The following is a 113056-nucleotide window of genomic DNA, read 5'->3' on the forward strand; positions in this document are numbered from 1 at the left end:
GGTGTACAGCAGCAATGCCTAGCCGACCGGTACTAATAGGCCGAGGGCTTGTCCCACAAACACTTTACAAACCCTGCAAAGCGTATGTTCGCGTCCACGAACCAAACACAAACCACAGAACAGCTCACTTGGGCTGCACATCTGAATAATGGCTTGGAAACACACCACCGTGACAGATCCCGGTTGGATGTGTGACCGCAAGAGTTACGGCGGCCATAGCGAAAGGGAAACACCCGGTCCCATCCCGAACCCGGAAGTTAAGCCTTTAAGCGCCGATGGTACTGCAACCGAGAGGTTGTGGGAGAGTAGGACGCCGCCGGACATTCTTTCCAGTAGGGCCACCCGCAAGGGTGGCCCTACTGTCGATTTCAGACCATTTCTCATCCACAGTTCCGCTCCTGACACGGTTCTGCACACGCCTCTTCTCGGCACCGCGTCACTGTCGGCGGCCGACCTCAGGGTCGGCGTCGGAGGTGATGTGTGATGAGCACACAGAAGCAGAAGCAGGCTCGGTCCGATGCCGAGCCGACCATGGTCAACGAGGTCCGCCTGGTCGGGCGGGTGTCCCAGCAGCCGGAGGAGCGGGTGCTCCCCAGTGGGGACGTCGTGTGGACCTTCCGGGTCGTGGTCCCGCGGCCGACCAGCCACATCAGCAAGCAGAGCGTCGACGCGCTCGACTGCGCGGCCTGGTCGGCGCGAGCCCGACGCTCGGTCAGCTCGTGGTCCGTCGACGACGTCGTCGAGGTCGAGGGTTCCGTGCGCCGGCGGTTCTTCCGCGCCGGCGGCGCGGCCGCCTCGCGCGTGGAGGTGGAGATGATCTCCGGCCGGGTCGTCCGACGCGCTCCTACCCGTCCCGAAGAGAGCGGATGAGGACGCCCACACTGGGCTTCGGCTGGAAGGAGGTGGCCTTCTCCGGCAGCAGCTGACCCGTGGCCGCGATCCGGAGGACGTCGCCGAACTCCGGCGCGGGCATCAAGATGGCGACGGCCGGCCGGTCGACGACGCCCAGGAGTGCGTCGTCCACGGAGTGCGCGTACTCGATGTCCGAGGCGGGGTGCGCCAGCACCGGCAGCAGGTCGTTGTGGAGGGCCTGGACGGCCAGACGCTCCGGGCCGACCTGGAGCCGCAGGATCCCCCAGTCGTGGCCGTCAGTGGCGACCAGGGTGTCGGCGCCCAGGCTGGCGACGGCCTCCTCGGGGCCGGTCCGGGTGAAGCTGGCGACCTGGGGTGCCGTGGCGATGTCGGCGAGCGTCGCGCCGACCAGCACCCGGTGGATGGCGCCGAGGTAGAGCGGGGTGTCGCCCTGGTCGACCAGCATGGCCAGGCCTGCATCGGTCGCAGGACCGGGCAGCGTCTCGCGCAGGCGGAGGTAGGCCGCGAACCGGTGGTGGCCGTCGGCGACCAGGGTCCGGGCACCGGCGAGGCCGTCGGTGAGGGCCTCGAGGCGTGCGGGACCGTGGATGGCCCAGACCCGGTGGTAGTGACCCGAGCGGTCGGTGAACTGGTGGTTCGGCTCGCCGTCACGGACCTCCCGCAGGATGCGGCGGACGTCGTCGGAGCCACGGTGCACCAGCAGGATGGGGGCGGGGTTCATCTCCATCTCCGCCATCCGGTCGGCGAGCTCGGCCGCCTGGGCGGGATGGATGCCCTCGTGGGGCAGCACGACGACGTCCTCGATCCGCGTGGCGGTGTGCGAGATGTCGAGCGCGCCGACCAGGCCGCGGACGGTGACCCCGGCAGCGGTGTACTCGTGCAGGTAGAGCGCAGCCGTCGCGTCGTGAGCGAGCTGGCCGGTGCGCTCCCAGGCGATCAGACGGGCGGCGACGCCGCGGTAGGGGCGGGCGAACGCGCGAGCCGAGATCTGGTCGCCGATCCGGTTCGGCGCCAGCCGCAGACCTTGGAACGGCAGCAGCCGGAACGGCCCCCCGACCTGCGGAGGGGAGACCACAGCGCCGGAGTCCATCGAAGCATCGTAGGGTGCCAACTCCCAGGGGCTCGGTTGAGGAGGCACACGTGCTCGGTTCGTCGGACGAGGCCCTGTGCCGCGCGTACGACCTGGCCATGCTCGACCTCGACGGCGTGGTCTACGTCGGCCCCGAGGCCGTCCCGGGCGCGCCCGAGCACCTCGCCGAGGCAGCGAGCCAGGGGATGCGTCTCGCCTACGTCACCAACAACGCCTCGCGTCCACCCGAGCAGGTGGCGGCTCAGCTGCGCGACCTGGGCATCGAGGCCGACGCGAGCGACGTGGTCACCTCCTCGCAGGCGGCGGCGCGTCTGCTCGTCGACCGCCTCGGCGCGGGTGCCCGCGTGGTGCTGCTCGGCGCCGCGGGCCTGGAGCAGGCGCTGCTCGAGGCGGACCTGGTGCCGGTCGGGGCAGAGGACGACGCGATCGCGATCGTGACCGGCTACGGGCCGGACGTGCCCTGGGGGTCGATCATGCGGGCCGCCGTGCGGATCCGGGACGGGCTGCCGTGGGTCGCGAGCAACACGGACCACACGTTCCCGGCGCCCTTCGGGGTCGCGCCCGGGCACGGCGTCCAGGTCGAGATGCTGCAGCGGTTCACCGGGGTCGATCCGGTGGTCGCCGGCAAGCCGGAGCGGCCGCTGCTCGACGAGACCGTGCGGCGCGTGGGGGGCAAGCGTCCCCTGATGGTGGGCGACCGGCTCGACACCGACATCGAGGGTGCCCGCCGGGCGGGCTACGACTCGCTGCTGGTGCTGACCGGCGTGACCGACCTCGCGGCGCTCGTCGCGGCGGAGCCGGAGCAGCGTCCGACGTACGTCGCTCCGGACCTCGCCGGGCTGCTCGAGGCGCACCCGGAGCCGGATGCCGACGGGTGGCGGGCCGAGGTCAGCGACGGCCGGCTGACGGTCTCGGGGGACGGCTCGGCGGGGGACTGGTGGCGGGTGGTCGCCAGCGCCGCGTGGGCGCACCTCGACGATGCGGGTGAGCCGGTGGCCTGCGACGGTCTGGAGCCTCCGGCGCGGTAGCCTCGGACCATGAACGAGGACGCCGAGCTGCACACCCCCGACGAGGCGGAGCGGGTCCGCACCGACGTGCCGGAGGTCGACGAGGTGATCGCCGCCGTCGAGGAGCTCGAGGACCGTCCGCTCGAGGAGCACGTGGGTGTCTTCGAGACCGCGCACGCCGAGCTGCGGCGCGCCCTCGACACGCCCTCCGACTCCGCCTGACCGTGCCACCGCGCCGTCTGCGTCTCGACGCCGAGCTGGTCCGCCGGGGCCTCGCCCGCTCGCGTGAGCACGCGAGCGAGCTGATCGAGCTGCGCCGGGTGAAGGTCTCGGGTGGGTTCGCGACCAAGCCGGCGACGTCGGTCACCACGGACGTCGCCATCGTCGTGCTCGACGACCCGGACCGTCCCGACTACGTGTCGCGGGGCGGTCACAAGCTCGCCGGAGCGCTCGCGGCCTTCGAGCCTGCGGGGTTCGTCGTCGCCGGACGCCGCTGCCTGGACGCCGGTGCCTCGACGGGCGGTTTCACCGACGTCCTGCTGCGGCACGGGGCGGCCCAGGTGGTGGCCGTCGACGTCGGCTACGGCCAGCTGGCCTGGAAGCTGCAGTCCGACGACCGGGTCGTCGTCCACGACCGCACCAACGTGCGGGACCTGACCCTGGAGCTGATCGGCGCGCCGGTCGACGTCGTGGTCGGCGACCTCTCCTTCATCTCGCTCGAGCTGGTCCTGGATGCGCTCCTCGGGGTCTCGGCTCCGGACGCGGACCTGGCGCTGATGGTCAAGCCGCAGTTCGAGATCGGCAAGGAGCGGCTGGGCAAGGGCGGCGTCGTCCGCGACCCGGAGCAGCGCGCCGAGACCGTCCTCGGCGTGGCCGCCGCCGCTGCGAAGCGCGGGTGGGGCGCCCGGATGGTCGCGACCAGCCCGCTGCCCGGACCGTCGGGCAACGTCGAGTTCTTCCTGTGGCTGCGACAGGGTCCAGCGACCGTGGCCGACGACGACATCCACAGGCACGTGGTCAGTGCCGCACCGTCGGGGGTCCCGGGTGAGAAGGTGGACCCGTGACGACCAGTAGCGCTTCCGAGGACCGCCGCGTCCTGTTCGTCGCGCACACGGGGCGCGAGGAGGCTCGCGAGGTCGCGCGCGCGTTCGCGAAGGCGCTCAGCTCCCACGGGATCGTCGTACGCCTGATCGCCGGCGAGGCCGACGACCTCGGCCTGGAGGCCGACGGCGAGATCGTCGAGATCGCGCCCGAGGACGACCCGAGCGCCGGCTGCGAGCTGGTGCTCGTGATCGGCGGTGACGGCACGATCCTCCGCGCCGCTGAGCTCACCCACCCGACCGGGACACCGGTGCTGGGGGTCAACCTCGGCCACGTCGGGTTCCTGGCGGAGGCGGAGTACGACGACCTCGAGTCGACCATCGACGCCGTGGTCCACCGGCGCTACACGACCGAGGACCGGCTGACGCTCGACGTGACCGTCCACCGCGACGGCGAGGTCGCCTACCGCACCTTCGCGCTCAACGAGGCCAGCGTCGAGAAGGCCGCGCGGCAGCGGATGCTCGAGGTGGTCGTCGAGGTCGACGGCCGCCCGCTCTCCCGGTGGGGCTGTGACGGTGTCGTCTGCGCGACGCCGACCGGTTCTACCGCCTACAACTTCAGCGCCGGGGGTCCGGTGGTCTGGCCGGGCGTCGAGGCCCTGCTGATGGTCCCCATCAGCGCCCATGCCCTCTTCGCGCGCCCGCTCGTGGTCGCGCCGACCTCCGTGCTGGCCGTCGAGGTGCTGGCCCAGACCGAGGGCGCCGGCGTGCTGTGGTGCGACGGCCGCCGCGCGGTCGACCTGCCGCCGGGAGCCCGGATCGAGGTACGCCGCGGTGCGGTCCCGGTGCGGCTGGTCCGGCTGCACGAGGCGCCCTTCACCGACCGTCTGGTGGCGAAGTTCGGCCTCCCGGTCGAGGGCTGGCGCGGCTCCACCGAACGTCGTCGTCGGCTCGACCAGGAGTCGACCGGGGACACCGATGCTTGAGGAGATCCGGATCTCGTCGCTCGGCGTGATCGAGTCCTCGACCCTGGAGCTCGGCCCCGGCCTGACGGTGATCACCGGTGAGACCGGTGCCGGCAAGACCATGATCGTGACCGCGCTCGGGCTGCTCCTGGGCGGGCGCGCCGACACGGGCGCGGTCCGCACCGGCGCGAAGACCGCCCGGGTCGAGGGCGTCGTGTGCGTCGACGGCCTCGCCGGCTTCACGGACGCGGTCGAGGAGGTCGGGGGCGTGGTCGAGGACGACCGGGTCGTCCTGGCTCGCAACGTGTCGGCCGAGGGCCGGTCCCGTGCCTTCGTCGGCGGCGCCTCGGTGCCGATCACGTCGCTCGCCCAGGTCGCCGAGCCGCTCGTCGCCGTGCACGGCCAGTCCGACCAGCACCGGCTGCTGCAGGCCCGCGCCCAGCGCGAGGCGCTCGACCGGTTCGGTGGCGACACGATCGCTGGCCTGCTGACGACGTACGCCGACCTCTACCGACGCCTTGACGCCGTCGAGCGCGAGCTCGAGGAGGTCGTCGCCCACGCCCGCGAGCGGGCGCAGGAGGCCGACCTGCTGCGGTTCGGACTGGGCGAGGTCGAGGCCGTCGCACCGGAGCCGGGGGAGGACGTCACGCTGGCGGCCGACGAGGCTCGACTCGGGTTCGCCGACACCCTGCGCACCGCCGCGGAGCAGGCGCGGGAGGCCCTCTCGAGCGAGGAGGGCAACCCCGACGCCCTCACCACCGTCTCGGCGGCCCGCACGCTCCTCGACGGCGTCCGCGAGCACGACTCCGAGGCCGGCGACCTCGCCGACCGGCTGGCCGAGCTCACCTACCTGCTCTCCGACCTGTCCGCCGACGTGGCGTCGTACGCCACCGGCGTCGACACCGACCCCGCCCGCCTGGCCGCCGTGTCCGAGCGGCGCGCGGCGCTGACCGCCCTGACCAGGAAGTACGGCGAGACCGTCGACGAGGTGCTCGCGTGGGCCGAGCAGGCGGCCACCCGGCTGCTCGACCTCGACAACACCGACGGACGCATCGAGGAGCTCCGCTCGGCCCAGGAGTCGCTGACCCGCGACCGGGGCACGGCGGCCGCAGCGCTGTCGGCCGCACGCACCGAGGCGGCCGGCCGACTCGCAGCAGAGGTCACCTCCGAGCTCACGCTGCTGGCCATGCCGCACGCACGGCTGAGCGTGGAGGTCCGCCCGACGGAGCGGTTCACGGCGTCGGGTGCCGACGAGGTCGAGCTGATGCTCGCGGCCAACACCGGCTCCGAGCCGCGCCCGCTCAACAAGGGCGCGTCCGGCGGCGAGCTCTCCCGCGTGATGCTGGCCCTCGAGGTCGCCCTGGCCGGGACGAGTCCCGTGCCGACGTTCGTGTTCGACGAGGTCGACGCGGGGGTCGGTGGCGCCGCCGCTGTCGAGGTCGGTCGGCGGCTGGCGCGGCTCGCGCGCTCCGCACAGGTGCTGGTCGTCACCCACCTGCCCCAGGTGGCGGCGTACGCCGACCGCCACGTCGTGGTCGAGAAGTCGTCCGACGGCTCGGTCACGAGCTCCGGCCTGACCGTGCTCGACGATGCCCAGCGCGAGCGCGAGCTCTCCCGGATGCTCGCCGGCCTGGCCGACTCCGACACCGCGCTGGCCCACGCCCGCGAGCTCCTCGAGGTCGCCCAGGAGGCGCGGGGGGCCTGACACGCCCGGCCCCCGGCGGGTCCCGGATCGATGTCTGTGCTTTGACACCATGGCGGGGTCATGAGGTCTCCCGTCCGCCAACGTTCTGTCCCTGATCTGCCCGGCGTCGACGGCACCGCCCGCGTCGACCGCCGCACCCGAGCGCTGCTGCCACGGCTGCGCGAGGGTGATGTCGCGGTCATCGACCACCTCGACCTGGACCGGGCGACCGCCCAGGCCCTCGTCGACCGAGGGGTGACGGCGGTCGTCGACGCGGCGCCGATGATCTCCGGCCGCTACCCGAACCTCGGGCCGCAGACCCTCGTCACGGCGGGCGTCGTCGTCCTCGACTCCGTCGGGTCAGCTGGTCTGGCCGCGATCTCGGACGGTGCGCGGGTGCGGGTGCACGACGGGTCCGTGTACGTCGACGGCGAGCCGGTCGCCTCCGGGCGCGTGCTCGACGTCGAGACGGTCGAGGCCGAGATGGAGCGTGCTCGCGTCGGTCTGGTCACCCAGCTGGAGACCTTCACCCACAACAGCACGGAGTTCCTGCGGCGCGAGCAGGACCTGCTCCTCCACGGTCGCGGACTCCCGCGGCTCAACACCCGGGTCGCCGGCCGGCCCGTCGTCGTGGTCGTGCAGGGTCACGAGCACGAGAGCGAGCTGGCCGCGATCCGCTCGTTCCTGCGCGAGCAGGACCCCGTGCTCGTCGGGGTCGGCTCGGGCGCCGACCTGCTCCGGGCGGCTGGCTTCAAGCCGGACATCATCGTCCTCGACGCCCACGCGGGCGACGCGGACCTGCCCGCCGCCAAGACGCTGCGCGCGGCGCGCGACGTGGTGGTGCGGACCGACCGGGGTGCCGGGCGCGCCCATCTCGACTCCCTGGAGCGCATCGGCATCCGGCCGCTCGTCTTCGAGTCGGCCGCGACCCCCGAGGACGCCGCCCTGATCCTCGTGGATGCGTCCGAGGCGGCCGTGATCGTCGGCGTCGGCATGCACGCCACCCTCGAGGAGTTCCTCGACAGCCAGCGCCCCGGCCTGGCCAGCACCTACCTGACCCGGCTCAAGGTCGGCCCGCGGCTGGTCGACGCGGCTGCCCTGCCCTACCTCTACTCCGGGCGGGTGCGGCCCTGGCACGTGCTCCTGGTGCTGCTCGCCGGCCTGATCGCCCTGGCCGCCGCCCTCGCCGTCACCCCCGTCGGCCAGGACTGGTTCGACACGCTCTACGACTCGCTCACCGACACCGTGCAGGGACTTCTCTCGTGATCTCGTACCGCCACCACATCGTCTCGCTCGTCGCGGTCTTCCTCGCGCTGGCCGTCGGCATCGTCCTCGGCGGCGGTCCTCTGACCGACCTCGGCCGCGACGACGACCCGGCCGCGGCGACCACCCACGAGCAGCGGGCGGTCGCGCAGACCGCGTCGTACGGCGACGACTTCGCGGCTGCGTCCGCGACCACGCTGTACGCCGGCGGGCTCAAGGACCACACCGTGTCGATCGTGACGCTGCCGGGCGCTGACGGCGACGAGGTGAGCGCGCTGGGCGCCCAGGTCGAGGCCGCGGGCGGCACGGTCACCGGCACCTACGACGTGCAGCCGGCCCTGACGGACCCCGGCCAGAAGTCGTTGGTCGACACCCTCGGCAGCCAGCTCATGACGCAGCTCGGCTCGGGAGCGGTGACGACCGACGCGCCGACGTACGACCGGATCGGTCAGCTGATCGGTCTCGGCGTCTCCGGATCGGACCTGCCCAGCGCGGACGTCTCCACCGTGCGCGAGAGCCTCTCCGGCGCCGAGCTGCTGACCACTCCCGACGGTGCGACCCGGGGCCAGGTGGTCCTGGTCGTCCTCGGTGACGAGGCCGATCCCGCGATCCTGTCGGGTCTCGCGTCCGGCCTGGCGGCCAAGGCCACCGGGGTCGTCGTGGTCGGTGACACCGCCTCGGCGGCCTCCGCAGGCGACCTCACCGGTCTGCGTGCGGAGACCGGCGCGGAGAAGGTCACCACCGTCGACGGGGCCGACACGCCGCTCGGTCAGGTCACCGCCGTGCTCGCCCTGATCCGTTCTCTGACAGTTCAGGGAGGTTCCTTCGGTGCGTCGGGTTCGGACGGAACCGTCCCCGTCACGTAGGATCGAATTCCGTGAACAACGGGACGCCCACCAAGCACGTATTCGTCACTGGAGGCGTCGCCTCTTCTCTCGGGAAGGGCCTGACGGCATCCAGCCTCGGCAGCCTTCTCAAGGCACGCGGTCTCCGCGTGACCATGCAGAAGCTCGACCCCTATCTGAACGTCGACCCCGGGACGATGAACCCGTTCCAGCACGGCGAGGTCTTCGTGACCAACGACGGTGCGGAGACCGACCTCGACATCGGTCACTACGAGCGGTTCCTCGACACCGACCTCGGCCAGATCGCCAACGTCACGACCGGGCAGGTCTACTCCAGCGTGATCGCCAAGGAGCGCCGCGGCGACTACCTCGGCGACACGGTCCAGGTGATCCCGCACATCACCAACGAGATCAAGGAACGCGTCCTCGCCATGGGCGGCCCGGACGTGGACGTCGTCATCACCGAGGTCGGTGGCACCGTCGGCGACATCGAGTCCCTGCCGTTCCTCGAGGCCGCGCGCCAGGTGCGCCACGACATCGGCCGCAACAACGTCTTCTTCCTGCACGTCTCGCTGGTGCCCTACATCGGTCCCTCGGGCGAGCTGAAGACCAAGCCGACCCAGCACTCGGTCGCCGCGCTCCGCCAGGTCGGCATCCAGCCCGACGCGGTGGTCTGCCGCGCCGACCGGGAGCTGCCCGACTCGATCAAGAAGAAGATCTCGCTGATGTGCGACGTCGACCAGGACGCCGTCGTCACGGCGGCGGACGCGCCGTCGATCTACGACATCCCGAAGGTCCTGCACCGCGAGGGGCTCGACGCCTACGTCGTACGCCGTCTCGACCTGCCGTTCCGCGACGTCGACTGGACCGTCTGGGACGACCTCCTGCGCCGGGTGCACCACCCGAAGGAGGAGATCACGATCGCGCTGGTCGGCAAGTACATCGACCTGCCCGACGCCTACCTCTCCGTCGGCGAGGCGCTCCGGGCCGGCGGCTTCGCCCACGAGGCCAAGGTCAACATCCGCTGGATCGCCTCGGACGAGTGCCAGACGCCGGCCGGTGCGGCCCGCAACCTCCAGGACGTCGACGCGGTCTGCGTGCCGGGTGGGTTCGGGGTGCGCGGGATCGAGGGCAAGCTCGGCGCGCTGACCTACGCCCGCACCCACGGCATCCCGACGCTCGGCCTGTGCCTCGGCCTGCAGTGCATGGTCATCGAGTACTCCCGCACCGTGCTCGGCCTCGAGAAGGCCGGCTCGACGGAGTTCGACCCGGACACCCCGGAGCCGGTGATCGCGACGATGGCGGAGCAGATCGACTTCGTCGAGGGCGCCGGCGACCTCGGCGGCACCATGCGGCTCGGCCTCTACCCGGCCGCGCTCAAGGAGGGCTCGGTCGCCCGGGCGGCGTACGGCGAGGCGCTGATCGAGGAGCGCCACCGGCACCGCTACGAGGTCAACAACAGCTACCGCGACCAGCTCGAGGAGGCCGGCCTGGTCTTCTCCGGCACGTCGCCGGACAACAACCTGGTCGAGTTCGTGGAGCTGCCCCGCGAGGTGCACCCCTACTACATCGCGACCCAGGCACACCCCGAGCTCCGCTCGCGCCCGACCCGCCCGCACCCGCTCTTCGCCGGGCTGGTCGGTGCGGCGATCGAGCGGCAGAAGGAGCTCCGCTTCCCGATCGACGAGAGCCTGCTGCACCGCGCGGACGAGAACGACTGACCCGGTAACGTCGCCCGGTATGGGCGACCCCGAGCTGCAGGACCGGTCCGAGCGATGGCCGGTGGCCGAGAGCCACGAGGTGTGGGACGGAGGCGGCTGGGTCGTCCGGCTGCGCGACGACCAGATCCGGCGGCCGGGACACCCCGACGACGAACCGTTCTCCCGGACGGTGCTCGAGCACCCGGGCGCGGCGATCGTGCTCGCCCTCGACGAGGACGACCGGGCGCTGTGCCTGTGGCAGTACCGCCACCCCGTCGGCGCCACCCTGGTGCAGCTGCCGGCGGGCCTGCTCGACATCGACGGTGAGTCGCCGGAGCAGGTCGCCCGGCGCGAGCTGGTCGAGGAGGCGGGCTACGAGGCCCGGGAGTGGGTCCACCTGACCTCGGCGTACTCCTCACCGGGCATCTCGGCCGAGGAGTGCCACTACTTCCTGGCGCGCGGGCTGACCGAGGTCGGTCGCGGCGACTTCCACCCCGAGCACGAAGAAGCGGAGATGGAGGTCGGCTGGGTGCCGGTCGCCGACCTGCGGGCGGCGATCCTCGACGGGCGCGTGCGCGACGCACATGTGGCGATCGCCCTCCTGACGGCGCAGGCGCGTGGTCTGATCTCAGCGTGAGGCTGACCTTCTGCGGGGTGCGCGGCTCCACCCCGTCGCCCGGCCCGGAGTTCGTCCGCTACGGCGGCCACACCTCGTGCGTGGCGATCTCGACGGGAGACGACGTCCCGCGGCTGGTCCTCGATGCCGGGACCGGCCTGACGGCGGTCACGCCGCTGCTCGGCGGTGCGCCGTTCGACGGGTCGGTGCTGCTCGGCCACCTGCACTGGGACCACACCCACGGACTCCCGTTCTTCCGCGGCGGCGGGGCGCCGGGGGCCCGGCTGGACCTCTACCTGCCCGAGCAGGGGGAGTCGGCCGAGGCCGTCCTCGAGCGGGCCTTCTCGCCGCCGCACTTCCCGGTCACGCCGCGCGTGCTCGGCGACGGGTGGACCTTCACCGGGCTCGCCGAAGGGTGGCGCGAGATCGAGGGGTACGACGTGCTCGCGCGCGAGATCCCGCACAAGGGCGGTCGCGCCTTCGGCTACCGGGTCGAACGCGACGGCGGCTCGGTCGCCTACCTGTCCGACCACAGCCCGACCTCGGCAGGTCCCGGTCCGGACGGGCTGGGGGAGCGGCACGAGGCGGCGCTGGCGCTGGCGACGTCGGCCGACGTGCTCATCCACGACGCGCAGCACCTGGCCGAGCAGTTCCCGGGCGTCGACTACCTCGGCCACGCGAGCGTGGAGTACGCCGTCGAGCTGGCCCGCGAGGCCGGCGTACGCACCCTGGTCCTCTTCCACCACGACCCGTGGCGCACCGACGACGAGGTGGACGAGATCCTCGAGCACACCCGCGCGCTGGCGGCGGGCGACCTCGACGTCGTTGCCGCCCACCAGGGTCTGGTCCTCGACCTGGCTCTCTGATGTCCCTGGTCATTGACAAGACATGTCACTTGGTGTGCCAATAGTTTGGACGTCCGAGACCAGGAGGACCCACCATGCTGAGCAGACGACGACTCCTCACGACGGCCGCAGCCGTCCCACCGACCGCAGCGCTCGTGGGCACGGCCGCCGAGGCCGCCCAGGCAGCGGAGGCCGGTTCGTTCGCGGGCAAGAACGTCCTGATCTTCATCACCGACCAGCAGCGCAAGACGATGCACTTCCCGGCCGGGTGGGAGGAGAAGAACCTGCCCGGCATGACCCGGCTCAAGAAGAACGGCGTTAGCTTCGAGAACGCCTTCTGCAACACGGCGATGTGCTCTCCCTCGCGCGCCACGCTCTTCACCGGCCTCTACCCGGCGCAGCACGGCGTGAAGTACACGCTCGAGGAGGACATGCCGGCCGACCAGTACCCCCAGGTCGAGCTGTCGACCGAGCTGGTCAACCTCGCCTCGGTGATGAAGGCGGCGGGCTACGACGTGGTCTACAAGGGCAAGTGGCACCTGTCCAAGCCGGTCGGTGACGACTGGTCGCCCGAGGACCTCGCGCGCTACGGATTCGACCGCTGGAGCCCGCCGGACGGCGGCAGCAACCAGGACATCGACGAGGCCGGTGGCGGGATCGTCGACCACGACGGTCACTACATGAACGACGACGGTGACGCCGCGGACGGCACCGAGGGCGTGCTGAAGTTCCTCACCACCCGCACCGAGGGCGACAAGCCGTGGTGCCTGGTGGTGGCGCTGATCAACCCGCACGACGCGCTCTTCTACCCCGGCCCCGCGAACATGACTCCGCCGAAGTACGTCCAGGCGGGGTACGACGACTCCTGGCTGGTGGGTGACATCGGGCTCCCGGTGACGTTCAACGAGGACCTGTCGACCAAGCCGAAGTGCCAGGCCCAGTTCGCGAAGCTGTTCGGGGCGTCGGGGCCGCTGCGCAACCAGCAGATGATGATCAACTACCTCAACTTCTACGGGAACCTGCTCAAGCTCGCGGACCAGTACCTCGTCGACATCCTCGACACGCTCGAGTCGACCGGCCAGCTCGACGACACCGTCGTCGTACGCACCGCCGACCACGGTGAGATGGCGCTGGCCCACACGATGCGGCAGAAGAGCTTCAACGCCTACGAGGAGACCATCCACATGCCGATGGTCTTCTCCAACCCGGTGCTCTACCCGAAGGCCCGGAAGTCGGAGCAGCTGATCTCGCACGTCGACCTGCTGCCGACGCTGGCCGCGCTGGTCGAGGCTCCTGCGTCGGCGCGGAGCAGCGACTGGCAAGGCATCGACTACTCCGCCCACGTGCTCGGCAAGGCGGTGAAGCCGACCCAGGACCGGGTGGTCTTCACCTTCGACGACTGGCAGTCGGGCCAGTCGCAGGGTCCCTACATCCCGGCGCCGAACCACATCGTGATGGTCCGCGAGAAGCGCTGGAAGCTCGCGAAGTACTACGACGAGAGCGGGAAGAAGCCCTCGGAGTGGGAGATGTACGACCTGCAGCGCGACCCGCTCGAGCGGCACAACCTCGCCTACAAGCCGGCCGCCATGACCCCGAAGCAGCGCGCCGAGTTCAAGCGGCTCAGGGCGCGGATCAAGGAGATCGAGAAGCGCAAGCTCCAGCCCCTTCCCGCTTGACGTGCCCTAGGTCACGTCGGCTCGAGGCGGAGCGATAGTGTCGCTGCGAGCCGAGCAGACAAGGAGCTGAGCAATGAAGGTCGGCGTCCCGAAGGAAGTCAAGAACCACGAGTACCGCGTCGCGATCACGCCCATCGGCGTGCACGAGCTGGTCGCCCACGGGCACGAGGTCTTCATCGAGAAGGGCGCCGGTGTCGGCTCCTCCATCCCGGACGAGGAGTACGTCGCGGCCGGGGCCACGATGGTCGCGGACGCGGACTCGGCGTGGGGGACCGACGGCAGCATCGACATGGTGCTCAAGGTCAAGGAGCCGGTCGCGGAGGAGTACCACCGGATGCGTGAGGGGCTGACGCTCTTCACCTACCTGCACCTCGCCGCCGACAAGCCGCTGACCCAGGAGCTGCTCGACCGCAAGATCACGGGCATCGCCTACGAGACGGTGCAGCTGCCCTCGGGCGGGCTGCCGCTGCTCTACCCGATGTCCGAGGTCGCGGGCTGCCTCGCGCCCCAGGTGGGCGCCTACTCGCTGCTCAAGGCCCAGGGCGGCCGCGGCGTGCTGATGGGTGGCGTCGGCGGTGTCGCCAACGCCAAGGTCGTCATCATCGGTGCCGGCGTATCCGGTCAGAACGCGGCCAACATCGCGCTCGGCATGGGTGCCGACGTGACGCTGCTCGACACGGACCTGGACAAGCTCCGGATGTCGTTCTGGCGCTACAACAACCGGGTGCACGGCCTGGCGTCGTCCAAGCTGGCCCTCGAGCAGCAGGTGCGCGAGGCCGACATGGTCATCGGCGCGGTGCTGATCCCGGGTGCGGCCGCACCCAAGCTGGTCTCGAACCAGCTGGTCTCGGAGATGAAGCCGGGCTCGGTGCTGGTCGACATCGCGGTCGACCAGGGCGGCTGCTTCGAGGACACGCACCCGACGACGCACGCGGACCCGACGTTCCAGGTGCACAACTCGACGTTCTACTGCGTCGCCAACATGCCGGGCGCGGTGCCGAACACCTCGACGTACGCGCTGACCAACGCCACGCTGCCGTACGCCGTGGCGCTGGCTGACAAGGGCTGGGCGCAGGCCTGCCGCGACGACCGGAGCCTGGCGCTCGGCCTCAACACCCACGCGGGCCAGCTCACCAACGGGCCGGTCGGCGAGGCGGTGGGGATCGACACCGTGTCCCTCGAGGCGGCAATTGCCTGACATCGTGCGGGCCGTCCGCACCTACCTCGACCACCTGTCGGTCGAGCGCGGGCTGGCGGCCAACACGCTCTCGTCGTACCGCCGCGACCTGAGGCGCTACCAGGAGTACCTCGCCGCGAACGACGTCGAGGAGCTGGCCGACATCACCGAGGCGACCGTGTCCGGCTTTCTCATGCGGTTGCGCGAGGGCGACGCCGACCATCCGCCGCTCAGCGCGACGTCGGCGGCGCGGACCGTGGTGGCCGTGCGGGGCTTCCACAAGTTCGCGGTCGCCGACGGGCTGGCGACGGTCGACCCGGCGGGCGCGGTGAAACCGCCGACGCCGGCCAAGCGGCTCCCCAAGGCGCTGCCGCTCGCCGACGTCGAGGCGATCCTCGAGGCTGCGGGAGCACCCGGGACGACGCTGGCGCTGCGGGACCGGGCGCTGCTCGAGGTGCTCTACGGCACGGGGGCGCGGATCTCCGAGGCGGTCGGGCTCGACGTCGACGACCTCGATGCGGTCGACGGGACCGTCCTGCTGCGCGGCAAGGGCAGCAAGGAGCGGATCGTGCCGGTCGGGTCCTTCGCGCGCGAGGCGGTCGACAACTACCTGGTGCGCGGGCGGCCCGAGCTGGTGTCCGAGGGGCGGGGCACGCCGGCGCTCTTCCTGAACGCCCGCGGTGGCCGGCTGTCGCGCCAGTCGGCGTGGGCGGTGCTGGTCAAGGCCGCCGACCGCGCCGGCGTGACCAAGGACGTCTCGCCGCACACGATGCGCCACTCCTTCGCGACCCACCTGCTCGACGGCGGGGCCGACGTACGCGTCGTGCAGGAGCTGCTGGGACACGCGTCGGTGACGACCACCCAGGTCTACACGTTGGTGACCGTCGACAACCTGCGCGAGGTCTTCGCGACCGCGCATCCGAGGGCCCGCGACTGATCGAGCGCGTGTGAACGGGCCATCCATGGGGATGATCCGCGCATGGGTCACGGCACCGGACACCGCGATGCCGTCGTCGTGCCTGCCGAGACCCCTGAGCTCGCGGCTGCCATGACGAGCGCACGCGGATCCATCGGGATCTTCTGGCGCGAGCTGACCTGGGACCAGCGTCGCGACGACGAACCGATGCTGGAGCGTGCCTCCGTGCAGGTGGCGGTCGCCGATCCGGACCGGCCGGGGTTTGTCGAACACGTCTGGCTCGAGGACCTCGACTTCGACGGCCGGCAGATCTGCGGCGCCACGACGGGCTCGGGCGGCCGGGTCCACGCCACCCCGGAGCAGATCGAGGACTGGCTCTACAGCCTGTTCGGCACGGCGTACGGCGGCTTCACCGTCCAGGTCCACCGGTCCTCGCTGGGTCTGTGGGAGCGGCGTCGTCACGACCGCGCCTGGAGAATGCGTTTCGGCCGGCCGGGCGACGTCCGCCTCATGCCCGAGCAGGACGAGCACCCGGAGTATCTCGTCGAGCATCCCGCTTCGCTGGCGACTGCGGACTTCCTCCGGAGCGATCCCGACCTCGTGCTCCCCGACGGGGACGACGGCGTCACCGCCCTGCACCGAGAGGCCTGCGCGGGCAACGCTGCCATCGTCGAGGTGCTGCTCGAGCGGGGAGCGGATCGGGACCGACGTACGCCGGAGGGCGACACCGCGCTCGACCTCGCTCGGCGCATGGGGTGGACCCGCGTGGTCGACCTGCTCCAGCAGTGACGAAGATGGTCATGTGACCGACCTCCTGGACGACATCACCGCGGCCGCCGCGGAGCGCGGGTTGTCGTTGTACGACCACCAGGAGGAGGCGATCCTGGCGATCCTGGCGGGCGACAACGTCATCCTCGCGACGCCGACGGGTTCCGGGAAGTCGCTGGTCGCGGAGGCGGCCCACCGGGCTGCGCTCGCCGAGGACCGGGTGTCCTTCTACACCGCGCCAATCAAGGCGCTGGTGAGCGAGAAGTTCTTCGCGCTCTGCGAGGTCTTCGGCGCCGACAACGTCGGGATGCTGACCGGTGACGCATCGGTCAACTCCGACGCCCCGATCATCTGCTGCACCGCCGAGGTGCTCGCCAACATCGCCCTGCGCGAGGGTGCGACGGCCGACGTCGGGCTGGTGGTGATGGACGAGTTCCACTTCTACGCCGAGCCGGACCGGGGCTGGGCCTGGCAGGTGCCGCTGATCGAGTGCCGCAGGCGCAGTTCCTGCTGATGTCGGCGACGCTGGGCGACGTCACCGACCTGGCCGCGGACATCAGCCGCCGCAACGGCCGCGAGACGACGGTCGTCGACGACGCCGTACGTCCGGTGCCGCTGAACTTCACCTGGGCGATGACCCCGGTCGCCGAGACGCTCGAGGAGCTGGTGACGACCAACCAGTCACCGGTCTACGTCGTGCACTTCACGCAGAAGGACGCGATCGAGCACGCGACCAACCTGCTGAACGCCGGCTGGGCCGCCGCCGACCGGGAGCAGCGCGATGAGCTGGGGGAGCGGCTCGCGGGCTTCCGCTTCGGCGCCGGCTTCGGCAAGACGCTCTCCAAGCTCCTGCGCAAGGGGATCGGCGTGCACCACGCGGGCATGCTGCCGCGCTACCGCCGGGTCGTCGAGCAGCTCGCGCAGAGCGGGTTGCTGCGGGTCATCTGCGGCACCGACACCCTCGGCGTCGGCATCAACGTCCCGATCCGGACCGTGCTCTTCACCGGGCTCGCGAAGTTCGACGGCAACCGGCAGCGGGTGCTGCGCACGCGGGAGTTCCTGCAGATCGCGGGGCGCGCGGGGCGGGCCGGCTTCGACACGGCGGGGTACGTCGTCGTGCAGGCGCCCGAGCACACGATCGCCAACGAACGCGCGAAGGCGAAGGCCGCAGCCAAGAACGCCGCGATGAGCGCCGAGAAGCAGGCGAAGCGGGGCAGCAAGGCCCAGCTGAAGAAGCCGCCCGAGGGCACGGTCGTGTGGACCGAGCAGACCTACGACCGGCTGGTCGCCGGCGAGCCCGAGCCGCTGGTGTCGCGGATGAAGGTCGACAACGCGATGCTGATCAACGTCCTCGCCCGCGAGGAGGACGCCTTCCCGGTGCTGCGTCGGCTGCTGATGGACAACCACGAGGACCGGCGCTCGCAGCTGCGGCTCGCCCGGCGCGCGGTGCGGCTGGCGCGTTCGCTGCTGCGGTCCGGCACGCTGACCCGGCTCGACGAGCTGGACGAGTTCGGCCGGCGCTACGTGATGACCGTCGACCTGCCGCTCGACTTCGCGCTCAACCAGCCGCTCGCGCACTTCGCGCTGGCCGCGCTCGACGTACTGGACCCGGAGTCCGAGGACTACACCCTCGACATCGTCTCGGTGATCGAGGCGGTGCTGGAGGGTCCTCGGCAGATCCTCTTCCAGCAGCAGTACATCGCCCGCGGCGAGGCCGTCGCGGAGATGAAGGCCGACGGGATCGAGTACGAGGAGCGGATGACGCTCCTCGAGGAGGTCACCTGGCCGCAGCCCCTGGCCGAGCTGCTGGGTGCGACGTACGAGATCTACCGCGAGCGGCACCCGTGGCTGCGCGAGGACGCGCTGTCGCCGAAGTCGATCGTGCGCGAGATGTATGCGCAGGGGATGAGCTTCACCGACTTCGTGAGCCGCTACCAGCTGGCCCGGTCGGAGGGGCTGGTGCTGCGCTACCTGACCGACGCCTACCGGACGCTGCGGCAGACCGTGCCCGACGCGCACCGCACGCCCGAGCTCGAGGACCTGATCGAGTGGCTGGGGGAGACGGTCAGGCAGACCGACTCCTCGCTGCTCGACGAGTGGGAGGCACTGGCCGACCCGGAGCACGTGCGGTCGGACGTCGCTCTCCACGAGGCACCGCCGTCACCGCGACCGATCTCGAAGCAGGAGCGGCCGTTCACGGTGATGGTCCGCAACGCGATGTGGCGCCGGGTCGACCTGGTCGCCCGGGACAGCCTGGACGGGTTGATGGCGCTCGAGCGTGCTGCCGCGGACAGGACCGAGCCGCCGCGCGAGGTCGTCATGACACGGTCGTCGTGGGACGCCGCGATCGAGGACTACTACGCCGAGCACGACTCGCTGCCGACCGACGCCGATGCCCGGTCGCCGAAGCTGCTGTCGATCACCCCGGAGGTGGGGGAGCCGGTCGGCGTCGAGGAGGGCGTCACCGCGCGCCTGTGGCGGCTGCGGCAGACGCTCCACGACCCGGACGGCAACCACGACTGGGTGATCGACGCGATCGCGGACCTGGACGCCTCCGACGAGGCTGGTGAGCTGGTGCTCGCCACGGTGGCGATGCATCGGCTCGGTGGTTGACGTCAGTGGTTGGTGTTGGAGGTCGTCCTCCCGATAGCGCCAGCGTGCGGCCTCCACCGGCGCCGTCAAGGGTTCGCTTCGCCGCTGCGCGCCCTTGACTGCGCCGCTTCGGCCGAGTTTGGCTGGCTATCGGGACGACGCCGACCTGTGGTCGGTCGCCTACCGGCCGGCGGTGGATGATCCACCGTCTCACCAGGCAGGAAGGGTGGATGGCGCACCGCCCGTCCGGATCGGTGGGTGGAACGTGTTTCGATTGGTCACGAACTGCATGTTCCCGGCCGGCTTTCGTGCGGTGTGTGACCATTCGACCGATCCAAGATTTGGCCGTGCCCGGAACATGGATCGACCAGACCGTCGGCGGCATCCGGATAGGCGCGCTCTTCTGTCCCGCACGGCGACTGTCAAGGGCGCGAAGCGCCGTAGGGAACCCTTGACCGGCGCCGGGCTGGCCAGACAATGAAGCGCCCGGAGGACGCCGAACCTCGAGCGAGCACTGGGTTTCGAGACAGGACTTCGTCCTTCCTCGACCTCCGGAGCGGGCTACTTCACGCGGCAGAAGGCGTTGATGCAGGAGTCGAGCCAGGCGGTGCCGCCGGACAGGCTGGAGAGCTGCTTCTTGCCGTTGGCGTCGTCGTACCAGAGCATCGCGAAGGTTGGCTTGGACTTCAGGTCGCGGGCCCGCCACTCGACGATCGACGGGTTCCAGGTGCCCTTGGTGCTGCCCATCGGGCCGGCCTCGGTGATCGCCATCCGGGAGACCCTGGCGGCGACCGCGGCGTAGCCGGTCGTGATGAGGTCGTCCTTGGGGTTGGCCTTGGACTCGTCGTCGTAGGAGTCCATGCCGGCCAGGTCGACCTTCGCCGGCAGCAGCTTGGTGGGGTCGGTGATCGTCTTGTTGGTCACGGCGTTGAAGCTGTAGCCCCACACGATGTTGTGGACGCCGTCGCGCGCTGCTCGGCTCTGCATGCGGGACCAGAGGCTCTTGAAGGTCTTCGGGTCGGGGTGGCCCCACCAGAACCAGCCGCCGTTGGCCTCGTGGAAGGGCCGGAACACGACGGCCGCCCCGGCGTCCTGCAGCCGGTGGAGCAGCGCCATCTTGGCGTCGAAGTCGGCCCAGAACTCCTGGTACTCCGCTGTGGTGGAGTCGAGCAGCGCCGACAGGTCGTGCCAGGAGCGGTCGTGGTTGGAGTCCTCGACGAGGGTGTGCGGGTTCCTCGCGTGCCAGCTCGCGTTGAGCACGACGCCCTCGCCGGCGAGGCGGGTGAGGTCGGCGATCACCTGGTCGTCGAACGGGTACTCGTAGTGCGCCGCCTTGTCGAGCTCCTCGAGGTCGAACCCGACGACGGAGACGCGGCGACCGCCGAGGAGCGTGAGCGGGGCGAGGTAGTCGCTGTTGGACACGTTGAGCTGCTGGCCGACGCCCATCAGGCCGGCCGACTTCCAGCGGTCGAGCCGGGTGGCGAGGCAGCGGGCCGCCGGGGTCGCGAGCGTGTCGACCAGCGCGACCCTGGGCGTGCAGGTGGTCCCGTCGCTGACCGTGAGCGTGACCGTGGCCGACGTACCCGCTCCGGTGACGCGCAGGACCTGCGGCCCGGCGACGCTGGTGTCGAGCGAGGCCAGGGCCCTACCGTCGGAACCCGTCGCGGCGCTGGTGACGGGCGTCCAGGTCTGGCCGTCGTCGTTGCGCCGCTGGACGGTCAGCAGGACGTCGGCGGCGGCTCTCCTCAGCTGGGCCGTGAGCACGACCGGCTCGCCGACCGTGGCGAACGGGGCGGCGAGGCGCACGGCGATCGCCGGAGGTTTGGCGGGTGCGACGCCGTCGTGGAGGGTCGCGAGGGCAGGGGTCGCCCCGGACGCGATCAATCCCCCCGTGAGCAACCCCGCCAGCAGGACCTTGACGGCCGCGGTCGGGCGCACCCCTTCAGTCTAGGCTGGGTGCATGGCAGACGTGGCGACTTCGCACAACCCCGCCGAGCACCGGTACGAGGGGCACATCGACGGGAAGCTGGCCGGCTTCGCGGCGTACGAGCTCACCTACCGGCTGGTGATCTTCACCCACACCGAGGTGGACGACGCGTACGAGGGACGCGGCGTCGGGTCCGCGATCGCGAAGTTCGCGCTCGACGACGTCCGGTCCACCGGCACCCACCGGGTGCTGCCGCTGTGCCCCTTCATCAAGAGCTGGATCGCCCGTCACCCGGACTACGCCGACCTCGTCGACGGCGTCGCGCCGACCAGCGACGGGGAGTGACCTTCCTCCACAGGTGAGTGCACAGGCAGCGGTCCGCCTGTGCACTCCGAGGCGTAGCGAGTGCACACGCCCTCAACAGATTTGCCAAGCGGGCTGGGGGTTTCCGGGTTCGGGTTGTCGCTGTCGGGGGCCGGTCCTAGAGTCGCCCGCGAGTCGGACACAAGTCGTTGTGTCGACATGTCGGTGAGGAGCGCGGAATGAGCGCAGGTGGCAGCTTCGGTGGATCCTTCCCCCACGCCGGCAACGCCGGCAGCGCCGCCGGCGAGATGCCGCCCCTGATCCGCACCCCTTCCCCCGCACCACAACTCGGAGATGAGCAGCCTGTGTCCGACCCCCTTCCGTTCGAGCGTCCGGCCTCCGGCCCGGTCCCGGCCGAGGTCCCGCTGGGACCCACCGGCCGGCCGATGCCGGTCATCCCGGAGCCCCGCCCGCTGACCGAGCACGGTCACGCGCGGGTGATCTCGATGTGCAACCAGAAGGGCGGCGTCGGCAAGACCACGACGACGATCAACCTGGGTGCCTCGCTCGCGGAGTTCGGCCGCAAGGTCCTGCTCGTCGACTTCGACCCCCAGGGCTCGCTGTCGGTCGGCCTGGGCCTCAACCCCCACGAGATGGACCTGACGATCTACAACCTGCTCATGCAGAAGGACGTCACCATCGACGAGGTCATCGTCCCGACCGTCGTGCCCGGCATGGACCTGCTGCCGTCCAACATCGACCTCTCGGCCGCCGAGGTGCAGCTCGTCCACGAGGTCGCGCGCGAGCAGACCCTCCAGCGCGTGCTCGCCCCCGCGCTCGCGGAGTACGACGTGATCCTGATCGACTGCCAGCCCTCGCTAGGTCTGCTCACCGTCAACGCGCTCACGGCGTCCGACGGCGTGATCGTGCCGCTGGAGTGCGAGTACTTCGCCTTGCGCGGCGTCGCGCTGCTCAAGACCACGATCGACAAGGTCCGCGAGCGGCTCAACCCCAAGCTCGAGATCGACGGCGTGCTCGGCACGATGTACGACGGACGCACCCTCCACAGCCGCGAGGTCATGGAGCGCCTGGTCCAGGCGTGGGGCGACACGGTCTTCCACACGGTGATCAAGCGGACCGTGAAGTTCTCCGACGCGACCGTCGCCGGTGAGCCGATCACGTCGTACGCCTCGTCGTCGGCCGGCGCCGACTCCTACCGCCAGCTCGCCAAGGAGGTGGTGGCACGGTGGCCCGACGCGTGAGCCTGCCTGCTGCCGACGACCTGTTCCGCCCCACGGCACCCGCCGAGGCCGAGCAGCCGGGACCGCGTGCGGTCCCGGACGCCCAGCCCGAGGACGTCCAGTCCGACGCGGCGCCGACCGCCGAGGACACCGGCGGCCGCAAGAAGCCGAGCGGACGTGTCCGCCACGACGAGAAGATGACGGTCTACGTCACCTCCGACGAGCTGCTCGACATCGAGCACGCCCGGCTGGGGCTGCGCCGCGCCCAGGGGCTCGCCGTCGACCGCGGCCGGCTGGTGCGGGAGGCGATCGCGATGGTGCTCGCCGACTACGAGGCCAACGGCGACGACAGCGCGCTGGTCCGACGATTGACCGAGGGATGACGACGTCCGTCGAGCAGTCCACGGGTGCCGTCGAGTCGATGGCGGGGGAGACCGCGCCGGAGTTCGCGGTGCACCTGGTCAACTTCGAGGGCCCGTTCGACCTCCTCCTCAACCTGATCGCCAAGCACAAGCTCGACATCACGGAGGTGTCGCTGTCGCGGGTCACCGACGAGTTCATCGAGCACGTCAAGGCCGGCGGCAAGACCTGGGACCTCGAGGTCACGACGTCGTTCCTGCTGGTCGCCTCCACGCTGCTCGACCTCAAGGCCGCGCGGCTGCTGCCGCAGGGTGACGTCGAGGACGAGGAGGACCTCGCGCTGCTCGAGGCCCGCGACCTGCTCTTCGCGCGGCTGCTCCAGTACAAGGCGTTCAAGCTGGTCGCCGGCGTCCTGTCCGACCGGCTCGCGTCCGAGGCGCGCCGCCACCCGCGGGCCGTCGGGCTCGAGGAGAGGTACGCCGGGCTGCTGCCCGAGGTGCTGATCGGCATCGGCCTCGAGCAGTTCGCCCAGCTGGCTGCGAAGGCGCTCGAGCCCAAGCCGGTGCTCGAGCTGTCGCTCCACCACATCCACGCGGCCAAGGTCAGCGTGCGGGAGCAGGCCGCGCTGGTGGTCGACCGGCTGCGGCGCAGCGGCACGATGACCTTCCGGGCACTCTGCGGCGACTCACCCGACCGGCTGACCACGGTGGCGCGGTTCCTGTCGCTGCTCGAGCTCTTCCGCGAGGGCGCGGTCGCCTTCGACCAGGTGACGCCCCTGGGCGAGCTCACCGTACGGTGGACCGGAGACGACGACGCCGACGTGGACCAGCTGATCACCGACGAGTTCGACGGAGCGCCGCCCGAGGCTCCGGCCGACGAGGGCGGCGTACGAGACGTGCAAGCACAGGAGAACGACGATGACTGAGACGACCGAGGTCGACGAGACGATTGCCATCCCGGTGGCGGACCTGCGGCCGTCGCTCGAGGCGCTGCTGATGGTGGCCGACCAGCCGCTCGACTCCGTGACGCTCGCGACGGCTGTGGGCTACCCGGTCGTCGACGTCGACGAGGCCCTGGGCGGGCTCGCCCAGGAGTACACCGAGCAGGGCCGCGGCTTCGAGCTGCGCAACGTCGGTGGCGGCTGGCGCTACTACACGCGCGACGAGTATGCCGCTGTCGTCGAGGGCTTCGTGCTCGACGGCCAGCAGGCACGGCTGACGCAGGCCGCGCTCGAGACGCTGGCCGTGGTCGCCTACAAGCAGCCGGTGTCGCGCGCCCGGGTCTCCGCGATCCGGGGGGTCAACGTCGACGGCGTGATGCGGACCCTGCTGACCCGCGGCCTCGTCGAGGAGGCCGGCCAGGACCACGAGACCGGCGCCAACCTCTACCGCACCACCGGCTACTTCCTCGAGCGGATCGGCGTGACGTCGATCGACGAGCTGCCCGAGCTGGCGCCCTACCTCCCCGACATGGAGGACCTCGAGGACGAGCTCGCCGAGATGGTCTCCACGCCGACCCCGGAGCCCGAGGCCGAGCCGGACCACCCGCACGCCTCGCCGCACAGTGGCGACGGCACCGAGCCCGACGGCGGGACCGAGCCGTCATGATCACCCCACGAAATCGCGCGCTTCCCCCGCTTCGCTCCTCCATCACACGATTCCGAGGGGACCCCGAAAAATGACGCTGGAGACCGACGACGACGGGCTGATCCGGCTCCAGAAGCTGCTGGCGATGTCGAACGTCGCCTCGCGCCGCAAGTGCGAGGAGCTGATGCTCGACGGCAAGGTCGTGGTCGACGGCGAGGTCGTCACCCGGCTCGGCACCAAGGTCGACCCGCGCACCGCGGTGATCCGGGTCGACGGCAAGCGCCTGCCGCCGGTCTCGGAGAAGGTCTACCTCGTCCTCAACAAGCCCCGCGGCGTGGTGTCGACGATGTCCGACCCGGAGGGCCGGCGCACCATCACCGACCTGGTCTCCGACCGGCCGGAGCGGCTCTTCCACGTCGGGCGGCTCGACACCGACACGTCCGGGCTGCTGCTGCTCACCAACGACGGCGACTTCGCCCAGCGGATGGCGCACCCGTCGTACGAGGTCGACAAGACATACGTCGCCGAGGTCGACGGCGAGGTCACCAAGGCCACGATCGCGACCCTGCTCGACGGCGTCGAGCTCGAGGACGGCCCGGTGACCGTGACCAGGGCCCGCATCATCAGCGTCTCGGGGCGCGGCCGGGGTGCCAAGTCGATCGTCGAGCTGGTGATCCACGAGGGCCGCAACCGGATCGTCCGCCGGCTGCTGGAGCAGCTCGGCCACGAGGTCCGTCGGCTGACCCGCACGGCGATCGGGCCCGTGCAGCTCGAGGGCATCCCCTCGGGCGAGATGCGCGACCTGACCCTCGACGAGCTCGGTGAGCTGCTCGACAACGCCCAGATGTAGGGCGTGGCGCTAGCCGTCGATCGAGGCGAGCGCCTCGTCCATGGTGGGCACGACCCGGAAGACCCGGTCGAGGGCCGTGGCCGACAGCACCCGCAGGACCGGGCGGCACGTGCACACGATGGTGAACGTGCCCTGGAGCACCCGAGCACGCTTGTGCGCGCCGATCAGGGCGCCGAGGCCGACCGAGTCGATGAAGGTGACCTGCTCGAGCTCGATCACCAGGTCGGACGGACCGTCGATCTGCAGCTGCTGGAGCCGGTCACGCAGGTAGGGCACGGTCGCGATGTCGATCTCGCCGGCGCATCGCACCACCGTCGTCGTCCCTGCCTGCTCGTCGGTGATGACGAGAGGGCGCGCATGATCGATGGTGGACACCCGCACGTTCTACACGTCCTTGCCCAGAAACGGGAGCATTCGGCGCAATTCCACCCTTACGGTTGAAGTGTGAGCCGGTCCGTCAGTCCTGCGCTGGCGCCGTACGTCGCCTCGTTGGTCGCCTACGACGTCGACCTGGGCGCGCCCGGGGTGCACCGCGGCCTCCCGTCGACGACCCTGACCTTCGTGCTGCCGATCGGCCAGCCGCTGGACGTGGGCTGGCGGGGGCTCCCGGACAGCCGAGCTCGCCGCTGGTCGACCGTGTCCGGCCTGCACGCCCACCCGGCCGAGATCCACCACGACGGCACCCAGCGCGGCGTCCAGCTCGCGCTGACGACCGCGGGGGCCCGCGCGCTCCTGGGAGTGCCGGCCGCCGACCTCGCCGGCGAGCTGGTCGAGCTCGCCGACGTCGTACCCGGTCTGCGGCACCTGCCCGAGCAGCTCGCCGGGTGCCGGCCCGGTGAGCGCGAGCGTCTGGTCGAGCAGGTGCTGCTCACACACCTGCGCGACGCGGCACCGCGGGCCGAGGTCGGCAGGGCGCTGGCACAGCTGACTCGTGGGGTGAGCGTCCAGGCCGTCGCCGACGAGGTCGGCTACAGCCGCCGGCACCTCGGCACCCTGGTCCGACGCGAGTGCGGCCTCACGCCCCAGGACCTGCGCCGGATCGGCCGCTTCGAGCGCTCCCGCACCCGTCTCGGCCGGGCACCGCTCGCGACGGTCGCCCAGGCGTGCGGGTACGCCGACCAGGCACACCTGACGCGCGACTGGGTCGAGCTCGCGGGCTGCCCGCCGACGACCTGGCTGCGCGAGGAGTTCCCATTCCTTCAAGACCTGGCCGGGGAAGACCCGGCAGGCTGAGGCCATGAGCGCAGCAGACGTCAGGCACTGGCAGACCATGTCCTTCCGGGACGCCGACGCGATGATCGCGTGGTTGTCGGCGATCGGCTTCACCGAGCACGCGACCTACCGCGACGAGGCCGACGCCTCCGTGGTCGTGCACGCCGAGTGGCTGTGGCCAGGGGGCGGCGGGATCATGTTCGGCTCGCAGCGGCCCGACGGCGTCGTCGTCAACGTCGGCGGATCCGCGGCGTACCTCGTCGTCGACGACCCCGACGACCTCTTCGACCGCGCGGTCGCCGCCGGCGCCACCGTGGTCCGGGAGATGGTCGACCAGGACTACGGCGGCCGCGGGGGCAGCGTCGAGGATCCCGAGGGCAACCACTGGTCGTTCGGGAGCTACCAGCCGTCCTGACAGTTCCCTGACACGAGCGGCGTAGGGTCGCCGCGTGGCGCGGATCCTGGTGGCCGAGGACGACCCCAAGCAGGCCGAGCTCGTCCGGCGCTACGCCGTCGCCGCGGGTCACGAGGTCACCGTGGTGACCGACGGCCGGGCAGCCCTGGACGAGGTGGCGCGTCGCCTGCCGGACCTGCTGGTGCTCGACGTGATGATGCCTCGGCTGGACGGCCACGACGTCTGCCGGGCCCTGCGTGCTGCGCCCGAGACCGAGGCGCTGCCCATCCTCATGCTGACCGCCCGCGCCAGCGAGGACGACCTGCTGGACGGCCTCGACCTCGGTGCGGACGACTACCTCACCAAGCCCTACAGCCCCCGCGAGCTGATGGCGCGGACCAGGGCGCTGCTACGCCGGCACCGGCTGGACACGCTGGGGGCGACCCGCCCGGAGGTCGCGGTCGGGTCGCTGACCGTCACCCCGGCCACCCGCGAGGTGACCTTCCGGGGTGAGCTGGTCGACTGCACACCGGGGGAGTTCACCCTGCTCGAGGTGCTGGCGGCCGCGCCCGGCCGGGTGTTCACCCGCGAGCAGCTGCTCGGTGAGCTGCACCGTCCCCACGGCGGCGGTGGTCACGTCACCCACCGCACCGTCGACGTCCACGTGGCGAACCTCCGCAAGAAGCTCGATCCCGCCGTCATCCGGACGGTCTACGGGGTCGGCTACGCGTTCGCCGTGCCGAGCTGATCGTGGCCGTCTCGCGTGTGCCCTGGCGGCGCAGCCTGCTCCTGCGGATCGTCGCCGTCGGCGTCCTGATCGCCCTGGTCGCGATCGCCGCGGCGACCTGGGCGACCGTGCGAGCGACCACGGTCGCCGTCCGCGATGCCCAGCAGAACTCGTTGCACACCGAGGCGAGCATCTACGACACCCTCGTGGGCTACGCGGCCAGCCACCCGTCCTGGGCGGGTGCCGGGACCGTGGTCCAGAAGCTCGCACGCGAGGCAGACCGGCAGGTGACGGTCACCGACACGTCGGGCCGGGTGCTCGTCGACTCCGCCGGGGCGGATGCTGCTCGCTCACCGGCGGGAGCCCGGGCGACGCTCGACCCGCTCGCGGTGGATCCGGTCCTGCTCGCGGGCGCTGACGACGGGACCGACCAGTCACCGGTCGACGTCGGGCCAGTGGCCTGTCCGTCGGGCTCGTCCTCCTGCGGGCGTCGGGTCGTCGGGCCTCCGGCACCCATGGACGGGCGCGTCGTCGCGGTGGGCAGGACCTCGGACTCGCCCCTGACCGCCGAGAGCTTTCCGAAGACCCAACCCCGGCGGTGGCACCGGGTCGTCCAGCAGGTCGACGCGTGCCTGGCCCGTGCCGGGCTGCCCAGGGCCGAGGGCCTGACCCCTGCCTTCGGCGTCGTCGTGCGCGAGTCCGGTCGGCAGGCAGCGGTCGCGAGGTGCGCCGACCACGCTCGTCGCAGCTGGTACGCCGGGCAGGTCGCCCCTCCCGCGCTGCTCTTCGTCAGCGGCGAGGCCGGGTCTGCCGAGGTGTTCTGGGACCTGTCCCGGGACAGCAAGGTGCGGATCGTGCTGTTGGCCGGCGGCGTTGCTCTCGTGGTGCTGACGATCTGCCTGCTCTTCGGCGGCAGCGTGGTGCGTCCGATCCGCAGGATGGCGGTCGCCGCCCAGCGCGCAGGGGACGGCGACCTGGACGCGCGGGTGCCGGACCGGCGCCGCGACGAGATCGGTGAGGTCGCCCGCGCGTTCAACCGGATGGCCGACCGGCGACAGCAGCTGGAGGGCGCCCGTCGCCGGATGGTCAGCGACGTCTCCCACGAGCTGCGCACGCCCCTGGCCAACGTGCGCGGCTGGCTCGAGGCCGTGCAGGACGGCCTGGCCGAGCCAGATGCTCGCCTCGTCGCGAGCCTGCACGAGGAGACGTTGCACCTGCAGCGCCTGGTCGACGACCTCCACGACCTGAGCGTCGGCGATGCCGGCGAGATGCGTCTGGACCCCGTCGAGGTCGAGGTCGCCGTCTTCCTCGAGCAGGTGGCCGACGGTTTCCACGGCGCGGCCGGATCGGTGGGAGTGGTCCTCCGCGTCGAGGCGGAGCCGGGAGCCGCCGTGGTTGCCGACCCGGTCCGGATCCGCCAGGCGGTGGGCAACCTGGTGGCGAACGCGATCCGGCACACGCCCCCCGGTGGGGAGATCGTCCTGCGCGGGGGAGACGGCGTCCTCGAGGTCGCCGACACGGGCGCGGGGATCCCCGCCGCAGACCTGCCGCACGTCTTCGAGAGGTTCCGCCGAGCCGACGCCTCACGCAGCCGCGCCACCGGAGGCAGCGGCCTCGGCCTCGCGATCGTCCGCCAGATCGTGGAGGCGCACGGCGGCGCGGTCACCATCGAGAGCGACGTCGGCGTCGGGACCCGGGTCCGGATCACGCTGCCCGGATCCTGACGCCGTCCTGACGAGTTCCTGACATCCCTCGACCAGGCTCGACCCATGAGAAGAATCCTGATCGCGCTCGGGCTCGCGCTCGGACTGCTGTCCACCGTCGTCCCGTCCACAGATGCAGCGACGCCCGCGTCGGGCCACGCCCGGCAGGTCCGGGTCTACGACTACGACCTCGGCGACTCCGCCTTCACGGTGTCCGGCTTCCACGCCTTCGACCGCCACGGGATGCCGTCGAAGCGGCTGGCGCCGATCGAGCTGATCGGCCGGGTCTACGCGCCGGCGCACTCCGCGGGTGAGCGCCTGCCACTGGTGGTGATGGCCCACGGCCTCTTCTGGACCTGCGCCGACGACGCCACCGCCGAGGTGTCGGGGGACTGGCCCTGCCGCGGTGGTCTCACCGGCATCCACAGCGAGCGCGGCTACGACTACCTCGGACGGACGCTTGCGGCCCGGGGCATGGTCGTCGTCTCGATCAGCGCGAACGGCGTCAACGCCGGCGAGCTCGGTGAGGTCGCCGACAAGGCGCGCGGAGTGCTCGTCTACCAGCACCTGCGGATGTGGCGCAGCCTCGTCCGGGACGGGAACGGCCCGCTCCAGGGAGCCTTCACGGACGCTCGGACCGGTCGTCCGGCCGCCCCGGACTTCCGTCGGTCCGTCGACCTGCACGACGTCGGCCTCCTGGGCCACTCCCGCGGTGGCCGCGGCATGATGTGGGCCGCCGCGGACAAGCACCGCCACCGGGTGCCCGACGGTGTCCGGTTCCGCGCGGTGTTCGGTCTCGCGGCAGCCGAGCCTCCCTTCCTGGACGGGCGGGCCCGCCGGGTGCAGGTCTCGCAGATCCCGCTGATGTCGTGGATCGGCGGGTGCGACGCCACCGGCGACGACTCCTACAACCGCCTCGCGCAGCGGGGCGGCGACCCCGTGAACATCGCGATCACCGTGCACGGCGCCAACCACAACAACCTCAACTCGCGGTGGTCCGCCCACAGCGGGCTGCCCGGCGGCGAGGACGACGCGGCGCACCCGACCGGCCGTCCCGGTCGGTGCTTCGACGGGTTCGACGACTCGAACCTCCAGAAGACCCTGGGCTACCGCGCGGAGCAGCGGGTCGCGTCGACGTACGTGAAGGCGTTCTTCGCCCGCTACCTGCAAGGGGACCACCGCTACGACACGGTCCTCGCCGGCACCAGGAAGCCGATGCGGGACGTGACCGAGGTCGACGTGCAGCAGTTCGCGCCGGCGGGCCGCTGAGCGACCCGTCTCGCGCTGCTCACGGTCGACGCCGCCGGGGTCGCGTCCCCGATAACCTCTGCCTGTGGCAGTGAGAGCAGTGCGAGGCGCGACCCAGCTCGACGAGGACATCCGGGACCACATGCTCGAGCGGGTCGCCGAGATGGTCACCGACGTCATGGAGTCCAACGGCCTCGAGGTCGACGACTTCATCTCGGTGATCTTCACGGCGACCTCCGACCTGGTCTCCGAGTTCCCGGCGTACGCCGCTCGCCGGCTCGGCTTCGGCGACGTGCCGCTGATCTGCGCGCGCGAGCTCGAGATCGCCGGCTCCATGCCCCGGGTCGTGCGGATGATGGCGCACGTCGAGACCGACCTGCCCAAGGGCGACATCACCCACGTCTACCTGCACGGCGCCGCCGCGCTCCGGCGCGACCTGACCCGGGTCCGCGCGGTGCCGGATGAGTGAGCTGACCGGACCGGTCGAGATCGTCGGAGTCGGGCTGCTCGGCACCTCGGTCGCGCTCGCCTGCCGGCGCGCCGGCCTCGACGTGCTGCTCACGGACATCTCCGACGACCACGTCCGGACCGCGTCCGCCCTCGGCGCCGGTCGCCCCCGGCAGGTCGACGACCGGCCGCAGCTCGTGGTCGTCGCCGTGCCGCCCGACCACCTGGGCGCCGCGATCGCCCAGGCGCTGCGCGACTCCGACGCGGTCGTCACCGACGTCGGCAGCGTCAAGACCGGCCCGCTCGCCGCGGTGGCGGGGGAGCCGGGCGTCGAGCGCTACGTCGGGGGCCACCCGATGGCCGGCAGCGAGCGCTCCGGCCCGCTGGCGGCGACCGCCGACCTGTTCGAAGGACGGCCGTGGGCGGTCGCGCCCCACCCGGACGCCGACGCGGACGCGGTGTCGCTGGTCGAGCAGCTCGCCCAGCTGTGCGCCGCGGTCGTCGTACGCCTCACTCCCGAGGACCACGACCGCGCCGTCGCGCGCACGTCGCACGTGCCGCACCTGCTCGCCTCGCTGGTCGCGGGACGGCTCGTGGACGCGCCCGCCGACTACCTCAAGCTCTCCGGCCAGGGCGTGCGTGACGTCACCCGCATCGCCGCCGGGAGCCCCGAGCTCTACGGCCAGATCGTCGCCGCGAACTCGACGGCCGTCGTCGAGCTGCTCGCCGAGGTGCGAGCGGGCCTCGACGCGATGATCACCGCTCTCACCGACGCCGACCGCGCCCAGCTCTGGGAGCTGCTGGAGCGCGGCGTGGACGGGACGCGCGCGATCCCCGGCAAGCACGGTGGACCGGTGCGGCCGACCGCGTCGGTCTTCGTGTCGGTCCCCGACGAGCCCGGCGTGCTCGCCCGCCTGTTCCTCGCGGCGGGGGAGATCGAGGTCAACATCGAGGACGTGCGGATCGACCACGACCTCGGCCGGCAGGTCGGTGTGGTCGAGCTGATCGTCGACGAGACCCGCGCCGAACACCTCCTCGGCTCTCTGGACTCTCGGGGTTGGGTCACTCACCGGTAGGCTGCGGGCCCGTGAGCAGCTCCACGTCTTCGTCCCTCGCCGGTCTCGTCGTCGCCGTCGACGGCACCTCGGGATCCGGCAAGTCGAGCACGTCGCGTGGGGTCGCCGACCGCCTCGGCCTGCGCTACCTCGACACCGGTGCGATGTTCCGGGCGATGACGTGGTGGATGCTCCGCGAGGGCATCGACGTGCACGACCCGGCGGCCGTCGCGGCGCGGTGCGACGAACCGGTCATCGTCTCCGGCACCGACCCGCTCGCGCCCACGATCACCGTCGACGGTGTCGACGTCGCCGTCGGCATCCGCAGCGACGAGGTCAACGCCGCGGTGTCGCCCGTGAGCGCGGTCCCCGAGGTGCGCACGCGCCTGCTCGAGCTCCAGCGCTCGGTGATCGCCGACGACGGCGGGATCGTCGTCGAGGGCCGCGACATCGGGTCGGTCGTCGTCCCCGACGCCCCGGTCAAGCTCTACATCAGCGCCGACCCCTCCGCCCGCGCCCGGCGCCGCGCCGCCGAGCAGGGTGGTGCCGACGTCGCCGCGACCGAGGCGTCCCTGCTCGCCCGCGACAAGATCGACTCCGGACGCGCCACCGCCCCGCTGACCATGGCCGACGGCGCGGTGCACATCGACACCACGCCGTACTCCCTGGACGAGGTCATCGACCAGGTGGTCGACCTGGTCGAGCGAGCAGGGGCGCACCCGTGACCAACCCCCACCTCGCGCGGCCGCGCAGCGACCAGGTCAAGCGCCCGGCGCGCTACCTGCTCCACCCGCTGCGGCCGCTCGCGCGCTGGATCATCCGTCGGCGGTACGACGTGCAGCTGCACCGCACCGAGCTCGTGCCGCCCTCGGGCGCCGTGATCTTCGCCTCCAACCACGTCGGGGTCGTCGACGGTCCGCTGCTCGCGATCTTCGCGCCGCGGCCGGTGCACGCGCTGACGAAGGTCGAGATGTTCCGCAACTGGTTCATGGGTCCCTTCCTGCGGCAGGCCGGGCAGATCCCCCTCGACCGGTTCCGCACCGACCCGGCCGCCGTGAAGATGTGCCTGCGCGTGCTGCGTGACGGTGGCACGATCGGCATCTACCCCGAGGGCAGCCGCGGGGCGGGCGACCTGGAGCGGTTCCACCGGGGAGCGGCGTACCTCGCGCTGGTCTCGGGCGCCACCGTCATCCCGGTCACCACGCTCGGCAGCCGCGAGCCGGGCGGCTCGAGCGGGTCGCTGCCGCACCGCGGGGCGGTCATCGACCTGGTGTTCGGCGAGCCCTACGAGATCGCCGCCGTCCCGTGGCCGCGCACGCGGGAACAAGTGGAGAAGCAGTCGTTGTTGCTCAGAGAGCACATGCTGGTCCAGCTGGACCAGGCGCGCGCGTTGACCGGGCGGGAACTGCCTGGACCGCTGCCCGCCGCCGATGTGGAACCCGACCCCGACACCGGGGTCACCGATCAAGGAGCACCATGACCGAGCCCACGCCCGACGAGACGCCCGAGGGCGCCCCGGAGTCGATGGGTCCTGTCCCTGTCCTCGCCGTCGTCGGCCGACCCAACGTCGGCAAGTCGACCCTCGTCAACCGGATCATCGGCCGCCGCGAGGCCGTCGTCCAGGACATCCCCGGCGTCACCCGCGACCGCGTGTCGTACGACGCCAACTGGGCCGGCCGCGCCTTCACCGTCGTCGACACCGGCGGCTGGGACCCGGACGGTCGCGGCCTCGCCGCCTCCATCCGCGACCAGGCCGAGATCGCGGTCAAGCTCGCCGACGCGGTGCTCTTCGTGGTCGACGCGACCGTCGGGATCACCGACGCCGACGAGGCCGTCGTCCGCATCCTGCGTGCGTCCGGCAAGCCGGTCGTCCTGGCCGCCAACAAGGTCGACGACCAGCGCACCGAGGCCGAGGCCTACGGGCTGTGGAACCTCGGGCTCGGCGAGCCGTGGCCCGTCTCGGCCCTCCACGGCCGCGGCTCGGGCGACATGCTCGATGCCGTGCTGGCCGCGCTGCCCGAGCCTCCGCCGGAGTCCTTCGAGGAGGTCGGCGGACCGCGCCGGATCGCGATCGTCGGCAAGCCCAACGTCGGCAAGTCCTCGCTGCTCAACCGCCTCGCCGGCGAGAACCGCGTCGTCGTCGACAACGTCGCCGGCACGACCGTCGACCCCGTCGACGAGCTGATCGAGCTCGGCGGCCAGACCTGGCGCTTCATCGACACCGCGGGCATCCGCAAGCGGGTCAAGGAGGCCTCCGGCCACGAGTACTACGCGTCGCTGCGTACGTCGACTGCGATCGACCGCGCCGAGGTGGCCGTGCTGGTCATCGACGGCGGGCAGAGCATCTCCGAGCAGGACGTCCGGATCCTCCAGACCGTCCGCGAGGCCGGCCGCGCCCTCGTCATCGCCTTCAACAAGTGGGACCTGGTCGACGAGGAGCGCCGCTACTACCTCGAGCGCGAGATCGAGCGCGAGCTCGTGCAGGTGCAGTGGGCGCCGCGGATCAACGTCACCGCTCGCACGGGGTGGCACGTCGACCGGCTCGTCCCCGCCCTGGAGAAGGCGATCGCCGGCTGGGAGACCCGGATCACCACGGGTGCGCTCAACTCGTTCCTGGGTCGCCTGGTCGCCGAGCACCCGCACCCGGTGCGTAGCGGCAAGCAGCCCCGGATCCTCTTCGGCACCCAGACCTCGATCGCGCCCCCGACGTTCGTGCTCTTCACCAGCGGCAAGCTGGACGCGGGCTACGAGCGCTTCATCGAGCGCCGGCTCCGCGAGGAGTTCGGCTTCGTCGGCACCCCGATCGTGCTCGAGCAGCGGCCGCGGGAGAAGCGGAAGCGGTGATCCGCCGGCTGCTCGTCCTGGCCGTCGCCGCCACCGCGGTGACAGCCCCGGCGAGCGCCCACCGCATCGACCCGCACGCCGACCGGCCGGTCTCGGGCACCTCGTGCACAATATTTCCGGCAGACAACTGGTGGCGTGCTGACATCAGCGATCTCCCGGTCGCGTCGCGCAGCCGGCAGTGGCTCTCGCACATGTCGACCGGAGTCGACCTGCACCCCGACTTCGGCCCGTCGTACGGCGACGGCCCCGACTACGGGATCCCGGTCACGGTCGTCGGAGGTGGTCACCCGACGGTGAAGGTCCGCTTCGACTACGCGAGCGAGAGCGACCACGTGCGCTACCCGCTCGGGAAGGACACCCGGATCGAGGGTGGCCGCGGGTCGTCCGGAGACAAGCACGCGATCGTCGTCGACAAGGCCGACTGCAAGCTCTACGAGACCTGGAACACCCGGGTCAGCCGCGGGCACTGGAAGGCCGGCTCCGGCGCTGTCTGGTCGCTGACGAGCAACGACCTGCGCACGGACGGCTGGACCTCCGCGGACGCCGCCGGCCTGCCGATCCTGCCGGGTCTGCTGCGCTGGAACGAGGTGAGGTCCGGCGACGTCGACCACGCGATCCGCTTCACCACCGACGTCTCGAGCCGGCATCACCTGTGGCCCGCCCGCCACGACGCCGGATCCAAGAGCAGCCTCGCCTACCCGCCGATGGGCGCCCGCTTCCGGCTGAAGCCCGGCTTCTCGACGCAGGGCTACTCGGCGTACGCCGTGACGGTGATCAAGGCGATGAAGACCTACGGCCTCGTGCTCGCAGACAACGGCTCCCCGTGGTACTTCCAAGGCGAGCAGAACGCCCACTGGCCCACCCACCTGATCGAGGACCTCAAGCGGATCCCCGCGTCGGCGTTCGTCGCGGTCGACACGTCCTCGCTGCAGGTCTCCCCGAACTCCGCCCAGGTCTCTTCTGATTGAGGACAGAACCTGACCTGTGTGGTTCCTAGGGTCGGGGCATGACGACGACCACGATGACCTCCCGAGACACGACCACGGAGCGCGAGGACCTTCTCGCGCTCCTCCACAAGCACCGGGACCTGTTCCGGTTCACCGTCCAGGGTCTCTCCGACGAGGCCGCCCGCTCGCACCCGACCGTCAGCGCGCTGAGCCTCGGCGGGCTGATCAAGCACGTGACCAAGGTCGAGGACAACTGGGCGACCTTCATCGTCGAGGGCCCGGGCGTCCGGCCCGAGATCGACTGGGAGACCGTCGACTGGAGCAACCCGCCCGCCGCGGTGCGCGACCACCTGGACAGCTTCCAGATGCGTGAGGACGAGACCCTCGCCGAGCTCCTGGCGGCGTACGACGTGGTGACCGAGGCGACCGACACCCTGCTCGCCAACCCCGCCCTCGACCTGGACCACCGCCAGCCGCTGCCGGCGGCGCCGTGGTTCGAGCCGGGCGCGTCCTGGTCGGCGCGCCGGGTGATCGTGCACATCATCGCCGAGACCGCCCAGCACGCCGGCCACGCGGACATCATCCGCGAGACCATCGACGGCCAGAAGTCGATGGGCTGACCCGATTCCGAGACAGGGCCCCCGCTGCGGTAGTGTTCACGCCGGTTCGTCGCTCACGAGGCGACGACCGTTCGGGCTGTAGCGCAGCTTGGTAGCGCACTTGACTGGGGGTCAAGGGGTCGCAGGTTCAAATCCTGTCAGCCCGACCGAAAAACTGCCTCTGACCTGCGGGAACGCAGATCAGAGGCAGTTTCCGTTTTGACGTGGATCCCCAGAATGGTCGTTTATTGGTCGTAAACGATTCGCGGCCCACGAATCCGAGCGTGCGTCGTCGCTCTCAGCCAGCCGCTCGAGGACCTCGGAGAGGTCGGCCGAAACCGGTGGCTTGGCGATGTAGTGGTCTCGGGTTACCTGGCTCGAGGAGTGGCCGAGCTGGCGCGAGGCGAGCTCAGACGTCGCTGCCTCTGAGATCAGCGTCGCCACCGTCTTACGGAACGTGTGCGGGGTGACCCATTCGTAACCGGTGTCCTTGCGGATCTGCCGCCACCGCCTCTCGATGTTGACGACCTGATGCCACGTGCCGTTGCGGGTCGCGAAGACGGCGTCGTTCTCGTTGGGAGTCGCGAACTCCCGGCGCACCCGGAGCAGCTCGGCGGCGAACCGGGGGAGCACCACGGTTCGCCGGCTGGTGTCCGTCTTCGGTGTGGACTTCCGGTAGGTGCCTTTCCCCGTCTCGGTCTTGATCGTGCCTGACACCGTGAGGGTGGGCAGATCCCCGTCGAGATTCAGGTCGCTCCAGCGCAAGGCGAGGATCTCGCCAATGCGGCACCCGGTGGCGAGCATCAAGTCGATGATGTCGGCCATGTCACCGTTGGCCCTGGGTCCAGGCCGGTCTGCGTTGACCCACCGGCGTACGGCTGCGCGGATCTCGATCAAGTCCTCGATCCGCAGGGCCTTGGTCTCCTGCTTCGGTCGGTGAACCCGGGTTGTCCCGCGGGCCGGGTTCGTCGGGATCGCGTCGTGTCTGACCGCGAGGTCGAGCATGGCCCCGAGGACGACCTTGGCCTTGCGTTGCCGGTTCACGCTCTGATCGCGCAACTTCAGCAGGAGCCGGTCCAGGCGCCCCGTGGTGGCCTCGCGGAGCTTCAGCCCGCCAACACTGGGTAGCACCAGGTTGTCCAGCACCCGGCGGTACTCGTTGATGGTGGTCTGCTCGATCCTTCCTTCGGCCTCGAGACCAGTGATCCACTGGTTGGCGAGGTCGATCAGCCGGGTCTCTGCTGTAAGGTGTTCACCTGCTGGCGTGGTGCGCGTTCCCAGGACGTCTCGAAGCGCTCGCTCCGCAGCCGCCTTGCTCGGACCCGTCGCAGTGACACGACGAGTGTTGCCGTCGGTGTCACGGAACCGGGTCAGTGCTCGGTAGCTGCCGTCGCGGATCTTCTCGGTGGTGATGGTCCCCCATGTGCCGAGGGGGAGTGGCGGCCTGGCCATGGTTCTACTCGCCTGCTGCGGGCTCAAGGTGCTCGACGATCCAGGCGTCGAGGTCTGCGCGCCGGTACCGCAGGCAACCGCCCATCTTCACGGCGCGCGGTCCGAACCCGACCCGGCGTGTCCGCCAGGTGTACAGGGTCGCCTTCGGGATCGCCAGGTAGGCCGCAGCCTCGTCGATGGTGAGGATCATGCTGCCGTGGCTGGTGTCGACGGTGGTACTCATCGTGTGCTCCTTCGTGATCACGAGGACAGGTTTGCCCTCGTGTCTGAAGGTGTGCAGCCCTTACCGCGCAGGCTGTGGAGAATTGACCCCCAATCGACCCTCTGGAGCGATCGCAGGTGCCACGCCGGACGGCTGCTGTGCATCGGACCGACCGGCGTGACCTCGCGGGGAGCATCTGCTGCTACGTGACGTCGGGTGTCGGGTAGCGATCGAGCTTGCTGTGTTTTGCGCTCTTAGCCAGAGGTCGCAGGTTCAAATCCTGCCCCCGCTACAAATTTCAGGCTCGGAGATCGTGGATCTCCGAGCCTGAAAGCATTTGAGATTTGATACGACAGCCAGAAACCGGCCTTAGCGTCCCCAACTCGGACCCGGACGGGTCAGCCGCCGTCGCGGATCGATAGGACGAGCGCATGAATATCGCACTCGTCACCGCCTACGACGCCACCCTCGCCACCGCAGCCCCGGTCCCCGGCCTCCGCAGTCTCGGCTGGTCTGAATCCCCACCCCAGGGACTGTCCGACCTGGACCTCACCCGGATCACCGATGCCATCGCAGCCGGCCGCGCAGCGTCCACCCGAAGGACGTACGCCTGGCAGTGGGGACGCTTCGAACGCTGGTGCGCCGGACGGGGCATTACCGCGATGCCTGCCTCACCGGTCACTGTCTGCGCCTACCTCGCCGACTTCGCCGCCCAGGGCGTCGCCGCTGGGACCATCGAGTGCGCCTGCGCCGCAATCGCCGCCGCCCACGAGACCGAAGGCGAGGTGAACCCGATCGCCGACCAGTCGGTCAAGGCCGTCCGGCGCGGTCTGCGTCGGACCCTGGGCACCGCACCGCGCCGCCAGTCCCGACCCTTGAGCACCGACGACATCCGCCGCATGCTCGCCAACATCGACCGCGCGACGGCCCGCGGAGCCCGGGACGCCGCCCTCATCCTGGTCGGATTCGCCTCGGCGCTGCGCCGCTCTGAGCTCGCGGGCCTTGAGCTCGCCGACATCGAGCCCAAGCCCGAAGGCCTGCTCATCCGCGTCCGCAAGTCCAAGACCGACCCCGAAGCCCGCGGCCAGCTCGTCGGCGTCGCCGACGGTCGGCACGCCGAGACCGACCCCGTCACCGCCCTCGACGCCTGGCTCGCCCACCGAGGCACCTGGCCCGGACAGCTCTTCACCGGCTTCCACCATGACCGCATCGGCTCCCGCCCCTTCACCGGCAGCGGCCTGGCCCGAATGCTCAAGGAACGCGCCGCAGCAGCCGGCATCCCGTCCGAGCGCGTCAGCGGACACTCGCTCCGGGCCGGACACGCCACCACCGCCGCCCTCGCCGGGGTCGGACTCGACCGCATCGCCGCACAGACCCGGCACACCCGGATCTCCACCCTGGTCGAGCACTACATCCGACCCCTCGAAGCCATGCGGGTCACCTCCAGCCGCGACCTCGGCCTCTGAGCGCACAGTCAGGGGGTCGCGGTCAGCCGGCCGTCGGCGTCGCGGGTGTAGCCGAGACCCCCGGCGTTATTGGCGTCGAGGAATCCCGCGATGTCACGCTCGGTTGCGTACGCCGCCACGTCGACGATAACGAAGTTGGCCACCACGGGGTCATCGGCCTGCGCGTTGGCCAGGGCGTTGGCAGTGGGCCCGCATCGGCCGCATTCGACGGAGAAGAAGAGCACCACGGTCGGCTGCCGCGGAATCTGAGGTGCCGCGGCGGCGGGTCACGGTCCAGACGACTGCCGCAACGAGCAGGGCGACCGCGGCGCCGAGTACCCAGGGGTTGCCCAGCCAGCCTCCGATGACACCCAGGGCGCCCGCTGCGATCAGTGCGGGCCCGGCGCAGCAGACCGCTGCGAACAGGGCCACCCCTGATCCGAGCAGCAACCCGGACGGTCCCGACCCGTCGGGCGGTCCCGGCGAATCGGACCTGTCGTTGTTCATGATGGCTAGTTCCTTGCTGGATGGTCGGCTGTGGTTGGTGGGCTTGGGGTGGCGGAGGTCAGCAGCAGGGGTGCTTCGCGGTCGCGTTCGGGGTGGGTTTGGTTGCGGGGGCGACGCGGTCGAGCATCGTGGTGGTGAGATCGGTGGCCAGGCGGTAGGCATCGGCGACCGGGAGGATTTCGCCTCCCGGGTTTGCCTCCAGCCACGGCTGGGCGTCCTCGGCGGAGGTGAAGTAGTGGACCTGGTTGCAGAAGGATGAGCGGATCGAGCTCAGGTCCTCGGGGTTGACCAGGGACATGACCGCTGTGGCCGGCTCGACCGCGGTCACGCCGGTGGGGGTGGCGGTCACTCGGACCGTGCCGCCGCTGGTCGGGGAGGTCGACTCGATCGTCGCGGCCCTGTCGATGATGACGGGGAAGATCAGGGTGTCCAGGGCACACCAGGTGTAGAGCTCTTCCCCGTCCACGGTGAACCGGTGGCGGGTGGGCCGCAGCGTCAGGCCCTGGCCCACGATGTGGCCCTCGTCGTCGTACTCGGTCTCCGGCGTCGCCGCCAAGGCCGTGCGGGTGGCCTCCTCGGTGAGTCCGGCGGCGTCGGCGAGGTCGGTCACCGCGACCGGTTCTCCGGCCGCGAGCAGGCGCAGCAGCGGCACCAGCACGGCCGGGTCGAGCCCGGATTCGTTCGGGGAGACCAGCCGGTTGTTGAGGTCGTGACTGAGAGAGGTCATCAGGATCCTTCCGAAGTTTCGGGGTTGTTAGGAGGCGCAGCAGGAGAGCATGGAGACGTCGGTGGTGAAGGACTGGCAGGCGATCTTGATGCCCTCGGCCATGGTCAGGTAGGGCGCCCATTGGTGCGCGACCTGATAGACGCTCATGCCGGCTTCGAGGAGGTAGACCCCGGCGGCGGCGAGCTCGCCGGCGTCCTTGGCGACCGCGGTCAGACCCAGGATCTGCCCGGTGGCGGCATTGGCGACAATCTTGATGAAGCCGCGGGTGTCGCGGTTGACCAGTGCCCGGGGCACGTACTCCAGGGGCAGCACCCGGCAGTCACACGCGATACCGGCGGCCAGGACCTCGGCCTCGGTCATCCCGACCGAGCCGAGTGCGGGACTGGTGAAAGTGACCCGGGGCAGGTGACGGTAGTCGACCTCCCGGTCGGCGCCGGTAAAGGCGTTGTCGACGATCATCGTGCCGTGGGATGCGGCGACGTAGACGAACTCGCGGTGACCGGTGACATCCCCGGCGGCCCAGATCCGCGGGTTGGAGCTGGCGAGCCGGTCATCGACCACGATCTCGCCCAGGTCCCCGGTCTTGACGTCGACCGCCTCCAGGTTCAGGCCGTCGGTGACCGGGCGCCGGCCCAGTGCGACCAGCAGCCGGGAGGCACGGAACTCCTGGGTCCCGCCCGAGACGGTGGCGGTGGCGACCACCTCGCCCGTGGTCTCGTCACGACGTACCGACGTGGCCGTGGCGCGGCGGACCACCCGGATTCCCTCGTCGGCGAACACCCCGATCAGCGCCTTGGACGCCTCCGGTTCCTCCCGCGAGGCCAGCCGGGACCGCACCAGCATGGTCACCTTCGAACCGAGCCGGGCGAAGAGCTGCGCCTGCTCCAGCGTCACGTACCCGCCGCCGAGTACCAGCAGCGACTCGGGCACCTCGTCGAGCTCCATCGCCGTGGTGGACGTCAGGTACTCGACCCCGCTGGGGTTCTCTGGTCCGGCCAGACCATCGATGGGCGGGATCCAGGGCTGCGACCCGGTGGCGACCAGGTAGTGGCCGGCCTCCACGGTCTCGGTGGTGCCATCGGTCCGCGCCACATCCAGCGCCGGGGCGTCGCCGGTGCCCGTGAAGGTCGCGTCACCCTGCACGATCGGCCAGCCGTAGGCCGCGGCCACGTCGGCGTATTTCTCCGCGCGCATCGACTCGACCAGGGCCTGCTTGCCAGCGATGAGGGCGGGCATGTCCACGTCCGCCGCCGAGGCGGCGATCCCCGGGAACCGGCCGGCATCACCCGCGACGTGCCGGACCTCGGCCGTAGCGAGCAGGGCCTTGGACGGAACGCACCCCGTGTTCACACACGTGCCACCCAAGGTGGCCCGCTCGATCATGACCACGGACCTGCCGAGCTTGGTGGCGTGGATGGCGGCAGCGAAGGCGGCGCCGCCGGACCCCACGATCGCGAGATCGACCTTCATGTCGGGCATATCAACGCCTCCCGGGGCTTGGTTCGGACTGGGTACGCGGCCATACTGGACCTTCCAGTGCAGGGGAAGGTCAAGCCGCATGAGGGACCAACGTCCATGAGGATCGGTGAACTCGCCGAGGCGACCGGCACGACGACCAAGACGCTGAGGTTCTACGAGGATCAGGGCCTACTCCCGGCCGCCGACCGAACCCCGTCGGGCTACCGCGACTACACCCCCGACATGCTGGGCCGACTCGACTTCATCCACCGCGGGCAAGCCGCCGGCCTCACGCTGGCCCAGATCAAGCAGATCCTCGGCATCCGCGACAGCGGCACGCCACCGTGCGGACACGTCAGCGACCTGCTCACCGAACGCCTCCGCGACCTCGATGCCCAGATCGCCCAGCTGGTCGATCTCCGCCGCTCGATCGCCGAGCTCCACGACAACGCCGCACTGGCCGAGCCCGACACCTGCCCGCCCGACCAAGTGTGCCGCTACCTATGAGCCGGCAACAGCGATTCCGCACCACGGTCAGTGTCGACCAGCGCGGTCGCACCCTCGTACCGATCCCGTTCGATCCCGACCAGGTCTGGGGCTCGAAGACCCGCCACCCGGTCAACGGATCGGTGGATGGACGCGGAATGCGCGGTGTCATCGAGAAGCGAGCCGAAGGGCCGGTCATCGCGCTGGGGCCAGCCTGGTGCCGGGTCCCGCTTCCCGACGGCGCAACGATCGAGGTCGTGCTCGAACCCGAGGGGCCCCAACGCGCGAACCTCGCCCCAGACATCGCCCAAGCACTCGATGCTGCCCCCGAAGCGGCAGCCTCCTTCGACGCGCTCGCACAGTTCTACCGCACCAAGTGGCTCCGCTGGATCGACTCGACAAAACGCCAACCCGACCAACGCCCGGTCCGCATCGCAGAAATGATCAGCCTTCTCCAACAGGGACTCAAAGAGCGGCCCTGAGGCTCGGCCATCGCCCTGCATGAGAGCGGACCCGCTGTCAGTGCGGCAACTTTGAGAGCCGGGCGCCGACGTGAGCGGGCGGCCTTAGGCCAGGTCCTGGTCTCGCTTCCACTGCGCCGTGGCTGAACTCTTGTGGTGAATCCCGAACAGCCTGGCGGGGAACCACCACTTGACCGCCCGACCGACCGCGGTACGGCGGCACCAGCAGTCGGCGTCGCATCCACACTCGCGGTTGCGAGGGTTGTGGATACGCTGCATCACGGTGCGGCTCACAATGGTGAGTCTAGGTCGCGCACGTTGAGGGCAAGGAGGACGCACACTTCGGCCGCATCCTCGCCGCCTACGGGGGCGTCTTCATCGCCGGCTCACTCGCCTGGGGGATGGCGATGGACGGCTTCAAGCCCGACCGCTACGACGTCATCGGTGCTCTCGTCTGCCTCGCCGGCGTCAGCGTGATCATGTACGCGCCGGGACCCTAGGATTCGAACCAGCGGCCACGAACCGGCCACGAACAGTCGGCCACGATCCCATGCCACCCCGTTACAATCCGAAGTGGACTGTGAGGTCTTCCCGTGTAATCCCGAGGAGATCCGCGATCTTCCAAGCCACTCCGTAGCGTCCGATCTCGCCCAGAGGGTTTCGGTTCAAATCAGGTCAGGACTCCTGACTTGCACGGCTTCTCGGGTACGGCCCGCACCGCGTCTTGTTCCGATGTCGGGGCCGCTGACCCCAGTGGTCGCGGCCGACGGCTCCACGTCGGCCGGTTTCGGTGCCGGAGCGGTGGTCGGTTCATCCATCACGGTCCGGTGGTCCCGGGTTCACGTCGTTGTAGCTCGCGGGGGTCGGACGCGCGCCACCTGCGAGAGCCAGGACGATTGTGATCACGCCACAAGCCGTCTCCACGATGACTAGGTCCGTTCGGTCGTGTTGAGCGAACAGACCACCGAGTAGGAGTCCGAGGCCGGCCAGTGTCGCCAGTGCCACGGCCATGAGATGGCGTCCGACGCCGGTGGCGATCCTGATCCCAGCGAGCCCACTCAGGATGACCAGCCCGGTGTCACGCAAAGCTGAGTCGTGGCCGTTGGCGGAGTGAGCCAGGAACCAGGGTTGGCTGACGACTACGAAGGTAGTGATCCCCAGCAGGGACCAGCCCGCGATCGGTGCGAGTGGGGGAGAGGTGGTTGGTCGCGCTCTGAGGAGTGCGTCGGTTCTGGCGGTGGTCTGTGCCGCGTGGAGCCGTGCGTTGGGCTCACGTACCGACTCGCGAGTCGAGACAGCCTCGTGCACGTCGCCTCGCACGATTTGCCGCATCTCCGTACCCGCGGAGAGCTCTGGAGAGGCGTCGTACATGATGCCGCCAGCAACGCTGCTGGCTGCACCGAGCACCAGAAGGGCCGCGCCGGTGATCGAGCACCACAGGGAGAGCAGCGCGATGCCGAGCCCGAAGACACCCAGGCCGGCCAGGGCCACCGCGAGTCCGCCCCAGACCCATCGGGGACGGACGAGGGGTCGCCGCGTGCTGTGGTCTGGATGAGACCACTTGGAGGTGGTCATAGCAGGTTCCTTGCTGGTCGGGCGGAACCGACGGTGCACAGTGGTCGCATTCACTCCGTCTGCTCCTGGAGATCAGCGCCGGCGAAGGCGACAGCGGCTCCCGCACTCAGCAGGGCCAACCGCCGGTGGTTGCGCGACAGGGCGGCGAGGCCGAGCATCGAGGCCGCGTGCACCAGGTCGACAAGTGCGTCCGCCTCTGGCAGCCACGGGCGTTCGAGGATCATGCCGCCACCGGATTGGACGACGTAGCGCGCCCCGAGTAGGCGCACCGTGCGGCGGGTGGCTGCGCTGTAGCTCACCGCGCTGTGGTGCCCCTTGGTGAGGTGTAGAAGCAGGCCGGGTCGGCTCAGGGCCACGAGGCCGAGCCCGAATCGGGCGACGTCGACGGGACGGGTGCGCCTCATGAGGCCCTCCGAGCTGGGCTGCGCGAGGTCCTGCCTGCGACGAGGGTCATCCCGAGGGCGAGCGCGCCGGTGGCGGCGAGAGCGCGGCGGTGCTGTGAAGCCCATTGTTGGGGCGAGTGGTTCAAGGCTCGATCGGGAAAGGGGCCGGTGGGCCCGAAGTCTTGTCCGTCGGGGCCGTCGACGGGGTGCCACAGGTTGTTGGGCTTGTCGGCTGGCTTGTCCTGGGCGGTCTGCTGGGAGGAAACGCCGGTGCGGGCGAGGTAGCGGTCGAGCAGTCCGCCGGCGACCCGGTTGGCGATGATGGTGCCCGCGGTCGCGATCCCGACCCAGTACGCGCGGCGTTCGGGATGCTCGGCGGCGTAGAGCACTCCCCGCGCGGCGACCTCTGGTGCGTAGAAGGGCGGCACAGGTTGCGCCTGTTTGGGAAGCTTGGAGAGCACCCAGGTGAACTGCGGGGTGTTCACGCCTGGCATGGCGACCGAGGTGACGCGGACGCTGCTTCGGTCATGACGCAGCTCGGTGAGCAGCGACTCGTGGAAGCCCCACATGGCGTGCTTGGCGCCGCAGTAGGCCGACTGCAGCGGGATACCACGGTGGGCCAGCGCCGAACCGACCTGGACGATGACGCCCTGGTCGCGTGGGAGCATCCGGCGCAATGCGGTGCGGGTGCCGTTGACGAAGCCGAGGTAGGAGACCTCGGTGACACGTCGGAACTCGTCTGGCTTGATGTCGATGAACCGGGCGAAGACCGAGGTGAAGGCGTCGTTAACCCATACGTCGATGGGCCCCAGCTCGTTCTCGACACGGTCCGCCGCGACCTCGAGGGCGTCGTGGTCGGCGGTGTCGACGCTGATCGGCAGTGCGGTTCCGCCCAGTGCGCGGACCTCACTCGCCGCAGCTTCCAGGCCTGTGGTTCCGCGTGCCAGAAGGGCGACTCGGTCACCGCGAGCCGCGAAGACGCGTGCGCTGGCCCGGCCAATCCCACCGGAGGCTCCGGTGATGACGACGACGCGTGGACTGTGGGAGGTGATCATGTGTGGCTCTCCTGGGGTCGGTGGTGGTTGGTGGAGTCCTGTCAGCGGGCTCGGGCTGTAAAGCCGCGGGAGTTGACGCCTGCTTCGCCGAGTCGCTGGGCGGTCTCGAGGAGCAGCGCGTGGACGAACGCCTGGGGAAGGTTGCCGCGAAGCTGGCGCTGGACCACGTCGTACTCCTCGGCGAACAGACCCGGTGGTCCTAGCGACCCCCGGTTGCGCTCGAACCAGCGTGTGGCGCTGAGGATGTCGCCTTGGTCCAGGCATGCCAGCGACAGGTGGAAGCCGCTGAGGACGAAGGCGCCCTCGGCTTCGTGAAAGGGGACCTGTGGGTCGTGGCGAAAGCGGTAAACGTAGCCATCGTCGGTGAGCTTCTCGATGACGGCACGGATCGTGGCGATGTTGCGCGGGTCGTCCTTGGGTACGGCGCCGCGGATGCCGGGCAGCAACAAGGAGGCGTCCACAGCTGGGTCGTGTGGCGAGCGCTGCCAGCGACCATCGGAGTGCAGGCAATCTTCGTCCACGGAGTCCACAAGGCGATCGGCGAGTCGCTCCCAGGTGGCACCCACGCTTCCCCCTCGCCGGGCGCTGACGGCCCGGAGGCCGGCTGCGCACATCAATCGCGAGTGTGCCCAGTGGCGGTCGCGGAGCTCCCAGATGCCGGCGTCGGGGTCGTGTTGTCGCTTCTCGATGGCGTCCACGAGGCTTTCGACGGCGTGCTGGCCCTCGGTGTCGAGCCTGCCGCGCCCTTCGGCCGCGGCGAGGAGGAGCAGGCATTCGCCCAGCGCGTCGAGCTGGAACTGCTGATTGACGTGGTTGCCCACTCGCACGGGGGCTCCCGGGTAGCCGGGCAGCTTGAGGGGCCGCTCGTCGGGAACCGGGTCGCCGTTGACCGTGTAGGCCGGGCGCAGTGTGGGGCCGTCCTCGAGAACCCGTGCCGAGACGAACCTGACGGCTGCGTCGAGCAGGCTGTGACTGTCAACGGCTGCGGCCGCCAAGCCTGCGTAGCACTGGTCGCGAATCCAGGCATAGCGGTAGTCGTAGTTGCGTCCCTGGTTGGCACGCTCAGGGAGGGCGGTCGTGGCGGCGGCCACCATCGCGCCTGAAGAAGTCGTGAGCCCTCGCAGGACGGCGTGGGAGTGCCGCGACTCACCAGGGGCCGCGGAGCTCGAGAGGTCCGGGCATGCGGCGGACCAGGCGCGTTCGGTTCGCTGCCATTCTTGGACCGGATCGGGGAGCTCCTCGTCAAGCCGGCGGCGGCTGATCTCGAGCACGAGGTCGTGGTGGGCACCTGCGGGGACGTCGATGGCTGCGCGGATCTTGCCGTCCACGAGCCGGGCGTGGGTGGGGGCGCCGGACCAGCGGAAGTGGACGTCGCCGCTGTGTCCGGTCCAGACGCCTTCTGCGCTGCGTCCTACGATCATGGGCCGGGCTCCGAACTCGGCACGGCAGTCCAGTTCGACGATGACATGGGCGTCGCCGAGTGTGGCCTCGATGCGGCGCAGCACCACGACTCGGTCGGGATATCCGGGGAAGGCGAGGGCTTCGCGGCACTCGGTCACTGCTGTCCCTGAGGTCCAACGGCTGCGCCAGATCAACGTGTCCTGTTCGTAGTGCCCGCCCCACACGTAGCGGGCGTCCTGAGGGCTGACGGAGTACTCGCCGTGGCCGCCGAGGAGGCTGGAGAAGATCGCATCGTCGTGCCACTGCGGGGCGCAGAGGAAGGCGATGTTGCCGCGTGGCCCGATCAGGGCGCCGCGTTCGCCGTCGGCGAGCAGGGCGTACTGGCGCAAGGGCACCGGAGGATGGTTGGGGTGAGTCATGGCGCGACGATCAGCGCCTGAGGTGCCGCTACCTTCATCCGGGTGTTCAGCCAGGTCAGCTGCCGGGACGTCTCCTCGTTCGCAGTGGTAGCGACATCGAGAAGCTCGGCATCACGGAGACCTTGGGCGCCTTGGGCGATCACGGTCCAGGTGGTCTGCACGAGGGTGGCCAGCACGTGGAGGTCCTGGAGGTCGCGCAACAGCCCGATCTCGCCGTCGCGGGCTTGAGCGAGTCCATCTGCATGCAGCCGTTCGGGTTCCTCGATGTCGTCCTCGCCATAGCGTTCGGCGATGGGCGCCAGCTGTCTACGGTGCCGGTCGCACATCTCGGCCAGGAGGTTGCACGTGTGGAAGACGTCGACGGCCCGGGCGTGCCCCAGCCCGACAGCACGGAAAGACTCCGCCAGTATTTGTTCGCTGCGGTCGGCCAGTCCGACGTAGGTGGACAGGTGCGGCATCAGGTCCTCCGGCTGCTGGGGTCGAGGGCGTAGTGCGGGGTATCGGCGAGCACCTCGGAGGAGGTGGCTCCTCCGGGTGGTGACGCCGGCGCTTCAGCGGTCTGGGGGGCGGCGGGTGCTGAGGCGGCCGTTGTAGGGGCGGGGGAGGGGCCGTCGCCGTCGCGGGTCTTGGTAACGCGGCAGGCGGCGGTCTTGAAGTAGGGCTGTTTGGAGACCGGGTCCCACACCGTCATGGTCAACTCGTTGGCGAGCCGGTGCTCGGCGTCCGGCGCGAGGTCGTGGGGGTCCCAGTGTCCGTAGTGAAAGGGCGCGAAGACCGCGCCCGCCATGACGGTCCCGACGCGGGCGCGGACCTCGATGGCACCTCGTGGGGACTCGACGCGGACCCAGTCGCCCTCAGAGATGCCGAGGCCTGCGGCGTCGGTGGGGGAGAGCTCGACCCACGCGTCAGGCGCGGCTTGGTCCAGGGAGCGGGCTCGGCCGGTCTTGGTACGGGTGTGGAACTGGTAGACGGTGCGTCCGGTGGTGTAGCGCAGCGGATAGTCCTCGGACGGTTCCTCGTGCGGTGGCGTGTAGGCGGCGCCCTTGAGGAATGCCCGACCCGCCGGGGCCATCGCCCGGTGCTCGGTCTCGGTGACGGCCCCGCCGGTGAGCAGGTCGTGGCCGTAGGTCTCGCACTCGTCGGTGTCGGAAGGGAACCTTCCGTCGGCGTACAGGCGGTCGGTGCCGTCCGGGTGCTCGTCGTTCACCGGCCACGGGATGCCGCTGGGCCCGCGGAGCTTGTCGTAGCTCAGACCCGTGTAGTCGATAGGTCGACCTCGGGTGGCTTCTCGCCACGCATCGAAGGCCTCCTCGGAGGTGCGCCAGCCGATCAGGGGGTCGCCCTCGATGTTGGTGAACTTCATCGCGTCGGCGTAGGCGAGAAAGATGTCGAGGTCACTGCGCGCCTCGTCCGGCGGCTCGACGGCTTGCTCGGAGAGGTGGACGGTGCGGTTGACATTGGTGAAACACCCCGTCTTCTCCCCCCACCCCGCTGCGGGGAGTACGACGTCGGCGAGCTCGGCGGTCTCGGTCAGGAACAGGTCCTGCACCACGACGAAGCACTGCTCGCCGGCCAGGATCTTGCGGATCCGGGCGGACTCAGGCATCGAGACGGCCGGGTTGGTGGCGGAGATCCACAGGAAACCGATCGAGCCGGTTTCGGCATAGGACATGATCTGCATCGCATGTGTGGGCGGCGCCCAGTGCGGAATGGTCATCGCATCGACCTTCCACAGGTCGGCCAACTGCTGGACGTGAGTCGGGTTGTCCCAGTTGCGAAAACCCGGCAGGTCACCGTCGGCACCGCATTCGCGGTTGTTCTGGGCCGTGGGCTGCCCGTTCATCTGCAGCACGCCGCAGCCGGGACGGCCGATCTGGCCGCGCAGCAGGTGCAGGTTGTTCACCGCAACCGACGCAGCGGTGGCCTGGTGGGACTGGTAGAAGCCCTGCAGCACGGTCGAGAGGACGGCCTCGCTCTCACCGAAGATCCGGGCGGCCTGCCGCAGGTCCGCTGCGGGCACGCCGCAGATCCGCTCCACCTCTTCTGGGGTATACGGCGCCACCGTGTCGCGCAGGTCGTCGACGCCGATCGCGTGCTCCTCGACCCACTCCGTGTGCACCCAGCCGTGGGTGAACAGCTCGCGGGTTAGCCCGTTCATCAGCGCGAGGTTCGTGCCGACCCGTGGTGCGAGGTGGATCCCGCCCGTGCGTTCCGCCTCCGCCGCGACGAGTGTGTGGCGAGGATCGACGCACACGATGCGCGGCGGGTCCTCCCCGCGCGTGCGGTCAAGGATCCGCGCCCACAGCACGGTCTGGGTCTCGGGCATGTTGTGCCCGAACAGGAAGATCGCGTCGCAATGCTCGATGTCGGTGTAGGAGCCCGGCTGCCCGTCGGCGCCGAAGGACTCCTTGAACGCCGCCGCGCTCGTGGCGGTGCACAGGCGGGTATTGCCGTCCATGTGCGGGGTGCCGAGCCCTGCCTTCCCGATCACCGCCAGCGTGTAGTACTCCTCCAGAAACAGCTGACCGCTGGTGTAGAAACCGTGCGAGAGCGGCCCCTTCTCCGCCAGCAGCCCCTTCGACACCTCGACGATCCGACCCATCGCGGTCTCCCAGTCGGTCTCCACCAGCTGACCGTCGCGTCGCACCAACGGACGGGTCAGCCGGTCCGACGAGGAGGCCCACGGCGTACTGCCGTAGAGCCCCTTAGGCCCCAGACGCCCGTGATTGACCGTGTCTCCAGCCCGTCCGCGAACCCCGACCATCCGCCCGTCCTTGACCGCGATGTCACACCCGCACCCGTTGCTGCACAACAGGCACGCGGACTGCACCCAGCGCTCCACATCAGCCTCGGCGACGCCCTCCTCCAGATGGAGGTCCACGCGGGCCGGCCAAACGGTTCCGCGTGGATGCGGGGTGCCTTCGCCCCAGATGTCATTGATCCGATCAACCATGGGGTCGTGACCTTTCCTCGTGACTCCTCAGCGGGAATGCCGACTGAGCTCATCTATATGCGTACACGCATGTATGCTGTTAAGCAAGTAGTGGTAGAGCGAAGGAGCCGACCATGGTCAAGGCAGCACCAGCCCGGGATCCTGCGATGGCCGAAGCGGCCGAGGCCTTCATCACCGCCAGTCGCGCTCTGGTCGGCATCGCTATCCGTTCGATCAACGCCGCATCCGCCGACATCACGCTTCCGCAGCACCGCGTGTTGGTGGTGCTGGCAGCCGACGGGCCACAGGGGATCAGCCAGTTGGCCGACCAGTTGGGCATCGACCAGTCGAATGCGAGTCGGCTCTGTGACCGGCTCCAGCGACTCGGCCTGATCGCCCGGCAACGGTCGAGTACGGACGGTCGAGCCGTTCACGTCCACCTCACGTCTTCGGGAGCCAAGCTCCTGACGGAGGTGAACGCCCATCGACAGCGTGAGGTCGGGCGCATCTTGTCCACCATGCCTCGGCGAACGGTCGAGGCAGCCCTGCAGGCACTCACCGACTTCAATCAGGCCGCCCGCGAGGCCACCGAGCAGGAGTGGTCCGTGCATGAAGTTTGAGCGCAGCCGGGCCAAGGACTGATGTCCTGCTCACGCCGTATGAGACTTTGAGGAGATTGCAACGATGGATTCGCTGCCGATGTGGCTCTTGCTCACGACCTTCGTAGCGTCAGCCGGCGTCATCTGGGGCGCCGGCATCTTCCTTTCGGAGACCACCGACACCCTCGACACACGACTGCATCTCGGCAGTGCGTTCGGAGGGCTCATCGTGCTCGCAGTGGCCACGAACCTGCCCGAAGTCGCGATCACAGTCAGCGCGGCGTTGGCGGGGAACGTGGACATCGCCGTCGGCAACATCCTGGGCGGGATCGCCATCCAGACGGTGGTGATCGCGGTACTGGACATGCTCGGGAAGCGCGCGCCGGATGCAAAGCCGCTCACCTACCGGGCGGCCTCGCTCACCCTCGTGCTCGAGGCCCTCGTCGTCGTGGCCGTGCTCACGGTCGTCGTCGCGGGCAGCCAGCTGCCATCCAACCTGGTGGTCGCTCGGTTGACGCCGGACGTGATCCTGATCGCCATCTTGTGGGTGGTCGGGCTGCTCCTTGTCCAGCGCGCGGGCCGTGGCCTGCCGTGGCACCAGGGGGGAGAAGCGCCGGATGCGACCCCGCACCCGCAAGGGCATCGCACGCGTCACCGAAGCCACTCACAGGCGGCGGAAGCTTCGGGATCGGAGAAGGCACCAGACACCCAGCATCGGTCCACGCGCCGTACCGCGACCCTGTTCGCAGCAGCAGCTGTGGCCACGCTGGTCGCCGGGGTGACACTCGAGAAGTCAGGGGAGGCGGCCTCCTCACAGATCGGGCTCACCGGCGTCCTTTTCGGCGCCACGGTGCTGGCCCTGGCGACCTCCCTGCCAGAGATCTCCACCGGCCTCCAGGCGGTCCGTCAGGGCGACGACAACCTCGCGATCAGTGACATCTTCGGGGGCAACGCCTTTCTGCCAGTGCTCTTCCTCGTCGCAACCGTCATCTCCGGCAATGCGATTCTGCCGCGCGCCCGCGCCAGCGACATCTACCTCACCGCACTCGCCGCGTTGCTCACCCTCGTCTACGCGGTGGGACTCATCTTCCGGCCGCAACGGCGCGTCCTGGGCATGGGCGTCGACTCGATGAGCGTGTGCGTGCTGTACCTCGTCGGACTGGGCGGACTCATCGCCATCACACGATGACATCCAACGTAGGCGCCACGATCGATCAGATCCATCTGACCGGAGGCGCCCCGCCATCGCATCGCCGACTTCGTGCTTCACAACCCCGTGCGGGGATCACGTGACCACCCCGCCTTCCCGGATTCCCGACGAGTTGGCGAACCTGTGCGTCGCCGACGTGGTGCTGCGACTGCCCAAGATGATGCCCATCCACGCGCGTGTGCGGGACGCGCGAGCCGCATTGCGCGACCACCACGTCCACATGCTCCTGCTGACCGACCAAGGACGGCTGCGCGGCACTCTGACCCGTGGTGACATCCCAGATCACGCGGATGACATGGCCTTGTCACTAACGTATGCGGTGGTCGAGGGCCGCACTGTGAGCAGCGACCTGCCCGCGGAACAGGCACGACTACTCATGCTCAGTCGGGACCTGCGGCGGTTAGCGGTTGTCGACGCCGATGGCAGTCTTCTAGGTCTCCTGTGTCTGAACCGCAGGCACACTGGCTTCTGTAGTGACGAGGACGTCAACGCGCGCGGGACCGCGCCATAGTGAAGACGAACGGTCGCCTGCGTCAACACGCCTACGAGGAGATCCCCATGCAGAAGGAGTCATTGACGGCACTGGTCCGGCATCACCTGGAGACGGCCTCGAGCCAATCCAGCGGCCGCAGCGCCCACACGGTCTACGGCGGGCACGAGCATCTCCTGCGCCAGACCCTGATCGCCCTTCGTGCCGGCTCGAGGTTGGACGAACACGAGAATCCGGGCGAGGCGACTGTCCAGGTCTTGCACGGCCGCGTCACCCTCATCGCGGGCGACGATAGCTGGAACGGATCACCCGGCGATCTGATGATCATTCCCGACTCCCGGCACGCCCTTGAAGCGGTCGAGGACTCGGCCGTGCTGCTGACCGTCGCCCTGCGAAGCTGAGGAAGGATCCCAAACGACCGGTGCACGTTGAAGAAGCGACGGGCGCCGGCCGCGGGTCCTGTCCGACTCGGAGGTGGACGCTTACTAGTCGGAAACCCCGTCAGAACGGCGCAGATCCGAGCCCCTGCGAGCTAAGCCGCGCGAGCCGGCCACGAAGCGTCTTCGCAGGTCAGCACTACTTTCCGCGAAGAGCAGCAAGACAAGACCGCCTGCCTGCTTACCTTCAAGGGGTCGCAGGTTCAAATCCTGTCAGCCCGACCGGAGATCGATGAGTCCCGGATCCACGACTGTGGGTCCGGGACTCGTCTCGTTTCGGGAGCCTCGGGCGCGCCCGAGCGCCTAGGCTGCCCGGATGAGTGACGTCGATCACGAGCGCCGGGCCGTCGAGCTGGTGATGGGCACGACCCAGTACGCCGAGACGCTGGCCGCCCTCGTGGAGCGGACCGGGCGCACCGAGGCCGACCTGGCGGCGGACGCGCGGGTCGCCCTCGAGGAGATGGCGGCGTACGTCGACGAGTCGGCGTCGCGGCTGTGGGACCGGATGGGCCGGTGGCTGACGCGGTCCTACGAGGTCGACGTCGACACGAGCAGGATGGCCGAGCTGGCCGAGCTGGGACGCAAGCACTCGCTGGTGTTCCTGCCCAACCACCGCTCCTACCTCGACCCGCTGGTCCTGCGGTCGGCCACGGTCGGGCACGGCTTCCCCAGCAACTACACGCTCGGCGGCATCAACCTCGCGATGTGGCCGCTCTCGGAGCTGGGGAAGCGCAGCGGACTGATCTTCATCCGCCGCTCCACCCGCGACGACCCGGTCTACCCGGCGATGCTGCGCCTCTACCTCGGCTTCCTCCTGCGCCAGCACGCCAACCTGGAGTGGTACTTCGAGGGCGGCCGCACCCGCACCGGCAAGCTCCGGCCACCGCGGATGGGCGTGCTGCGCTACCTCGTCGACGCCTTCCGCGCCAACGGCGACGCCAGCGACGACGCCTACCTCGTGCCGGTCTCGATCGTCTACGACCAGCAGCACGAGGTGTCGGCGCTGTCGCGTGAGGAGAGCGGCGGGAGCAAGGCGCCCGAGAGCCTCGCCTGGCTCTACCGCTTCGCCCGCGCCCAGGGCCGTCGCCGCGGGCGGGCGCACGTGCGGTTCGGTCCGCCGCTGTCGTTGCGGGAGGCCCTGGCCGATGCCGGCTCGCGCGCCGACTCCAACGACCTCACCGCGGTCGTTCCTCGCGTCGCGTTCGAGGTTGCCCACCGCATCAACGCCGCCACGCCGATCACGCCGGCCGCCCTGGTGACCTTCGGGCTGCTCGACAACGACGGTCGCGCGATGACCCTCGCCGAGACGCTCGGCGTCCTCGAACCGCTCGTCGCCTACGTACGCCGCCGTCAGCTGCCGCTCACCGCCGACGTCGACCTCGGCCGCCCCGAGGGCCTGCGCAAGGCGCTCGCCACGCTGGTGCGCGAGGGCGTCGTGATCGAGTACGCCGGCGGGCTCGAGCCCGTCTACGCGATCGCGCCCGACCGGCAGCACGAGGCGGCGTTCTACCGCAACACGGTGACCCACTACTTCATCGACCGCGCGATCCTCGAGGTGGCGCTCGTCCAGGCGGCCGCCGATGACGCCTCGTCCAGGGCCGAGGTCGTCGCCGCCACCTGGGAGCGAGCCCTCGCACTGCGCGACCTGCTCAAGTACGAGTTCTTCTTCGCGACCAAGCGGGAGTTCGACGCGCAGCTGCGCTACGAGACCGAGCTGGTGCGTCCCGGCTGGGCCGAGGAGGACTCCACGCTGAGCGAGATCACCGAGCTGCTCTCGGACACCCACCTGCTGCTCGCGCACCGGGTGATCGGCCCGTTCCTGGAGGCCTACTCCGTCGTGGCCGACCGGCTGGTCACCCGTGAGCCGGCGGCGCCGTTGGACGCCGACGGACTGGTCGCCGAGAGCCTCGGGGTCGCTCATCAGCGCTGGCTGCAGCAGGACCTCCACTCGCCGGAGTCCATCTCCAAGGACCTCATGGGCGGAGCGCTCAAGCTGGCCGGCAACCGGGACCTCCTCGGCCCCGGTGGCGACGAGCTCCGCCAGGCCCGCCAACGCTTCGCCGACGAGCTGGGCGCAGCCGTCGACGCCATCGCCGAGGTGCGATCCCTCGCCCTGAAGGACTGACGGAGGAACCGTGGCCGACATCGACGACCTCCTCGCCGCCGTCGCGGACGGACCGCAGGGTCCGACCGTGGGCGCGTTCTTCGACTTCGACGGCACCCTGATCCACGGCTACTCGGCGGCGCTCTACTTCCGGCAGCGGCTGGCCAGCAGGGAGATGGGCCCGCAGGAGCTCCTCAGCACCCTGGTCGAGGTCTTCAACATGCAGCAGCGCGGCCACGACGTGACGCGCCTGGTCGGGGTCGGTCTCGGAGCCCTGCGCGGCATGGCCGTGACCGACCTGGAGGAGATGGGGCAGCAGCTCTTCCGGACCCGGATCTCGGGCGAGCTCTACCCGGACGCACGTCGGCTCGTCCTGGCGCACCTCCGCGCCGGTCACACGGTCGCGCTCGCCTCGTCGGCCACCAGGTTCCAGGCCCAGGCGGCGGCCGAGGACCTCGGGATCGAGCACCTGCTCGTCACCGAGGTCGAGGCCCTCGACGGCATCGTCACCGGCCAGGTCGACGGACCGATCCTCTGGGGGCCTGGCAAGGCAGCCGCCGTGGAGGCCTTCGCCGAGGAGCAGGGGCTGGACCTCAGCGAGTCCTACGCCTACGGCAACGGCGGCGAGGACGTGCTCTACCTGGAGACGGTCGGCCGACCTCGCCCGCTCAACGCCGACAGCACCCTGACCCGGGCGGCGGAGGAGCGCGGCTGGTCCGTGCACCGGCTCCACCACCAGCGACGCCTCACCCCGCTCAACGTCGTCCGCTCGGCGGCCTCCTTCGCGGGGCTGGCGGCGGGAGTCGGCGCCGGACTGGGGATGGGGTTGCTCAACCGGGACCGGCGTACGGCGCTCACGGTCGCCGCCGCGATCGGCTCCGAGCTCGCCCTCGCCGCCGCCGGCGTCTCGCTGGAGGTCGACGGCCAGGAGAACCTCTGGACCTCGCGCCCGGCGGTCTTCGTCTTCAACCACCAGAGCCAGCTCGACGTCGTGGTCCTCGCCGCCCTGCTGCGCCGCGACTTCACCGCCGTCGCGAAGAAGGAGCTCGCCAAGGACCCGTCGTTCGCGGCGATGGGCTGGCTCGCCGACGTGGCGTACGTCGACCGCACCGACTCGGTCGCGGCCCGCGAGGCGCTCGCACCGGCGCTCGAGAGCCTCGAGTCGGGGACCTCGTTGGTGATCGCTCCCGAGGGCACCCGCTCGCCCACGCCACGGGTGCTGCCCTTCAAGAAGGGCGCGTTCCACCTGGCGATGCAGGCCGGGGTGCCGATGGTGCCGGTGGTCATCCGCAACGCCGGCGAGATCATGCCGTCGCGGTCGATGATCCTCACGCCCGGGACCGTGCAGGTGCGGGTGCTCCCGCCCGTGTCGACCGCCGACTGGACGGCTGACAACCTCGACGAGCAGGTGGCGCTGGTCGAGAGGATGTACGCCGACACCCTGGACGACTGGTAGCGGTCAGGAGGGGTGCGCGGCAGGCACCGAGGCGAAGAGGTTGAGCCCGAGGCGCTCGGCGAGGTACTTCGTCGCGAGCTGGCCGCGCACGCTGTTGCCAGCGGCATCCAGGGGCGGTGAGTACGTCGCCAGGCCACCCTTGCCGGGCGCCACGGTCACGATGGCGCCACTGACGCCGCTCTTGCCAGGCACCCCGATCTGGTAGAGCCAGTCGCCCGACAGCTCGTACAGGCCGGCGCTGGCCATCACGGCGAGCACCCGGCGGCAGACCCCGGGTCCGATCACGGTCTCGCCCGTCACCGGGTTGACGCCGCCGTTGGCGAGCGTCGCCGCCATCACGGCGAGGTCGTGCACGGTGACCTCGAGCGAGCACTGCCGGGTGTAGACGTCGGTCGTCTCGTCCGGGTCGAAGTAGAGCCGCTCGTAGCTCTTCAGCAGGTGGGCGATGCCCTGGTTGCGCAGGTTGGTGGCCGACTCGGACGCGTAGACCTCGTCACTCATCGTGAGCTCGCGACCCGCGAAGGCGGAGAGCCGCTGCCGGATCGCGTCCCACTTCTCGTCGGCAGTCGCGCCCGGGGCCAGGCTGGTGGTGGCGATGGCCCCGGCGTTGACCAGCGGGTTCATCGTCCGCTGGTCGTTGAGCTCGACCGCCATCAGCGAGTTGAAGGGGAACCCGGTGCTGTTGACCCCGAGGCGGACGCGCGCCTCCTCGTAGCCGAGGGTGTCGCAGACCAGCGCGAACACGAAGGGCTTGGACACGCTCTGGATCGAGAAGCGCGTGTCGATGTCGCCGATCTCGAACGACTGGCCCCACGGGTTCACCACCGCGATGCCGAAGAGGTCCGGCGAGGCATCCGCCAGCGCCGGGATGTAGTCGGCGACGGCGCCGCCGTCCTCGTGCCGGTAGCGCTCGTAGACCTCGGTGACGAGCGCCCGGATCTCCGGGGGCTCGGGCAGGTCACCGGTGGACACCCGCGAGGGGGCTGCCTCCTCGTCGAAGGGGAGGTCCTGGTTCATCGGCAGGCCGGTCATGGCGTCAGCGGCCCGCCGCGTTCGAGGTCACGTCCGCGATTGAAGCACTCGGGCGTCAGTCCTCGACCGGAAACGCGGCGAGGACCCTGGCCTCATCGGCCTTGCTCTTGGCGAGCGCGTCCTTCAGCGCCGCCCGGCTGGTCGCCGTGAGGTGGTCGTCTGCGAGCGCCTCGGTCAGGTTGGCGACCTCGTCGGTGTAGCCGGGCACGGTGTCGACGAGCCCGTCGGCGTACGGCGCCCCCGCCCCCTCCGGGTCCAGCGCCAGCACCTTGGTGAGCAGCGAGGCCCGACGATCCAGTCCCGTGCTCAGCGTCTGCACGAGGGCCGCGATGGTCGTGGTGTTGGTGACCCGGTCGAAGAGCCCGGCCACCTCGGTGATCACCACCTGGTCGACGTTGAGCGTCGCCAGCGCGCTGTCCGGTCCGGCCGTGGTCTCGGCCTCGGTGTCCGGGGGAGGTGCGGCGTCCATCTGCCGCACCGTGGCGAGGGTGGCGCGGACGACGTTGAGGCCGGTGGCGGTCAGCGCCTTCGCCGCCGCCGTCGGGTTGCGGTCGTCGACCTCCGCATTGGCGCGGCCGAGCGAGTCGAGGACACGGGTGAGGGCAGCGTCGACGCGGCTCGGGAGGATCACCTCGGGGTCCAGGGGCTGTGCCGCGGGGGCGAGGGAGGCCGACGTGGTGGCGCCGGTCGTGGAGTTCGTGGCGACCAGCAGGGAGCTGGCCGTGATCACGGCGCACGCCGTCAGCGCGAGCCTGGTCGAGATCGAGGGAGTCACCATGTCTCAGTGTCCGGCCGTCGCCGGGTCAGGTCCACCTCCCTCGGGCCGATGGGGAGGACGTGGCTCAGACCAGACCGACCCTGCTGAGCGGTGGCCGCGCCGACGAGCCGACGGACCCGCGCGTCGCCGCGGTGCTCGAGGTGCTCGCCGGGAGCTCGACCACCGAGGTCGCCGTCCGGTGGTCGGTCGACCCGGCGTTGGTACACCGCTGGGTGCGCGCCTTCGTGGACGCCGGGACCGCCCAGGTGACCAATCGGCCCGACCCGGAGGCGGCCAGCCAGCGCGACCGGTTCCTGGCCGCTTTCGCCCACGAGCTGCGGACGCCGCTCACCGTCGCCCAGGGCTGGGTGGCGATGCTCGCGGAGGACGACGTGCCTCCCGCGGCCCTGGGTCGCACCGTCGGGAAGCTCGAGGACGCACTGCGGCGCCTGGCCGACCGGATCGTCGACGTCGAGCTGCTCGCCTCCGCCTCGCTCGGGTTGCTCCGCCTCGAACCGGAGCGGGTGACGGTCGGTGAGCTGACCGCCGGGCTCGTGGGGCTCACGGAGGTCGGCGGGGAAGGACCCGACGTCGAGGTGCTCGTGGACCCGGAGATGTTCCGCCTCGTGCTCCGCGACTCGTGGCTCGCCTGGCAGTCACGACCGGCGCCCCGGTCGCTCCGCCTCGAGGTCGTGCTGGTCGCCCCCTGGGTCGAGCTCCGCCTCGTCCGCGACGCCGATCCGATCGACACCGACGTGCTCCAGGCGCTGTTCGAGCCGTTCGACCTCAACGACGACGGCACCGGCGTGACCATCGGCATGTATCTCGCCCGAGCCCTGGTAATCGCTCATGGAGGCACCCTCGGTGTCGATCAGGACCAGGCAGGTGCCGTGCTCTGGATACGGCTGCCTCATCGACCGAAAGGGACCTGATGTTCAAGCTCGCCTGTGGAGACGTCATGCCGGGTTGCTCCGCCCGCTTCGAGCACACCGACCGCGGCCAGATGCTGGCCCAGGTCGCCGGCCACGCCGCCGACGCGCACGACATCCACGAGATCACCCCGTCGGTGCTCGCAGCCGTCGAGAGCCAGATCGCCTTCGTCGCCTGATCCGGTGAGACCCTGGTCCGGTGAAGCGGATCAGGGTCATCGGCGTCGGTCCCGGCGATCCGGACCAGGTGACCGTGGAGGCGATCCGAGCGATCCGCGAGGTCGACTACTTCATCGTCAACGACCGGTCGGGTCGTGGCGGGATGCCCGACCCGCTGGTCCACGCCCGCGAACGGCTGCTGGACCAGCACCTCGGCCACGAGCCCGTCATCGTGCGGATCAGCGGCCCGGACGAGGGTGTGGCGGCGTACGAGGCGGCTCTCCTCGCCCACGACGGCGTGGCGGGCTTCCTCGTCTGGGGCGACCCGGCGTTCTACGACTCCGCGCTCCGGACCATCCGCGAGGTCGGTGAGCAGGGCGAGGTCGACCTCGAGGTCGACGTCGTCCCCGGCATCTCCAGCATCCAGCTGCTGGCCGCCCGCCACCGCCTGGTGCTGCAGGAGGTCGGGCAGCCGCTGCACATCACCTCCGGGCGCCTGCTGCACGAGGCGATCGCGCAGGGCCAGGACAACGTCGTGGTGATGCTCAACCGGGTCATCGCACTCGACGACCTGCCCGTCGACGTCGGCGACTGGTCGATCTGGTGGGGCGGCAACCTCGGTACGGCGACCGAGGAGCTGGTCGCGGGTCGGGTCTCCGAGGTGCTCCCGGAGATCGAGGCTGCCCGGGCCCGCCTGACGTCCGGAGCCGGCTGGGTGATGGACATCTACGTCCTGCGGGCACCGACTTCTGGCGACTTGTGACGGTTTTCACGCAGAGCGCTGACACCCGGCGTCCGGGGGACTACCGTGCAGGGAGAACACGTTCTACTTCTGCCAGGAGAGAGATCAGATGAAGACTCGCGCCGCCATCTTGTGGGAGCCGCACACCGACTGGAGTGTGGAGGACATCGAGCTCGACCCGCCCAAGCGCGGCGAGATCCTCGTCAAGCTGGCCGCCTCCGGGCTCTGCCACTCCGACGAGCACCTGGTCACCGGTGACATGGTGCTCGACCCGGAGCTCGCCGAGGCCTTCGGCCTCAAGCAGTTCCCGGTCATCGGTGGTCACGAGGGCGCCGGCGTCGTCCAGGAGGTCGGCCCGGGGACCACGGAGTTCGAGGTCGGCGACCACGTCGTCTTCAGCTTCATCCCGTCCTGCGGCAAGTGCCCGTCCTGCTCGACGGGCCAGCAGCACCTCTGCGACCTGGGCGCCTTCCTGCTCAGCGGCATGCAGCTCAGCGACTTCTCCTACCGCCACCACGCCAAGGACGGACGCGACCTCGGCATCATGGTCGGGCTCGGCACCTTCTCGCCGTACACCGTCGTCAACGTCGACAGCGCCGTGAAGATCCGCAAGGACGTCCCGCTCGAGAAGGCCGCGCTCGTCGGCTGCGGCGTGACGACCGGCTGGGGCTCCTCGACGTACGCCGCCGACGTGCAGTCCGGCGAGACCGTGGCCGTCATGGGCCTCGGCGGCATCGGCATGAGCGCCGTGCAGGGTGCGGCCATGGCCGGCGCCCGGTTCGTCGTCGCGATCGACCCGGTCGACTGGAAGCGCGAGAAGGCGCTGACCCTCGGCGCGACCCACACGGCGGCGTCGATGGCCGACGCGCAGCCGATGATCAACGAGATCACCAACGGCGCGATGGCCGACAAGGCGATCCTCGCGGTCGGCCTGGCCACCGGCGACCTGATCGCGCCGATGATGAGCCTGGTCAAGAAGGCCGGTCGCGGTGTCGTCACCTCGGTCGCCAACATGATGGCCGACGACGTGAAGCTCAACCTCTTCGAGATGTCGATGATGCGCAAGGAGCTGGTGGGCTGCATCTTCGGCAACGCCAACCCGCGCTACGACATCCCGCGCCTGCTCGACCTCTACATGGACGGCAAGCTCAAGCTCGACGAGATGGTGACCACCGAGTACACCCTCGACGAGATCAACCAGGGCTACCAGGACATGCGCGACGGCAAGAACATCCGGGGCCTGATCCGCTACGAGTGACCCCCAGCCGTGACCTGACGTCCACCCCGTAGGGTTTTCCGTAGTGGAGACCTGGGGTGGACGTCTGCGTCGGCTGGTCCTCGCCGTGCTCGCGTACGGCGCGGTCGCGGCTGTCGTCTGCCTGCCGATCGCGGCCGAGCAGTCTGTCGAGGACGCGCGGTTCCAGGACCGGCTGGGCACCCTGCCGGTCGAGGTCTCGCTCGCCCGCAACGGCGTCTCGACGCTCGACACCGGCGTGCTCGGTCGCCTCTACTGGGAGCGCACCGGCGTCGGCGGGTTCGGCGCCTCGCTGCGTGCCACCGGCCCGCCCGAGGCGGGCGGCACCCTCACGTCGTACGTCACGCCGAAGTTCCTGCGCGCCAACACCGAGCTGGTCAACGACCCCGGCGAGGTCGCCCGGATCTATGGCGGCGAGCTGCGCAACGCGGTGCTCCACCACCTGCTCTGGTACACCCTCCTTGCGGCGCTGGTCGGCGGGCTGGTGCTCACGGCGGTCTCCCGCGGGCGACCGCCGCCGATGCCTCCCTGGGCCGACACGACCCGCCGCCAGGTGGGCCTGGTCGCAGTCGGGCTGGTCGTGTGCCTGGCGCTGTCGACGCTGATCGCGCGACAGCTCTTCATCGGCTGGGCGGGCAGCGACGAGATCGGCACGACCTACGCGATGCCGGGGGTCGACCGGCTCTCCTTCAGCAGCCCGCAGGCGCGCGAGGTCGCCCAGCAGATCCAGCCCTTCGTCGAGAAGAACACCACGCGCATCGACGAGCAGGCGGCGGCGTACGAGGACACCGCCAAGGCCTCGCTGGACACCACGATCCCCGCGCACGCCGACGGACTCCGCCCGCGCTCGGACGAGCGTGTGGTGCTGGCGGAGGCGGACCCGCAGGGCAGCCTGGTGGCGACCAAGGTCCGCACCGCGCTCTACCCGCTGCTGCAGGAGACGCTCGGCGAGGACGCGATCGCCCTGCGCACCATCTCCGGCGACGTGAGCTCCAACGGCGCCGTCGCGGAGAAGGGGTTCATCGCCCTCGAGTCCGCCGCCAGCCCCGGGATCCCGGTGGTGGCGGTCAAGGGCGACCACGACTCCGACACGACCGTCGACCAGCTGCGCGACGACGACGTCCAGGTGCCCGACCTCGAGACCGTCGACGCCGGCGACCTGGCGGTGTCGGGCGCTGCGGACCCGGCGTTCAAGACCCTGTTCGGCGGGCTCGTCACCAACGACTCCGGCACGTCGGAGGAGGACATCGGCAAGGCGCTGCGCAAGGCGGTCGACCCCGACCTCGCCGGCATCGTGCTGCTCCACCAACCGCGTGCCGTCGACGGCTACCTCGGCATCGATGGTCGCTCCGACCTGGACGCCACCGCCGGGCACCTGACGACGCCGTGGGACGACGGCATCCCCGACGTGCCTCCGGGGTCGGTCAACTACGGGCACCTCCACGACCCCGACGGTCCGTGGGTCCTCTGGAACACCGACGGCGACGAGGTGACCTGGACGGTCGTGAGCCAGCTCGGCACCGCGGGCGGGGTGCTGGAGACGCCGACCTTCAACCGGTTCTCGACGCCGTTCTCCACCCCGCTCAAGCCGATCACCGTGCAGCTGCAGTACGTGAACACGAAGTCGGGCCTGCAGACCGGCTACGCGTCGATCCAGATCAGCACCGACGGCACGGTCACGGTCCAGGACCGGATCAGCCTCGGCCTGCCGGGCGGCCAGCCCGCCCCGCGCGACAGCCTGCGGCTGTCGGCGGGGTGAGCCGACGGCTCAGGTGGTGCTGAACCACCGCCCGAGTGCCGGGACCCGGCGCAGGACCAGCTGGTCGAGCGCGAGCACCGCGACCAGGGAGAGTCCGAAGAGCGGCAGGAAGATGCCGAGCGCGACCAGGAGGACGGCGAGGACGGGCGTCGCCCGGACCGGCATCCGCCCGCGCGGCGCACCGAGCTGGGCGGCTCCGCGTGGTCGTCGACGCCACCACATGAGCGGTCCGCTCAGGCACATGAAGATGATCGCGACGCACATGAGCGCCGAGCCCCAGAAGGACCAGAGGCCGAGGCTGCGGCCCTCGTGCAGGCCGATGCCCTGCGCGACGACCTTGGCGAGCGCCGGGTAGTCGTCGTAGCCGTACGTCGACACCACCTGCCCGCCGTACCTGTCGACGTGGACGGTCTTCTCGTCCGACGGCGCGTCGAAGGCGTAGCCGATCACCGAGTAGACGCCCGACCGGTCGTCCGCAGCGGGCAGGGCGACGGTCATCGGGTGGCGAAGCCCGGCCTCGTCGGCGACCTCGATCGCCGTATCGGCGTTGGCGACGCTGCGCTCCCCGTCGGCCGGGGGCGTGGACGACGGCACGTCGGAGTCGCCCATCGCCCACGGCACGTCCTGGGCGTGGCTGTGGGGGAGCGACTCGTCGAGGGTCGACGACGGGTTGCTCTGGGCGCCCGGGTCGAGGCTCCGCAACGACGTCCCGTGACCGCTCACGAGCGACTGCACCTGGGCGCCCCAGAACCCCGTCCACGGCAGACCGGTCACCAGGAGCGTCAGCAGGCCGACCCCCACGAAGGCACCGACCAGACCGTGACGCTGGCGCAGCCGGTCCTTCGAGCGCCGCCGCGCGCGCCAGCCGCGCACGAAGAGGTAGTAGCCGGTGATCGCCATGACCACCGCCCAGCAGGCTCCGAGCTCGATCACGTGGTCGCCCCACGGGCCGGCCATCAGCTGGCCGTGCAGGCGGATCGCCGTGCCCGAGAGCGTCTTGTCGGGGTCGAGCGAGCCGAGCACCTCGGGACCGTAGGGGTTCACGTAGACGTCGCGGGCCGCGCCGTCGGCCGTCTCGATGGAGAACACGGTCGGGCTGTGGTCGTTCTTGGGCTCGGTGAACGACACGATCGTCGATCCCGGGTAGCCGTCGTCGACCACGGCGATCTGCTGCAGGTAGGGCTGCGCCAGGGCGTTGGACGGCGGGTCGACCTGCATCAGGTCGGGGTGCATCAGGGGCTCGAGCTGGAAGCGGAACAGGTAGATCAGGCCCGTGCTGGCCAGGAGCAGCAGCACGGGGATCACCAGGAAGCTGGCGAAGAAGTGCCAGCGCCACACGGCGCGGAACCAGCCGCTGCTGCTCCGCCTCCGAGGTCGGGAGCCGGGCGGTCGGTCGGGCTGGGGTTCGCGCGCAGGCGCGAGTACGTCGGTCAAGGGTCTCTCCTCACGAGGTCGGCGCAATGCCGAGTGCCGGGCGGCACGAGGCCGTCCGGTGGGTGGGTGCAGTGGGTCAGGCTGCGAGGAGAGGTGGCCCGCGCCGTGAGGCGGGCCGGACGAGCCAGAGCGAGCGGGGGCCGGGGAGATCGCGGACCGCGGCGTACGACGCGAGCGTGGTCGGCGCGACGCGGGCCGGGACCAGCGCCCAGGCCGCGAGCAGGACCCGGCGCCCGGTCAGGGCGAGGATGGTCCAGAGGTAGCGCTCACCGCGGGCGAGCCAGAGTCCGACGAGGGCGGCCGCGACCAGGTGGGCGACCATCATCGGCGCGTGGGCCGACATATCGTTGATCAGGTGGCCGACCGGGAGGGTCGGCGACAGGGGCTGCTGGCCGGCCATGCCCTGGTAGGCGTCCTGGAGCGAGCCGACGCGGTGGCCGTCGACGACGGGCAGCGACCCGACGCCGGTGGGGCGAGCGACCGCGGTCGTGACTCCCGGGTCACCACGGTGGCCGGACGTCACCGACAGCACGAGGTGGATCACGGTCTGCCCACCGACCAGCATCGCCACCAGCCGGAGGGGCCCCGCGGGTCGGTTGAGCACCGGGACGCTGAGCAGCACGGACAGACCGAGGAGCGCGGTGAGGAACAGCGGCCCCGGCAGCAGGCCGTCTGCCGTCACGTGGCCGGCCACGCCCAGGAAGAACGAGATGGCGCCCACGCCGAACGCGCGTGCCCACAGCACGCACGGATCCATCCGGGCCTCCATGCGCGGCATTCTGTCATGGGCGGATGGAACCGCGGGGACGGCTCAGGGACTCGTAGTGGACAGAAGATCATTCGACGAAGGACGACCATGAAGCCAGACGAGGACGACTACCGGGCGTTCGTCGACGCTCGCTACGCGCGCCTGGTGCGGGCAGCAATCCTGTTCGGCTGCCGTGAGCAGGATGCGGAGGACGCGGTCCAGGACGCGCTGATCCGCTGCTACGGCGCGTGGGGCCGGGTGTCGGCCGCGGACGACCGCGATGCCTACGTCTACCGGGTGCTGGTCAACGGCATCACCCGCGGTCGGCGCCGCAAGTGGCGCGGCGAGGTGCCCTACCAGGACCTGCCCGAGCCGACCCCGAGCGACGACCCAGCCGCCACGGTGTCGCTGAGCCAGAGCATCCGGGCGTCACTCGATCGACTGGGTCCCGAGCAGCGGCAGGTCCTGGTCCTGCGCTACTTCGCCGACCTCACCGAGGCCCAGATCGCGACCGTCCTGCGCATCGCCCCTGGGACGGTCAAGAGCCGAGCGTCGCGAGCCATCGCGACGCTGTCCGAAGACGAGTCACTCAGTGACCTCATCGCCCGAACGCACGAGGAGAAGTCATGATCGACGAACGTGAGGTGGCCGACCTGCTGCACGCAGCGACCGAGGACGTCTCCGTCCCGGTGGCGCCGGCCCGTGAGCTCGCCGCGTCCGGCATCAAGCGGCGCCGCCGCCGGCTCGCCGGAGCGGGCGCCGCTGCGGCGGTCGTGGCAGTCGTAGCAGTCGCCGTGCCCGTGGTGCTGAGCTCGGACTCGTCGGGGGAGGACGTGCCCGTGACCGACCCGACCGTGCCCGGCGCCTCCTGCGTCAACCCGGTGCCGACCCGGGTCCTGCCCGAGTGGGCACGGAGCGGCTTCACCGACCCGCGCCCCCGGATGCCGTACGTGCTCGGTGACGACGGTGACATCGTCGCCATCCTCTTCGCCCAGCCGCTGACCAGCCCGCCGTCGGCCGACCACAACAACAAGATCCTGTGGGTCTCGCCCGACGCAGACGGTTCGTCGCTGCACATCACCGCGACGCTCCAGGACGGGTCGACGAGCGTGACGCGCGTGGTCGACGGCGGACCGGGTCCGTCCATCATCGACCTGCCGAAGTCGGGCTGCTGGCACTTCGACCTGCAGTGGGCGAGCAGCACCGACAGCCTCGACCTCGCCTACGTGGCGCCCTAGGCCACTAGAGCCAGCGCCGGACGCGCCGCCGGTAGTCGTCGTACGGCGCACCGAACCGCTCGTGCAGGAAGCGCTCCTCCGGCAGGATCGCGCCCCACAGCACGAGCAGCACCGCAACGGGGAAGAGGGCGAGGCCCCAGAACGTCGGCGCCAGCAGCGCAAGCGCGAGGTAGAGCCCGAGCAGACCGACATAGAGCGGGTTGCGGGAGAGCCGGTAGGGCCCCTCCGCGATCATCGACTGCGTGGCCTGGCCCGGGAGCAGGCCCGTCTCGTGCCGCGCGAACAGCCACAGCGACCAGCCGTTCCACACCGCGAACAGCCCCACGAGCACCCACCCGACCGGCACCCGCCACGCGCCGAGGTCGACCGGGTCGCCCCACAGCAGGGTGACGATCCAGCCGGCGAGCAGGGGCGCGCCGATCGCGACCGGCGGCCAGAGCCGGAACGCGACTACGCGAGGAGCTTCCACTGCCCCTCGGACACGACGTCGACCACACCGTCGACCACCCGGATCGCGGACTGGTCGTCGAGGGCGTACGCCGGACCGCCGATCTCCTCCACCCACTGCTCGGCCGCGGCGAGGGTGTTGTCCGGGAAGACGTCCAGGTGGGGGAAGATCGAGAAGTCGACGACCCCCAGCGTGCGGTCGTCGGGCGCGCCGCTCCACTCGACGAACAGGTCGCCGATCCGTGGCGTCATCACCATGCTGCCGGCGCTCACCCCGACCCAGACCGTCTCGGTCAGTGACGGCAGGAGGTCGGCCAGCCCGGACTCCCGCATCCAGTGGCAGAGGTACGTCGCGTCGCCGCCGTCCACCAGCAGGACGTCGGCGTCGCGCACCCACGGGACCCAGCGCTCCGCGCCGGTCGTGGGCAGCGCGGTCAGCTCGAGCAGCCCGACCGACTTCCAGCCCATCCCGGCCAGGAGCCAGGGTGGTCCGCCGACGACGAAGCCCCGCGCGCCCACGGGACCGCACATCGGGTGGCCCCACTGGGCGGTCGGGACGCAGAGGGCGGTGGCCTCCTCGATGGGCTTGCCGAGCATCTCGACCAACGCGGCCTCGATGGACGGGTTCGTGACGCCGCCGGAGGTGAGCAGGAGCTTCAAGGGTGCCTCGATCCAGTGCCGGGAGGTGGATGCGGATACGGACCTGGGATCACCGTAGGACTCATCGCTCGGCCTGGGCACGGCTGTGGCCCCGCCGGCGGCGGGGTGTGGGGCGTCAGGTTCTTCGGAGGTAGGTCTGCCCGAGGGGGCCGGTCCATTCGAACGTGGTGGGTCCGAGGCGTTCGTAGGTCCAGCCGCCGTGGGTCTTGTGGCGGTGGTGCCGGCGGCACAACGGGACGAGATTCAGGGAATCGGTCGGGCCTTCGGGCCATTCGACGGTGTGGTCGAGGTCGCAGCGTCTCGATGGTCGTTCGCAGCGGGGGAAGACGCAGGTGGGGTGGGTCTGGATCACCTGCTCGCGCAGCCTGTCGGTGGGTTCGTACCTGTCGGTGTGGAGGTGCTCGTTCAGATCCAACACCGGGCGGATCGTGACGCGGGTGTGCTCCTGCTGGCACCACTCGCCGAGCTGCTCGACCGTGATCCACGACCCCGTGTTGTCGACCCGGACGAGGCCGTCGGTGCTCGAGGTGTCGTGGTGGGCGTGGATCACCAGCTCGCGGGCGATCCCGTCGCCGAGGTGTCCCAGCGCCATGGACCGGCGGACGTCCAGGGACAGGTGCGGGTGGTGTCCGAGGAGGTCGTGGGCCTTCGCGGCGACCTGGGCTTCGAAGGCCAATGCGTCGGCGAGGTCGGTGGTGGCTTCGATGTAGACGAGCCCGTCGGTGGTGACATCGCCCAGCCTGATGTCGACGTGGCGGTGTTCTGCTTGCTCGGCTCTTCTGGCTTCTGCTTCGTCGGGGTCGTAGAGGTCGCGGGCGTGCTGGACGGCGCGGTCGATCTGGGCGTAGGAGCACCGGTGGGCGACGGGTGCGACGTGGGTGTCGACGAACCCGGCGGCGTCCTCGGACAGCCCGATGGTCCTCGTGGCGATCTGGCGGGCCTTCCAGACCGGCACTTGCCCGCGCATGACTCGCGACCAGAGGCGGGGGAGGCGGTAGCGGGTCTCGACGGCGTCACCGAGGTACCGCTTCCCGGCGTCGGTGGACATGCCGAGGGCGAGGGCTAGTTCGGCGACGCAGAACTCGGCGACGAGCGGTGCGCCGGGGCCGGCGATCGCGAGCTCGTCCTCGGTCCCGTCGACCATCGCGGCCTTCCACACCGACTCGGCGGGGTGCATGACCGCCCACTCCACCGCGAGGCGGAACTTGTCGATCTCCAGCTCAGTGATCGACGACTGCACGTCACGGACAGCGTCGAGGACCCCGGTCGGGGAGTCGATCGCTGTCGTCGTGGTCATGGTTCAAGCCAAGCACTGACCACCGACAGTCGGGTGCTCAGAACCCTGTGTTTGACCGGGATTTGGACACTTTTGAAAAGTTCTTCTGCGGTCGTCGTCACCGGTTGGCTGCGGGGGTTTCGAGACGGTCGCTGCGCGACCTCCTCAACCACCGGTTGCCTCCCGCAGGCCGGGAAGCAACCGCAACGAGAAGCGCGCCGTACCCCGTAAATGCCTGTCGGCGCCCAACCACCAGCGGTCCGCAGCCAACGCACATTGCCCTGCGTTGGCTGCGGGGGTTTCGAGACGGTCGCTGCGCGACCTCCTCAACCAACGGAGGGGTGCGGTCGCTGCGCGACCTCCTCAACCGTCGGCGGCGACGAACGTTGCCAGCAGGCGGGCGATCTCGGGGCCCTGGTCCTCCTGGAGGAAGTGGCCGCCGCCGGTGATGGTCGTGTGCGGCTGACCGGCGGCACCGGCCACGTGGTCCTGGAACCAGCGCTCGCCACCACCGGTGATGGGGTCGCTGTCGGAGAAGAGCGTGAGGAAGGGCTTGTCCCACGCAGCCAGGACCTCCCGAGCCGCGATGTTCGCCGACGTGGCCGGGTCGTCGGGACGGGTGGGGACGAGGGTCGGGAAGATCCGGGCGCCGGCCTTGTAGCTGTCGTCCGGGAAGGGTGCGTTGTAGGCCGCCACGACCTCGGCCGGGAGCGGGTTCACCACCCCCATGCTGATGATCGCGCCGAGGTCGAAGTCGGGCGTCGTCTGGGAGAACGTCTGCCAGCCGAGGAACGCGTCGCTCATCGGCTCGTGCCCGGTCGGCAGTCCGGTGTTGCCGATCGCGACCCGGGCGAAGCGGTCCGGGTGCTCCGCGACGACGCGCAGGCCGACCAGCCCGCCCCAGTCCTGGCCGAAGAAGGTGATGTCGCGGAGGTCGAGCTCGTCGAAGAGGAGGCTGCGCACCCACTCGACGTGCCGCGCGTAGGAGTAGTCGTCGCGCTCGGCGGGCTTGTCGGAGCGCCCGAAGCCGACGAGGTCCGGGGCGATGCAGCGCAGCCCGGCGTCGACCAGCACCGGGATCATCGTCCGGTAGAGGTAGCACCACGACGGCTCGCCGTGCATGAGGAGCACGATCGGGCCGTCGGCCGGGCCCTCGTCGAGGTAGTGCATGCGCAGCGTGCCGCCGTCGCCGTCGGGCACCTCGGCGTAGTGCGGCGCGAAGTCGAAGCCGGGCAGCCCCTCGAAACGCTCGTCGGGTGTGCGGAGGACCTTCATGTCGTGCTCCCTTCGGGCGTACGGCGTTCGCGGGCGGCCGGCATCCACTCCGGTCCCGCGGTGGTGTCGATCCGGGCGACCAGGCGAGCGCCGACCGGCTCGACCAGGGCGAGGAACTGCTGGGTGCGCTGCTCGCCGAGGTGCTCCCACGCCCGGGTGGCGAGCCGGTTGGTCTGGTCCTCGATGGAGTCGCGCAGGGCGAGACCCGCGAGGTTGACCCGGCCGTCGTGCGCGAGGCCGCGCTCCTCGAGTCCGGCCATCGCGGCCGCGACCGCGGCGTCGTCGGCGCCGCGGCTGCGCGGGATCCACTCGTCGGGGTAGTTGAGCATCGCGTTGTGGAGCAGCCCGACCTGCGTGGAGCTCAGGTCGTGGGAGGCGAGGATCGCGAAGTGGGTGTCACCGCGCCACTCGCGGATGCAGTTGACCGCCAGCCAGGCGGACAGGAGCTGGTCGTCGGGACGCGGCTGCTGCCGGTGCGCGGCGAAGAGAACGCGCCCGGAGACGGGCAGGGCTTCGGCCGCCTCCCACAACGGGCTGGCCAGGTCAGCGAGACCGTCGCAGATCTCGGGGACGTGGGTGCGCAGCCCCTGGACGACCGCGGCGTCGCGCACCGCCGTGATCGCGGCGTACGACGTGCGCTCCTCGGCGAGCGCCATCGCGAACTCGATGAAGACCGGGCTGATCGAGTAGAAGGCCGCCGCCACCGCCTGGTGCCCGGCCGGCGCGAGCGGGGCGCAGCGGCTGGCGATGTAGTAGGTGCCGGGCACGTCGAGCCCGAGCTCGGCGCAGCCCTCGACCGCGACCGGGTCCCAGTAGATCCAGCCGACCAGCCGGTGCGACGCGAACGACGCCCGGGCGCTCAGGTCGATCCAGTCGGTCATCGCTCCGCCTGGTCCAGGACCAGCCGGACCATCTCGCGGGCGACCATCGGGCCGGCGTTCTGGTTCTGGCCGGTGACCAGGTTGCCGTCGACGACCCAGTGGTTGGCGAACGGGTCGCGGAAGCGGGTCGACGACTCGAAGAGCGCACCCGCCTTGCGCAGCTCGGTCTCCGGGTGCTTCGGCGTGGAGGTGATCTTGAGCTCGCGGACCTGCTTGTCCGTGACCGCAGAGACCCGTCGACCCTCGACCAGCGGCCGGCCCTCAGGGGTCGTGGCGTTCACCAGGCCGAGCGGACCGTGGCAGACGCCGCCCATGACCAGGCCGGCCGCGGCAGCGGCGGTCATCTGGGCAGCGAGCGGCTCGGAGTCGCCGAGGTCGAACGCCGCACCCCAGCCACCGGCCAGGTAGACGAGGTCGTAGTCGGTGACGTCCACGTCTGCGATGGCGAGGGAGTCCTGGAGCTTCGAGTGCAGGATGTCGTCGCCGAGGTAGCGGTCGTCGGCCTCGGTGCGGAGCACGGGCTTCATCGACATCGGGTCGACCGGGATCACGCCGCCGAGCGGGCTCGCGACGTCGACGTACATCCCGGCGTCCTCGAAGTAGTAGTAGGGCACCGTGAGCTCGGAGGCGAAGACTCCTGTGGGGGTGCCGTCGCCGAGGGTCGCGTGGTTGGTCGCGATCACCAGCGCGCGTCGACCAGGTGCCTCCTGCTGCACCGGAGCCGTGTCGTCCGGGTGCATGCCGAGGCGCTGGGCGAGCCGACGCAGGGCGCGGGCCGGCTTGGGCGGACGGACGAGCTCGGGCTCGCCCTGGCGGCGTGCGACGTAGGGCCACGGGGTGTTGCGCTCGGGGACCGATCGGCGCTGCTCCTCCTTCAACCGGAGCTGCAGCTGGGCGAAGACGTCGCGGCTGTCCGGGTCGTCCCACAGGTTGCGCGACTCGACCGGGTCGGCGTCGAGGTCGTAGAGCTCCCACTGGTCGGGGATCGGCTCGGTGCGGTACTCCGGACCCGCGGCCCCGTTGGCCGCGAGGTGCCGGCGGCCGGGCTCGGTCCAGGTGCCGGGGTCGTCGAACGTGCGCACGAGCTTCCAGAGATGGCCGTCCACCCGCGCCACGACGGCCTCGAAGTTGGCGGCGACGTGGGCGGCGACCTGGATCCGCAGCGGCGGCGGGGGATCGGCCTTGCGACCCAGCTGGCGGGCCAGCCCGGACAGGCCGGTGTCGCCCTCGAGCATGTTGTCGCGGGTGATCAGGTAGACCGCACGGTCCGCGTCGGCCGTCGTCGGGTCAGCGACGACCGGCATCAGGTCGCGGCCGGGCAGCGGGTGCACCTCGGTGAAGTGGTCGCGCAGGGTCGCGGCCGTGGCGGCCTCGTCGATGCCGGCGGCCGCGAGCAGGGTGGGCACGAGGTCGACGTGGGAGGTCGGCACGTCGGTCACGCGGGCAGCGGTCGTCGGCGCCCCGCCGACCTTCGCGACGATGAACGGGACGCGGGTGGCCTCGTCGTAGAGGTTGAACCACTTCTGGTGCAGGCCACCGTGGGCGCCGAGGAGGTCGCCGTGGTCCGACGTACGCACCAGGACCGCCTCGGTCGAGCCGGCGGTGACGGCGCGGCGTACGCGATCGAGCGGGCCCTCGACCTCGGCGTGCAGGCGGTAGTAGAGGTCGCGGTAGGCCTGCGCCTTCGCGCGGTAGATCCGACCGATCGCCGAGGGCGGGCCGTACGCCGACGGGTAGGACTCCCGGTAGGCGATCTGCGCGGCCGGCTTGAGGCTGAGGTCCTCGTTGGCGGTCGGCGCCTCGGTGACGTGCGGCGGATCGAGCGGGCCGGGCCCGATGGGCATCCGGCGTACCCACTTCGGGAAGAGCACGATGTCGTGGGGGTTCACGAAGCTGGCGACGAGCAGGAACGGCTTCAGCGCGTCGACGTCACCGGCCTCCCGGCGGGCGTAGCGGTCCTCGAGCCAGGCGACCAGCCGGTCGGCGATGAGCGGGTCCCGGCGCAGGCCGCTGTCGGAGAGGCTCGCGCCGTGCGGCTCTGGCCCCACCCACCCCGAGAAGCCGTACGGCGCGAGCGGGTCAGCGTCCAGGTAGGTGCGGACCGCGTCCGGCAGGACCTCGCCGGACGGTGTGTTGGTCTCGAGGCGACGCCCGTCCGCGTCGTGGAGGTCGGCGTGGCTGATGTGCCACTTGCCGTCGTAGTGGGTGTCGTAGCCGGCGGCGCGGAACCAGTTGCCGAGCGTCGGCACCTCGCCGCGGGGGAGCCAGCGCATCCGGCTGTCGTCCGCCGCCTTGCCGAGGCCGTCGGTCTGGGTGACGCCGTGGACGTCGGGGTAGTGGCCGGTGAAGATCGTGGGGCGCGACGGCACGCACGCGAGCGAGCCGGTGTAGTGCCGCTCGAAGGACACGCCGTTCTCGGTGAACCAGCGGGTGCCGGCCAGCGTGCGCTGCCGCCAGGCGGTCAGCTCCGCGCCCTCGTACGGCGGGGCCGCGCGCTCCTCGTCGGTCATCAGGATCACGACGTCGGGGCGACCGTGGGCTGACTGGGTCATCGCTGCTGCCTCCAGAGGTGGGACGCGAGGTCCTGGACCAGGTCCTCGTTGGCCTGGCCGACCTTGCCCGCGACGATCTTGGCGACCAGGGGACCGCCCCGGGTCTCGATGGCGCCGGTCAGGGTGATCGAGGTGCCACGGGCGTCGGGCTCGAGGGTCCAGGTGTTGCTGGCGGACTTCACGATCGCGGGCAGCCCGGCGATGTCGTAGGCGAGCCTGCTCCCGGGCTCCCAGGTCGTGACCGTCTCCCGCAGCGCCGAGCGACCGACCTGGACGCGGCGTACCGCACCCGGTCCGGGCGAGCCCGCGCTGAGGAGGCTGCTCTGCGAGACACCGTTCGCCCAGCGGCTGATGTCGGCAAAGCCGGCCAGCACGTCCCAGACCGCATCGACCGAGGCCTCCACCGACATCTGCGAGACCGTCGTCGTCATGAGGGAAGGTCTATCATTTGGCACAAGTCTTGCCAATAGTTGCTAGCGTCTGACCATGTCGTCGAGCCACCCCACGATCGGGCGCACGTTCGCCGACTCGTCGCCCGCCTTCCCGTCGCCCGTGCGTGCGCGCGAGGGCGCACCCAACGTCGTCTACGTCCTGTACGACGACCTCGGGTGGTCCGACCTCGGCTGCTTCGGCTCCGAGATCTCGACCCCGACGGCGGACCGGCTGGCCGCCGAGGGGCTGCGCTACACGAACTTCCACGTGACGCCGCTCTGCTCGCCGACCCGGGCCTGCCTGCTCACCGGTCAGAACCACCACGCGACCGGCATGGGCCTGCTCCCGAACTTCGCGATGGGCTACCCGGGCTACCGCGGCGAGCTGCACCACTCGACCGCGACGCTCGGGGAGATGGCGCAGAGCCAGGGCTACACGACCCTCGGGGTCGGCAAGTGGCACCTCACGCCGATGAACCAGTTCACCGGGGCCGGCCCCTTCGCCCAGTGGCCGCTCCAGCGCGGCTTCGACCGCTACTACGGCACCCCCGACGGGATGACGAACCAGTGGCGGCCGGACCTGATCGAGGACAACCACTGGACCGAGCAGCCCGACGACCCGGACTACCACTTCACCGCCGACATCGTGGACAAGGCGATCGGCTACGTGCACGACCAGCGCAACGGCGACGCCGAGAAGCCGTTCTTCCTCTACGTCGCGTTCTGCGCACCGCACTTCCCGCACCACGTGCCGAAGGAGTACGTCGACAAGTACGTCCCGGTCTTCGAGAAGGGCTGGGACGCCACTCGCGCCGACCGGCTCGCGCGCCAGAAGGAGCTCGGCCTGCTCGACGCCGACACCCCGCTGCCCGAGCGCAACCCCGGCGTACGCGCCTGGGACGACTACGCCCCCGAGGACCAGGCCGCGATGGTGCGGCTCCAGGCGGCGTACGCCGGGATGGTCGAGCACACCGACGAGCACCTGGGACGGCTGGTCGCCGCCCTCGAGGAGATGGGCGAGCTCGACAACACGCTCTTCGTGCTCTTCAGCGACAACGGAGCCAGCCAGGAGGGCGGCGAGGTCGGCTCGATGAACGCGGTGAAGTTCTTCACCGGCTACGACGCGCCCGAGCAGGAGCTCGCCGTCGTCCGCGAGCACCTCGACGAGATCGGCGAGGAGCAGTGGGTCAACACCTACTCCACCGGCTGGTCGATGGCCGGCAACACCCCGCTCAAGCGCTGGAAGCAGGACACCCACGGTGGCGGCGTGCGGTCGCCGTTGATCGTGCGGTGGCCCGGCGAGATCGCCGACCCCGGCGGGATCCGGACCCAGTTCCACCACGCCGTCGACGTCACCCCGACCGCGCTCGACGTGACGGGGATGTCCGCGCCCGCGTCCGTCAAGGGCGTCGAGCAGCGGCCGATGGACGGCGAGAGCATGCGCTACACGTTCGCCTCGGCGTCGACGCCGACCCGGCGGACCGTGCAGTACTTCGAGATGAACGGGCAGCGCGCGATCTGGCAGGACGGCTGGAAGGCCGTGGCCCACCACGAGCCGATGCTGAGCCCGGTCCTGGTGCTGACAGGTGAGGCCGAGAAGGTCACCGACTTCGACAGCGACCGGTGGGAGCTCTACCACCTCGACGAGGACTGGAACGAGGTCCACGACCTCGCCGACGAGCACCCCGAGCGACTCGCCGCGATGGTCGAGCTCTGGTGGGCGGAGGCGTCGCGCAACGACGTGCTGCCCCTCGGCGCGATCATCGGCGGCATGAACGGGCCGATCATCACCGGCAGGTACGACCAGGGTCCGCGATGAACGAGATGCGTCGCTGGACCCTGTACCCCGGGCCGAGTCGGCTCCCGGATGCGGCCGCCCCCGACGTACGGGGGCGGTCGCACTCGATCTCCGCAGAGGTGCTGCTCCGCGGTCCCGACGACGGGGGAGTGCTCCTCGCGCATGGAGATCGCACGGCCGGGTACTCGGTTCGCATCGCCGACGGACTCCTGATCCACCACTACGTCCACGGTGACGGCATCACCACCACGATCTCGACGAAAACGGTCCCCTGGGGGCGGGCCGTTGACGTAGGGGTGCGCATCGACCGACGTGCCGACGGGGGGACCGTCACGCTGCTGGTCGACGGGACCGAGGCAGGTTCCGGCGCACTGCCGGTGCTGGCTCGGGCCAGGACCGGATACACCGGCGTCGACGTCGGCTGCGACCGCGGCCTGACCGTCGGCGGCTACCCCTCTCCCGCCCGGTTCACCGGCCGGCTGTCGCGCGTCGTCGTCTCGGCCGAGGACGACCAGGTGCTCGACGACGCGTTGATGTGGGAGATCGCGGACGCCGCTGGGTAGCGTGTGACGTGTGACACCTCTTGCGGCCGGAGAGTTCCGGCGTACGACGCTCGAGCGCTCGGACCAGCAGGCCTCCTGGGAGCGCCCGGACCAGGCGTTCTTCGCCGCCGGCGCCTGCCACATCCTCGCGTGGGCCTGCCGCGACGTGTATGCCTCGCACGACATCGAGCTGGGTGCCCTCCGCCGCCCGGACCAGCCCCAGGTGTTCCACACCTTCGCGACGTGGGGCTGGTACGCCTTCGACCACGCGGGCTGGAACCTCGAGAGCGAGCTGGTGGAGGCCAACGCGGCGTACGAGAAGGGTCCCGTGTCCCGGGTCGCGATCGACGGCTCGCTGGCGGACTTCTGCGGCGCCCAGGCGCACCGGATGCCGCACGAGTTCTGGGCCGACCCGATGCCGCGTGCCCGGGCGTACGTCGCCCGGTTCCGGCCGCCCTGGAGCTGACCTCGGCCCCGGGCTGGGCCACGCACCTGACGTACGAGCTGTCGATCGGCTGATTTCACGACACTCACGTCAGGTGCGACGGACCAGCCGAGGTGCGGCTCCGGCACCCACGGCCAGGCGACCGGCACCTCCGGTGGAGGCGACCGCCGACCGGGGTTCCTAGGGTTGTCGACGTGCAGTCCGCAGAGATCCCGACGCTGCCCGTGCTCGTGCCCGCGACGGTGGTCGCGCTCGGGCTGTCGCTGTGGTGGTTGCACCGGCGGGGCCGCCTGACCGTGCTGCGCGCGGCCGTCGCTGTGGCGGTGTGTGTCTACGCCGCCGGCGTGCTGGGACACGTCCTGCTGCCGTTCCCGATCGACGCGAGCGATCCGCGGCCGTGGCGGGTGTGGATCCACCTGACGCCGTTCGTGGACGTCGCCGAGGACCCGATCGGGATGGTGCTCAACATCGCGCTGTTCGTGCCCCTCGGCTTCCTCCTCCCGCTCGTCGTCCGGGTCGGGTCGGCTCGCCGTGCCGTGCTCTACGGCGTCCTCGCGAGCCTGGGGATCGAGATGGTCCAGCTGGTCGGCGACCTCACGGTGAGCCCCGGTCGCGTCGCTGACGTCGACGACCTGATCGGCAATGCGATCGGCACGTTGATCGGGTACGCCGTCTTCTCGCTCGCCGTGGCGGTCCCGGCCGTGGCGAAACTCGCCGCGCGGGCTGCGTGGATGCCGGCCGCGTCGGAGCCGGTGTCAGCGACCATGGAGCGATGACGACGTATGCGGGTACGACAGAGTTCGAGGGCGCGACCTTCGTGAGGACCAGCTTCAAGGGCGCGACCCTGCGCTTCTCCGACGTCAGCGGCGTGACGATGCGCGGCGTCGACGTGGGCGGGCTCGACATCGACAGCCACGACCTGGCCTTCGGCAGCCTCGTCGTCAACGGGGTCGACGTGGTGCCGCTCGTGGAGGCCGAGCTCAACCGGCAGTTCCCGGGCCGGGAGCTCCAGAAGTCCCAGACGCCGGAGGGTCTGCGTGAGGGATGGGTCGCGGTGCAGGCCGCCTGGCGGACGACCGTGGAGGACACACCTCCGGGGCTGGTGGACGCCCACGTCGAGGACGAGTGGTCGCTGGCCCAGACGCTGCGGCACCTCGTCCTGGCGACCGATGCCTGGCTGCGTGGCAGCGCGCTGCGGATCGAGCAGCCGTTCCACGAGATCGGTCAGACCTTCACCGGCGCTGCCGAGGTCGGTTTCGACATGTCGATCCTGCGAGCGGACACCCCGAGCTTCGACGAGGTCCTCGCGGTGCGGGCCGAGCGGCAGCAGCAGGTGACCGACTTCCTGGCCACCGCCACGGCGGACCTGCTGGCCGAGGAGCGCGACGACCCCTGGGGTGACCGCGGCTGGCACCCGAGCGTCGGCGACTGCGTCCGCATCATCCTGGAGGAGGAGTGGGCGCACCTGCGCTACGTACGCCGGGACCTCGCCCTCCTGCAGTGATCCGGGGAGCTCAGCCGATCTCGACCCGGTGCAGGTCGTCGCCGAGCTCGATCCGGCCGTCGAACCGGGAGCCGGCGATGGCACGCCACTCGTCCTCGGTGCCGGGCACGAGTGCGGGGACGTAGTGGGTGAGGACGAGGGTGGAGACCCCGGCGCGCGCGGCGGTCTCGGCCGCGTCCTCGACCGACGAGTGGTAGTCGAGGATGTCCTGGAGCCGGGGGAGCGGGATCGTCTCCAGCACGTCGCGGCGGATGGCGGTGATCACCAGGGCGTCGGCGCCGAGGCAGAGCTCGTCGAGGGTGGCGCACGGGACGGTGTCGCCGGCGACGACGACCGCGTGGCCGGCGTGCTCGATCCGGTAGGCGAGCGTCGGGTCCACCGGGCGGTGGTCGGTGGCAGCGGTGCGGACGACGACCTCGCCGTCGTCCCAGACGACGACGCCAGGACCGACCTCGCGGACCTCGACCGGCGGCGGGCCGTCGAGGTCCTCGTGGTGGGTGGTGCGGTAGCCGATGTCAGCGGTGAGCGACTCCAGGACGGCCGCCGTCACGTCCACCGTGCCGGGCGGACCGACGACCACCAGCGGCGACGGCTCGAACGTGGTGATCCACCGGGTGGTCACCAGGTCGCCGAGGTCGGTGATGTGGTCGCTGTGCAGGTGCGTGAGGAGTACGGCGGACAGCTGGTTCGCCCCGGAACCTGCGCCGGCCGCGCGCATCACCACCCCGCGCCCGGCGTCGACGAGGAACGTCGCGGCGCCGGCCCGGACGAGCGTGGCCGGTCCGGCCCGATGGGCGTCGGGCAGCGGGGTCCCGGTGCCGAGCAGGGTCACCTCGATCATGCGGCTTCCTCCTCCGTGGTCGGTTGGAGCGGGTCACCGGTCGCCCTGCGCCGCCGGCGACGTCGTACGGCGTAGAGGACGACGACGACCACGAAGAGCACACCGATGAGTGGCGCCCCGCGGGTGAGGAAGCGGTTGACGGCGTCGATGTTGTTGCCGGCCTGTCGGCCGATGACCATCCAGAGGCCGACCCAGATCGCGGCGCCGGCCGCGTTGGCGACGAGGAACCGGCGCCAGGTCATCTCGGTGAGGCCGGCGACAATCCCGTTGACCCGGCGCAGCAGCGGGAGGAAGCGTCCGATCACCACGGTCGCCGTGCCGTGGCGTGCGTAGAACGCCTCGACCGTGTCCAGGACCTCGTGGGTCACGCCGAAGCGGCGTCCGAGCCTGATCGCCAGCGGACGCCCCCCGTAGCGCCCGATCGCGAACGCCGCGCTCTCGCCGAGCACGGCGGCCGTCCAGGCGACGACGACGACCGGGAACATGCTGAGCTCGCCCGACACCGTGTAGATCGCGGCCACGATCAGCGTGGCGTCCCCCGGCACGGGGATCGCGAGGTTGGCGAGGAAGACCATGGCGGCCACCGCGAAGTAGCCGTAGTCGTCGATGTAGGGAGCGACAGTCCCGAACACTCCAGGCAGATCGGTCATGGAGCGGCTCCCCAGGCCGTCGGTACAGCATCGTGGGCGGTCGGCCCGGTCCGTTCGTGCACTGCGATCGTCGGCGCTGACGGGCGGTCCTGTCAACGATCATTTGGCAATAAAATGACAAAAGATCGCCGCGTGACCCTCGCCCTGAGGTGCTCGTACGCCGTACCCTGTGGCTCATGACCAAGCCTGTCGACGGTCGCACCGCGCGTCGCGGACGCAACAGCGACGCCGTGCTCGACACCGTCCACGAGATGTTCGTGGAGGGCAACTTCTCGCCGTCCGTCGAGGACGTCGCCGCGCGGTCGGGGGTGTCGCTGCGCTCGGTCTACCGCTACTTCGAGGACACCGAGGCGCTGCTCCACCTGGCCATCGAGCGCCGCGTGATGCTGGTGGGAGAGCTCTACGGACTCGAGCACCTCGGGGAGGGATCCCAGGCCGAACGCATCCTGGCGCTGGTCAACCAACGCCTCCAGCTGCACGCCAAGCTGGCCCCGACGATCCGTGCTGCGATGCTCCGCGCGCCGTTCTCGGTCCAGATCGCCGAGCAGGTCCGCCAGCGCCGCGACCTGCTTGCGGAGCAGGTGGCCGCGCAGTTCGCGCTCGAGGCGAGCACCCTCGTCCCAGCCCGTGCCGAGGAGCTGCTGGCCGGCATCGACGGGCTCTGCTCCTTCGAGACGATCGAGCTGATGCGGGTCCGCCGGGGCTTCACGATCACCCGTACGCGACGCGCCCTGGTGTCCGGGACCACGGCACTGATCGCCGGCGCGAGCGAGAAGTAGTGGCAGTGCACGTGTCATCAAGCATGTCGCGGCACACCGAACGCTCGACGTACGGCACGCTCGACCACGAGTACGTCGCGAAGCTGCGGGCGACCACGGTCGACCAGGACGCACCCTTCCTGATGCTCAACCTGATGCGCTACCGCGACGTCGCCGACTACCCGCCCGGCCATCCCGACGCCGGGTCCGGCCGCAGTGGGCGGGAGGCGGACGACCTCTACGCGCCGGTCGCGATCCTGCACGACCTCGGCGCGGAGATCCTGTTCTTCGGCGACGTGGCCGACCAGCTCGCGGGCGAGACGCCCTGGGACCGGGTGGCCGTCGTGGGCTACCCGTCGGTGCGGTCGTTCATCGACATGCAGGACCGGCCCGACTTCCTGGAGCGCCACGTCCACAAGGAGGCCGGCATGCTCGAGACGATCATCGCCGTGGCCCGGCCGATCAGCGGCTCGGTGGCCGGTGCGTCCCGGGTCCTGGTCGAGCTCCTCGGGCCTGACGCCCGCCCCGTTCCCGGCCCCGGTCGGCTGGTGCTCGCCGTCGACGGGACGCCGGTCGGCGACGGCCGGACCTGGTCGACCGTCGTCGTCACCGCGCTTCCCGACGACGCTCCCGCCGTCGCTTCCACCCGGGTCACCTCGGCGGCCGCCCTGCTGGTCGAACCCCTCGTCCAGGAGCTCCCGTGACCGACCCCGCGAGCATCGTCGACATCGCCGACGACCTCTGGACCGGCGTACGCCGGATCGAGGACACGCACCCGTTCTCGCTGTCCGGCGAGGCCGAGGAGGTCGCGGACGGGGTCGCCTTCGTGCCGGCCTTCGCCAACGTCGCGGCGCTGGCCACCGACGACGGCCTGACGCTCGTCGACACCGGCAGCGCACCGTTCGCCCAGCACATCCACACGACGCTGAGGCGCTGGAACTCGACCCGGCTCAACACCGCGGTCTTCTCCCACGGCCACATCGACCACGTCTTCGGCGTCGCACCGTTCGAGGAGGAGGCGCGCACCAACGGCTGGGCCGCGCCGCGCGTGGTCGCGCACGAACGGATGCCGGCCCGCTTCGACCGCTACATCCTCACCGCGGGCTACAACGAGGTCATCAACCAGCGCCAGTTCGGGCTGCCGGACCTGCGCTGGCCGCGGGAGTACCGCTACCCCGACGAGACGTACGCCGACGCGACGTCGCTGAGCATCGGTGGGCTCGACCTCGACCTGACCCACTGCAAGGGCGAGACCGACGACCACACCTACACGTGGGTGCCCGAGCGCAAGGTGCTCTGCAGCGGCGACCTCTTCATCTGGGCGTCGCCCAACGCCGGCAACCCGCAGAAGGTCCAGCGCTACCCGCGCGAGTGGGCCGCCGGGCTGCGCACCATGGCCGAGCTCGGGGCCGAGATCCTGCTGCCCGGCCACGGCGTGCCCGTGATCGGCGCCGACCGGATCCGCCAGGCACTCATCGACAGCGCGGACCTGCTCGACCACCTCCACGACGAGACCGTCGCGATGATGAACGCCGGCGCCCGCCTCGACGAGATCGTCCACACCGTCCGCGGCCCGCAGCACCTGCTCGACCGGCCCTACCTGCGACCGGTCTACGACGAGCCGGAGTTCGTCGTACGCAACGTCTGGCGTCTGTACGGCGGCTGGTGGGACGGCGACCCGGCACACCTCAAGCCGGCGCCCGCCGCCGACCTCGCCGCCGAGCTCGCGGCGCTGGCAGGGGGAGCGGGACGACTGGCCGAGCGTGCCCTCGAGGTGCTCGAGGCCGGTGACGACCGGCTCGCCGGCCACCTCGCCGAGCTGGCCTCGCAGGCCGCACCCGGCGACGCGGCCATCGCCCAGGTGCGCTTGCAGGTCTTCTCGACCCGTGCGTCGCACGAGGCGTCGACGATGTCGCAGGGCGTCTTCAACTGGGCGGCCCGCGAGTCGGCGGGCTAGCCGCTCAGTCGATGAAGTCCTCCTTGCGGAGCCAGCGCAGGGAGTAGATGCCGAAGAGCGACGGCAGGTAGGTCGTGCACATCCGCTGGGAGACCGCGATCGCGAACGCCGGTCCCGACGGGATGCCCACGGCGACCAGGCCGGCCGCGATCGCCGCCTCGCCGACGCCGACGTTGCCGGGCACCGGCACCAGGGCGGCGAAGAGGGACGCTCCGGCCACCACGAACAGCGCGGAGCCGTAGGAGATCGACGGGTGCAGGCCCCGGACCAGGGTCTCGAGGCACAGCGCGGTGATCATCAGCGACAGCAGGTTGGTGCCGAACAGCCCGAAGGCCCGCGCCGGGCTCGCGGTGACGACCTGCAGGGAGTCGCGCAGGCTGCGCAGCATCATCAGCACCTGCGTGCGCAGCTTCGGGACCAGGACCACGGCGACTGCGGAGAGCGCGAGCACCACGACGAGCAGCACGATGATCCGGTCGAGGTTGTCGGGGCCGGAGAGCTCCAGGTCGGGCAGGCTCTGGGCGATCAAGAGCGAGATCCCGACCACCACGACGTTGGCGACCGATGCCGCCATGGAGTCGAGGCCGGTCGCCGTGACCGCGACGGACGGCCCTTCGCCGTAGCGGCGGAAGAACGTCGTGTAGAGCGCGACCCGGCCGAGCGTGGCCGAGATCGCGAGGCCGACCGTCTTCACGGCGTACTGCAGGTGCACGAGCGGGACCAGCGGCAGGCGGGTCCGCACCGTCGACAGCGCCGTCCCCGCGTCGGCGACCGAGGTGAGCTGGCAGATCGCCAGACCGACGACGACCCACGCCCAGGTGGCGTTGCTCCAGGTCGCCCAGACCGTGGACCAGTCGAGGTTTACGAGCGTGGTGAGCAGGATGTACGCCGCGAACAGGATGAACCCGGTCTGCAGCAGGTCCCGCGGACGGACCCGGACGATCTCGGCCGGCGGCGGCGGCTCCGTGCCGGTGCGATCGGCGATCGTGGTCTGGATGGCCGCGATCAGCGTCTTGAGGCCCTTGTCGCCGCGCAGGGACCTGGGGAGGGCGGCGCGCTGGAGATAGGGCTGCGCCGCCGACACGCCCTCCGCGCCGAGGCCGGCGATGGCGGCGTCGACCGCGCGATCCGGGCCCACCTGGAGCGCCTGGCTGGTCAGGAGCACGGCCACGTCCTGGGCGCGCTGGGCGTCGGTGGCGGCGACCGTCCCGGAGCTGAACTCGGTGAAGACCGGCGCACCCGAGTCGCCCGAGACGTGCTCGAGGGTGAGCTCACCGTGGGAGAGCCCCGCCGCGTGCATGGCGCCGACCGCGGCCCACGTCTGCTGCAGCAGGTCGTCACCCACGTCCGCTGCCTCGGAGAGCGGCGCGCCGGGAGCGGCGAGGACCAGGATCGCGTCGCCGTCGTTCTCGGCCGCGGCGACGAGCTCGTCGACCTGCGCGCCGGCCCGCTTCGCGAGCAGGGTCAGCAGTGCCTCGTGCTCGACCATCTGGAGCCGGGTCGCACCGGGGGTGGCCTCGTCGCGGTAGAGCAGGGTGCGCCACCAGCGCGCGGCCAGCCTGGCGTCGGTGGCGTCGCGGCCGTAGACCTTGACCAGCAGCGGCTCACCCGCACTCGACTCGCCGTACAGGATGCGGGCGCCCCACGGCTGGTTCTCGGCGAAACGCAGGCCGGTGACGCGCATCCCCAGGTGGGACAGGGAGGCGGCGACCTGGCGGACGTCGGGGTGGCCGGCCGGGGAGCCGATGAGCACGAGGGTGAGGCCGGCAGCGGCGAAGCCGATCGCGAGCGCACCGAGCACGTCGGTGGGGCCGGCGATCCCGATCGCCCAGGCGGCGATGCACTGCAGGGCCACGACGACGATGTGGAAGCGCCGGATCGTCGTGACGACGAACGGGCGCAGCACCATCAGCACCGACGTCACGATCGCGACGCGCAGCGTGGGGAAGCCGTGCGGGGAACCGCTCTGGACCCGACCGGGGTCGATGTCGGGGAAGCCCGCGCCGGCGACGTACGACGCGATGGCGGCGCCGCCGATCGCCGCGCCGATGGCGAGGACGACCGCCAGCGGGAGCCGGCCGCGCCGGGTCGCAGTGAGCACCACGGCGATCACGACGCCGAGCGCGTAGATCGCGCCCACGGCGTACGCCGCGTCGAAGAGTGACGTCGCCCAGCGCGGCAGGTCCTCGGCCACCCCGCGCACGGCGTCGTCGAGGACGCCGCGGTGGTGGGCCGCACGGGCACAGCCGAGGGCGACGAGCAGCCCGACGGCCGCCAGGGCGACGTCGATCGGGCGGCGCGAGCCCGCGCTCGTGCCGTCGACGAAGAACCGCGACGTGAGTCGGGGGGGTGGGGCCTCGGTCACGGTGCTCCTCCTGGGGTTCGGCCCCGATCATGTCCGACCAGGCCGGTGCGGTGGCCGCATCCTTCGAGCCAGCCGACGAGCACCCGGTGCAGGGTGTCTGCCCCCACGACCATCTCCGCGGGCATCTCGAGGTCGACCGGGTGCACGACCATGCCCCGGTCCTGCCAGCCGCCGAGGCCGCCGTGGCACGCGACCAGGCCCTCGAACGCCGCCACCTCGTCCATGTCGTCGATCAGGCTGTTGACGTAGATGTCCGGAGCCTCCGGCATGGTGGCCGCGCGCAGCACGAACTCCGGCGCGTGCGGCCCGAACCTCGCCAGCGGGTCGACGCCGACGACGACGCCGTCGCGGACCCGGTGCTCACCACCCGCACCGAACGCGACCGGCCCGTGCTCCTGCGTGTGCACGACCGTGAAGCCGATGCCCGGGTGGGCGACCAGACCGGGCACCAGGGCCGGAAATCGGGCATCAAGCTCGTCGAGGCCCAGCCGCTCCTGCTCTCCCGTGACGTAGATCAGGCCGAGGTTGCCGGACCCGAAGACGAGGAACTGCTCCGCGGGCGCGGCCTGGTCGGGCTCACGGGTCTCGAACGTCTCGGCGGTGATCCGGTCCGAGGCCCGGCCGAGGGCTCGACCCACCACGCTGTCGGGCGACGCGTTGCCGGCGACCATCGAGTTCAGCGCGCCGCTGCCCTCGGCGTTCTCGACCGACGTGATCGTCGCCGTCCGGGAGAGCCGGGAGACCAGCGCGGCGAGGTCCTCGCCGTACCGGTCGGCGAAGATCGCCCCCTGCGACTGACCGTGGTCGGAGAGCACGACGATGTGGTACTTCCGGGGCGCGACCGCCGCGATGGCCTCGATCTGCGCGAGGACGGCGTCGATGCCGGCCAGGGCGTCGAGCGACTCGGGCTGGAGGATCCCGGCGTGGTGGGCCACCGCGTCGTAGTCGACGTAGTCCACGTAGATGCTGCGACGACCCTTCAGCATGGCGTCGGAGACCAGGGTGGTGTTGAGGTCGCGGATCACCCCGGTGAGGGCGGCCCGCTCGCCGGCGAACGCCCAGCCGCGGTGGACGCGTGGCCGGATGTCGCGGCGCCGCGCCCGCGCGGCCTGGAAGCGCTCGCGGGCGAGCTCGCTGAGCGCGCGGGAGAAGCTGCGGGTGAAGCCGTTCGGACGGGCGAGGTACTCCGAGATCGTGCGGCGCGACTCCCGGGTCTCGCGGCTGCGGCCGATCGCGCTCATCGTGGCGTACGCCGTCGGGGCGTCGCCGGTGAAGAGGTTGCTCACCGAAACCCCGTCGTCCGCGAGCAGACCGAGCCCGTCGGAGTGCAGGGCCTCGATGAGCACAGCGTCGGCGGGCCGGTTGGCGACGAAGACCTTGCCGGAGGGGCGGTCGAGCCACCGGAAGGCGGGGATGCCGTCGATGGTGCCGTGCAGGATGCCCATCTGGCTCGCAGGCGTGGTCGCGGGCAGCTTCGGGCGCCACTCGACCTGCTGGTGGGTCCCGGAGCGGATCCAGCGCGACAGGGTGGGCAGCGTGCCGGCGCGGACGCACCAGTCGAGCACCGGGTAGGGCACCCCGTCGGCCTGGACGAAGACGATGCCCGGGACGTCGGGGTCGTCGAGCACGACCCGCTTGCGCCGGGCGCTGCGCAGCAGCGAGGCGGTGACCGCGTCGTCGGTGCCGGCCGTGCCGATCCAGACGAAGAGGGTCGAGACCGCGGCGATCACCCATGACGCGAGCAGCGCCCAGCCGAGGTCGTCGGCGCCGCCGCCCTGGGGCACGTAGACGACGATCCAGACGGCCAGCGCCTGGACGAACAGCCCGACCAGGATCGATCCGACCCAGCCCACGAGCACCGCTCCCCGGATCAGCACGAAGCGCAGCACCACCCCGCACGCGGCGATCAGGACCGCGGTCAGGACGGCCTGCTGCCAGGTGCCGATGTCGAAGCCGGGGACCAGCCAGGACGAGACCAGCAGACCGAGGGTCGCCCCGACGAGCGCGAGCAGCGCGCGACCGAGATCGCCGAGCCGGAGCCGTCCCATGGCGCGAACCTAGCGGCTCCGCACCGGTGCCGGGGTCACCCGCTGCGGGGGAGCCGTGGGACGCTGCGTCCCGTGGAGGACGTCGAGATCGTGCCGGGGGACCGGTCGGGCTCCTACCTGCTGCGGATGTCCGGGATGGGCCAGTCGTACGTCGACCTCGACGACCCGACCCGCCTCGTCTTCGACTACGTACGCCGCCTGGGCGACGTCGTCGACGCGTGTGCTGCGCCGGGTGCACCGGTGCGCGTGGTCCACGTCGGCGGGGCGGCGATGACGCTGCCTCGGTACGTCGCCACCACGCGACCTAGGTCCGCGCAGGTGGTGCTGGAGCCGGCCGTCGCGGTCACCGACCTGGTCCGCAGCGAGCTCCCGCTGCCCGACCGCAGCGGCATCAAGGTCCGACCCGTCGACGGCCGGTCCGGGATCGCCGCGCTGCGCGACGGCTTCTCCGAGCTGGTCGTGGTCGACGCGTTCGCCGACGCGCGGGTGCCCGGCGACCTGGTCACCGCTGCCTTCTTCGCCGACGTCGCCCGGGTCCTCGAGCCGTCCGGTCAGGTCGTCCTCAACGTCACGGATCGCGCGCCCTTCGGCTGGACCCGGCGCGTGGTCGCCGGCCTGCGGACGGTCTTCCCCGAGGTGCTGCTCACCGCTGAGCCGGCCACCCTGCGCGCCAAGCGTCTCGGCAACCTCGTGATCGTGGGCTCCCGCGCGGCCGTGCCCGTCGAGGCGCTCAGGACCCGGGCCGCGAGCTCTCCCGCGCCGTACCGCGTCCTCGACGGCGCCCAGGTCTCCGACTCCTTCGGCGGGGGCACGCCGTTCAGCGAGGCCGACGCGGAGCCGTCACCCGCGCCCGTCGGGGGTTGAGACCGACGTAGCGCCTTGGCTGCGGGGGCAACGAGTGCGGTTGCTAGCGCAGCCTCCTCAACCCACGGCTCCGGTGGTTGAGGAAGGACGAAGTCCTGTCTCGAAACCCCGGAGACTGACGTAGCGCGTTGGCTGCGGGGGCAACGAGTGCGGTTGCCAGCGCAACCTCCTCAACCAGCGGCACCGGTGGTTGAGGAAGGACGAAGTCCTGTCTCGAAACCCCGGAGACTGACGTAGCGCGTTGCCTGCGGGGGTTTCGAGACGGTTGCTAGCGCAACCTCCTCAACCCACGGGCTGGCGCGACCTCCTCAACCCACTGGCTGGCGCGACCTCCTCAACCAACGGGTGAGTACGACGTCCCGCGGGCCTCGCGGGTCCACAGCTCGCCGTCGCCGGCGACCGGTCCCTCGCCCGCCAGCGACCGCTTGAGCACCTTGTTGGTGGCGGTGCGGGGGAGGGTGGAGAGGATCCGGACGTAGCGCGGCCGGCCCTTGGGCGACAGGTCGGGCTGGTCGTCGAGGAAGGTCTCGAGGTCGGCGGGCGAGAGCGGGCCGCGGACCACCAGGGCGGCCATCACCTGGTCGCCGACCGACTCGTCGGGGACGGCGTACACCGCCGCCTCCTCGACGGACGGGTGGCGGAGCAGGATCCGCTCGATGGGGGCGGCGGCGAGGTTCTCGCCGTCGACGCGCAGCCAGTCGGCGGTGCGGCCGGCGAAGTAGACGAAGCCGTCGGCGTCCCGGTAGGCGAGGTCGCCCGACCAGTACATCCCGCCGCGCATCCTCTCGGCCTCCGCGTCGGGGTCCTTGTAGTAGCCCGCGAACGCACCGGCCCCGGCCGTGTTCACCAGCTCGCCGGTCGCCTCCTCGGCGTTGAGCAGCTCGCCGGACGGGCCGAACACGGCGTCCGGCACTTCCGCCATCGTCTCGGGGTCCAGCACCTGCACGCCCTCGACCGGCCGCCCGAGGGACCCGGGCGGCATCTCCGGGACGCGCTGCACGATCACGGCGTTCTCGGTCGACGAGTAGGAGTCGACGACCACGCAGCCGAAGCGCTCACCGAACCCGGCGATGTCGCGGTCGTTGGCCTCGTTGCCGAAGACCAGCCGCAGCGGGTTGTCCGCGTCGTCGGCCGCCTCGGGCGTGGCCATGATGTAGGTGAGCGGCTTGCCGACGTAGTTGGCGTACGTCGCCCCATAACGACGTACGTCGGGCAGGAACCCGGACGCCGAGAACCTCGGCGCGAGGGCGATGGTGGTGCCCGCGGCGAGGGCCGGACCCCAGCCGGCCATGATCGCGTTGGAGTGGAACATCGGCATCGACAGGTAGGCGACGTCGGCCGGACCGAGCCCGAAGCGCTCGGAGAGGAACTGCCCCGGGTAGGCGATCTTGGCCTGGGTGACGTTGACGGCCTTCGGCTCGCCCGACGTGCCGGACGTGAAGATCAGCATCAGCAGGTCGTCGGGCCCGACCGCGGCGTCGGGCACGGCGGCGCCGGCGTGGTCGTCGAGCAGCTCGGCCCAGTCGGGACAGTCGAGGGGCAGCACCGGGACGTCGACGCCCTCGAGGAGGTCGACGTACGTCGAGTCCGTGACGACCGCCTGGACGTCGGCGCGCGCGATGTCGGCCGCGAGCGCCTCGCCGCGCCGCGTGGTGTTGAGCCCGACGAGGACCTGCCCGCCGAGTGCGGCACCCCCGAGGAGGAAGGCGAACTCCGGCACGTTGTCGAGCAGGACGCCGACGTGCGGCGGCTCGCCGTCGGGCAGCAGCTCGCCCAGGATCGACGCGCGCACGCTCGACTCCCGCACGACCTGGTCCCACGTCCAGGACTCGTCACCGGCCAGCAGCCCGGGGGAGTGATCGCCCACGCGAGCGAGCAGCTGCTCGCGCACGGTAGGCATGGTCATGCCGGGTCGGCCGCCAGGATCCGGCCGATGTTGAGCGCCTGCTCGGTCGAGCCGCCGTGCAGGAACTCGAACCGCTTGGCGCTCGTGAAGTAGCGGTGCGCCTCGCCGTCGAGGTCGATGCCGACGCCGCCGTGCACGTGCACGGTGGTGTGCGCGAGCCGGTGACCCGCGTCGGCCGCCCAGAGCTTCGCGATCGCGACCTCGGAGTCGGACGGGAGACCCTCCTCGAGCCGCCAGGCGGCCTGCCAGAGCGTGAGCCGCTGGCCGAGGACGTCGATGTAGCCGTCGGCCAGCCGCTGCGAGACGGCCTGGAAGGTGCCGATCGGTCGGCCGAACTGCTCACGCGTCTTCGCGTACGTCGAGGTCAGCGCGAGCGCGCCTTCGGTGATGCCGAGCTGCTCCGCGGTCCCGGCCAGGACCAGGAGCTGGCGCAACCGGTGGTCGGCACTGCCGTCGGTGGCACCGACGAGGCGGTCGGCGGAGACCACGACGCCGTCGAGGTCGAGCCGGGCGACCGCGTCGCGGTCGGAGAAGGTCTGGGCGAGGACGCCCACACCCGCGTCACCGGGCTCGACCAGGAAGACGCCCACACCGGTGGGGGTCTCGGCCGGGACGAGGAACACGTCGGCGTAGGGGCCGGCCGGGACGATCGCCTTGCTGCCGGTCAGCCGGTAGCCGTCGCCCTCGGGAGTGGCCACCGTGGTCGGGCGGGTCGGCGCGAAGGCGCGCTCCTCGGCGACCGCTGCCGTCATCACGGTGGTGCCGGTGGCGGCGCCCGGGAGCCACTGCTGCTTCTGGGCGTCGGTGCCGAGCTCGGCGACCAGCCGCGAGGCGGGGCCGTGCGCGGCGAGCGGGACCGGCGCGACCGTGCGGCCGACCTCGACCAGCACGCGGCAGAGCTCGATGATGCCGAGCCCGGCGCCGTCGTACTCCTCCGGCAGCGCGAGCCCGAGCAGTCCGGCCGAGCCGAGCTCGGCCCACAGCGAACGGTCGAACCGGTCGCCCTCGGCCTCGACGGCCTTGAGCCGGTCGTTGGTGGTGCGGTCCTTGAGGATGCCGGCGGCCAGCTCGGCGGCCTCGTCCTGCTCCTGGGTGAACTGGAAGTCCATGATGTTGCCTTTCGTCTCACCGGGTTTCGAGACGGGCGCTGCGCGCCCTCCTCAACCAGCGGTCGGTTATCGCTTGGCTGCGGGGAGGCCGAGGCCGACGTACCCGATGATGTCGCGCTGGATCTCGTTGGTGCCGCCGCCGAAGGTCATCACCAGGGCGGAGCGGTAGAACCGCTCGATCCGGCCGGCGAGCACGTTGCCCTCCGACGAGCCGGTGATGCCGGCGTTGGGGCCGACGATCTCCATCAGCGACCGGTAGACCTCGGTGGCGAGCTCCGAGCCGTAGATCTTGGTGGCGGAGGCCTCGGCCGGCGACAGCGAGACACCGGCGTCCGCGTCGGCGGCGAGCTTCCAGTTGATCAGCGACAGCGCCTCGACCCGGGCGTGTGCGCGACCGAGCGCGATCTGCACCCACTCGGAGTCGATCACCCGCTGGCCGTCGGGGTTCTTCGTCTCCTGCGCCCAGTGGCGGACCAGGTCGATGGAGTAGGTGAGCGGCGCGGACGACGTCAGGGCGACCCGCTCGTGGTTGAGCTGGTTGGTCATCAGCGACCAGCCGCCGTTGAGCTCGCCGACCAGGTTGGAGACCGGGACGCGCACGTCCTCGTAGTACGTCGCGCTGGTGCTGACCCCGGCCACGGTGTGGACCGGCGTGTAGGAGAAGCCCTCGGCGTCGGCCGGCATCAGGATCATCGACAGGCCCTTGTGGCGGGGCAGGTCGGGGTCCGTGCGACAGGCGAGCCACACCCAGTCGGCGTACTGGATGAGCGACGTCCACATCTTCTGGCCGTTGATCACCCACTCGTCGCCCTCGCGGACCGCCTTGGTCTTCAGCGAGGCGAGGTCGGTGCCGGACCCCGGCTCGGAGTAGCCGATCGAGAAGTGCAGCTCGCCCTTGAGGATGCGGGGGAGGAAGTAGTCCTTCTGCTCGTCGGTGCCGTAGCGCATGATCGTCGGCCCGACGGTGTTGAGCGTCAGGTAGGGGATCGGCACGCCGGCGATCGCGGCCACGTCGGTGAAGATCAGCTGCTCGATCATCGAGCGCGCCTGGCCGCCGTACTCCTTCGGCCAGCCGATGCCCAGCCAGCCGTCGGTGCCGAGCTGCCGGATCACCTTCTTGTAGACCAGGTCGTCACCGAACTCACCGGTCGCGGACGCCAACCCGGCCTTGACCTCGGGCGTGACCAGGGCGGCGAAGTAGTCGCGCAGCTCCTGGCGCAGCGCCTCTTGCTCGGGTGTCAGGGCGATGTGCATGGACTTCCTGCTCTCCTCGAAAATGACGCATTCGACGCAAGATGGGTGGGGGTCCGCTGGTAACGGCCTCCCGAAAACTATAACCTGTTCTTGTTTTGGTCCAGATCCAGTGGAGGCACGCCATGAGCGACAGTGTGAGAGCCCTCGACCACGGGAAGCCGCCGGAGCGCTTCGCGCGCGGTTGGCACTGCCTGGGTCTGAAGGAGACCTTCGCCGACGGCAAGCCGCACGGCATCGAGGCGTTTGGCGGCAAGGTCGTCGTGTGGCAGGACACGTTGGGCGAGATCAACGTCCTCGACGGCTACTGCCGGCACATGGGCGGCGACCTCACCCAGGGCGAGGTCAAGGGCGACGAGGTCGCCTGCCCGTTCCACGACTGGCGCTGGGGCGGCGACGGCAAGTGCAAGGCCATCCCGTACGCCCGCCGGGTGCCGTTGCGCGCCCGCACCCAGAAGTACCCCGTCGTGATCCGCAACGACCAGGTGCTGATCTGGCACGACACCGAGGGCTCCGAGCCCGACTACGACATCCTCCCGCCGGAGCTGCCCGGCATCGCCGAGGGCCTCTACACCGACTGGCACTGGGAGGTCGTCCCGATCACCGACTCCCACTGCCGGGAGCTGATCGACAACGTCGTGGACATGGCGCACTTCTACTACGTGCACTTCTCGTTCCCGACGAGCTTCCGCAACGTGTTCGAGGGCACCGTCGCGACGCAGTACATGGAGTCGAAGGGACGCCCCGACAAGTCCGGCGGCTACGGCAGCGCCGAGCTCTTCCTCAAGTCCGAGGCGACCTACTACGGACCGTCGTACATGATCAACTGGCTCGACGTCGACTACAAGGGCTTCGAGACCGAGGTCATCCTGATCAACTGCCACATCCCGACCGGGCCCGACTCCTTCACGCTGCAGTACGGCATCACCGTGAAGAAGCCCGAGGGTCTGGACGACGCGACCGCGCAGTTCATCTCGGAGAAGTACGCCACGATGTTCGGCGAGGGCTTCCTGCAGGACGTGCACATCTGGAAGAACAAGGTGCCCGTCCAGAACCCCCTGCTGTGCGAGGAGGACGGTCCCGTCTACCAGCTGCGCCGGTGGTACGAGCAGTTCTACGTCGACCGGGCCGACATCGCCCCCGAGATGGTCGACCGGTTCGAGTTCGAGGTCGACACCACGAAGGCGAACGAGTACTGGCAGGAGGAGGTCGCGGAGAACCTCGCCAAGAAGGCGGCCGAGGACGCTGCCGACGAGGGCTCCGAGAAGGGCGCCGAGACCCCGCAGATGATGTCGGGCACCTAGGCGATGGCCTCCTTCGTCCCCACCAGCGACGACACGCTCGAGGACCAGCGCCTCTACACGACCGCCCGCCTGGTCGAGGTGGCGTGCCTCGACTGCCTGGCGGTCGTCGGGGTGAAGAAGAACAGCGAGCACCACACATCCATCCAATGGAGCGCTGAGGCGCGCCACAGCTGCCCGGAGCTGAGCCGACGCTCGGGCGGTCGCGACGTACACCCCGCCTGCCCGCGGATGATCGCCAGCATCGAGGCGGCGACGCGCGACGGACAGATCCCGATCGGCGCCGAGGACGGTTACTGAGCACATGGACGACTCCTTCGAGCTGAAGGTCGTCGAGGTGGTCGAGGAGACCGCCGACGCCCACTCGATCTCCTTCGAGATCCCCGAGGACCTGGCCGAGCACTTCGTCTACAAGCCGGGGCAGTTCCTCACGCTCGCCGTGCCGTCGGACCAGACGGGGGTCGCGGCCCGCTGCTACTCGCTGTCGAGCAGCCCGGTCGGCGGGGGACCGCTGACCATCACGGTGAAGCGCACCGTCGACGGCTACGCGTCCAACTGGGTCTGCGACAACCTCCGCGAGGGCGACACGATGCGGGTGCTGCCGCCGAGCGGCATCTTCACCCCAGCCTCGCTGAGCGCCGACCTGCTGCTCTTCGCGGGCGGCAGCGGCATCACGCCGGTCATCTCGATCACCCGCACCGCGCTCCAGCAGGGCACCGGCAAGATCGTCCTCTTCTACGCCAACCGCGACGAGAGGTCGGTGATCTTCGCCGAGGAGCTCGCCGAGCTCGCCGCCGAGAACCCCGACCGGCTCGTGGTCGTGCACTGGCTCGAGTCCGTGCAGGGTCTCCCGAGCCAGGAGCAGATGCAGGCCTTCGCGGCCAGCTTCACGTCGTACGACGCGTTCGTCTGCGGCCCCGCGCCGTTCATGAAGCTCACGGTCGCCGCGCTCAAGGCGCTGGAGTTCCCGCGCGAGCGGCGCCACCAGGAGAAGTTCGTCTCCCTGGGCGGCAACCCGTTCGGTGACCTCCACGACCAGGAGATCGCCGAGCACGAGATCGAGGACGCCGAGACCGACCCGGACGACCTCACCGAGGTCGCGCCCGACGAAGGCGGTCCGCAGGGTCCCGTGAAGCTCGAGGTCGAGCTGGACGGCCAGGACTACACGTTCGACGACTGGGCGCCGGGCACCAAGCTGCTCGACCACCTCGAGTCGAAGGGCGTCAAGGCGCCGTACTCCTGTCGCGAGGGCGAGTGCTCCGCGTGCGCCATCCGCCTGCTCCAGGGCGAGGTCAAGATGTTGCGCAACGACGTCCTCGACGCCGACGACCTGGCCGACGGGATCCGGCTCGGCTGCCAGTCGGTGCCGATGACGGACACCGTGAAGGTGACCTACCACTAGATTCCACGCTCCGGTCCAGACCAGGGGCCGCGTCGACATGGCGTCAGGCCGCGTCGGAAGTTTCAATGGGAGGCCCCCAGAGGAACGCAGGTAGCAGCATGGTCGTCGGTCTGTGCGTGGTCATCGTGGCCGCACTGACCTGGGCACTCACGTCCTCGGTCGCCCGGCCGGTCCGTCACGACGGCCCGGTGGCCGCGCAGCCCAGGCCGCGCGACCTCGACCGCTGGCGCGCCCAGCTGCGTCTGAGCGCCGACCGGATCACCCGGGCGGACCTGGAGAGCCTGCTGCTCGCCCAGGGCGTGTCCGCGACGGACCTGGCCCGCGTCACGACGGCGGTGGGCAAGGGCCGCGCGAGCGCCCGGACGCTCTGGTGCTTCGCCGACCGGTTCGGAGGCGAGCGGTGCCTGCTCGCCGTCGACGCCGAGGTGGCCGAGCGCTCGATGAAGCGCCACCTGGAGGCCGGCACGATCCCGGACTGGCGTGCGATGGAGACCTTCGCCGCGCTGAGCGCCGACACGTCGCCGGCTGCGATGCCGCACCAGGAGGTGCTGGACCTCGACTCGGTGCCCACGTTCGGCGACCTGTCGTTCCCGCCCGACCTCGACGACTGGTCGACGCAGGACGACGACCTGCCGGTGGACCTGAGCGCCTTCGACGACCTCCCGCCGATCTCCGGCCCCGCCCACCTCGGTGGTGCGCCGCCCCCGCCACCCCCGGAGCCGCCGACCGAGCGGCGTCCGCGGCGCCGCCGTCGCAACGACCGCGGCTGGCCGATGGCCTCCTGAGACCTGGACGCGCCTGGTCTAGCCCGCTGCATCGTTTTGCGGTGTGGTGACTAGTTCCGGACGACTGCGGGAAGTTTCGTTCTCAACCGAACACCCCCGCATCACCGGAACGAAGGAAGAGCCCATGATTCTCGGACTGTGCTTGATCCTCGTGACCGCCCTCGTGTGGACGATCACCTCCAGCGCCTCCCGCCCCCGCAGCACGACCGTGCCCGGTGACTCCCACCGGCGTACGTCGCAGCTGCGGGTCTGCCCCGACCGGGTCACCCAGCCGGACCTCGAGCGCCTGCTCGCGCAGCGGCTCGGCAGTGCCACGGTCGCCCGGGTCGTCGGGCTCGGCGCCGAGCGACGCGTCCCGGTGCGGACCATGTGGGGCTTCGCGGAGCGCTTCGGGGCCGACAAGCTCGTGCTCGCCCTCGACGCCGAGGTCCCCGAGCGCTCGATGCGCCGCCACGTCGAGGCCGGGACCGTCCCGGACTGGCGGGCGATGACGATGTTCGCGACGCTCAACCGCGAGCTCCCGCAGGTCGGCGTTCCGCTCGACAGGACCGTCGACCTCGACGCCGCACCCCAGTCGGCGAGCCTGAGCCTCGCGGGTGCCGGCGACGGCTGGTCGACCCCGGCCCTGCAGCCCATCGACCTCAGCGGTTTCGGCGACCTGCCGCCGATCAGCGGCCCCGGCCTGCACGTCACGCTCGACGACGAGGACGACTGGCCGATCGCCGCCTGACGTCGAATCGAGAGTTCCGTCGGTCGAATCGAGACTTCCGTTCGTCGAGTCGAGACTTCCGTTCGTCGAGTCCCCAGCATGCGCGAGCCCACGTGTCGGAACTCTCGATTGAACGCGCAGAACTCTCGACTCAACTGACGGAAGTCTCGACTCGACCTTGGGGGCGCGATCGGTCGTCGTGGGACGTAACTCTCCTGACCTTGGAGAGTTAAGGGTTCTGTCTGTGTCCGGCACCACCGGAACGAAGGAAGAACCCTTGATCCTCGGACTGTGCTTGATCCTCGCCACCGCGACCATCTGCACCATCGCCGCCCTGTCGCCTCGCACCGCCTCGGGTGTCACGACCGCGAACGCCGCGCCTCGACCCGCACGCACCCGGCGTCCGGCGAGAGCCGTGCCGCAGACCATGCGACGCGAGCTCTCCCGGCGGGCCGCGCAGCTGCCGGTCCACCCCGAGATCGCCACGCCGCTCGACGTCGAGTTCCTGCTCGCGCAGGACCTCGACCCGGACGCCGCCACCCGGTGCGTCGCCAGCGGCGTCGCCCACGGCCTGTCGGCTCCCACCATGTGGCGTTTCGGTGCGCGGTACGGCGCCGACAAGCTCGCACTCGCCCTTCAGGCGAGGACCTCGGAGCGCACGATGCTGTGGCACCTCGAGTCGGGCTCCGTCCCGGACTGGGGACCGATGAGCCTCTTCGCCGTGATCGACGGGGAGGAGCCGGTCGGTGCCGTGCCCCTCGGCGAGGTCATCGCGATCGACCTGGTCCCGCAGCAGCGCGCGCCCCAGACCGAGGTCGACGACTGGTCGACACCCGTCCCGCGACCTGCTGCGGAGCCGATCGACCTGAGTCGGTTCGCCGACCTGCCGCCGATCACCAGCCCGGGGCTCGTCAGTCGCTGAACGGCGCTACCGTTCGCTGGTGATCGAGTACGGCCGGCGCGCGCAGAAGCTCCCCGCCCCACCGCGAGTCGTGTGGGAGTCGCTGGCGGAGCCGCGCAGGCTCGGCGCAAGGCCGTGGCTCAGCCTCGTGCGAGACGAGGTCGATCCGACGGTCCTCGAGGCTGCGCCTCCGGAGCGGATCGTGTGGTCGTCGCTGTGGCCGGATCGCCCGGATGACCGGATCGTCTTCACGCTGACACCCGTCGGCATGGAGACGTCCCTCGAGTTCGCCCTGCTGACGCCCGAGGAGGCGCCCGACCAGAGCACGACGGGCTACCTCCGCAAGCGGATGAACTTCCTGCTCTTCGCCGACCTGAGGTTCTCGTACGGCCAGTGACCGGGCCTGGTCACCAGCCGCGGGCTCGCCACTCGCTGAGCGACGGGCGCTCGGCGCCGATCGTCGAGTCGCCGCCGTGGCCGGGGTAGAACCAGGTGTCGTCCGGCAGCCGCTGGAAGACCTTGGTCTCGACCTCGTCGATGAGCTGCGCGAAGGCCGCCTCGTCGCCGAACGTGTTGCCGACGCCACCGGGGAAGAGCGAGTCCCCGGTGAAGAGGTGCGGGTGACCATCGGGGTCGTCGTACAGCAGCGCGACGGAGCCCGGCGTGTGCCCGGCGATCGCGATCACCTCGAGGGTGCAGTCGCCGACCGGGATGGTGTCTCCCTGGGCGAGGGTGCGGGTGACGGGGGTGCCGGTCTGCTCCGTGACGGCGGCCGCGTCGGGTGCGCCGACGAGCACCTCGGCGCTGGTCGCTGCGACGACGTCGGCCAGCGCGCGGTGGTGGTCCCAGTGCTGGTGCGTCGTGATGACGCTGGTCAGCCCGGCCTCGCCGATCAGCGGCAGCAGGGTGTCGGGCTCTGCGGCCGCATCGATGAGCACCTGGTCGCCGGTGTGCTTGCACCGGAGCAGGTAGCAGTTGTTGGACATCTTCGGGTCGACCGCGACCTTGGTGATGGTCAGGTGGGCCAGTTCGCGTACGTCGGACCCGCCTCCCGGCGTCACGTCTCCCGTGTAGGCACTCATGTCACATCGCTCCGATCTGCGGCAGGGTGCCGCTGTCACTCGTGAGCCCGGCGCCGGTGCCGCGACCGGTGAGCCACCAGGCCAGGTCCGCGGCCGGGCCGGAGACCGTCGGGCCGCCGTCGCCGAAGCGCCAGGTGCGGTCGAGGTCGACGGCGTACGCCGCGAGCGGACCGAGACCCTCCGCCCGCCCCGTGTCGAGCAGCAGCGTGACGAAGTCCGTCGGCCAGCTCCGGTGGGTGTAGCCGCAGGCCAGGTCGGCGTGGTGGATCTCCACCTCGCGCAGCCGCATGGAGACCACGTCGGCGGCGGCGAAGACGCGACCGCCCGGGGTGCGCTCGATGGTGGTCGCCCACCGGTCACCCGGGATGGCGTCGAGGGCGTCGAAGAGGTCGGTCCCGCCGCCGAGGAGGCGGGCGCGCAGTGCCGCCGGCTGATCGGCCGCCAGCTCGGCGATGTCTCCGTCGCGAGCCTCCTGGGAGTCGTACATCGACGCCGGGCTGCCGTCGACGACCCCGCGCAGGGCGCGGGCGAGGCCCTCGGCGTTGAGCGCGAGGTGGGCGACCACGTGACCGCGGGTCCAGCCGGGCAGCCCGGAAGGCTCGGCGTACTCAGCGGAGTCCAGGGCGTCGACGGAGCGGACCAGCCGCCGGGTGGCATCGGGCAGGAGCCCCGCGGCGACCGTCTGGAGGGTGTCGGGCATGGCGCCCATCCTGCCCGACCCGGGCGGCGCGGAGGACTGTCGGCGCACCGTGAGATCGTGGGGAACACCGGCGCGTCCCGGGCGGTTATGCCTTGCTCGCGCCCGTTAGGATGGCGAACACCTGTTCGAAGACGAGGGGAAGTCAGTGACCGATCAGCTCATCATCCGAGGAGCGCGGGAGCACAACCTCAAGGACGTGTCGATCGACCTTCCCCGTGACTCGCTGATCGTCTTCACGGGGCTGTCCGGGTCGGGCAAGTCCTCGCTCGCGTTCGACACGATCTTCGCGGAGGGCCAGCGCCGGTACGTCGAGTCGCTCTCGGCGTACGCCCGCCAGTTCCTGGGCCAGATGGACAAGCCCGACGTCGACTTCATCGAGGGGCTCTCGCCCGCGGTTTCGATCGATCAGAAGTCCACCTCCAAGAACCCCCGCTCGACGGTCGGCACGATCACCGAGGTCTACGACTACCTCCGGCTGCTCTACGCCCGGGCCGGGCGCCCGCACTGCCCGACCTGCGGCGCCCCCATCGAGCGGCAGACCCCGCAGCAGATCGTCGACAAGATCCTCTCGCTCGAGGAGGGCCGTCGCTTCCAGGTGCTCGCCCCGGTGATCCGCGGGCGCAAGGGTGAGTACATCGAGCTCTTCAAGCAGCTCCAGACCCAGGGCTTCTCGCGCGCCCGGGTCAACGGCGACACCTACTCCCTCGACGAGCCGCCGAAGCTCGACAAGCAGAAGAAGCACACGATCGAGGTCGTGGTCGACCGGCTCGCGGTCAAGGAGTCGTCGAAGCGGCGGCTCACGGACTCCGTCGAGACCGCGCTGCAGCTGGCCGGCGGGCTGGTGCTCTTCGACTTCGTCGACCTGGACGCCAAGGACCCCGGTCGGGAGATGCGCTTCAGCGAGAAGATGGCGTGCCCCAACGAGCACCCGATCGACACCGACGAGCTGGAGCCGCGCTCGTTCTCCTTCAACTCGCCCTTCGGCGCCTGCCCGGCCTGCCACGGACTCGGGACCAGGCTCGAGGTCGACCCGGAGCTCGTCGTGCCCAACCCGCAGGCGACCTTGGGGGAGGGCGCCATCCAGCCGTGGAGCCAGGCGCACGTCGCCGACTACTTCCTGCGGCTGATGGGCGCGCTCGGAGACGAGCTCGGCTTCGACCTCAACACGCCGTGGGAGGACCTGTCCGCCAAGGCGCAGAAGGCGATCCTCCACGGCCACCCCACCAAGGTCCACGTCGTCACCCGCAACCGCTACGGCCGCCAGCGCGCCTACTACGCGGAGTTCGAGGGAGTCGGCTCCTACATCGAGCGTCGGCACAACGAGGCCGAGTCCGACACCAGCCGGGAGCGGTTCGAGGGCTTCATGCGCGAGGTGCCGTGCCCGTCGTGCGGCGGCAGCCGGCTCAAGCCGGTGTCGATGTCGGTGACCCTGGGCGCGTCGCTCCAGGACGGCGGCAAGAACATCGCCGAGGTCTGCGCGATGCCGATCAACGAGACGGCCGACTACCTCCGCAACCTCGAGCTGACCTCGCGGGAGCGGCAGATCGGCGAGCGGGTGCTCAAGGAGATCCAGGAGCGGCTCAACTTCCTGCTCGACGTCGGCCTCGACTACCTCTCCCTCGACCGGCCCTCGGGCTCGCTGTCGGGCGGCGAAGCGCAGCGGATCCGGCTCGCCACCCAGATCGGCGCCGGCCTCGTGGGCGTCCTCTACGTCCTCGACGAGCCGTCGATCGGGCTCCACCAGCGCGACAACCACCGGCTGATCGAGACCCTGGTCCGGCTCAAGGACCTCGGCAACACCCTGATCGTCGTCGAGCACGACGAGGACACCATCCGGGTCGCCGACTGGGTCGTCGACATCGGCCCGGGTGCCGGCGAGCACGGTGGCCAGGTCGTCCACAGCGGCAGCGTCGAGGGCCTGCTGGCCCACCCCGACTCGATGACCGGGCAGTACCTCTCCGGTCGTCGGGAGATCCCCGTGCCCGCCGTACGCCGTCCGCGCACGAAGGGCCGCGACCTGACCGTCCACGGCGCCCGCGAGCACAACCTGAAGAACGTCGACGTGTCCTTCCCGCTCGGGCTGTTCGTGGCCGTGACGGGGGTGTCCGGGTCGGGCAAGTCGACGCTCGTCAACGACATCCTCTACACGTCGCTGGCCAAGCAGATCTACAACGCGCGCGCGGTGCCGGGGCGCCACCAGAAGATCACCGGGCTCGAGCACGTCGACAAGGTGATCCACGTCGACCAGTCGCCGATCGGACGCACGCCGCGGTCCAACCCTGCGACCTACACCGGCGTCTTCGACCACGTCCGCAAGCTGTTCGCCTCGACGCCCGAGGCGAAGATGCGCGGCTACCTCCAGGGCCGGTTCTCGTTCAACGTCAAGGGCGGTCGCTGCGAGGCCTGCTCGGGGGACGGCACGATCAAGATCGAGATGAACTTCCTGCCGGACGTCTACGTCCCGTGCGAGGTCTGCCACGGCGCCCGCTACAACCGCGAGACGCTCGAGGTGCACTACAAGGGCAAGACCATCGCCGAGGTCCTCGACATGCCGATCGAGGAGGCCGCCGAGTTCTTCGCCGCGGTCCCCGCGATCGCGCGCCACATGAAGACGCTGGTCGAGGTCGGGCTGGGCTACGTCCGGCTCGGGCAGCCCGCGACCACGCTCTCCGGTGGTGAGGCGCAGCGGGTCAAGCTCTCCTCCGAGCTGCAGAAGCGCTCCACCGGGCGCACGGTCTACGTGCTCGACGAGCCGACGACCGGCCTCCACTTCGAGGACATCCGCAAGCTGCTGCTGGTGCTCGGTCGCCTGGTCGACCAGGGCAACACGGTGCTGGTGATCGAGCACAACCTCGACGTCATCAAGACCGCCGACTGGCTGGTCGACATGGGACCCGAGGGTGGCTCGCGCGGCGGCATGGTCGTCGCCGAGGGCACGCCCGAGGCCGTCGCCGCGACGCCGGAGAGCTACACCGGCCAGTTCCTCGCGCCGCTGCTCGAGGGGCGCGCTGCCAAGCAGCCGACCCGCAAGGCGACGGCCAAGAAGGCACCCGCGAAGAAGGCGCCGGCGAAGGCGGTCGCCGCCAAGAAGGCACCCGCGAAGAAGGCGCCCGCGAAGAAGGCCGCAGCCACGAAGGCCGCAGCCACGAGGGCCAGCTGACCGATCCTCATCGAACTCTCATCCTCCGGACACAGGTCTGACACAGATCCGCGGCTAGGGTGAAAGTTCAACGACTGCACGCCTGAGAGGACGCCACGTGACCACCGACGGCATCACCCGACGCCACGCCCTGACCGGAGCCGCGACCGCAGGGGTGGCCCTGCCACTCCTGGCTGCCTGCGGTGGTTCGGGGAGCGACGGCGTCGCCACCGACACCGCGCCCACCGCCGCGGCGGGTGAGGACCTCGGTCCGACGTCGGATGTGCCGGTCGGCGGCGGGAAGATCTACGCCGACCAGAAGATCGTCGTCACCCAGCCGACCAAGGGTGAGTTCAAGGGCTTCTCGGCGGTCTGCACCCACCAGGGCTGCCTGGTCGCCAACGTCGACAACGGCACGATCAACTGCACCTGCCACGGCAGCAGCTTCTCGATCGACGACGGCACCGTCCAGGGCGGGCCGGCCCCCTCACCGCTCGGCGCCGTCCCGATCACCGTCGACGGCGACGAGATCACGACGAAGTGACACCCGTGGCGACGAGCGGGCGCTGACGCCACCGCTCGTCGCGCGGTGACCGGCGCCGGTCGAGCCGGGCATCCAGCACGACCCGGGCCTCGTCGAGCCGGCCGGCGCGCAGGAGCGCGGCGATCCGGGCCTCCTCGACGATCTCGCGCTGCGCGTCCGAGCCCCCGAGCCGGCGGATCTGCGGGTCGAGCGTGATGAGCGCGTCGGCCGCCGCCGACGCGCGGCCGTCGGCCATCAGCCGCAGCGCGGCGGCGAGCGGCGCGACGACCTCCCGCTGGGTGGGGTGCCGGTGCGCCGCCGCCCACACCTCGAGGCGGCCCAGTCCTGCCGAGTCCTCGGTCGCCAGCAGCGCGACCGCCGCGTGCAGGGCGAGGAACGGGGTCGCCGGCTGCTCCAGGGTGTCCCGACCGGCGATGTCGGCGACCGCGCCCATGGACGGCACGGCGGTCGCGTCGGGGGTGATCGCCCAGCGGAAGAGCAGCGACCCGGAGTCGACCAGCGCCCGGCAGCCGAGCCCGTGCTCGGGGCGGAGCTGGCCGTCGTACCTGCGGCGTACGGCGTCGAGGTCGCCGAGCGAGAGCTCGTGGAGGGCGGCGTGCCAGGAGAAGTGGCTCAGGCTCTCGATCGAGGCGCCGTCGCCGGTGACCCAGCCGTCCATCCAGGCGAGCCCCGCCTCGTGGTCACCGGTCTCGTAGTGCGCGTGCGCGCGTGCGTGCGCCGAGTGGCCGGCGCCCGGCTCGACGGCGAGCGACCGGCAGGACAGGTCCATCGCCTCGTCGAAGCGTCGCTGCTCCTGGCGCACGAAGGCGAGCAGTCCGGTGAACCACCAGTCGTCGCCGTACGCCGGGATCGCGCGCTCGACGATCGCCCAGGCCTCCTCGGGCACCTCGGTGACACCCGCGAAGGCGATGGTCGGCACCGCGGTCGAGAGCAGCACGGCGTCGCGGGGGTAGGCCGCCAGGTGGCGGATGAGCGGGCGGGAGTCGCCGCGCAGGTGAGCGGCGACGGCGTGGATGTGGCTGCGCTCGCGGGCCGTGGCGCGCGGTGCGTGCAGCAGGGCGTCGCGCATCCGCGCCCGGACGTCGACCGCGGCGCAGAGCTCGTAGCCGAGCAGGGCGAGGGTGGCGTGACCGAGGGCGAACCGCGGGTCGAGCGTGATCGAGGCGGCGACGGACGTCTCGGCGCCGGCACGCAGGCGGAGCAGGTCGCCGACGCCGCGGTTGAACGTGGCGGCAGCATCGGCGTTGGTGGTCAACGCGTAGCCGTAGAGGTCGCGACAGCCCATGAAAGGATAGTAAGTCACGTGACAAAAGAAATGGGTCTCGACGCGACGTGACGTCGGCCCGGTCGGGTCTGTGGGGGACTGTCCCCGCCCGCCCGTAGGGTTGAGGTGTGCCATCGCCCGCGTCCTACCGGCCTGAACCCGGGTCGATCCCGACCCAGCCGGGGGTCTACCGGTTCCGCGACCCGAAGGGCCGGGTCATCTACGTCGGCAAGGCGAAGAGCCTGCGCCCCCGGCTGTCGTCGTACTTCCAGGACATCGGCAACCTGCACGCGCGCACCGCCACGATGGTGACCACGGCGGCGAGCGTCGAGTGGACGGTCGTCAAGACCGAGGTCGAGGCGCTGCAGCTGGAGTACTCCTGGATCAAGGAGTTCGACCCGCGGTTCAACGTGAAGTACCGCGACGACAAGTCCTACCCGTGGCTCGCGGTCACCGTGGGGGAGGAGTTCCCCCGCGTCATGGTCGGGCGCGGTGCCAAGCGCAAGGGCACGCGCTACTTCGGGCCCTACGGCCACGCCTGGGCGATCCGGGAGACCGTCGATCTGCTGCTGCGGGTCTTCCCGATGCGCTCGTGCAGCAACGGCGTCTTCAAGCGCTCGGCCCAGATCGGGCGACCGTGCCTGCTCGGCTACATCGACAAGTGCGCGGCGCCCTGCGTCGGCAACGTCTCCGCCGAGGAGCACCGCGCGATCGTCGACGACTTCTGCGACTTCATGGGCGGCCAGACCAACGCCTTCGTGCGGCGCATCGAGAAGGAGATGTACGCCGCGTCCGACACGCTCGACTTCGAGAAGGCGGCCCGGCTGCGTGACGACCTCGGCGCGCTCAACAAGGCGCTCGAGAAGCAGGCGGTCGTGCTCGGTGACGGCACCGACGCCGACGTCATCGCCCTGGCGGAGGACCCGCTCGAGGTCGCGGTCCAGATCTTCTACGTCCGCGGCGGCCGGATCCGCGGCCAGCGCGGCTGGGTGGCCGACCGCGTCGACGAGGGCGACACGGCTCAGCTGGTCGACGACTTCCTGCTCCAGCTCTACGCCGGAGCGTCCGCCGACGAGATTCCGCGCGAGATCCTGGTGCCGGCGCTGCCGCCGGACGTGGCGACGTACGAGCAGCTCCTCAGCGACCTGCGCGGGTCGAAGGTCGCGATCCGGGTGCCGCAGCGCGGCGACAAGCGCGCCCTGCAGGAGACGGTCGCGCAGAACGCCGGCCAGGCGCTCGTGCTCCACAAGACGAAGCGCGCCAGCGACCTGACGACCCGCAACCGGGCGCTCGAGGAGATCCAGGAGGCGCTGTCGCTCGACGAGGTGCCCCTGCGGATCGAGTGCTACGACATCTCCCACCTGCAGGGGTCCGAGATCGTCGCGTCGATGGTCGTCTTCGAGGACGGGCTGTCGCGCAAGGGCGAGTACCGCCGGTTCGTGATCAAGGGCCAGGACGGCTCCGACGACGTGCGCGCCATGCACGAGGTGATCACCCGGCGCTTCAAGCGACTGCTCGACGAGCAGGTCAGCGACACGGTCACGACCGAGAGCGGCCCGATGCTGGTCGACCCCGAGACGGGTCGCCCCCGCAAGTTCGCCTACGCGCCGGGACTGGTCGTGGTCGACGGCGGCGCACCCCAGGTCGCGGCGGCCCAGCGGGCGCTGGCCGAGCTCGGCATCGTCGACATCCCCGTCTGCGGCCTGGCCAAGCGGCTGGAGGAGGTCTGGCTGCCCGAGCAGGAGGACCCGGTCATCCTCGGCCGTTCCAGCGAGGGGCTCTACCTGCTCCAGCGGATCCGCGACGAGGCCCACCGGTTCGCGATCACCCACCACCGGGGCCGTCGGTCCAAGTCGATGGTCGAGAGCACCCTCGACGCCGTCCCCGGCCTGGGGGAGGTGCGACGCAAGACCCTGCTCAAGCACTTCGGGTCCCTGAAGAAGCTGCGCACCGCGACCGTCGAGGAGATCGCGCAGGTCCCCGGAATCGGGCCGGCCACGGCGGAGGCGATCAAGGGTGCGGTCGCCGACGCGAGCAGCAAGACTGGACCCACCATCGTCAGCGTCAACACGGCGACCGGCGAGATCGAGGAAGGCTAGAGATGGCGAGTCCCGACCACCGCGGCGAGCTGGTCGTCGTGACCGGTATGACCGGGGCCGGCCGCAGCACCGCCGCGAAGGAGCTCGAGGACCTCGGCTACTACGTCGTCGACAACCTGCCGCCGAGCCTGCTGCGCGACGTGGTGCGCCTGGTCGACGAGAGCCGGGGCGCCGAGCAGCCGATGGCGGTCGTGGTCGACGTACGCTCCGGCTCGTTCTTCGAGACCCTGCAGGCCAACCTCGCCCGCGGCGCGACCGGTCGCCACGCCACCCTGGTCTTCCTCGAGGCCGCCGACGACGTGCTCGTACGACGCCAAGAGGCTGCCCGCCGGCCGCACCCGCTCCAGGGCGTCGGACGGCTGCTCGACGGCCTGGTCCGCGAGCGCGCCGTGCTCGCCGAGCTGCGCAGCGACGCCGACCTGGTCATCGACACCTCGACCCTCAACGTCCACCAGCTCACCGAGCGGATCGCCGAGGCGTTCGGCTCGCCCGAGGCGATCCGGCTCAAGGTCACGGTCACGAGCTTCGGCTTCAAGTACGGCATCCCGGTCGACGCCGACTTCGTCGCCGACATGCGCTTCCTGCCAAACCCGTTCTGGATCCCCGAGCTGCGTCCCGGCACCGGCCGCGACCCCGAGGTCGCCGACTACGTGATGAGCCAGCCCGGCGCTGCCGAGTTCCTGGCCGGCTACGTCCCCGTCCTGCAGGGGGTGGCCGACGGCTACCTCCGCGAGGGCAAGCGCTTCATGACCGTCGCGATCGGCTGCACCGGCGGCAAGCACCGCAGCGTCGCGATGACCGAGGAGGTCGCGCGCCGGCTGACCGCGGCCGGACTCGAGGCCCGCCCGACCCACCGGGACCTCGGGCGGGAGTGATGGTCGGTTCCGCTCAGGACCGCGCCCAGGCCGTCGTCGCCTTCGGCGGGGGACACGGCCTCGCCGCGTCGCTGCAGGCACTGCGGCTGCTCGTCGACGACCTGGTGATCGACGACCTGATCGCGGTCGTCACGGTCGCCGACGACGGTGGCTCGTCGGGGCGGCTGCGCAGCGAGTTCGGCGTGCTCCCGCCGGGCGACCTGCGGATGGCGCTCGCCGCCCTGTGCGGTGACAACCAGTGGGGCGACACCTGGGCGCGCGTGCTGCAGCACCGGTTCGAGGGCCAGGGGGAGATGCGCGGCCACGTGATCGGCAACCTGCTGATCGTCGGGCTGTGGGAGCAGCTGGGCGACCCGGTCGCCGCGCTCGACTGGGTCGGCAAGCTGCTCGGTACCACCGGGCGGGTGCTGCCGATGGCGCTGACGCCGCTCGACATCACGGCCGAGGTGCGCGGCGCCGACCCCGAGCACCCCGCGGCGATGACCACCGTGCGTGGTCAGGTCGAGGTCGCCACCACCCCCGGGCTGATCACCGCGATCGCGCTCGACCCGCCGGACCCGACGCCCTGCCCCGAGGCGATCGCCGCGGTTGGTGCCGCCGACTGGGTCGTGCTTGGGCCCGGGTCGTGGTTCACCTCGGTGCTGCCGCACCTGATGGTGCCCGAGCTCCGCCGGGCCCTCATCGAGACCGACGCCCGGATCGTGGTCAACCTCAACCTGGCCGGTGAGGAGGGCGGTGAGACCGACGGCTACGGGCCGATCGACCACCTCGCCGCGCTGCTCGACCATGCGCCGGACATGAAGATCGACACCGTGCTGGCCGACCGCGCGTCCGTCGGCGACGCCCTCGAGGAGCTCGACGCGGCGGTCGCGTCGTACGGCGCCCGGCTGCATCTCGCGGACGTCGCCAGCGACGACGGCACCCCGCGCCACGACGCGGCCCGACTGGCGTCGGCGTACGCCACGATCATGGGTGGGACTGCCACCGAGGGTCGTTGACTGCCGTGGCAGGATCGGCCCCATGGCGATGACGGCACAGGTGAAGGCGGAGCTGTCGAGCACCCAGGTGTCCAAGACCTGCTGCCGCAAGGCGGAGGTCGCCTCGATGCTCCGCTTCGCGGGCGGTCTCCACATCGTGAGCGGCCGGATCGTGGTCGAGGCCGAGTTCGACACCGGAGCCGCTGCGCGCCGGCTGCGCACCAACATCGCCGAGGTCTACGGCCACCAGTCCGACGTCGTCATGGTGCAGGGCAACGGCATCCGCAAGGGCAGCCGCTACATCGTCCGCGTCGTCAAGGACGGTGAGGCACTGGCCCGCCAGACCGGTCTGCTCGACCAGCGCGGCCGCCCGGTCCGCGGCCTGCCGCCGGCCGTCGTCTCCGGTGGCGGCTGCGACGCGGTCGCCGCCTGGCGCGGCGCCTTCCTCGCCCACGGATCGCTCACCGAGCCCGGCCGGTCCTCGGCCCTCGAGGTGACCTGCCCCGGTCCCGAGGCCGCCCTCGCTCTCGTCGGCGTCGCCCGCCGGCTCGGCATCCACGCCAAGGCCCGTGAGGTCCGCGGAGTCGACCGTGTCGTGATCCGCGACGGTGACGCGATCGGCCAGCTGCTGACCCGGCTCGGTGCCCACGAGTCGCTGATGGCCTGGGAGGAGCGCCGGATGCGGCGCGAGGTCCGCGCCACCGCCAACCGGCTCGCGAACTTCGACGACGCCAACCTGCGCCGCTCCGCCCGGGCCGCCGTGGCCGCCGGTGCCCGCGTCGGGCGCGCCATGGAGATCCTGGGCGAGGACGTCCCCGACCACCTGCGGATGGCCGGAGAGCTGCGCCTGGAGCACAAGCAGGCCTCCCTCGAGGAGCTCGGCCAGCTGCACGACCCGGTGCTGACCAAGGACGCCATCGCCGGCCGGATCCGCCGGCTGCTGGCGATGGCCGACAAGCGCGCCGAGGATCTGGGCATCCCCGACACCGAGGCGTCGCTGACTCCGGAGATGCTCGCCGAGGATGCCTGAGCCGAGCAAAGGCCTGTAGTCGTTCGTTACTCGTACGTACGCCGGGACGCCCGTCCCGCCGTACTTCGCAGGCGATAGGGTCGTCCCGTCCCCTTGCACGCCGTGATCGAAAGCAGGAGTCGCAGTGACTGTTCGTGTAGGTATCAACGGGTTCGGCCGGATCGGCCGCAACTTCTTCCGCGCTGTCGTCGCCTCCGGCGCCGACATCGAGATCGTCGCCGTCAACGACCTGACGGACAACAAGACGCTCGCCACCCTGCTCAAGTACGACTCCACCCTGGGTCGCCTCGACGGGGACGTGTCGCACACCGACACCGACATCACCGCCGCCGGCCAGACCTTCAAGGTCTACGCCGAGCGCGACCCGGGTGCCCTGGACTGGAGCGGCGTCGACATCGTGATCGAGTCGACCGGCTTCTTCACCGACGCGACCAAGGCGAAGGCGCACATCGACGGTGGCGCCAAGAAGGTCATCATCTCGGCGCCCGCCAAGAACGAGGACGTCACGATCGTGATGGGCGTCAACGAGGGCGACTACGACGCCTCGAAGCACACGGTGATCTCCAACGCCTCGTGCACCACCAACTGCCTGGCCCCGATGGCCAAGGTCCTCAACGACGAGCTCGGCATCGTCAAGGGCCTGATGACGACCATCCACGCCTACACCGGTGACCAGAACCTGCTCGACGGCCCCCACAGCGACCTGCGTCGTGCTCGTGCCGCCGCGCTCAACATCGTCCCGACCTCGACCGGTGCTGCCAAGGCCATCGCCCTGGTGCTCCCCGAGCTCAAGGGCAAGCTCGACGGCTACGCGCTGCGCGTGCCGGTCCCGACCGGCTCCGTCACCGACCTCACCTTCGAGGCCGGCCGCGAGACCACCGTCGAGGAGGTCAACGCGATCGTGAAGGCGGCCGCCGACGGCCGCATCCTCAAGTACAACGAGGACCCGATCGTCTCGGCCGACATCACCACCGACCCGGCGTCGTGCATCTTCGACGCACCGCTGACCAAGGTCATCGGCAACCAGGTCAAGGTCGTCGGCTGGTACGACAACGAGTGGGGCTACTCCAACCGCCTCGTCGACCTCGTCAACCACGTCGGCGCCTCGCTCTGATCGTGGCGGACTACTCCTCGCTCGGCGACGTCGCCGGCAAGCGCGTCCTGGTCCGCTCGGACCTCAACGTCCCGCTCGACGGCAGCACCATCACCGACGACGGACGCATCCGTGCCAGCGTGCCGACCATCCGGGAGCTGGCTGACGCCGGCGCCCGGGTGGTCGTCACCGCCCACCTCGGCCGCCCGAAGGGTGCGCCGGAGGACCGCTACTCGCTGCGTCCCGTCGCGGCCCGCCTCGGCGAGCTGCTCGGCCAGGACGTCGCATTCGCCAGCGACACCGTGGGGGAGGGCGCCCACGAGACCGTCGCCGGTCTCGAGGACGGCCAGGTCGCGCTGCTGGAGAACGTCCGGTTCAACCCGGGCGAGACCAGCAAGGACGACGCCGAGCGCGGTGCGTTCGCCGACCAGCTCGCGGAGCTCGCCGACGCCTTCGTGTCCGACGGCTTCGGCGTGGTGCACCGCAAGCAGGCGAGCGTCTACGACATCGCGCAGCGGCTGCCGCACGCCATGGGTGCCCTGGTGTCCACCGAGATCGGCGTGCTCCGCCGGCTCACGGAGGAGCCCGAGCGTCCGTACGTCGTCGTGCTCGGCGGCTCGAAGGTCTCCGACAAGCTCGGGGTCATCGACAACCTGCTCGGCAAGGCCGACAAGCTGCTGATCGGTGGCGGGATGGTCTTCACCTTCCTCAAGGCCGAGGGCCACGAGGTCGGCAAGAGCCTCCTCGAGGACGACCAGCTCGACACCTGCCGCTCCTACCTGGAGCGGGCGAAGGCGTCCGGGGTGGAGATCCTGCTGCCGACCGACATCGTCGTCGACACGACGTTCCCCTCCGGGGACGCCGAGCCGCACCCGACCGTCGTACCCGCGGACCAGATCCCGGCGGACAGTCTCGGCCTGGACATCGGTCCTGACTCCGGGCGGGCCTTCGCCGAAGCGCTGGCCGGTGCGAAGACGGTCTTCTGGAACGGTCCGATGGGCGTCTTCGAGGTCGCCGCCTTCGCCGAGGGCACCCGCGCGGTCGCGCAGGCGCTCACCGAGATCGACGGCCTGTCCGTCGTGGGTGGTGGCGACTCTGCGGCCGCCGTACGCACCCTCGGCTTCGACGAGGCGTCGTTCGGTCACATCTCGACGGGCGGCGGTGCCAGCCTCGAGTACCTCGAGGGCAAGGTCCTGCCCGGCATCCAGGTCCTGGAGGACTGATGGCCAAGGCACGCACCCCGCTGATGGCGGGCAACTGGAAGATGAACCTCAACCACCAGGAGGCACTCGTCCTGGTGCAGAAGCTGGCGGTGACGCTGGCCGACAAGAAGCACGACTACTCGCGTGCCGAGGTCGTCGTGCTGCCGCCGTTCACGGACCTGCGGTCCGTGCAGACGCTGGTGGACGGCGACCGGCTGCAGATCAAGTACGGCGCCCAGGACGTCTCCACCCACGACTCCGGCGCCTACACGGGCGAGATCTCGGCCGCCATGCTGGCCAAGCTCGGCTGCTCGTATGTCGTGGTCGGCCACAGCGAGCGCCGGGAGTACCACGCCGAGAGCGACGACGTCGTCAACGCCAAGGCCCACAAGGCGCTCGCGGCCGGCATGGTCCCGATCGTGTGCGTCGGCGAGGGTCTGGAGGTCCGCCAGGCGGACCAGCACGTCCCGCACTGCCTGGAGCAGGTCGAGGGGTCCCTCGCGGGCTTCACGGCCGCCCAGATCGCCGGGCTGGTGGTCGCCTACGAGCCGGTGTGGGCGATCGGCACCGGTGAGGTGGCCACCCCGGACGACGCGCAGGAGGTCTGCGTGGAGATCCGGGGCCGGATCCGGGCACTCCACGGGGAGGCTGCGGCGGACGCCGTACGCATCCTCTACGGCGGTTCGGTGAAGGCCGCGAACGTCGGCGGCATCATGACCAAGCCCGACGTCGACGGCTGTCTGGTGGGTGGCGCGAGCCTCCAGGTGGACGAGTTCGGCGGGATCTGCCGCTTCTACGACATGCCGGTCCTGTGATCCGGCGAGACCTGACGTAGGCTTTGCGACCGTGGAACTCCTGCTCACCATTCTGCTCATGCTCGCCAGCGCCCTGATGATCATCCTGGTGCTGCTTCACAAGGGCCGCGGCGGCGGTCTCTCGGACATGTTCGGCGGTGGCGTCTCCAGCTCCCTCGGCGGGTCCTCGGTTGCGGAGCGCAACCTGGACCGGCTCACGGTCGGCATCGGCGTCATCTGGTTTGCG

The 113056-nt window shown here is 70.8% G+C and carries 110 protein-coding genes, 1 tRNA gene, 1 rRNA gene and 2 pseudogenes (1 of these 114 cut by a window edge); 79 read left to right on the forward strand and 35 right to left on the reverse strand.

Features of this window, described 5'->3' with window-relative positions; all coding sequences use genetic code 11:
- Window positions 1–205 precede the first annotated feature (205 nt).
- Window positions 206–322: ribosomal RNA gene (gene rrf, locus ABLE68_RS18010) — 5S ribosomal RNA — on the forward strand.
- Window positions 323–483: 161 nt separating this feature from the next.
- Entirely contained in the window at window positions 484–870 is a 387-nt protein-coding gene (locus tag ABLE68_RS18015; RefSeq protein WP_348873305.1) for a single-stranded DNA-binding protein, read from the forward strand.
- On the opposite strand, the gene ABLE68_RS18020 is transcribed toward ABLE68_RS18015, so the two are convergent.
- Complete coding sequence (locus ABLE68_RS18020; RefSeq protein WP_348873306.1) at window positions 845–1963, reverse strand: DUF1015 family protein; 1119 nt, start codon at window positions 1961–1963, stop codon at window positions 845–847. The two genes, ABLE68_RS18015 and ABLE68_RS18020, sit on opposite strands and share 26 nt — an antisense overlap.
- Before the next feature lie 50 nt (window positions 1964–2013).
- On the opposite strand from ABLE68_RS18020, the gene ABLE68_RS18025 reads away from it, so the two are divergent.
- The 15 genes and pseudogenes from ABLE68_RS18025 (at window position 2014) to ABLE68_RS18100 (ending at window position 19078) form a co-directional block, all read left to right on the forward strand.
- The gene (locus tag ABLE68_RS18025; protein ID WP_348873307.1) at window positions 2014–2991 is read left to right on the forward strand and encodes an HAD-IIA family hydrolase; all 978 of its coding nucleotides are present in this window, start codon (window positions 2014–2016) and stop codon (window positions 2989–2991) included.
- A 9-nt stretch (window positions 2992–3000) separates the two neighbouring features.
- Window positions 3001–3192, forward strand: coding sequence for a hypothetical protein (locus tag ABLE68_RS18030; RefSeq protein WP_348873308.1), 192 nt, complete (start codon window positions 3001–3003; stop codon window positions 3190–3192).
- Window positions 3193–3194: 2 nt separating this feature from the next.
- Window positions 3195–4034 (forward strand): TlyA family RNA methyltransferase, encoded by an 840-nt coding sequence (locus ABLE68_RS18035; RefSeq protein ID WP_348873309.1) that lies wholly within the window; start codon window positions 3195–3197, stop codon window positions 4032–4034.
- Window positions 4031–4996, forward strand: coding sequence for an NAD kinase (locus tag ABLE68_RS18040; RefSeq protein ID WP_348873310.1), 966 nt, complete (start codon window positions 4031–4033; stop codon window positions 4994–4996). Before ABLE68_RS18035 ends, ABLE68_RS18040 begins: the two co-directional genes overlap by 4 nt.
- Window positions 4989–6680, forward strand: coding sequence for a DNA repair protein RecN (gene recN / locus ABLE68_RS18045; protein ID WP_348873311.1), 1692 nt, complete (start codon window positions 4989–4991; stop codon window positions 6678–6680). The genes ABLE68_RS18040 and recN overlap by 8 nt, the downstream gene beginning before the upstream one ends.
- Window positions 6681–6740: 60 nt before the next feature.
- The gene (steA, locus tag ABLE68_RS18050) at window positions 6741–7925 is read left to right on the forward strand and encodes a putative cytokinetic ring protein SteA (protein ID WP_348873312.1); all 1185 of its coding nucleotides are present in this window, start codon (window positions 6741–6743) and stop codon (window positions 7923–7925) included.
- The gene (locus tag ABLE68_RS18055; protein ID WP_348873313.1) at window positions 7922–8788 is read left to right on the forward strand and encodes a copper transporter; all 867 of its coding nucleotides are present in this window, start codon (window positions 7922–7924) and stop codon (window positions 8786–8788) included. The genes steA and ABLE68_RS18055 overlap by 4 nt, the downstream gene beginning before the upstream one ends.
- A gap of 11 nt (window positions 8789–8799) precedes the next feature.
- Complete coding sequence (pyrG, locus tag ABLE68_RS18060) at window positions 8800–10488, forward strand: CTP synthase (RefSeq protein ID WP_348873314.1); 1689 nt, start codon at window positions 8800–8802, stop codon at window positions 10486–10488.
- A 19-nt stretch (window positions 10489–10507) separates the two neighbouring features.
- Window positions 10508–11104 (forward strand): NUDIX domain-containing protein, encoded by a 597-nt coding sequence (locus tag ABLE68_RS18065; protein WP_348873315.1) that lies wholly within the window; start codon window positions 10508–10510, stop codon window positions 11102–11104.
- Window positions 11101–11949 carry an MBL fold metallo-hydrolase gene (locus tag ABLE68_RS18070; protein ID WP_348873316.1) on the forward strand — a complete coding sequence of 283 codons (849 nt, stop codon included), beginning with the start codon at window positions 11101–11103 and terminating at the stop codon, window positions 11947–11949. Before ABLE68_RS18065 ends, ABLE68_RS18070 begins: the two co-directional genes overlap by 4 nt.
- A gap of 74 nt (window positions 11950–12023) precedes the next feature.
- On the forward strand, window positions 12024–13604 hold the full coding sequence (locus tag ABLE68_RS18075) for a sulfatase family protein (protein WP_348873317.1): 1581 nt from the start codon (window positions 12024–12026) through the stop codon (window positions 13602–13604).
- A gap of 73 nt (window positions 13605–13677) precedes the next feature.
- Entirely contained in the window at window positions 13678–14802 is a 1125-nt protein-coding gene (gene ald / locus ABLE68_RS18080; protein WP_348873318.1) for an alanine dehydrogenase, read from the forward strand.
- Window positions 14795–15718, forward strand: coding sequence for a site-specific tyrosine recombinase XerD (gene xerD, locus ABLE68_RS18085; RefSeq protein ID WP_348873319.1), 924 nt, complete (start codon window positions 14795–14797; stop codon window positions 15716–15718). The genes ald and xerD overlap by 8 nt, the downstream gene beginning before the upstream one ends.
- 42 nt (window positions 15719–15760) lie before the next feature.
- Window positions 15761–16486 (forward strand): DUF2314 domain-containing protein, encoded by a 726-nt coding sequence (locus ABLE68_RS18090; RefSeq protein ID WP_348873320.1) that lies wholly within the window; start codon window positions 15761–15763, stop codon window positions 16484–16486.
- A 13-nt stretch (window positions 16487–16499) separates the two neighbouring features.
- Window positions 16500–19078 (forward strand): annotated as a pseudogene (locus ABLE68_RS18100) (DEAD/DEAH box helicase).
- A 540-nt stretch (window positions 19079–19618) separates the two neighbouring features.
- Here ABLE68_RS18100 and ABLE68_RS18105 read toward each other — a convergent pair.
- The gene (locus ABLE68_RS18105; RefSeq protein ID WP_348873323.1) at window positions 19619–20995 is read right to left on the reverse strand and encodes a glycoside hydrolase family 26 protein; all 1377 of its coding nucleotides are present in this window, start codon (window positions 20993–20995) and stop codon (window positions 19619–19621) included.
- Between the two features lie 22 nt (window positions 20996–21017).
- Here ABLE68_RS18105 and ABLE68_RS18110 point away from each other — a divergent pair, with 22 nt between their 5' ends.
- The 6 genes from ABLE68_RS18110 (at window position 21018) to ABLE68_RS18135 (ending at window position 25324) form a co-directional block, all read left to right on the forward strand.
- Window positions 21018–21329 (forward strand): GNAT family N-acetyltransferase, encoded by a 312-nt coding sequence (locus ABLE68_RS18110; RefSeq protein ID WP_348873324.1) that lies wholly within the window; start codon window positions 21018–21020, stop codon window positions 21327–21329.
- Between the two features lie 266 nt (window positions 21330–21595).
- Window positions 21596–22549: a ParA family protein gene (locus tag ABLE68_RS18115; RefSeq protein ID WP_425475660.1), complete on the forward strand. Its 954-nt coding sequence runs from the start codon at window positions 21596–21598 to the stop codon at window positions 22547–22549.
- The gene (locus ABLE68_RS18120) at window positions 22534–22911 is read left to right on the forward strand and encodes a hypothetical protein (RefSeq protein ID WP_348873325.1); all 378 of its coding nucleotides are present in this window, start codon (window positions 22534–22536) and stop codon (window positions 22909–22911) included. Before ABLE68_RS18115 ends, ABLE68_RS18120 begins: the two co-directional genes overlap by 16 nt.
- On the forward strand, window positions 22908–23813 hold the full coding sequence (locus ABLE68_RS18125) for a segregation and condensation protein A (protein ID WP_348873326.1): 906 nt from the start codon (window positions 22908–22910) through the stop codon (window positions 23811–23813). The genes ABLE68_RS18120 and ABLE68_RS18125 overlap by 4 nt, the downstream gene beginning before the upstream one ends.
- A complete protein-coding gene (scpB, locus tag ABLE68_RS18130) occupies window positions 23806–24495 on the forward strand; it encodes an SMC-Scp complex subunit ScpB (RefSeq protein WP_348873327.1) in 690 nt (229 codons plus the stop codon). The genes ABLE68_RS18125 and scpB overlap by 8 nt, the downstream gene beginning before the upstream one ends.
- Before the next feature lie 70 nt (window positions 24496–24565).
- On the forward strand, window positions 24566–25324 hold the full coding sequence (locus ABLE68_RS18135; RefSeq protein WP_348873328.1) for a pseudouridine synthase: 759 nt from the start codon (window positions 24566–24568) through the stop codon (window positions 25322–25324).
- A 9-nt stretch (window positions 25325–25333) separates the two neighbouring features.
- Here ABLE68_RS18135 and ABLE68_RS18140 read toward each other — a convergent pair whose 3' ends face one another.
- Window positions 25334–25699: an STAS domain-containing protein gene (locus ABLE68_RS18140; protein WP_348873329.1), complete on the reverse strand. Its 366-nt coding sequence runs from the start codon at window positions 25697–25699 to the stop codon at window positions 25334–25336.
- A 69-nt stretch (window positions 25700–25768) separates the two neighbouring features.
- Here ABLE68_RS18140 and ABLE68_RS18145 point away from each other — a divergent pair, with 69 nt between their 5' ends.
- The 13 genes from ABLE68_RS18145 (at window position 25769) to ABLE68_RS18205 (ending at window position 36667) form a co-directional block, all read left to right on the forward strand.
- The gene (locus ABLE68_RS18145; protein WP_348873330.1) at window positions 25769–26557 is read left to right on the forward strand and encodes a helix-turn-helix domain-containing protein; all 789 of its coding nucleotides are present in this window, start codon (window positions 25769–25771) and stop codon (window positions 26555–26557) included.
- Window positions 26558–26561: 4 nt separating this feature from the next.
- On the forward strand, window positions 26562–26951 hold the full coding sequence (locus ABLE68_RS18150; protein WP_348873331.1) for a VOC family protein: 390 nt from the start codon (window positions 26562–26564) through the stop codon (window positions 26949–26951).
- 34 nt (window positions 26952–26985) lie between these two features.
- Complete coding sequence (locus ABLE68_RS18155) at window positions 26986–27678, forward strand: response regulator transcription factor (protein ID WP_348873332.1); 693 nt, start codon at window positions 26986–26988, stop codon at window positions 27676–27678.
- 2 nt (window positions 27679–27680) lie between these two features.
- Window positions 27681–29381 (forward strand): sensor histidine kinase, encoded by a 1701-nt coding sequence (locus tag ABLE68_RS18160; RefSeq protein WP_348873333.1) that lies wholly within the window; start codon window positions 27681–27683, stop codon window positions 29379–29381.
- Window positions 29382–29426: 45 nt separating this feature from the next.
- Window positions 29427–30629, forward strand: coding sequence for an alpha/beta hydrolase (locus ABLE68_RS18165; RefSeq protein WP_348873334.1), 1203 nt, complete (start codon window positions 29427–29429; stop codon window positions 30627–30629).
- 64 nt (window positions 30630–30693) lie between these two features.
- The gene (gene aroH, locus ABLE68_RS18170; RefSeq protein ID WP_348873335.1) at window positions 30694–31077 is read left to right on the forward strand and encodes a chorismate mutase; all 384 of its coding nucleotides are present in this window, start codon (window positions 30694–30696) and stop codon (window positions 31075–31077) included.
- Window positions 31070–32131 (forward strand): prephenate dehydrogenase, encoded by a 1062-nt coding sequence (locus ABLE68_RS18175; protein WP_348873336.1) that lies wholly within the window; start codon window positions 31070–31072, stop codon window positions 32129–32131. The genes aroH and ABLE68_RS18175 overlap by 8 nt, the downstream gene beginning before the upstream one ends.
- Before the next feature lie 11 nt (window positions 32132–32142).
- Window positions 32143–32835: a (d)CMP kinase gene (cmk, locus tag ABLE68_RS18180; RefSeq protein ID WP_348873337.1), complete on the forward strand. Its 693-nt coding sequence runs from the start codon at window positions 32143–32145 to the stop codon at window positions 32833–32835.
- Complete coding sequence (locus ABLE68_RS18185) at window positions 32832–33590, forward strand: lysophospholipid acyltransferase family protein (protein WP_348873338.1); 759 nt, start codon at window positions 32832–32834, stop codon at window positions 33588–33590. The genes cmk and ABLE68_RS18185 overlap by 4 nt, the downstream gene beginning before the upstream one ends.
- Window positions 33587–34954: a ribosome biogenesis GTPase Der gene (gene der, locus ABLE68_RS18190; RefSeq protein WP_348873339.1), complete on the forward strand. Its 1368-nt coding sequence runs from the start codon at window positions 33587–33589 to the stop codon at window positions 34952–34954. The genes ABLE68_RS18185 and der overlap by 4 nt, the downstream gene beginning before the upstream one ends.
- Window positions 34951–35922 (forward strand): hypothetical protein, encoded by a 972-nt coding sequence (locus ABLE68_RS18195; protein ID WP_348873340.1) that lies wholly within the window; start codon window positions 34951–34953, stop codon window positions 35920–35922. Before der ends, ABLE68_RS18195 begins: the two co-directional genes overlap by 4 nt.
- Before the next feature lie 38 nt (window positions 35923–35960).
- Window positions 35961–36521, forward strand: a complete 561-nt coding sequence (locus tag ABLE68_RS18200; RefSeq protein WP_348873341.1) for a DinB family protein — start codon at window positions 35961–35963, stop codon at window positions 36519–36521.
- A gap of 72 nt (window positions 36522–36593) precedes the next feature.
- Window positions 36594–36667 (forward strand) — tRNA-Pro (locus tag ABLE68_RS18205).
- 34 nt (window positions 36668–36701) lie between these two features.
- Here ABLE68_RS18205 and ABLE68_RS18210 read toward each other — a convergent pair.
- Both ABLE68_RS18210 and ABLE68_RS18215 read right to left on the reverse strand, forming a co-directional pair.
- Complete coding sequence (locus tag ABLE68_RS18210; protein WP_348873342.1) at window positions 36702–37979, reverse strand: tyrosine-type recombinase/integrase; 1278 nt, start codon at window positions 37977–37979, stop codon at window positions 36702–36704.
- Window positions 37957–38175 (reverse strand): helix-turn-helix transcriptional regulator, encoded by a 219-nt coding sequence (locus ABLE68_RS18215; RefSeq protein ID WP_348873343.1) that lies wholly within the window; start codon window positions 38173–38175, stop codon window positions 37957–37959. The genes ABLE68_RS18210 and ABLE68_RS18215 overlap by 23 nt, the downstream gene beginning before the upstream one ends.
- A 410-nt stretch (window positions 38176–38585) precedes the next feature.
- Here ABLE68_RS18215 and ABLE68_RS18220 point away from each other — a divergent pair, with 410 nt between their 5' ends.
- Window positions 38586–39620, forward strand: coding sequence for a site-specific integrase (locus tag ABLE68_RS18220; protein WP_348873344.1), 1035 nt, complete (start codon window positions 38586–38588; stop codon window positions 39618–39620).
- A gap of 8 nt (window positions 39621–39628) precedes the next feature.
- Here the strand turns inward: ABLE68_RS18220 and ABLE68_RS18225 are convergent, their stop codons facing one another.
- From ABLE68_RS18225 to merA, 3 genes are all read right to left on the reverse strand, one after another.
- Window positions 39629–39847, reverse strand: a complete 219-nt coding sequence (locus tag ABLE68_RS18225) for a hypothetical protein (RefSeq protein ID WP_348873345.1) — start codon at window positions 39845–39847, stop codon at window positions 39629–39631.
- 317 nt (window positions 39848–40164) lie between these two features.
- Window positions 40165–40833, reverse strand: a complete 669-nt coding sequence (gene merB / locus ABLE68_RS18230) for an organomercurial lyase MerB (RefSeq protein WP_348873346.1) — start codon at window positions 40831–40833, stop codon at window positions 40165–40167.
- A gap of 27 nt (window positions 40834–40860) precedes the next feature.
- On the reverse strand, window positions 40861–42312 hold the full coding sequence (gene merA / locus ABLE68_RS18235; protein WP_348873347.1) for a mercury(II) reductase: 1452 nt from the start codon (window positions 42310–42312) through the stop codon (window positions 40861–40863).
- 96 nt (window positions 42313–42408) lie between these two features.
- Here merA and ABLE68_RS18240 point away from each other — a divergent pair, with 96 nt between their 5' ends.
- From ABLE68_RS18240 to ABLE68_RS18250, 3 genes and pseudogenes are all read left to right on the forward strand, one after another.
- Window positions 42409–42798, forward strand: coding sequence for a heavy metal-responsive transcriptional regulator (locus ABLE68_RS18240; protein WP_348873348.1), 390 nt, complete (start codon window positions 42409–42411; stop codon window positions 42796–42798).
- On the forward strand, window positions 42795–43259 hold the full coding sequence (locus tag ABLE68_RS18245) for a YdeI/OmpD-associated family protein (protein WP_348873349.1): 465 nt from the start codon (window positions 42795–42797) through the stop codon (window positions 43257–43259). The genes ABLE68_RS18240 and ABLE68_RS18245 overlap by 4 nt, the downstream gene beginning before the upstream one ends.
- 311 nt (window positions 43260–43570) lie before the next feature.
- A pseudogene (locus tag ABLE68_RS18250) lies at window positions 43571–43738 on the forward strand (YnfA family protein); the annotation flags it as partial.
- Between the two features lie 310 nt (window positions 43739–44048).
- Here the strand turns inward: ABLE68_RS18250 and ABLE68_RS18255 are convergent.
- Genes ABLE68_RS18255 through ABLE68_RS18280 form a run of 6 tightly spaced genes read right to left on the reverse strand, consistent with a single transcriptional unit; the run spans window position 44049 to window position 51024 of the window.
- Window positions 44049–44813: a hypothetical protein gene (locus ABLE68_RS18255; protein WP_348873350.1), complete on the reverse strand. Its 765-nt coding sequence runs from the start codon at window positions 44811–44813 to the stop codon at window positions 44049–44051.
- Window positions 44814–44863: 50 nt separating this feature from the next.
- On the reverse strand, window positions 44864–45217 hold the full coding sequence (locus ABLE68_RS18260) for a hypothetical protein (protein WP_348873351.1): 354 nt from the start codon (window positions 45215–45217) through the stop codon (window positions 44864–44866).
- Complete coding sequence (locus ABLE68_RS18265; RefSeq protein WP_348873352.1) at window positions 45214–46251, reverse strand: SDR family oxidoreductase; 1038 nt, start codon at window positions 46249–46251, stop codon at window positions 45214–45216. Before ABLE68_RS18265 ends, ABLE68_RS18260 begins: the two co-directional genes overlap by 4 nt.
- A 41-nt stretch (window positions 46252–46292) precedes the next feature.
- A complete protein-coding gene (locus tag ABLE68_RS18270) occupies window positions 46293–48071 on the reverse strand; it encodes a glycoside hydrolase family 15 protein (protein ID WP_348873353.1) in 1779 nt (592 codons plus the stop codon).
- On the reverse strand, window positions 48068–48529 hold the full coding sequence (locus ABLE68_RS18275) for a hypothetical protein (RefSeq protein WP_348873354.1): 462 nt from the start codon (window positions 48527–48529) through the stop codon (window positions 48068–48070). The genes ABLE68_RS18270 and ABLE68_RS18275 overlap by 4 nt, the downstream gene beginning before the upstream one ends.
- Complete coding sequence (locus ABLE68_RS18280; RefSeq protein ID WP_348873355.1) at window positions 48529–51024, reverse strand: molybdopterin oxidoreductase family protein; 2496 nt, start codon at window positions 51022–51024, stop codon at window positions 48529–48531. Before ABLE68_RS18280 ends, ABLE68_RS18275 begins: the two co-directional genes overlap by 1 nt.
- A 113-nt stretch (window positions 51025–51137) precedes the next feature.
- Between ABLE68_RS18280 and ABLE68_RS18285 the strand changes: the two genes are divergently transcribed.
- The 6 genes from ABLE68_RS18285 (at window position 51138) to ABLE68_RS18310 (ending at window position 57299) form a co-directional block, all read left to right on the forward strand.
- Window positions 51138–51623 carry a MarR family winged helix-turn-helix transcriptional regulator gene (locus tag ABLE68_RS18285; protein ID WP_348873356.1) on the forward strand — a complete coding sequence of 162 codons (486 nt, stop codon included), beginning with the start codon at window positions 51138–51140 and terminating at the stop codon, window positions 51621–51623.
- A 64-nt stretch (window positions 51624–51687) separates the two neighbouring features.
- Window positions 51688–52791, forward strand: coding sequence for a sodium:calcium antiporter (locus ABLE68_RS18290; RefSeq protein WP_348873357.1), 1104 nt, complete (start codon window positions 51688–51690; stop codon window positions 52789–52791).
- A gap of 100 nt (window positions 52792–52891) precedes the next feature.
- Window positions 52892–53323 carry a CBS domain-containing protein gene (locus tag ABLE68_RS18295; RefSeq protein WP_348873358.1) on the forward strand — a complete coding sequence of 144 codons (432 nt, stop codon included), beginning with the start codon at window positions 52892–52894 and terminating at the stop codon, window positions 53321–53323.
- A gap of 47 nt (window positions 53324–53370) precedes the next feature.
- Window positions 53371–53703 (forward strand): cupin domain-containing protein, encoded by a 333-nt coding sequence (locus tag ABLE68_RS18300; RefSeq protein ID WP_348873359.1) that lies wholly within the window; start codon window positions 53371–53373, stop codon window positions 53701–53703.
- Window positions 53704–54055: 352 nt separating this feature from the next.
- Window positions 54056–55864, forward strand: coding sequence for a 1-acyl-sn-glycerol-3-phosphate acyltransferase (locus tag ABLE68_RS18305; RefSeq protein ID WP_348873360.1), 1809 nt, complete (start codon window positions 54056–54058; stop codon window positions 55862–55864).
- Window positions 55865–55874: 10 nt separating this feature from the next.
- A complete protein-coding gene (locus ABLE68_RS18310; RefSeq protein WP_348873361.1) occupies window positions 55875–57299 on the forward strand; it encodes an HAD-IB family hydrolase in 1425 nt (474 codons plus the stop codon).
- A gap of 3 nt (window positions 57300–57302) precedes the next feature.
- On the opposite strand, the gene glsA is transcribed toward ABLE68_RS18310, so the two are convergent.
- Together glsA and ABLE68_RS18320 are read right to left on the reverse strand one after the other, a co-directional pair.
- The gene (gene glsA / locus ABLE68_RS18315) at window positions 57303–58331 is read right to left on the reverse strand and encodes a glutaminase A (protein WP_348873362.1); all 1029 of its coding nucleotides are present in this window, start codon (window positions 58329–58331) and stop codon (window positions 57303–57305) included.
- A 55-nt stretch (window positions 58332–58386) separates the two neighbouring features.
- The gene (locus ABLE68_RS18320; protein WP_348873363.1) at window positions 58387–59109 is read right to left on the reverse strand and encodes a hypothetical protein; all 723 of its coding nucleotides are present in this window, start codon (window positions 59107–59109) and stop codon (window positions 58387–58389) included.
- Window positions 59110–59168: 59 nt separating this feature from the next.
- Between ABLE68_RS18320 and ABLE68_RS18325 the strand changes: the two genes are divergently transcribed.
- The 5 genes from ABLE68_RS18325 (at window position 59169) to ABLE68_RS18345 (ending at window position 63932) form a co-directional block, all read left to right on the forward strand.
- Entirely contained in the window at window positions 59169–60020 is an 852-nt protein-coding gene (locus ABLE68_RS18325; RefSeq protein ID WP_348873364.1) for a sensor histidine kinase, read from the forward strand.
- On the forward strand, window positions 60020–60196 hold the full coding sequence (locus ABLE68_RS18330; RefSeq protein WP_348873365.1) for a DUF1059 domain-containing protein: 177 nt from the start codon (window positions 60020–60022) through the stop codon (window positions 60194–60196). Before ABLE68_RS18325 ends, ABLE68_RS18330 begins: the two co-directional genes overlap by 1 nt.
- Window positions 60197–60216: 20 nt before the next feature.
- The gene (locus ABLE68_RS18335) at window positions 60217–60939 is read left to right on the forward strand and encodes a precorrin 6A synthase (RefSeq protein ID WP_348873366.1); all 723 of its coding nucleotides are present in this window, start codon (window positions 60217–60219) and stop codon (window positions 60937–60939) included.
- Between the two features lie 88 nt (window positions 60940–61027).
- On the forward strand, window positions 61028–62176 hold the full coding sequence (locus ABLE68_RS18340; protein ID WP_348873367.1) for an NDMA-dependent alcohol dehydrogenase: 1149 nt from the start codon (window positions 61028–61030) through the stop codon (window positions 62174–62176).
- Window positions 62177–62219: 43 nt separating this feature from the next.
- Window positions 62220–63932, forward strand: coding sequence for a hypothetical protein (locus ABLE68_RS18345; RefSeq protein ID WP_348873368.1), 1713 nt, complete (start codon window positions 62220–62222; stop codon window positions 63930–63932).
- Between the two features lie 9 nt (window positions 63933–63941).
- Here the strand turns inward: ABLE68_RS18345 and ABLE68_RS18350 are convergent, their stop codons facing one another.
- Entirely contained in the window at window positions 63942–65366 is a 1425-nt protein-coding gene (locus ABLE68_RS18350; protein ID WP_348873369.1) for a PepSY-associated TM helix domain-containing protein, read from the reverse strand.
- Between the two features lie 76 nt (window positions 65367–65442).
- Window positions 65443–66135: a hypothetical protein gene (locus tag ABLE68_RS18355; RefSeq protein WP_348873370.1), complete on the reverse strand. Its 693-nt coding sequence runs from the start codon at window positions 66133–66135 to the stop codon at window positions 65443–65445.
- A gap of 87 nt (window positions 66136–66222) precedes the next feature.
- Here ABLE68_RS18355 and ABLE68_RS18360 point away from each other — a divergent pair, with 87 nt between their 5' ends.
- Both ABLE68_RS18360 and ABLE68_RS18365 read left to right on the forward strand, forming a co-directional pair.
- On the forward strand, window positions 66223–66744 hold the full coding sequence (locus ABLE68_RS18360; protein WP_348873371.1) for a SigE family RNA polymerase sigma factor: 522 nt from the start codon (window positions 66223–66225) through the stop codon (window positions 66742–66744).
- The gene (locus tag ABLE68_RS18365) at window positions 66741–67352 is read left to right on the forward strand and encodes a hypothetical protein (RefSeq protein WP_348873372.1); all 612 of its coding nucleotides are present in this window, start codon (window positions 66741–66743) and stop codon (window positions 67350–67352) included. Before ABLE68_RS18360 ends, ABLE68_RS18365 begins: the two co-directional genes overlap by 4 nt.
- A gap of 4 nt (window positions 67353–67356) precedes the next feature.
- On the opposite strand, the gene ABLE68_RS18370 is transcribed toward ABLE68_RS18365, so the two are convergent.
- From ABLE68_RS18370 to ABLE68_RS18400, 7 genes are all read right to left on the reverse strand, one after another.
- Window positions 67357–67821 carry a methyltransferase family protein gene (locus ABLE68_RS18370; protein WP_348873373.1) on the reverse strand — a complete coding sequence of 155 codons (465 nt, stop codon included), beginning with the start codon at window positions 67819–67821 and terminating at the stop codon, window positions 67357–67359.
- Window positions 67803–68459, reverse strand: a complete 657-nt coding sequence (locus tag ABLE68_RS18375) for a Type 1 glutamine amidotransferase-like domain-containing protein (protein ID WP_348873374.1) — start codon at window positions 68457–68459, stop codon at window positions 67803–67805. The genes ABLE68_RS18370 and ABLE68_RS18375 overlap by 19 nt, the downstream gene beginning before the upstream one ends.
- A gap of 115 nt (window positions 68460–68574) precedes the next feature.
- Complete coding sequence (locus tag ABLE68_RS18380; RefSeq protein WP_348873375.1) at window positions 68575–69756, reverse strand: HNH endonuclease signature motif containing protein; 1182 nt, start codon at window positions 69754–69756, stop codon at window positions 68575–68577.
- Window positions 69757–70098: 342 nt separating this feature from the next.
- A complete protein-coding gene (locus ABLE68_RS18385) occupies window positions 70099–71010 on the reverse strand; it encodes a haloalkane dehalogenase (protein ID WP_348873376.1) in 912 nt (303 codons plus the stop codon).
- On the reverse strand, window positions 71007–71891 hold the full coding sequence (locus tag ABLE68_RS18390; protein ID WP_348873377.1) for an SCO6745 family protein: 885 nt from the start codon (window positions 71889–71891) through the stop codon (window positions 71007–71009). The genes ABLE68_RS18385 and ABLE68_RS18390 overlap by 4 nt, the downstream gene beginning before the upstream one ends.
- Window positions 71888–74443 carry a sulfatase-like hydrolase/transferase gene (locus tag ABLE68_RS18395; RefSeq protein WP_348873378.1) on the reverse strand — a complete coding sequence of 852 codons (2556 nt, stop codon included), beginning with the start codon at window positions 74441–74443 and terminating at the stop codon, window positions 71888–71890. The genes ABLE68_RS18390 and ABLE68_RS18395 overlap by 4 nt, the downstream gene beginning before the upstream one ends.
- Window positions 74440–74874, reverse strand: a complete 435-nt coding sequence (locus ABLE68_RS18400; protein WP_348873379.1) for an SRPBCC family protein — start codon at window positions 74872–74874, stop codon at window positions 74440–74442. The genes ABLE68_RS18395 and ABLE68_RS18400 overlap by 4 nt, the downstream gene beginning before the upstream one ends.
- Window positions 74875–74929: 55 nt before the next feature.
- Here ABLE68_RS18400 and ABLE68_RS18405 point away from each other — a divergent pair, with 55 nt between their 5' ends.
- The 5 genes from ABLE68_RS18405 to ABLE68_RS18425 all read left to right on the forward strand — a co-directional run bounded on the left by ABLE68_RS18405 (window position 74930) and on the right by ABLE68_RS18425 (window position 79163).
- Window positions 74930–76693 carry an arylsulfatase gene (locus tag ABLE68_RS18405; RefSeq protein WP_348873380.1) on the forward strand — a complete coding sequence of 588 codons (1764 nt, stop codon included), beginning with the start codon at window positions 74930–74932 and terminating at the stop codon, window positions 76691–76693.
- Window positions 76690–77235: a LamG domain-containing protein gene (locus tag ABLE68_RS18410; RefSeq protein ID WP_348873381.1), complete on the forward strand. Its 546-nt coding sequence runs from the start codon at window positions 76690–76692 to the stop codon at window positions 77233–77235. Before ABLE68_RS18405 ends, ABLE68_RS18410 begins: the two co-directional genes overlap by 4 nt.
- Window positions 77236–77245: 10 nt before the next feature.
- Entirely contained in the window at window positions 77246–77680 is a 435-nt protein-coding gene (locus ABLE68_RS18415; protein ID WP_348873382.1) for a hypothetical protein, read from the forward strand.
- A gap of 173 nt (window positions 77681–77853) precedes the next feature.
- Window positions 77854–78435, forward strand: a complete 582-nt coding sequence (locus tag ABLE68_RS18420; protein WP_348873383.1) for a VanZ family protein — start codon at window positions 77854–77856, stop codon at window positions 78433–78435.
- On the forward strand, window positions 78432–79163 hold the full coding sequence (locus ABLE68_RS18425; RefSeq protein WP_348873384.1) for a DinB family protein: 732 nt from the start codon (window positions 78432–78434) through the stop codon (window positions 79161–79163). Before ABLE68_RS18420 ends, ABLE68_RS18425 begins: the two co-directional genes overlap by 4 nt.
- A gap of 10 nt (window positions 79164–79173) precedes the next feature.
- On the opposite strand, the gene ABLE68_RS18430 is transcribed toward ABLE68_RS18425, so the two are convergent.
- Together ABLE68_RS18430 and ABLE68_RS18435 are read right to left on the reverse strand one after the other, a co-directional pair.
- Complete coding sequence (locus ABLE68_RS18430; protein WP_348873385.1) at window positions 79174–80004, reverse strand: ribonuclease Z; 831 nt, start codon at window positions 80002–80004, stop codon at window positions 79174–79176.
- Entirely contained in the window at window positions 80001–80654 is a 654-nt protein-coding gene (locus ABLE68_RS18435) for a DedA family protein (RefSeq protein WP_348873386.1), read from the reverse strand. Before ABLE68_RS18435 ends, ABLE68_RS18430 begins: the two co-directional genes overlap by 4 nt.
- Before the next feature lie 176 nt (window positions 80655–80830).
- Here ABLE68_RS18435 and ABLE68_RS18440 point away from each other — a divergent pair, with 176 nt between their 5' ends.
- Genes ABLE68_RS18440 through ABLE68_RS18450 form a run of 3 tightly spaced genes read left to right on the forward strand, consistent with a single transcriptional unit; the run spans window position 80831 to window position 83369 of the window.
- The gene (locus ABLE68_RS18440) at window positions 80831–81433 is read left to right on the forward strand and encodes a TetR/AcrR family transcriptional regulator (protein ID WP_348873387.1); all 603 of its coding nucleotides are present in this window, start codon (window positions 80831–80833) and stop codon (window positions 81431–81433) included.
- Between the two features lie 23 nt (window positions 81434–81456).
- On the forward strand, window positions 81457–82116 hold the full coding sequence (locus tag ABLE68_RS18445) for a DUF1330 domain-containing protein (RefSeq protein ID WP_348873388.1): 660 nt from the start codon (window positions 81457–81459) through the stop codon (window positions 82114–82116).
- Window positions 82113–83369: an alkyl sulfatase dimerization domain-containing protein gene (locus ABLE68_RS18450; protein ID WP_348873389.1), complete on the forward strand. Its 1257-nt coding sequence runs from the start codon at window positions 82113–82115 to the stop codon at window positions 83367–83369. Before ABLE68_RS18445 ends, ABLE68_RS18450 begins: the two co-directional genes overlap by 4 nt.
- A 4-nt stretch (window positions 83370–83373) precedes the next feature.
- Here the strand turns inward: ABLE68_RS18450 and ABLE68_RS18455 are convergent, their stop codons facing one another.
- Together ABLE68_RS18455 and ABLE68_RS18460 are read right to left on the reverse strand one after the other, a co-directional pair.
- A complete protein-coding gene (locus tag ABLE68_RS18455) occupies window positions 83374–85734 on the reverse strand; it encodes a lysylphosphatidylglycerol synthase domain-containing protein (protein ID WP_348873390.1) in 2361 nt (786 codons plus the stop codon).
- On the reverse strand, window positions 85731–87782 hold the full coding sequence (locus ABLE68_RS18460) for a phage holin family protein (RefSeq protein ID WP_348873391.1): 2052 nt from the start codon (window positions 87780–87782) through the stop codon (window positions 85731–85733). The genes ABLE68_RS18455 and ABLE68_RS18460 overlap by 4 nt, the downstream gene beginning before the upstream one ends.
- Before the next feature lie 72 nt (window positions 87783–87854).
- Here ABLE68_RS18460 and ABLE68_RS18465 point away from each other — a divergent pair, with 72 nt between their 5' ends.
- Complete coding sequence (locus tag ABLE68_RS18465) at window positions 87855–88646, forward strand: spermidine synthase (protein ID WP_348873392.1); 792 nt, start codon at window positions 87855–87857, stop codon at window positions 88644–88646.
- A gap of 334 nt (window positions 88647–88980) precedes the next feature.
- Here ABLE68_RS18465 and ABLE68_RS18470 read toward each other — a convergent pair whose 3' ends face one another.
- From ABLE68_RS18470 to ABLE68_RS18480, 3 genes are all read right to left on the reverse strand, one after another.
- Window positions 88981–90546 carry an AMP-binding protein gene (locus ABLE68_RS18470; RefSeq protein ID WP_348874377.1) on the reverse strand — a complete coding sequence of 522 codons (1566 nt, stop codon included), beginning with the start codon at window positions 90544–90546 and terminating at the stop codon, window positions 88981–88983.
- Window positions 90547–90548: 2 nt separating this feature from the next.
- Window positions 90549–91661, reverse strand: a complete 1113-nt coding sequence (locus ABLE68_RS18475; RefSeq protein ID WP_348873393.1) for an acyl-CoA dehydrogenase family protein — start codon at window positions 91659–91661, stop codon at window positions 90549–90551.
- A 66-nt stretch (window positions 91662–91727) separates the two neighbouring features.
- Window positions 91728–92915 carry an acyl-CoA dehydrogenase family protein gene (locus ABLE68_RS18480; RefSeq protein WP_348873394.1) on the reverse strand — a complete coding sequence of 396 codons (1188 nt, stop codon included), beginning with the start codon at window positions 92913–92915 and terminating at the stop codon, window positions 91728–91730.
- A gap of 122 nt (window positions 92916–93037) precedes the next feature.
- Here ABLE68_RS18480 and ABLE68_RS18485 point away from each other — a divergent pair, with 122 nt between their 5' ends.
- The 7 genes from ABLE68_RS18485 (at window position 93038) to ABLE68_RS18515 (ending at window position 98407) form a co-directional block, all read left to right on the forward strand.
- A complete protein-coding gene (locus ABLE68_RS18485; protein ID WP_348873395.1) occupies window positions 93038–94216 on the forward strand; it encodes a 3-ketosteroid-9-alpha-monooxygenase, oxygenase component in 1179 nt (392 codons plus the stop codon).
- A gap of 3 nt (window positions 94217–94219) precedes the next feature.
- Window positions 94220–94513, forward strand: a complete 294-nt coding sequence (locus ABLE68_RS18490) for a hypothetical protein (RefSeq protein WP_348873396.1) — start codon at window positions 94220–94222, stop codon at window positions 94511–94513.
- A gap of 4 nt (window positions 94514–94517) precedes the next feature.
- Window positions 94518–95615: a 2Fe-2S iron-sulfur cluster-binding protein gene (locus tag ABLE68_RS18495; RefSeq protein ID WP_348873397.1), complete on the forward strand. Its 1098-nt coding sequence runs from the start codon at window positions 94518–94520 to the stop codon at window positions 95613–95615.
- Between the two features lie 98 nt (window positions 95616–95713).
- The gene (locus ABLE68_RS18500; RefSeq protein WP_348873398.1) at window positions 95714–96400 is read left to right on the forward strand and encodes a hypothetical protein; all 687 of its coding nucleotides are present in this window, start codon (window positions 95714–95716) and stop codon (window positions 96398–96400) included.
- Window positions 96401–96524: 124 nt separating this feature from the next.
- Window positions 96525–97130: a hypothetical protein gene (locus ABLE68_RS18505; RefSeq protein WP_348873399.1), complete on the forward strand. Its 606-nt coding sequence runs from the start codon at window positions 96525–96527 to the stop codon at window positions 97128–97130.
- Window positions 97131–97386: 256 nt separating this feature from the next.
- The gene (locus ABLE68_RS18510) at window positions 97387–98031 is read left to right on the forward strand and encodes a hypothetical protein (RefSeq protein WP_348873400.1); all 645 of its coding nucleotides are present in this window, start codon (window positions 97387–97389) and stop codon (window positions 98029–98031) included.
- Between the two features lie 19 nt (window positions 98032–98050).
- Window positions 98051–98407: an SRPBCC family protein gene (locus ABLE68_RS18515; RefSeq protein ID WP_348873401.1), complete on the forward strand. Its 357-nt coding sequence runs from the start codon at window positions 98051–98053 to the stop codon at window positions 98405–98407.
- Window positions 98408–98417: 10 nt separating this feature from the next.
- Here ABLE68_RS18515 and ABLE68_RS18520 read toward each other — a convergent pair whose 3' ends face one another.
- Window positions 98418–99092 (reverse strand): MBL fold metallo-hydrolase, encoded by a 675-nt coding sequence (locus tag ABLE68_RS18520; RefSeq protein WP_348873402.1) that lies wholly within the window; start codon window positions 99090–99092, stop codon window positions 98418–98420.
- A gap of 1 nt (window position 99093) precedes the next feature.
- Window positions 99094–99792 (reverse strand): maleylpyruvate isomerase family mycothiol-dependent enzyme, encoded by a 699-nt coding sequence (locus ABLE68_RS18525; RefSeq protein WP_348873403.1) that lies wholly within the window; start codon window positions 99790–99792, stop codon window positions 99094–99096.
- A 145-nt stretch (window positions 99793–99937) separates the two neighbouring features.
- Between ABLE68_RS18525 and uvrA the strand changes: the two genes are divergently transcribed.
- Window positions 99938–102952: an excinuclease ABC subunit UvrA gene (gene uvrA / locus ABLE68_RS18530; RefSeq protein WP_348873404.1), complete on the forward strand. Its 3015-nt coding sequence runs from the start codon at window positions 99938–99940 to the stop codon at window positions 102950–102952.
- 97 nt (window positions 102953–103049) lie between these two features.
- Entirely contained in the window at window positions 103050–103475 is a 426-nt protein-coding gene (locus ABLE68_RS18535; protein WP_348873405.1) for a Rieske (2Fe-2S) protein, read from the forward strand.
- Here the strand turns inward: ABLE68_RS18535 and ABLE68_RS18540 are convergent.
- Window positions 103462–104760 carry a tetratricopeptide repeat protein gene (locus ABLE68_RS18540; RefSeq protein WP_348873406.1) on the reverse strand — a complete coding sequence of 433 codons (1299 nt, stop codon included), beginning with the start codon at window positions 104758–104760 and terminating at the stop codon, window positions 103462–103464. The genes ABLE68_RS18535 and ABLE68_RS18540 overlap by 14 nt on opposite strands.
- A gap of 107 nt (window positions 104761–104867) precedes the next feature.
- Here ABLE68_RS18540 and uvrC point away from each other — a divergent pair, with 107 nt between their 5' ends.
- From uvrC to secG, 8 genes are all read left to right on the forward strand, one after another.
- Entirely contained in the window at window positions 104868–106838 is a 1971-nt protein-coding gene (gene uvrC / locus ABLE68_RS18545) for an excinuclease ABC subunit UvrC (RefSeq protein WP_348873407.1), read from the forward strand.
- A 2-nt stretch (window positions 106839–106840) separates the two neighbouring features.
- Window positions 106841–107713: an RNase adapter RapZ gene (rapZ, locus tag ABLE68_RS18550; protein ID WP_348873408.1), complete on the forward strand. Its 873-nt coding sequence runs from the start codon at window positions 106841–106843 to the stop codon at window positions 107711–107713.
- Complete coding sequence (locus ABLE68_RS18555; protein WP_425475653.1) at window positions 107710–108711, forward strand: gluconeogenesis factor YvcK family protein; 1002 nt, start codon at window positions 107710–107712, stop codon at window positions 108709–108711. Before rapZ ends, ABLE68_RS18555 begins: the two co-directional genes overlap by 4 nt.
- Before the next feature lie 22 nt (window positions 108712–108733).
- Entirely contained in the window at window positions 108734–109720 is a 987-nt protein-coding gene (gene whiA, locus ABLE68_RS18560) for a DNA-binding protein WhiA (protein WP_348873410.1), read from the forward strand.
- A gap of 124 nt (window positions 109721–109844) precedes the next feature.
- Window positions 109845–110834: a type I glyceraldehyde-3-phosphate dehydrogenase gene (gene gap, locus ABLE68_RS18565; RefSeq protein WP_348873411.1), complete on the forward strand. Its 990-nt coding sequence runs from the start codon at window positions 109845–109847 to the stop codon at window positions 110832–110834.
- A gap of 2 nt (window positions 110835–110836) precedes the next feature.
- Entirely contained in the window at window positions 110837–112036 is a 1200-nt protein-coding gene (locus ABLE68_RS18570; RefSeq protein ID WP_348873412.1) for a phosphoglycerate kinase, read from the forward strand.
- Entirely contained in the window at window positions 112036–112830 is a 795-nt protein-coding gene (tpiA, locus tag ABLE68_RS18575) for a triose-phosphate isomerase (protein ID WP_348873413.1), read from the forward strand. Before ABLE68_RS18570 ends, tpiA begins: the two co-directional genes overlap by 1 nt.
- 31 nt (window positions 112831–112861) lie before the next feature.
- Window positions 112862–113056, forward strand: the 5' portion of a protein-coding gene (secG, locus tag ABLE68_RS18580) for a preprotein translocase subunit SecG (RefSeq protein ID WP_348873414.1). Its footprint extends 36 nt past the window's final position; the window shows 195 of its 231 coding nt (coding positions 1–195); the start codon lies at window positions 112862–112864; its stop codon lies beyond the right edge, outside the window.

The organism is Nocardioides pollutisoli (assembly GCF_040045055.1).
Lineage (GTDB): Bacteria > Actinomycetota > Actinomycetes > Propionibacteriales > Nocardioidaceae > Nocardioides > Nocardioides tweenelious.

Coding starts and splice junctions, on each gene's coding strand:
- ABLE68_RS18015 (WP_348873305.1), top strand. CDS start 484: ATGAGCACACAGAAGCAGAAGCAGGCTCGGTCCGATGCCGAGCCGACC.
- ABLE68_RS18020 (WP_348873306.1), bottom strand. CDS start 1,963: ATGGACTCCGGCGCTGTGGTCTCCCCTCCGCAGGTCGGGGGGCCGTTC.
- ABLE68_RS18030 (WP_348873308.1), top strand. CDS start 3,001: ATGAACGAGGACGCCGAGCTGCACACCCCCGACGAGGCGGAGCGGGTC.
- recN (WP_348873311.1), top strand. CDS start 4,989: ATGCTTGAGGAGATCCGGATCTCGTCGCTCGGCGTGATCGAGTCCTCG.
- steA (WP_348873312.1), top strand. CDS start 6,741: ATGAGGTCTCCCGTCCGCCAACGTTCTGTCCCTGATCTGCCCGGCGTC.
- ABLE68_RS18065 (WP_348873315.1), top strand. CDS start 10,508: ATGGGCGACCCCGAGCTGCAGGACCGGTCCGAGCGATGGCCGGTGGCC.
- ABLE68_RS18075 (WP_348873317.1), top strand. CDS start 12,024: ATGCTGAGCAGACGACGACTCCTCACGACGGCCGCAGCCGTCCCACCG.
- ald (WP_348873318.1), top strand. CDS start 13,678: ATGAAGGTCGGCGTCCCGAAGGAAGTCAAGAACCACGAGTACCGCGTC.
- ABLE68_RS18090 (WP_348873320.1), top strand. CDS start 15,761: ATGGGTCACGGCACCGGACACCGCGATGCCGTCGTCGTGCCTGCCGAG.
- ABLE68_RS18110 (WP_348873324.1), top strand. CDS start 21,018: ATGGCAGACGTGGCGACTTCGCACAACCCCGCCGAGCACCGGTACGAG.
- ABLE68_RS18115 (WP_425475660.1), top strand. CDS start 21,596: ATGCCGCCCCTGATCCGCACCCCTTCCCCCGCACCACAACTCGGAGAT.
- ABLE68_RS18125 (WP_348873326.1), top strand. CDS start 22,908: ATGACGACGTCCGTCGAGCAGTCCACGGGTGCCGTCGAGTCGATGGCG.
- scpB (WP_348873327.1), top strand. CDS start 23,806: ATGACTGAGACGACCGAGGTCGACGAGACGATTGCCATCCCGGTGGCG.
- ABLE68_RS18135 (WP_348873328.1), top strand. CDS start 24,566: ATGACGCTGGAGACCGACGACGACGGGCTGATCCGGCTCCAGAAGCTG.
- ABLE68_RS18150 (WP_348873331.1), top strand. CDS start 26,562: ATGAGCGCAGCAGACGTCAGGCACTGGCAGACCATGTCCTTCCGGGAC.
- ABLE68_RS18165 (WP_348873334.1), top strand. CDS start 29,427: ATGAGAAGAATCCTGATCGCGCTCGGGCTCGCGCTCGGACTGCTGTCC.
- ABLE68_RS18175 (WP_348873336.1), top strand. CDS start 31,070: ATGAGTGAGCTGACCGGACCGGTCGAGATCGTCGGAGTCGGGCTGCTC.
- der (WP_348873339.1), top strand. CDS start 33,587: ATGACCGAGCCCACGCCCGACGAGACGCCCGAGGGCGCCCCGGAGTCG.
- ABLE68_RS18200 (WP_348873341.1), top strand. CDS start 35,961: ATGACGACGACCACGATGACCTCCCGAGACACGACCACGGAGCGCGAG.
- ABLE68_RS18215 (WP_348873343.1), bottom strand. CDS start 38,175: ATGAGTACCACCGTCGACACCAGCCACGGCAGCATGATCCTCACCATC.
- ABLE68_RS18220 (WP_348873344.1), top strand. CDS start 38,586: ATGAATATCGCACTCGTCACCGCCTACGACGCCACCCTCGCCACCGCA.
- merB (WP_348873346.1), bottom strand. CDS start 40,833: ATGACCTCTCTCAGTCACGACCTCAACAACCGGCTGGTCTCCCCGAAC.
- merA (WP_348873347.1), bottom strand. CDS start 42,312: ATGCCCGACATGAAGGTCGATCTCGCGATCGTGGGGTCCGGCGGCGCC.
- ABLE68_RS18240 (WP_348873348.1), top strand. CDS start 42,409: ATGAGGATCGGTGAACTCGCCGAGGCGACCGGCACGACGACCAAGACG.
- ABLE68_RS18245 (WP_348873349.1), top strand. CDS start 42,795: ATGAGCCGGCAACAGCGATTCCGCACCACGGTCAGTGTCGACCAGCGC.
- ABLE68_RS18255 (WP_348873350.1), bottom strand. CDS start 44,813: ATGACCACCTCCAAGTGGTCTCATCCAGACCACAGCACGCGGCGACCC.
- ABLE68_RS18260 (WP_348873351.1), bottom strand. CDS start 45,217: ATGAGGCGCACCCGTCCCGTCGACGTCGCCCGATTCGGGCTCGGCCTC.
- ABLE68_RS18265 (WP_348873352.1), bottom strand. CDS start 46,251: ATGATCACCTCCCACAGTCCACGCGTCGTCGTCATCACCGGAGCCTCC.
- ABLE68_RS18270 (WP_348873353.1), bottom strand. CDS start 48,071: ATGACTCACCCCAACCATCCTCCGGTGCCCTTGCGCCAGTACGCCCTG.
- ABLE68_RS18275 (WP_348873354.1), bottom strand. CDS start 48,529: ATGCCGCACCTGTCCACCTACGTCGGACTGGCCGACCGCAGCGAACAA.
- ABLE68_RS18280 (WP_348873355.1), bottom strand. CDS start 51,024: ATGGTTGATCGGATCAATGACATCTGGGGCGAAGGCACCCCGCATCCA.
- ABLE68_RS18285 (WP_348873356.1), top strand. CDS start 51,138: ATGGTCAAGGCAGCACCAGCCCGGGATCCTGCGATGGCCGAAGCGGCC.
- ABLE68_RS18290 (WP_348873357.1), top strand. CDS start 51,688: ATGGATTCGCTGCCGATGTGGCTCTTGCTCACGACCTTCGTAGCGTCA.
- ABLE68_RS18300 (WP_348873359.1), top strand. CDS start 53,371: ATGCAGAAGGAGTCATTGACGGCACTGGTCCGGCATCACCTGGAGACG.
- ABLE68_RS18305 (WP_348873360.1), top strand. CDS start 54,056: ATGAGTGACGTCGATCACGAGCGCCGGGCCGTCGAGCTGGTGATGGGC.
- glsA (WP_348873362.1), bottom strand. CDS start 58,331: ATGACCGGCCTGCCGATGAACCAGGACCTCCCCTTCGACGAGGAGGCA.
- ABLE68_RS18320 (WP_348873363.1), bottom strand. CDS start 59,109: ATGGTGACTCCCTCGATCTCGACCAGGCTCGCGCTGACGGCGTGCGCC.
- ABLE68_RS18330 (WP_348873365.1), top strand. CDS start 60,020: ATGTTCAAGCTCGCCTGTGGAGACGTCATGCCGGGTTGCTCCGCCCGC.
- ABLE68_RS18340 (WP_348873367.1), top strand. CDS start 61,028: ATGAAGACTCGCGCCGCCATCTTGTGGGAGCCGCACACCGACTGGAGT.
- ABLE68_RS18355 (WP_348873370.1), bottom strand. CDS start 66,135: ATGGAGGCCCGGATGGATCCGTGCGTGCTGTGGGCACGCGCGTTCGGC.
- ABLE68_RS18360 (WP_348873371.1), top strand. CDS start 66,223: ATGAAGCCAGACGAGGACGACTACCGGGCGTTCGTCGACGCTCGCTAC.
- ABLE68_RS18365 (WP_348873372.1), top strand. CDS start 66,741: ATGATCGACGAACGTGAGGTGGCCGACCTGCTGCACGCAGCGACCGAG.
- ABLE68_RS18380 (WP_348873375.1), bottom strand. CDS start 69,756: ATGACCACGACGACAGCGATCGACTCCCCGACCGGGGTCCTCGACGCT.
- ABLE68_RS18385 (WP_348873376.1), bottom strand. CDS start 71,010: ATGAAGGTCCTCCGCACACCCGACGAGCGTTTCGAGGGGCTGCCCGGC.
- ABLE68_RS18390 (WP_348873377.1), bottom strand. CDS start 71,891: ATGACCGACTGGATCGACCTGAGCGCCCGGGCGTCGTTCGCGTCGCAC.
- ABLE68_RS18395 (WP_348873378.1), bottom strand. CDS start 74,443: ATGACCCAGTCAGCCCACGGTCGCCCCGACGTCGTGATCCTGATGACC.
- ABLE68_RS18400 (WP_348873379.1), bottom strand. CDS start 74,874: ATGACGACGACGGTCTCGCAGATGTCGGTGGAGGCCTCGGTCGATGCG.
- ABLE68_RS18405 (WP_348873380.1), top strand. CDS start 74,930: ATGTCGTCGAGCCACCCCACGATCGGGCGCACGTTCGCCGACTCGTCG.
- ABLE68_RS18410 (WP_348873381.1), top strand. CDS start 76,690: ATGAACGAGATGCGTCGCTGGACCCTGTACCCCGGGCCGAGTCGGCTC.
- ABLE68_RS18425 (WP_348873384.1), top strand. CDS start 78,432: ATGACGACGTATGCGGGTACGACAGAGTTCGAGGGCGCGACCTTCGTG.
- ABLE68_RS18430 (WP_348873385.1), bottom strand. CDS start 80,004: ATGATCGAGGTGACCCTGCTCGGCACCGGGACCCCGCTGCCCGACGCC.
- ABLE68_RS18435 (WP_348873386.1), bottom strand. CDS start 80,654: ATGACCGATCTGCCTGGAGTGTTCGGGACTGTCGCTCCCTACATCGAC.
- ABLE68_RS18440 (WP_348873387.1), top strand. CDS start 80,831: ATGACCAAGCCTGTCGACGGTCGCACCGCGCGTCGCGGACGCAACAGC.
- ABLE68_RS18445 (WP_348873388.1), top strand. CDS start 81,457: ATGTCGCGGCACACCGAACGCTCGACGTACGGCACGCTCGACCACGAG.
- ABLE68_RS18460 (WP_348873391.1), bottom strand. CDS start 87,782: ATGGGACGGCTCCGGCTCGGCGATCTCGGTCGCGCGCTGCTCGCGCTC.
- ABLE68_RS18470 (WP_348874377.1), bottom strand. CDS start 90,546: ATGCCTACCGTGCGCGAGCAGCTGCTCGCTCGCGTGGGCGATCACTCC.
- ABLE68_RS18475 (WP_348873393.1), bottom strand. CDS start 91,661: ATGGACTTCCAGTTCACCCAGGAGCAGGACGAGGCCGCCGAGCTGGCC.
- ABLE68_RS18480 (WP_348873394.1), bottom strand. CDS start 92,915: ATGCACATCGCCCTGACACCCGAGCAAGAGGCGCTGCGCCAGGAGCTG.
- ABLE68_RS18485 (WP_348873395.1), top strand. CDS start 93,038: ATGAGCGACAGTGTGAGAGCCCTCGACCACGGGAAGCCGCCGGAGCGC.
- ABLE68_RS18490 (WP_348873396.1), top strand. CDS start 94,220: ATGGCCTCCTTCGTCCCCACCAGCGACGACACGCTCGAGGACCAGCGC.
- ABLE68_RS18495 (WP_348873397.1), top strand. CDS start 94,518: ATGGACGACTCCTTCGAGCTGAAGGTCGTCGAGGTGGTCGAGGAGACC.
- ABLE68_RS18500 (WP_348873398.1), top strand. CDS start 95,714: ATGGTCGTCGGTCTGTGCGTGGTCATCGTGGCCGCACTGACCTGGGCA.
- ABLE68_RS18505 (WP_348873399.1), top strand. CDS start 96,525: ATGATTCTCGGACTGTGCTTGATCCTCGTGACCGCCCTCGTGTGGACG.
- ABLE68_RS18520 (WP_348873402.1), bottom strand. CDS start 99,092: ATGAGTGCCTACACGGGAGACGTGACGCCGGGAGGCGGGTCCGACGTA.
- ABLE68_RS18525 (WP_348873403.1), bottom strand. CDS start 99,792: ATGCCCGACACCCTCCAGACGGTCGCCGCGGGGCTCCTGCCCGATGCC.
- ABLE68_RS18540 (WP_348873406.1), bottom strand. CDS start 104,760: ATGGGCTGTCGCGACCTCTACGGCTACGCGTTGACCACCAACGCCGAT.
- rapZ (WP_348873408.1), top strand. CDS start 106,841: ATGGCGAGTCCCGACCACCGCGGCGAGCTGGTCGTCGTGACCGGTATG.
- whiA (WP_348873410.1), top strand. CDS start 108,734: ATGGCGATGACGGCACAGGTGAAGGCGGAGCTGTCGAGCACCCAGGTG.
- tpiA (WP_348873413.1), top strand. CDS start 112,036: ATGGCCAAGGCACGCACCCCGCTGATGGCGGGCAACTGGAAGATGAAC.